This is a genomic window from Paenibacillus sp. FSL P4-0184 (assembly GCF_038004625.1).
In the GTDB taxonomy this organism is placed as follows: Bacteria; Bacillota; Bacilli; order Paenibacillales; family Paenibacillaceae; genus Paenibacillus_AQ.
Map to the genome: position 1 here is coordinate 1,868,871 of NZ_JBBORN010000001.1, position 115,343 is coordinate 1,984,213.

Sequence of the window (115,343 nt, forward strand, 5' to 3'; positions counted from 1 at the left end):
CCCAAGTGCCAAAGGCGGTATTCTTAGAGCAGTTGAAGCTGACTGAGCTGGCCTATCAGGACGCAACGGGTCTCCCTTCTCCCAATTTCATGCGTTTTCCATATTGCTCATTCCGGGAAGAAAATCTCGAGTGGCTGACAGAATGGGGCGATTATCTGGATATTGAAGGCGTTGACTGCGGAGATTGGTCTGGTATTTCTGCTGAAGAGATCATTGCCAGAGTTGAACCTACGCTTGAGAATGGAATCATTGTAGTCATGCATAGTAATGATGTTGCAAAAGGTTCACCGGATGCACTGAGAGCACTTATTCGGATCGCCAAGCAAAGAGGCTTGGAAAGTGTCGGCGTACCTGAGATCCTTGGGTCCATTGGCGTAGAAGTAAACCACAGACCCTGGAAAATAGTCGTAGACGTTCCCGCAGAGTTAGATCATCCCTTGGAAAATTGGATCGCTTTAGAAAATAGTAAGCAGCTTGCCGACCTCGCGACCCAGACAACTGAGTGGAACATTCCGCAATATACACTACATTTCACTTCTGAAAAGGAGTGGCTGGAGCATCTGGAGAGTCCACTAGAAGAGGTTGGAGTGACAGAGGATCGCGAGTTGTTTACCATACGGCAATTTGATGGCAGCTATTGGGGATATGTACGCGCCGGTGTCGTAGACAATACCCTTGTATTATTAGATTATGCGGCTAAAGAAGCGCAGGCTGATACCTTGGTATACTTGCTTCGCTGGGCTGCGGATACTTCAATCAGACTGGGCTTAACCCGGATCGAGGCTAGGCTGAATATTCGCAAAATGAGCGAGATGTGCAGACAGTTAGGCTGGCAGTCAGAGATAGTAGAAGATCAATAAGATATAATGTATTTCCTTAAGTCTGCTAAATTAAGCAGGCTTTTTTTATTCACCTCAAGTTTGCTGTAGCTTCTATTGCACCTATTTTAGCGTATTTCTCGAATCACCTGTGCAATGCCAGAAGAAATATCAGGCTCTTTTACACTAGATACGTTGAGCTTTAGAATGCTCTCCTTGGCGAAATACGGAAGGTAACCGCTATCCGCCATCTCCACTCGAATGAACTTTTTTTGCAGCCGTTTGATCATCTGCTCTGCTCTATAGTTCTCCTCCAATTTCAGATACGTATGCACGCCTAGCTGACTGGCTGGAACATAGGAATAATGCTCTTCAGATGCTGCATTTGCCTCCCTCATAATCGAATCATGGAGAAGCATGGATCTTTTTCCGTAGCAGGAACGCATCTTTTTTCGGTGGCGCTCGAACATTCCACTTTTCAAATACAACTCCAAGGCAGCTTGAGACAGCATAGAACTATCTATATCCATCAGTCTTTTGAATCGGTTAAAGGACTCACAGAGCACCTCAGGAAGTACAGCCACACCAACGCGCAGACCTGGGAATATAATCTTGGAGAAGCTTTTTAAATAGATAACGTGTGATGTATTGTCATAGGCATAAATCGGATCTTGCTTCGTATCCTGCTCCAGATCTGCCATGTAGTCATCCTCAACGATATACACATCGTATTTAGCTGCAAGCTGGGCAATCGCCTTCTTCTGGTTGCGGGTATAGGAAACGCCAAGCGGATTATGAAACCGTGGTACGGTATAGAAGAACTTGAACTGGCCCGTCTTAAATAACCGCTCTAATTCATTCAAGTCCACCCCGTCATCCGAACGCTGTATCCCCTCTGTCTCGATGTCGTACGTCTTCAAATACTCCATAAACAGTGGGTAACTCGGCTGTTCAATCAACACGCGCTCCCTGCCATTCGGAAAAGGAATACGGGTTAAGAGTCCAAGTGCTTGCTGCACACCAGAGGTGATGAAAATCTGTTTGGAATCAGCAAATACCTGATATGAGGCCAGTTGCCGCTGCATTTCACGGATCAGAGACGGCAGCCCTTGCGGCGTTCCATAGATAAACAAATCCTTACGGTACATATCGATCGCCTTATTAATACAATGTTGAAAATCTAGATACGGAAAAATATCCGGGTCCGGTGCAGATGCTGTAAAATCAATCCAGTGCGCGCCCTCTTCTTTTCGCTCCCCACTGCGTTTCATGACATAATATCCACTCTTTGACGCGGCATAGATTAGATGTTTGTCCTGAAGGTCTTGGAGTGCTCGAATAACCGTGCTCTTATTGCAATCATAACGTAGCGCCAGCTCTCGAATAGAAGGTAACTTGTCGCCCTCACGATATGTATCTTCAGCGATTTGTAATTCCAGATCGTTGATTAACTCCGAATACTTAAATATGCCCTTCACCTACCTCCGAGTCTATTTTGTACCGGTACAGATGAACAATAATTACATTGTAGCACAGCTGGTCTAGCCTTAGAATAAAGAGCATAACAGGACCGGTCCTAAATGCGCGCAACACTTTGGAGGTCTTATAGATGAATACATCTTCTACTCAAAAAGCGATAGTAGCTGCTGTCTTGAATGCTATTATTGTCGGGTTTTCTTTTATATTTGTAAAAATGGCTTTAACCGTCTCGGACCCATTCGATACGTTAGCTCACCGCTTCACGTTATCTTTCCTTGCCGCTTCATTATTTACTTTTCCAGGATGGGGGCGGGTAAAGTTTGGTATTTCCAAGGCAGCAGTGGTAATCCCACTTGCTCTACTATACCCATCGTTGTACTTTACACTTCAAGCCTTCGGACTTCTGCATACAACATCTGCTGTAGCGGGCATAATTCAGGCGACCATGCCCATCTTCACCATCATTTTAGCAGCGATGTTCTTGAAAGAAACTACGAGCGGTTTCCAGAAGATCTCCACCTTAATCTCGGTTGCAGGCATCATTCTTATCTTTGCCATTCCGGGCGTGAGAATTTCTTCCTCTAGTCTGTGGGGCGTCTTACTCATCCTAATCTCAGCGCTATCCCTTGCCGGCTATAATGTTGCGGCCCGAAAGCTGACACGAACTTGGAGTCCTAAAGAGCTCACTTATATGATTACTTTATTTGGATTTATATTTTTTAATGGATTATCGATCATTAAACATGGTTCGGCAGGAACCTTGAATCAATATTTCACACCTTTTCAGGAGCCAAAATTCATATTCTCCATGATTTATCTCGGTGTGCTATCTTCCCTCGTGACCTCCTTCCTCTCCAACTATGCTTTATCCCGAATGGAGGCTTCACGCGTGAGTATCTTCGGCAGTCTTTCGACAGTTGTCTCTATTCTTGGGGGTGTACTCCTGCTGAATGAACAGCTGGAATGGTATCATTGGACCGGCACGGTGATGATTATTGCCGGGGTGATCGGAGTGAATTGGCGGAAAAGGGCAAGGGTTCAAGCAAAAAGCGAGATTGGGTTGGACTAGATACATTTACGTAACAAAAAGACACCCCTCGAGGTGTCTTTTTGCTTTTACCTTTTCATTCTCTGTATTCTGTATCAAGCTGCGGTTATCACTGTTACTTCGACGTTTCTAACGCCTTGATTTTCTCTTTATATTGATCCAATAGTTTAGTTAAAGCTTCCTTAATCACAGTGGAATCTTTGGTTTTAGCCGCACTATTCAGATCCTCTTGGGCTTTGAAGAAGGCTTTATCAGCCTCACTAAGTTCTTGAATTGAAATCGTAGCTTCAGTTGATTCTACTGCCGCAATTGCAGCTACACCTTTAATTGAAGTAGAGGCAAAACTCTCCATCTTCTTATCATTAGGTAATACCTCAACATTGCGACCCGCTTCAATGTAACTCACGGGCAGAGCTTCAGCTGATCCAATCTCTTTCGATAATAGAACTCCCTCCGCCTGCTCAGAAGGTACAAGCTCAGAAACTGCGGTAATGCTAAATCCAGCAGCCTTATAATATTGATCCAAGGTCTTCTTCCAGTCTTCCAGGGTATTAGGTGCGTATGTTTTAGCCAGTTCCAGGGGATCTACCCAATCAAAGCTTATTAAGCTTGCAGAAAGTGATCCACTATTTGCTGGAGTAACCACGGCTGCTGTTGTTGTCTTCGCACTTTGATCGTTAGCTCCACTAGCTGCGTTCACTGCAGTCGGTGCGGCAACTGCGGAAACTAGTAAGGCGGACAACGCTAACTTTTTAAATATCATCTGTTGATTCATAAATACAACACTCCTCGTCGATTTGAATGATCTTACAAGTCCAAGCTTACAAAATGGGTGTGGCATAACATTGGTTAATTTGTGGAAAAACGATGGCAGCCCCCTATACCCACCTATGGATTGATATAATTGCAGAAGAATACTCTGGAGGTAACGAAATGAATACCAACTATCTCATTGCCGTAGTAGACGATGATCAGCATATACGTAATCTTGTAGAAGCCTATTTACAAAAAGAAAATTACCGCACGATCGGCCTTGGCAGCGCTGAGGAAGCTTGGACCTTATGGCAGACAAGCCCACCCGATATGTGGGTGCTCGACGTAATGTTGCCTGGCATGGACGGGTACGAGTTTTGTCGGCGGATTCGCAATGAAGCCGAGGTACCGATTATTATGATCTCCGCAAGAGATAATGAAGTGGATAAAATATTAGGCTTAGAGCTTGGCAGTGATGATTATCTGGTCAAGCCATTTAGCCCCCGGGAGCTAGTTGCTCGCATTAAACGCCAGTTACAACGCTGGTATAAAATGAGTAATCCCGTGGAACCCGCAATTAGTAGCCCACACCCATCGACGCAAATTGAAGTTAGCCACCTACAGTTATTATTGGAGGAAAGACGTGTGTTCTGGCACGGAAATGAGATTGAACTCACCAGCAAAGAATTCACCCTTCTAAAAGTTTTTGCAGCTTCTCCAAACCGCGCATTTACAAGAGATGAGCTGTTAACCTATGTTTGGGGAGATGACTATTTCGGGAGCGACCGCGCCGTGGACCATTTAATTAAACGAATGCGGAAAAAACTAGACCTGCTGCCGATTGAAGCCGTTTGGGGACATGGCTATCGTATGCGTATTGAGGAGGGAATGGAGATCAATGAAGCTAGCACATCAGATTAATTTAGCCTTTAGTATCGCCTTAGTACTGCTCCTGTCTATTACCGCTGTTGTGATCCACTTTGTACTGCTCAATCATTTTGTCGGTACACAAAAGGAGGAATTACGAAGCATTAGTTCCGCCATGTCAGCCACTATGATTCACGGTACCGCACACAAGGGAAACATCGAAACTGAGCTCCATGCGCTGCCCGCGATCATGCCTTCTTCTGTAGGTATTGCAAGCGTCGAGGCCATTCTTAGTGATGAGACTGGAAAAGTACTGTCCAGCTCATCAAATATGAGTTCAATCGCGGTAAATTCCAATACGCAGTTTGTCGCTGGTCAAACCTCTGATCTCCAGAATATTTGGAATGGAACAGATGCAAGATATATAACAGAAGTGAAGGCTACGCCAATAGGCACGCTAACTCTGCTTACACCTATGAGTGCAGTAACAAGCATTGAACAAGCTCTGTTCAAAAGACTACTAATCGTTTTCGTTGCAGCAGGGGCATTTATGCTCCTATTTGGACTGTTTATCACGAAAAAGCTAATCCAACCTTTAATGAAGCTGCAGGAAGAGCTGAAAAAGGTAAAGGAACGCCACTTTTCGGACGTTAAGCTAATTAAAGCTGGCGGAGAGATTGGTGCTGTCGCTAAGTCGGTATATAACATGGCTGGCGAATTGAATCGTTTTAACCACGTACAGAAGCAATTTTTCCAGAATGCGTCACACGAATTAAAGACCCCACTAATGTCTATCTCTGGTTATGCTGAAGGGATTAAGGATGGCATCTTCGAGGGGGAAGGAATCGATAAAGGTCTGGATATTATTATGAGTGAGAGTAGTCGTCTGAAGAAACTCGTTACAGAAATGACCCTGCTTGCGAAACTGGATAGTGAGGAGGATATATTTAGAACTAGCGAGCTTTCTCTGGACGATTTAGTCATAGAAACGATCGAACGCATGAACCCCCTTTTGATAAAAAAAGGGCTGACCCTACATGTATCGTACGATGACTGCGAGCCACTTACGATCCGGGCCGATAGAGATAAGCTGTTGCAAGCACTTCTTAATGTAGTTTCCAATGCAACTCGTTATGCAGACCAGCATATTTACATTCATGCTTCGGTTAAAGATGGCCAGGCTCTGCTCTCCGTTAGTGATGATGGCCCTGGCATATCAGAAGATCTGCTTCCATACCTGTTCCACCGATTTGTAAAAGGAAAAGATGGCGAATCAGGGCTAGGACTAGCCATATCCCGTGCGATCGTTGAGCGCTCTGGAGGTCTGATTTCAGCAGGGAACCGTAAGGATGGCGGTGCAGTGATCACCATGGGATTCCCTACACTCTCCCCTACCTAGACAGTTTTATGTCGAGCGAATACCAAAAAGCGATCCTCCTAAGCACCTCGAACTCAGTTCTTTCATTGTTAAAGAAGGCAACAAGGTAGCTATATTGACCATCAAGAGATTCCCTTTAGAGGAGATCTCTTTTTCGTCTTCAAATCTCTTTATCGTTCGTTTAATGGCCTTCGGATTTAGGGTAATAATAAAGAAACATGCTATTTAATGCATAATTTAAAACATCCTGTGTGACCTGGAGGTATTAAAATGAACAAGTTCGACGCTATTATTATTGGTTTCGGTAAAGGCGGAAAGACCCTTGCCACAGAACTAGCTAATCGAAAATGGAAAGTAGCCGTGATTGAACGCTCTAAGAAAATGTACGGTGGAACTTGCATTAACATCGCCTGTATCCCTACGAAATCCTTAGCTTATCAAGCCCATCAAGGGGAAGATTATATAGAAGCGGTCCATAATAAGGATCAACTTATTTCAAGTCTACGCCAAAAAAATTACGATAATCTAAATCAGAACGAGAATATAGAAGTTATCAATGGTGAAGCTTCCTTCTTATCGGATCACGAAGTCCAAGTAAAGGATGCCGGTGAGACGAAAACCTTAACCGCCGATAAAATCTTCATTAATACGGGCGCTGAAACCATCATTCCTACTATTGATGGGATACAAGATAGTAAGTTCGTATATACCAGCACATCCATTATGGATCTTAAGGAGCTCCCAACTAAACTAGCCATCATTGGTGGTGGTTATATTGGATTGGAATTCGCGTCGATCTACAGTCAATTCGGCGCACAGGTTACGGTGCTGGAGGGTTCCCCGAAATTCATTCCTAAAGAAGACCGCGATGTCGCGGACGCCGTCCTCCAAACCTTTACCAAGAAGAACATTGAGGTCAAACTGAATGCAAAGGTTATAGGACTGAAGGATGTTAAAGATGGAACCGTTATCTCCTTTTCGATAGATGGTGCTATTCAAGAATTGAAAGTCGATGCTGTTCTGGTTGCGACAGGTAGAAAACCAAACATTGAGGGATTAAATTTAGAAGCAGCCGGTGTAGAAGTTACAGATCGGGGAGCTATTAAGGTGGACCCTTCCCTAAAAACCACCGTTCCCCATATATGGGCCCTCGGAGATGTCAAAGGCGGATTACAGTTTACCTACATCTCATTAGATGATTATAGAATTGTACGAAATGATCTCTTCGGCGATCATTCCCATACCACAAATGACCGTGACGTTGTTCCATACAGTGTATTTATTGATCCCCCACTATCCAGAGTAGGAATAAGTGAAGAAGCAGCCGTCGAACAAGGACTTGAAATTAAAGTCGCTAAGTTGCCTGCAGCAGCTATTCCACGTGCTCGCTTAATTAATGAAACCGAGGGCTTCCTAAAAGCAATTGTGGATGCAAAAACCAATAAAATCCTCGGAGCTACATTGTTCTGTGCGGAATCTAGCGAAGTGATTAATATCGTGAGCATGGCAATACAAACAGGGCAAGATTTTACCTTTTTGAGAGATCATATCTTTACTCACCCTACAATGAGTGAAGCTTTGAATGATTTGTTCTCACAGATCAAAGAATAATACTACATGCATGGCAAACAAAAAGACACCCTTTAGGGGGGTGTCTTTTACTTTTACTATATAACACGATGCTGAACCCACTTCTTACCCATGAAACGCCGTAGAAATATGAATCCTCTTATTCCCCACTCACAGTTCATAGCTAACCAAACCCCAAGTAGACCGAAATCGAGAACAATACCTAAGATGTATCCGAGTACTACGCGGAACAACCACATACTCAGCATAGACACCATGGATGTAAACTTGGAATCTCCTGCTGCTCTAAGCGCTGATGGTGTTATGAAGCTAATAGACCAAAGCGGTATTTGTACGATTGTATTGATAAGTACAATTATAAAGATATCTCTCACTATCTCCGCAGGTGGATGGAACATCGAAACTAGCGGATGGAAGAAAGGCATAACTAACAATCCCATCACCACAAAGGAAAGGGAAGATGCTACGAGAAACGATTTAATAAATTTCCGGGCATCCTTAACATTATTGCTTCCCATACATTGTCCGACCACTGTAATAATCGTCAAAGACAGCGCATTGCCCGGAATTTGCATAATCCCCGCAAAGGAAGAGGCGATAGCATTTGTAGCAAGCGCGTAAGTACCGAGACTGACGATAAAGACTTGCGTCAGAATCTTACCACCATTAAAGAACATCTGCTCCGCCGCAAACGGCATACCAATGAACATTATTTTTTTGAGCATGGAGAATTGAACCACCAGTAAGTCACGAATTCGAATATGCAGTTCATTGTCCATGCGGAACAGATAATACAGAGCGCATATCGCGCCCAAATATCGAGCTATATTTATAGAAATGGTCATTCCTAGAACGCCCATATGCAAAAGGTTAATAAATACGAGATTCAAGAGAACGTAAACTAAATTCATAATGAGCGATAGCGCAAGCGAGGCTCTCGTCCTTCCGATTCCCCGAAGAGCACCACACACTGCCTCTACCACAGCTATACCAAGATAGGAGATACAGCTCCCAATCAAATAGATTCGGGCGTTGTGCATTACCTCGGGTGAAGCTGCTCCAAATAGTACGTTCAACAGCGGCTTGTGAAAAAGAATACCAAACATACCAATAATAAAAGCCATAAGGGAAACCGACGAAGTCGCGCCTGCGGTAGCCTTTGACACCATAAGACTATTGCCGCTTCCTTTGTACTGCGCTACGACAACCGTACCACCTGTTGATACCGCGATAAACACACTAATGAGAAAAAGATTAAGAGAATCAATCATGTTCACCGCACTGATAGCTGCCACACCGGACGAACTGATCATAGCCGTATTCACTAGATTTAGCCCCACTATAAAGGCTTGATCTACCAGAATAGGGATAAATAAAGCAATCATATGGCGATAATCTAACGATTCTCCTGAAAAATATTTTTCAAGAAACCGCACACTTCGCTTCGTATTGACATTTACATTAGGTTCCATCTTCGCTTCACTTCTTTTACATTAGAGTTATCCAAATCTGAAATATCCTTATAAATAGAAAAAGGCTCTTCAGGTTGAAGAGCAATTCAAAAGTACGGCTAATTTATGAGCACTTAGGTATGCGGTCGAGAGGACTCGAACCTCCACGGGGATTAACCCACACGGACCTGAACCGTGCGCGTCTGCCAATTCCGCCACGACCGCACAAAATTTAAAAGAATCATGCAGTGCAGAACTAAATTATCATATATTAGCGCAAAGGGCAATACCTAATGTAAAAAGAAAAAGTGTACCGAGTCCCTATTAGGGATCATCGATACACTTTTTAGAAGAACTATCGGATTATGAAGCTTGTTCAAGCATACGGTAGATAATGACTGCCGCTTGAGCGCGGTTAGCTATGCCCTTAGGTGCAAATTTACCACCCTCAACACCGTTAACAATTCCCAATTGGGTCAGTTGTGCTATAGCGTCCTGTGCGTAAGGAGCAATACTGGACTTGTCTGCAAACTTGCCCAGCGCTGCATTCTTATCAATCGGCTGTAGTTTATCTTTCAATGCATTAGCAATCATAATAGCCATCTCTTCACGAGTCACTTCACGGCCCGGTTCGAATTTACCATTTCCAGAGCCTTGTACAAGTCCGGCCTTCACCGCAAGGGCGATAGAATCTGTGTACCAAACTCCTTGTTTAACATCGCTGAATGAACTGGTTGTTGCCGAACCCGTCAGATTCAGTGCGCGTACCAGCATTGTAATAAATTCTGCTCTAGTCACTGTTTTGGTTGGTGCAAAAGTATTAGCATCCAATCCTTTTATAATACCCTTAGCAGCCAATGCTTGAACAGCTTCTTGCGCCCAAGCTACCTTACCCAGATCTTTGAAGTTTGCTGCTGGAGCAGTAGTTGGCGCTGGTGTTGCTGTTGGTGCTGTCGATGGCGCTGGTGTTACTGTTGGTTTTGGTGCTGTTGTTGGTGCCGTTGTTGGTGCCGTTGTTGGTGCTGTTGGACTAGGTGTCGGCGTAGGATTTACATCCTTCAAATTGTTAACAATCCGACCTTCAATAGCTGCTTTAATCTCTTTTCTATCAAATGTGTTCACAATATAGTCGTAGAATACGTCCAAATCAATAGGCCCAGCCAATGAGTCACTAGCTTCAGTCAGAACCTTGTAATTATCCCCACCTGCAGCCATAAAGTTGTTTACTACAGCTGTATACTTCTGCGTAGGATTAATTGCTTTTCCATCGGTTAATGTGAGGCTCGCGATGCGGTCAGGTACTGGAAGATACATGTTTGCTGTATATTTCAATCCCGAAATTTGCAGCGTTTTGATATCTGGTGTTCCATCAGCTTTTACATTCCATTGCTGTTGCAGCAACGTTTTAATTTGTGCCCCAGTCAGTGTCAGCTTCACAAGCGTATTGCCGAATGGCTGAATTTTGGCAAGGTCTCCGAAGGTTACAGGACCCTTTGGAAGATCCGCACGGATACCACCTGGATTCATAAAGGCAAAATCAGCAGCCTTTGCACCATCGCCGAAATCAGCAGTACGCATAGCGTCAGCAATCAGGTTACCAAGCGCAGCCTCATTGTTGTATGCATCAGTACGAGTGATAGTTCCGTCTGTTGTACCTACTGGTTGAGTAAGTTCAGGATGCTTCTCAAGGTAAGTATTAACCAGCGCTACACTTTCCGGATCCGGTGTTACACCGTCATGGAAGGTCGAGGTTACTACAGCAGACTTTTCCTTCACATCACCTGTTTTAGGATCAATGATCAGCTTGATATCTTCAAATGCTGTACCGTAAGAGTATGCTTGTACAATCAGCTTGCCGTTTACCGTTCCATTTGCCAGAGCATGGTTATCACCAGCAACGATAACGTCAACAGGGGAGTTCGCAGGAAGCGCATTAGCTAGATCAGCTGCTTCACCTGTAGTTTTGCCATCTTTAGTTGTGGCAGGATCATGCGCAAGCACGATAATCGTTTCAACACCATTAGATTGAAGCTCTTTAGCATATTTTTCAACAGCCGCCACTTCCTCCTCAGGAGTGAGGAAATATACGCCAGCTGTGCCGGAAGGCGAAACTTTGCCTGGTGTAGCCTTCGTTACAAGGCCAATAAAGCCGACCTTCACACCGCCCACTTCTTTAATTACATAAGGCTTAATAATCGGGTCGCCAGTTTTGGCATTCACCGCATTGGCATTAACATAATCAAAATTCGTACCCTTGTGGGTAACATTGCTGTCTTTAGGGTCCACACCGCCATAAAGTTGCGTCATTAGTGCATCGACACCTTGGTCAAATTCATGATTACCCAGGGAACCCACATCAAATCCCATCATGTTCATCCACTCAATCGTCGGTTCATCGCGTTCAAGCGAGGATACAGGAGCAGATGCACCTACGGAATCTCCGTTGTGGAAGAGTAGAGCATTGTCATATTTAGCCCGTGCTTCCTTCAGATAAGTCGCAAGAATAGCAGCTGTTCCCACATTCTTGTTGCTTACTGTAGAAACTGTATCCAGTTGGCCATGGAAATCATTGATTCCCAGAAGGTGAACTTCTACATCCTTAACTGGGAGAGCCAGTTTATAAATACTAAATCCCTTAATATCTTTTGCACCAGTATCCTTAATGTTGGATGGCACAACTTTTGCCGCTTCTGGTGACGAAGTAAAGGTGATATTCACATCATCCGAAATAGGAGCCAAAGACCAGTTCCCATCCGCAGAAGGATCAATGGTACCTACTTCTCTGATGTAATCCATGAGGATCTGGCGATTCTCATCTTGTGAATCGACTACCATCTCTGAACCTTTCACACCCGGGAAGTTCCCACCACCACTTGCGCGGTAATTGTTAGTCACAACAATAAAATCTTGGTTTGGATCCAAAGTTTTACCTTTATACGTAATTTGCTTCACACGACTCGATGAAGCATCGTTAATTGTTCCGGTAGGGGTATATTTTGCAGGTTTAGTTACATCAATTGTGTATTTAATGCCATCAATGACATCGAAGTTATAAACCGCAAAATCTCCATTGAGCAAACTTTGTGAAGCTGCACTTTTCACATCGATGGTATTAAATGCGCCCGCACTCATTTCAACCCATTCCTTAACAACAGAGCCTTTGACTTTAATAGCTTTCAGCGTGTTGTCATACAGGTACAAGTCACTCGCACTGCGAATAGTCAGCGGACCTTTCTCAATACTCGTATACTCAGAAGGACCGTTACGTCCAGCCTTGAAAGGAGCGCCAACGCTGAGAATCGGAAGATTTTTGTACTGTGGAAGGTTGGTGTCAATATACTTCTCCACATACCACTTCTGGGCATTGGTAACAATTTGCACGGTAGGATCGTCCTGAACCATTGCAAAATAACTGTTCATCGGAGCGGTAGTAACGCCTAGCTCTTGGTCTGTATAGTCAATAGTAGCCTGGTGGTCTGCCGCAACAGCAGCATCAATAGCAGGATCCGGTTTAGCATTGGCTATGGAGCGGGTCGAAGCTTTAGAGTTCTTTTTGTCGACCTTCCATTTGCCGCCTTCCTGCACCAGATTAAGATCAATCAGCCCCAGGTAACCCCCACCGTAACCTGCTTGCACAGCCGGAGTAGTATTAATGTGGCCGTAAACATTATCAACAACGGATTGAGCGTTATTATATGGTAGTTTTGTTAATGGATCTTTAAAAGAAGCATCAAGCGTTGCATTATCACCTGTTGGGAACGCTTTGTGGGTGTGCGAGAAAGTAATCGCATCGATGCCTTCAACTTTACTTAAAAGATTGATAGCGTTTTCCGCATCAGTACCTTCAACTGCATTTGCATCGAAGCCGGTATGTGCCATTGCTACGATTACATCGACATCCTCACTCTTCAGGATAGGAACATATTTCGCTGCAGTTTCTGCAATGTCCTTGGCGATGACATGGCCTTCCAGATTAACCTTGTCCCATTCCATAATCTGAGGGGTTACAAGGCCAAGTACGCCGATTCTAATTTCCTGAGGTTGGTTATCGCTATCCATTATTGTCTTGTCGATAATGACATAAGGGTCAAAAGCATTTACGTCATTGTCTGGGTTACCATCTTTATCATCAATATATATATTGGCATTTACATAGGGGAAGTCGGCACCACTCAATGGATTATTAGCACTGCCCTTAATAGTACGTTTCAAGAAATCCAGCCCATAGTTGAATTCATGATTACCAAAAGTCGCAACATCATATTCCATAATATTCATAGCCGCAATCATAGGGTGTAGCTTAGTCTCTGATTCTACTAAATTACTTTCATTCGCGATGTAAGTACCCAATGGCGTACCTTGAATCAAGTCCCCATTGTCGAGCAGAAGATTATTATCAGGATATTCGCTCCTAGCATAAGTAACCAACGTAGCTGTCCGATCGAGTCCTACAGTTGTAGAAGCTGCATTCTTAAAATAGTCCCAGCCGTAGACATTGGTGTGTACGTCCGTGGTGCTCATCAACCGGAGTTTGGCTGTGGCATCAGATGCGGCTTCGGCTTTGTCCGGACTCCAAACCGTACCCAAAACGACTCCACCTAGTACCTGTGCTGAAAGCACTGCAGTTGCTAGTACAGAAGCGAGAGGCTTGTTCCATCGTGTCTTCCATCCCATAAAGATTTATTCCCCCTAGTAGTTTTTACATAATTTCGGTGATATTATATCACACAAACATGACGAAAAAGTATAGGATTGTAAAATTAATATAAATTCGTGTCAAATATATTAACGTGTGAAGAAAGACCTAGGTCACATTTTTATTTTATTAGATCAAGAGTCTCTAGACATACAAAAAAACACACCTTATACAGATGCGTCCCAAGAAAGCGCATACATAAGATCAAAACACGTCGAATCTTTATCTGATAATAACTCTCTCAAGACCCACTCATGATGGCAGTAAACCCAAAACAAATTGCCGTGATTAAAGACAAAGGTGTCATCACAAGTCTTTCTTTTTTACTCTTCGATAATATATTCATTACGGTATTGAGAATTAGATAGACTGTAAAAAAGTAACATACGCCTCTATCAAAAGGTAATCCAATAGAGGTCACGTTGCCTGCCTGCAACAAGTACAAGATTGCAATCAGTTGTATAACAACTGAGATCGCACACGCAATCCTCATCTGTGAGGGCATGATTCTATGTTTGCCACCCATTGCAAATTCACCATAAGGTAATCCTAAAGACAGTAATATGTAAAGAATCGCCGCTCCCGCAAAAGTAATACTCCCAATCCATGCAGATAACATCCTTCCACCCCGTTCACTAATTGGTATTCGAATCTTATAAGCGGAAGAACACCTTTATAAATGCAATGGACTTTCACGAGAGATACTTGGGGCTGTAGCTCAGTTCATTCATTCGATCTATCAGCTTCTGTTGCTTTGACTATAAGAAAAGACCTCTGAGATGGATATTTACGTATAACGTTTTCTTATCCATTTTTTGGACTTTCTTTTCATATTAATGATGAACCCGCACAAGCAACACCAGAATATCTGAGTAATATAGAATTAAATAGACCAATGAGGTGATCCACAAATGTCAAACAGAGCAAAAATTCGCAAGCGAGCTGAACAGCTCAAGGGTAGACCTGTGTGCGTTACGCTTCATGATGGACGTACGTATGTAGGATGGATAACTGGCCTCGATAAGGATGGATTGACCCTCTCCAAACCACGTAAAAATAAAAACAAAAAATCAAAAAAACACTCTTCTTCCCGCTCCCGGAAAGCGAACGTATCAGGACTCATGCCATTATTCGGCTCACTTTTCGGAATGGGAGGAGGGGCTGCTGGCGCTACCGAGGCTGCAAGTTCAGGCGCTTCAGGATTCGGTAGAATTATGGGCTTCGTAGGGATGATCCAAAGAACAATGCCGGTTGTGAAAATGGGCTACAATATGATTAAATCTATTTCCCCATTCTTGAATGGACTGAAGGGTTTAATGGGATAGTCAAAAGACACCCCTCAAGGTGTCTTTTTATTTTTCCTTATGAACTTATCAGTTTCTTCAAAAGTCTCCCCGCAGATTTTACCCGTGGACGCTTTAAATACTCCTGTACATAGCGATAGTCTGTTAATTCAACACTAGCATCACGAATCGCATAGGTAAAATCATCATCAAAGGGTAGGCGATATTCCCAGACTCGCTTCTCCCAATGTGGTATATTTGCAAGCATCCACGGATCGTCGATTCCGGGATGAATATAGGTTTCACTAACACCATCAGGTAGCGAATACATCTTGGTGATAATGGATTGTTTGAAACGATCGTACGTCTCACCCTCTTCCACACCAAAAGGATGCGACAACAAGTAATCAGGAATCGGGACTCCAAGTGTATCGGCCAGCCCGGATCCAAGTGCAACAGGTCGTTCAATATTTTTCAGCGATCCCAGAAGAGGATCCTCTGGATGGATGTATCGAAAGAACCGGGATGGCAATCCCCAGCGCGAAATTCTCCACAACGTCTGCGGGAGCAAGCTGCGTCCCGTTTCCATTCCATATAAACTTCCCATATGGTTGTCTACATGACTAATCACGATTCCGGATTGTTTCACTCTCTCATACTGCGCAACAATCTCCTTCAGCACAGCTTTTGTCTGTGCCCCCTGCTCAAACTCTTTTACCGTCTTATATTGATGCCCGCCATCATCATGTAGTGAAGAATCCCCAGTCAGGCTGCTCCAGCGTAAAGCCTCAAACTCACTAGTCATCGTCAAATGAAGGCCCACATTTCGTTGTTGCCTACGGCTACACCATCTAGCTGCCTCCTCGAATCCAGGGGCAACCGCCATTATCGTCGCTGAAGATACTTTTCCCTCTTCTAATAGATGCATAATCGCCTGATTCATGGCAGGGCTTTGCCCAAAATCATCACAATTGATGATTAATCTTTTGCTCATAGTCAGCATCACCTCTCAATTGCCCCGTAAATGTAAATTTAATAGTAAAAGATATGACAACAGATATCGCTAGCAGACATAACGGCACCACGCTTATTAAATACCGGAACGTTGCTTCTGGATCAGACCCTGGGTCATCGCCACCCTTGTAACCAAAGATCATCCCTACAATAAAAAAGGCTAGCGCCGAGATTAATCCGCTTGAACGAGTGATGAATCCACTTACCGCGGTATAGATGCCTTCTCTTCTCAGACCTGTCTTCTCCGCATCCTCATCAATAATTTTGCCACCTACGATCGCTGGGGTTACTAGAAATCCTGCTAGTCCGAAACCGACAACAATGCCAGCGGCTACACCACTTACAAGATCATAACCGAACCATAGCGGAATGACAGATAACGCATATAGGATAAGCGATAGCCGCCATGCCTTGACCCCATCCATCTTACGAATAATCCAATACCACACGAACACTAATGGAATGACCGAGACAAAGACAGCCGCGAGCATAATAGACACTTGTGCTTCTGAAATATGTAGAACATATTTTGCATAAAAGGGAATCATCGAGCTTACAAGTCCATTAACCGTTTGAGCAAAAGAATTCGAAATATTAAACACCCAGAACTTCTTATTTCGAATCGTCTCCCGAAAAGCCGGAATGAGCTTCAAAGGTTCAGTCTTAGTGGTCTCTTTCTTCTCTTGGACATTCATCATACATAAAAACATAAACACGCCGAAGACACAGGCATACACAATAGCCATATTAGAGAAGTTAATTGCTGCAAATAGGATGGGCGTTAGAGCCGTACCGATTAACAGAGCAACCACTTGATACCCTTGCTGAATCGCCGATGCTTTTGCCCGAATACGATCTCCACGGAAGAGCTCCGGGAGCAGTGCGCCATAGTTCACCCACAAGACCGTAGCGACAGCCTCATAGAAAATAAGTGTCACTAAAAACCAAGTGAAGAGTCCATTCTCGGATAAACCGCCAGGGGGAGAGAACACCAGCACAAACGCCAGCATAAATAACGGAATCGAGCCGAACACCCAGGGTCTACGCCGACCATAGCGGGTATTTGTGCGGTCTGACCAGTATCCAAACAGCGGATTATTCACCGCATCCCAGATCAGAAAGATTGTTCTGGCCAGTGTAGCAAGTCCAATGCCCAAGCCCAATTTCTCCACATAAAAATAACTGTAAAAAGAACTAAAAGCCTGACTGGGAACCATCATCGCAAACATCCCTAAAGCAAAGGTGTACGGCGAGTTCATCCATTTATGCTTCACTCACATACCTCCCATATAGTAATCATCTAGTTGTAATATATTACCACATATACTGGAAGTTTAGTGACAAATTTGCTCCAATCTAATGTGTTTCCTCATCATAAAGGAGGGATAACCGCGGATGTTTACACAATTCAAAAAAGTGCTCAGTAGTATAAACTACCAAGCACTTTGCTTCTTCCACTATAAAACGTCTTTCAGCTTTTTCCGACTCTGAATATCCAAAGTGGAATAATCACGAATTTCGCATCTTTTTCCGTTGACGTCAGTAAGAATGATGCGGTAAAGACTCGGGTATTGCATATGCTCATGCAGGTTACGCATAACGATACGGGTCTGCCCCAGATTCGTTTGCAGCTCCCAAATCCACATATCTGCCTTCTGTTTGATGGAATCAATTCGGGTCACAACGGGAAGAAAGTATCGCAGCTGCAATTCTTTGTCCACTTCCCCCCGACTTTCCTCATCCAGCTGATCAATGTCACGAATGACACCAATCTCCTCACTCTTAGAATTTCTCACAGAAATATACTGGGTGTTGTATTGAAAAGGAAATATACGAAAAAGGATTAGTTCTTCATAAACCTTACCTTCTATTACCCCTTGAAACACCCCACCTTGACTACGGCTAAAGGAAATCAGACCCGGTTCAAAAATGTTAATTTCATAGGGATCTTTATCTTTATCTTGAGCTTTCAATTCATCACTGACGCTGATTGGATCACTCATGCACTTCTACCCCCTTGATCTGGGACATTTCTTTCTGTGCTTCGACCAGTTTGAAGTAAGCCCCTTCTACTGCTAGCAATTCTTCATGCGTACCCACCTCAATAATCTTACCGCGTTCCAGCACGACGAGCCGATTGGCATTTCTTAAAGTAGACAATCGATGAGCAATGGCGAATGTCGTTCTACCTTTGACCAGACGCGAGATCGCTTCTTGGATTTGCCGCTCAGTCACTGTATCCACAGAAGCCGTTGCTTCGTCCAGAATTAGAATCCGCGGATCGTGAATTATTGCTCGGGCAATAGACACTCGCTGCTTCTCCCCTCCGGATAACTTATGCCCACGTTCTCCTACCCTTGTGTCATAGCCATCAGGTAGCTGAACGATGAAGTCATGTGCATTGGCAATTTTAGCAGCACGCATAATTTCCAGCTCTGTAGCGTCCGGTTTAGAATAAGCGATATTCTCAGCAATCGTGCCGTCGAACAGGAATGTCTCCTGCAGCACTACACCGATCTGACTCCGAAGGTCAGACTGGCTAATATTTCGGATATCCACCCCGTCGATGGTGATGGTACCCTCATCTGTGTCATAGAATCGGCAAATCATGTTGATGAAGGTCGACTTCCCAGCACCTGAATGTCCGACCAGACCAATCATCTCTCCTGCACCTACTTTTAAATCCACGTTCTTGAGCACAGGGTGATGCTTTTCGTATCCATAAGTGACCTGTTTAAACTCTACCTCACCATTAACACGACCAATATCAGCTGGGTTCGTAGTGTCAGGCACATCGGATGGTGTATCCATAATTTCGAAAACCCGATCTGCAGCTGAAATCGCATGACTGGCCCAATTGATCATTTGACTTACCCACTGCAAAGGTCCGAGGAGCATCCCGAGGTAAGTCACCAAAGCGATTAGTGTACCAATAGATAATTGCCCATCAAGCACCGTTCTGCCGCCATAATACCAAATTAATAGCGTACCTACGCCAGCAACTAACGCAAAGGCGGGGAACATTCCCTGCCACAAGCCTTCAATCCGGATATTGTGCCGCACCAATTCCTTATTGGCGACAGTATAACGTGACATTTCCGTAGTTTCCTGACCAAATGCTTTAACCACACGAATCCCCTGCAAAGAATCGCCAACCAAAGCGTTTAGTCTAAAAATAGATCTCCACTGCTGGTACCACCGTCTGCCAATCATCGGCCATAATACAGTCGATAGTACGACCATAAGCGGCATAGGTAGCATGGCTAGCAGCGTTAGCTTCCAATCCATACTAAACATAATGGCGAAGATTGCGATCACCCTTAATGATTCACCCGAGACCCATATTACGCCATCTGTCATGAATTGTCGCATCGCCTCAGAGTCATTATTTACCCGTCCAATGAATTGCGAAGACTGTCTTCGATCGAAGAAAGATAACGACAATTTCATCAAGGAATGATACACATCATGACGCAGATCACCCATAATTTTCGAGCCAATCCATACCCCGATAAGTCCACGTACAGTCTGCATTAAAGTAACCACCAGAGAGGTGGCTGCAAGCCCAATTACAATCCATAGCAGTGTTGAACCCATGTCCTTTTTTGTTAGCACGTTATCTACAATCATTTTCGTCAAAAAAGGTGGAACAAGCTCTATCAATGTAGTGAAAATCAGCATAATCGCTGCTGCGATCATTTGGATTTTATACGGCTTAGCGTAACCTAACATTCGAAATAGAACCTTGCCGTTACTTTTACACACCGGACAGGTCTGAGAATCGTCTGGTAGCGGATTGCGACATTTCGGACAATGTCTTGGAAATTCTTTTTCAGAAGCCGTTGGCCGCTCTTCCCCTTTAGCTACAGCAGCAATTAATTTAGAGGCATATCCAAATATAGAGGTAAGCGATGCGGTATAACGTATAAGAATGATTGGACCCTCTTTAGTATCTACAAGTAACGAACCGCCTCCTACCCCACCTACTACTCGAGCATCGGTTATGCTCGAAACAAAAAACTTCGAAACCATTCTCCCGTCCGTTCCCCAAACGGACACTTCCTTCTCTGTCAATACAAGCCATTGCTCACCGAACTGTCCATCTTTCATCAAATCAGATCCAAAGTGGAATAACGGTTGTTCCGTAAGCTGCATTTCTATAGACTTGGGAAGTTTATCAACATATGGCATTCTTTTTCTCCCCTTTCTTTACCCACCTATTTACTCACATATATTTACAGTGGTAAAGATGAAAGAATGACTATAATTATTTTGTATAGTTACTTGAACAACCCAAAAAAGACACCCTTAAGGGTGTCCTTTTCATTATTTTCTATGATACTGGCTATGTCCTAAAAACAAATCCCGATGGATTTATTTTTATGTATAACAGGTCAACAAATGCTCCTGCGCTAATTTCATATCTTATTAATTAACCAAATAGATCGGATTCTAGAAATCTGTTCGTTATTTTCGACGACGGATGTTCATGCGATTATACATCACTAAACCGGCGATGACCATGCCCAGCGTACCTATACTACTCGCTACTTCAGTCTGCATACCAAACAAAATACATACGTTAGTCACCAGGCTTCTCGTAAGCAACGCGACAATAATAAGCATGATCGGACGCCAAAAGTTATATCTTCTCATTTCAGTAACACTCCTAACCCATTTTTCTTAAGCGCTTAACCTAATTTATCTATATGTATTATAGCATAAGTAAGTAACCGCATACATTTTACGAAATGCTAACAATTATGATCTAATCAGAGCATAATTCAGCGCCCAACCCTTTTATTCGTTCGACTTTAGGTATAGACTTATCATTTTTTACGGATTATAATAACAAACGAACACCAAAAGACGAACATTAAGGCGGAAATCATGACTGAATATATGCAAATATTCCTAGGTACTTCATTTTCAAGCAAATCACCAAAGGAAATTCAAATTTTAAAAGACCATCTCTACTGCATTAATACAGATGGAATGATAGAAAAGATCGTTTCACCAGAAGAACCCGACTATCAAACTTTACTAGCAACTTATCAAGGCCAAGATAACTTCCATCGATTAGCTGAAGGTCAGTATTTTTTGCCTGGCTTTATCGACTTGCATGTTCACGCCCCGCAGTGGGCTCAATCTGGAACTGCATTAGATATTCCACTCTATGATTGGTTAAATACGTACACCTTCCCACTGGAGTCTAAGTTTTCGGACCTGGATTTTGCTAAAAAGGTCTACGATGATGTGGTTGATACTTTACTTGCGAACGGAACTACTACAGCCCTTTATTTTGCAACGGTGCATAAAGAAGCCAGTTTACTATTAGCCCAAATATGTGCGGATAAAGGGCAACGCGGACTCGTTGGAAAAGTGGTAATGGACGACCCTCAAGGAAATCCAGAATACTATCGCGACACTGACACCGACAACGCACTTAAAGATACAGAAGAATTTATACTAGCGGTAAAAGAACTAGCCAAATCTACTAAGCAAGGCGTTTATCCAGTAGTGACACCTAGGTTCATTCCTAGCTGTACGAATGAGGCTTTGCAAGGTTTAGGAGACTTAGCCGCCAAATATGATACTCATATTCAATCGCACTGTAGTGAAAGTGATTGGGCACATGGTTATGTACAAGAACGATTCCAGAAGAACGATGCTTTTGCCTTGCATGATTTCGGTCTACTCCGTGATAAATCTGTAATGGCACATTGTAATTTTTTAGAAGAAGACGATGTAGAGTTATTTGCGGAGACAGGAACGGCTATTGCGCATTGTCCGATATCAAACGCTTATTTTGCCAATAGTGTCATCCCTATCGCTCATTTCCACTCCAAAGGTGTAGAGATTGGTTTAGGGTCTGATATTTCTGGAGGTTTTTCACCTAGTCTCTTCGATAACATAAGACAAGCTGTAATGTCTTCAAGAATGCTAGAGGATGGCGTTAATCCTTCCCTTCCTGCACAAGAGCGTGGATTACTAGGATCACGGATTAAGATTGATGAAGCTTTCTATCTTGCTACTGCTGGCGGTGGTAAAAGTTTAAGCTTGCCTATCGGTCGGATACTAGAAGGCTATACATGGGATGTTCAAATTATTGATACGAAATTACCTTCGGCTAGATTGCCTATTTTTGATGGGAATGAAGATTTAGAGGACGTGTTTCAAAAGATGATGTATTTAGCTCGACCTGAGAATATCCGTGAAGTCTGGGTACAGGGTGAAAAGGTTCATTCACGTTAAGGATCGATAAAACTAGAAAATATAAGGTGGGCATCTGAGTGGAAACACAAGCAAACGTACAAGATCAAGCGCCATTGAAGTCACAACTATTAACCGTTCTACCCGATGAAAAAGTTTCCTTCGGTAAATCCATCATCCTAGGCTTTCAACATGTATTGGCAATGGACGTTTATGTAGTTCCTTTCCTGATTGCAATGTTAATCGGCTTACAACCGAATCAGTCAAGCGCGTTGATTCAATCTACCTTTATTGCTGCTGGACTTGCAACGATTGTGCAGACTTATTTCTGTATGAAGCTTCCTATCGCGCAAGGTCCATCTTATGTTCCGCTTGGTGCGATTGTCAGTATTTATGCCGCTAGTGGCGGCGGGGAGCTGGGTTGGAGTTCCGTGTTAGGTGCCAGCTTAATCGGTGCGGTTCTAGTTATTATTTTGGGCTATGTCGGGATCTTTAATAAAATCGTTAAGAACTTTATCCCACCCATTGTAGGTGGTACGATCATATTCATAGTTGGTCTTTCTTTATTACCTGTTGCTATAAGAGACAATATCTATGGAGCTTCAGGCGCTTCAATCAATCAGAACGTTTTGTTAGCCCTTATTTCAGCAGGTACACTCCTTTTATTCGTGATTCTCGGTTCTATGTTCCGTAATAAAGGATCGATCTTCCGAATTATTTCCGTCATGATGGCATTAGTAGTTGGATGTATCTCTGCTAACTTGATGGGTGTGTTAGATTTCTCAGCGATTAGCAAAGCGAACTGGTTTAGCATGCCGCGTATCGCTTTTGTAGATTTCGGATTCTCGTTCAACTTTTCGGCTATTATCACCATGGTTATTATTTATCTCGTACTGCTAGCTGAAACAACAGGTACCTGGTTTGCTGTCAGCAACGTAATCAATAAACCTTTAACAGACCAACATATTAATAAAGGGGTTATCGGTGAGGGGATTGGCTGTCTTATTGCTTCTGCACTCGGTTCAACACCTGTAACAGGCTATTCTACCAATGCGGGTATTATCTCCATCACAGGTGTTGCCTCCCGCCGGGTTTTCCTCGCTGTAGGAGGATGGTTTGTCCTCTTCGGTTGTTCTGGTAAATTAGCTGCTCTGATCTCCTCGATTCCATCCGCTGTAATCGGCGGCGTCTTCGCTATCGTCTGCGGGATCATTGCAATTAATGGTGTACAGGTAATGAAGAACGTAACGATTGGCGAGAAAGAAATGTACATTATCGCAATACCGATGATTATCACGTTAGCTTTGGTACTCATTCCTGGCGACTACTTGCATTCCTTACCTTCATTCGTGCAATATTTATTAGGTTCACCTATTCTAGCGGCTTCATTGGCTGCGATCTTATTGAATAAACTACTGCCAAGTGGAAAATAGAACGTAAAATGCTAGATCTTAAAACGGACATCAAATGATGTCCGTTTTTTACTTATTTCCTCAGCTTATTGGGTAATGGAATATGCCTAATTGATTCAATGGGATGATATAGTAACATCCATGGACCTGAAAAACGCATAACCCCTTTTATTCTTTGACGATACTCCGGTTTATAACAATGAATAGGGCATTTAGCACAAGCCGTTTTCACTTCCCCGAACTTACAGTAAGCTAACCTCTTCAGAGCATAATCGTTTAAATCCTGACATTCGTTGCAAAGCCCCTTATGGTGATGTTTTTTCTTACAATATATACGAATCATTTTCGTGACAATATCTTGTTCTTTTTGAATTTTAGGACCTTCATTTAACTGTCGGTTCACCTTTATAGTCATTTATGAGCCCCCTTGTAACTTGTAAAATAAGATCTCATCTAATTATAGAGGAAAAGCAGTCCTTCTTTTTTTACATTTCTAAGGATTTTTATCATACTACACACCCAAGGCGTTATTTCGTTATACTCATAATTATTTTAGAAAGGCTGTAACGTTTATAGCTTTTTACGGATATATAAAGTGAGGAGGTGAACGGATGCAGGACAACGAGGAATTATACAGGGAATATTCAACCCAAGTATATAAATTCGTATTTAGTTTTTGTCATAATCACTTACTGGCAGAAGAAATCACCCAAGAAACCTTTTATAGAGCTATAAAGTCCATACACAAATACGATGGAACCTGCAAAGTATATGTATGGCTTTGTCAGATTGCTAAGCATGTGTGGTATCAGGAACTGGACAAGCAGAACAAAAGGAAGACTTGTGAATTAGAAGACCCTCCTTTTTCTAACGCAAATTCAACAGAAACTGAGTTCATTTTAGCTCAAGACAAAATGGAGTTATTTAAACAGCTTCATTTACTTGATCCAAATACCAAGGAAGTATTGTATCTGCGTTTGACCGGAGAATTCAGCTTTCGGGAAATTGGCGAAATTCTCGGAAGGGATGAAACCTGGGCAAGAGTTACCTTTTACCGTGGAAAACAAAAATTAATGAAAGGAAGATCTTCATGAAATGCGAGATCATTCAGGATTTATTGCCCTCCTATATCGAAAAGCTAACCTCTTTACATAGCAACGAAGAAATTGAAAAACATCTGCAAACCTGCGAAAGCTGCCTTCAGTCATATCATGAAATGACCGCAACAGCAAATCTAAACGTGCCTATTGTTGATAAAGAAGAGGTTAACAAACTTAATTATTTTAAAAAGGTGAAATCAAAAAACATAAAGGTAATCGTCCTTTCCATCTTATCGGTAATCATACTGGCTGCAGCTCTTATTGGACTTTTTGTGATTGGCTTCCCTGTGTCCTCTAAAGATGTGACCATCGATTATCAGAAGACAAAGACTCATTTGGAGGTTCATCTGACTTTGGAAAACGGCAAGGACTTGGTGTTCTCAGGAAAAACTAAATTTATCCGCGATGAAAATAATAATGTGATCGGTTCCGAAACTAGGTATACCCCTAGAGGCTTGATTCACAATCCCTTTGATGATGTAGGGAAAAAAGTAATGTTGGGGACGGAGATTCAAACCGATCTGGATTTTCCAAACAAATTTATCCTTGAGTTCAAAGATAAAACTATGACGTTCATTAATGGCGTTTTGGTGGAGTAGACATTGCCGTTAAACGAAAAAAGACACCTTTTAAGGTGTCTTTACTGATACTCCATGTGGAACTTAGTATCTGTTCATACCTCTATGATGAGCGAAGGACTTGTCTTCTCATCCACATCGTTGCAACCCACTTTTCGCCTTTGATCACTGGCGTACCTGCATGCAAGGTGGACTCGTTTAATTCATGATTATCGTAAAAATATTCGAAGTAGACCGCCATACCTTTGTTAGGACTCACTGTTAAATTAAGCATAGGGAAAGCTGTTTCTCCACCTTCCTCCACATCATTCAAATACATCACGAGCGTACTAATTCGATTATTGCTACTTGCTCGACTCGTTTGTGTGAAGAAATCATGATGGGGTAGATACTCTTGGCCAGGGATATACAGCAGAACTTGCAAGCCATCACCATGCTCGATAGGAATATTCATAATTTGAGAGAATCGTTTCTCGATTCTTGTAACCGTCTCATTCTCCTCACAGAACACACCACTGCTCGTTCTAATTGGATTGACAGCATGGTCTTCACCAATTCTTGAACGTTGCAATCGTTGCCTAGAATATTCAATTAACTCATTACACTCCTCATCGCTAAGCACATTTCCTAGCAAGACAACCAGCGGTTCCTCATACTTGGCAAGAATTCGAATCTCTCGATCTTCTGTCTTAATCGTATTTCCAGCATGATCAAATATCGTCCGTTCTTTGTCTGTCGCATTCCCTGTCGTATTCCCTATCATCCTTATGCAGCTCCCAAGTTATAACATCCATCGCAAAAAACATACCATAAAATGGTTTTATTTGCTTGATTAACTTCAGAACATCCAAAGGCTTAGAAAATCAGCCCATCATTTGCTTATATCGCATTTTTCGTTGATACGTAGATAGCATAAAAAGCTCCGTTCCTCTAGGAACGGAGCTTTTGGATCTACGTCAGAGTTAATTATCATTTAACCCTTAATGCTTGGCCACAGCGAGCACAGTAGCGGGTACCCTGAGGAGACAATGACCCGCAGCCTTCACAGTAAAGCTCCTGCGTCATGGGCTTCACTTGATCGTCATGCCTTATCGCCTCATGCGTGGTTGGATTCAACATATTCAATGCATGGAACTCCTCTTTTCTTCCCCTACGAATAAGTGAGAATAATAAATAGAGCCCTATAAACCCGACTACAGCCATAGCTGCCGCCTTCATCAGACCCGATTCAAAGTGATAATTCCATAGTGCATGCATCACGACTGCCGCCAAAAACATCTCCATTGCACGTAGCCCTCTCGTCCACGGCTTACTGTCCCCCAAATTGAAGTGCTTATGCATGCTGCTTGCATACCAGATACCCACAGTTGCAATCGCAGTCCATGTTCCATGACCGAATGGCGATAATAATGCTCTCATCCATAGGACGGCGAGCATCCCAAGTGAAGAGGCTTCGTCTATATGCACCCATCCATAAATAATACTTTCCACTGCAGCAAATCCCATTCCTGCTGCGGCACCAAACACCACTGCATCCATCAGAAAATGGATTTTTCGCGTTCGAACGAGCATCACACAGACTAATAATTTTGCAGTTTCTTCTATTAGAGCTACAGACAAAGGTACGTAAAACTGCGAAAAGTCAAAGGAACTTGCTTTTGCTTCAAAAAGCCAAATCCGCTCTAAATACCAAGCCAGAGGGATAGCAACAATTGCGGTAGACACAAAAACTAAACCAAGCCTCCTCTGACGAAAGCCTATTAACTGCTGATTTCTCACAAAAGCTACGAATGCTAGGGGACCTACCACACCTCCAACAATTAAGGCGGCAATCTTCCACCATTGGCTATGAAGGAACAGTGCCAAGAAGGATAAGACAAGGAATCCACCGACCAGCCACAGCAACTGGTTAATCCAATTGTCTTTGGCTTTAGGTAGCGATTCATTATCCTCGATAATAGACTCCTCGCTAAAAGCAATTGTAACTCTCTCCATCAGATGGGGTGTTCGTATATTTAGAACCTCTATGAGTTGTTGACGAACCGGAGCATAATAGTCAAGTATAGTTAAGAATTCTAACTTACCCATGATCAGTAATTCACTATCTTCTACCGCGATCAACGTGTGTGAGGAAGCCGTGTCTGTTAGTAACTCTGTCTCTCCATAAAAATCCCCTTCACGAAGAACAGTCTTGCGCCGCTTTTGACCGTGAAGTTCGATACTCCCGCTACTAATCATGAGAAATTGATCCATTACCGCACCTTCTACGATAATCTCTTCGCCCTTCGTTACTTTCTTGATCGTTGTAATCTCTGCAAGACCCCGAAGTTCAGCATCAGGGATGACCGACCAAATTGTCGCTTTGCGAAGCATACTATGGATCATTCGGATCCGTGTATTCACAAGTACACTTTCATAAAATAATGGACTCAGCTTCGCCAAATATTCGAACGAGGAACGGTCTAGACGCAACGCTTGTACTGGCCCGATTGCCGTAACACTAGCTGATCTTTGTACGTTCCGAATCAGACCGATCTCTCCGACTAACTCTCCCGGTCCAAGTTCAGCCAAGAGCAGTGCCTGCCCAACTAAGTTAACCGAGGTGACTTGCACTTTCCCCTGCCATATAATGAAACAGTCCTTAGAGGTGGACTCTTCCATAAGAAGTCGCTGTCCATCCTCTAAAGACACAAGTTTTATAGCATTAATTACATTTCGTAGCTCATCATCAGGAATACCTCGTAATAACGGATGGTCACGTAGAAAATCGACTGCAGCACTTGGTATCATAGGTTTAACTCATCACCGCATATTTCCAATAACACTACTTCTGGAATCTTGCATTTTTTTAATAAAATTTGTCATTGTATCAAAAGCTTCGTTACGTTTATTCGTTAGACTTTGCAGGCGCAGCATGTCCATTTGCTGACTATTACTTGCACTATCAATCTGTGATTTGATTTGTCCCAACAGATTCTCAAGTTGCCCTTTTGTTTGCGGTATAGCCATACTCATAGCAGTAAACATGGCCCCCTGGTCATCTGCCAGCTTTACAGCAGCGTTGACCTCGGCACCTGAAGGAAGCTTCGCTAGCTCTTCATTGATCACTCCTAGCAATTGATTCAGTTTTGAGATTGTTTCATTCTTGGCTTGTACGGATGCGATTTGATCTTTCAACTGATCCTCTAACATACTTGCACGATTCGACTGTACAGCCATCATTGCTGCTTCAAGATCCATGCCCTGAATGTTAACCTGTGTCATACCACTCATATCAACGCTACCTACCGAATTTTGCGTGGCATTTCCATTCAGGGCATCCTTAACAGAGTTATACACCGAATTGTTATATAACAAAGCCCCTCCTACGATAATCCCCAGTACAAAAGTACCTGACATAGATAAAACTAATTTTTTCACGCTCATTTCATTTCCTCTTTTCATTTATGGATGATCATTGCGTCATTGCGATTAACAAATCCAAATATGCGCTTTCTTTGTTAATATTGTTATATCATTTTGGATGATTAATGGTCTGTAACCCCAATTACAATTTCCAAATAGTCGGACTCAAATTACATCAAGTATGTTTCTAAGTCTATCTATGTTGCACACGAGTATTTTCCTCTGATCAATACGTATTAACTGCTCATCCTGTAATCCAAGTAATGATTTTGTCACGGTCTCGCGCGCCGTTCCTGTCATATCCGCCAGGTGTTGATGCGTCAGCTTCAAATCGATTAGAACACCCTCATCAGAGGGCACTCCATGCTGTTCTGTTAGACGCAACAACACGCGAGCAATGCGCGTACGCACGTCAATAACGGTCAAGTCTGTTATTAATTTATTGGCATCACGTAGACGATCTAACGCTGTTTCCAAAATGCCGATTAGTATTTCCGGAATACTTTTTAATAAGGGTATGAAATCACGTTTTTTCAGAATACATAAGGTGGATTTCTCAATGGTTCTTGCAGACGCAGAACGTGCTCTTTCATTTTGCAATAAAGCCATCTCTCCAAAGAAATCACCTTCTCTAAAAATAGAAAGGATTACATCCCTAGAATGGTTATCTTGATAGATTTGAACAACTCCAGATATAACCAGATAGAGTTCCTCTCCCTCTTCACCTTCAAAAAAAATAGACTCTCCTTTTATATAAGTACGTTCGCTACATACCTTGGAAATTTCAGCTAAATACTCATCATCGAGATGTTCGAAGAACGGGAAATCTCGTAACAGTTGTGGATTCATCTTTAAGAGCAGCCTCCAGTGTATCAATTTATAATTTCTATTAGGCTTCAACTCTAGCAAAAGTTTAGATCTTTAGGACCATTCTTTATTGTAATACTTTTAAATTAAGATAAATAGTGACTGTAGTCATCAAATTATCATGTGACATTTTTACATTTTATGGATTAATAATCCTGGCAGGATATGCTTTTCTACAAGTCTTTAGACAGGTCATAGAAAGCAAAAAACCACATCCTCATGCGGATGTGGTTTTGGGTAGAGGCGAGGGGATTTGTTGTTGATGATAGCTTAGGACTTAGGAGGTGAAGGATTCATTATTTCAAGCCTACTTCACCTTATATAGTTTCCAATAACCATTAAACTCTTGATACAATGTAGTCCACTCTGCTCCATTTTCATAGAGATCCGGATACTTTTGGTTCACTCCATCTATGGACAAAACGGCTTTCGGGTTTGGAAGCAGGATAAAATCAATGTTATGCACTGCAGGATTTTCAAGCGATTCTACAAAATCATCATCACTTGTTATAACGAAGTTCTTAGGATTGCTGCTGCCCATAATAATTCTAAAGCTGCTGAATGAGTCTGTAAGAATCATCTGGTTAGGCACGTTTTTATTAATGAATGCTGTTACCGCTGCGCCAGCTTGTTGTTCTTCAAACAGCTTATTTTGACGGAAAGCCTCAAATTCATCGGATGCGATTTTCGGATTATTCATCATCATACCCATGACTACTCCGCTTATAAGCATCCCAATAATGAGCAGGGTTGATCCTACTTTACGAAATCTCATTTTGCTAATCTCGTAAGGAATCCACGCAACAACGATCGGAAATACATACATGTAGTATCGAATCCACGCTGCAGTCCCTCCCCTTAGCAAAAGAATAACTTGCATCGAAGGTATTGAGAGTGCAAGTATAAGCAGCATGAGAAAATCCCATCTGAATATTCGCCGCTCTATGATACGCATCACAAATATGATAATGAGCGGTATACTGAAATACCATAAACGCTCCGCAACGAAAATTAAAGTAGAAATAGGGTTATTAACCAGCGAAGTAAATTTCTCATCTTCCATTAATAAGGTAGCTTGTCCTAAATTCCCGTAGCTGGATGTCAGAAAGTAAAATCCATCCCCCATAATTGTATAGTTGAAGAAAATCCATAACAATCCTGAGAAAACAACCGGCGTTAATAGAAGAATCCACGTTCCCTCGACTTGCTGCAACCGCTCCTTCATTAATTCTTTTTTGGTCTGCATTATCCAGATAAGGACCGCTACTGCTAGTGCTGCCCCAAAAAATACAGTTTCGTAACGTGTCCAAAAAGCAAATGCAATTGCAATGGCTGCTATGACCAAAGGTCTTGCACCATCTTTATGCATCCAGAGCAGCATTTGGATCACAGCTATGTTAATGAAATAAATGAAGATAACCTCTGTTAGTCCATTAGCTCCATAATAAAAAATATACGGATTAAAAGCGTAAAGCAGTGCAAAGATGATGCTTAACCATTTGTTCAAACCGAATTGCTTTCCAGCCTTTACTAATAACGCTACAGTTAGAGCAGCAAATAAGCTGGAAACGATAACGGCAGCTAATCCTTCTGATGCAAGTGCTGGGAATAGGGGATAAAAAACAAGTAAAATCATCTCCATAAAACTCGGGAGAGGATTCCAGACAAACCCAATATTTGCAAGGCTCGGCCCACGACTATAAAGGACATAGAAAGCATTAGCTACACGGCTTGAAGCGTCTCCCGACATAAATCCATAAATGGATGTTAGGTAATATCCTACCCCCAACTCTAGTAACAAAACCAAAAAAAAGATAATATATTTTGATCGTTTCCATGTAACTGACATTCAATTCACCTATCCATTTATTTGTTGGCCTACATCGATGTATCCATTTTTGAATTTGCATGATGTGTATCCATTGTAGCGTGTCCGTGAGTCGTTTTTTCCCAATAAAATGGCTTGGTGACGAGTTGGATTGCCGCCTTAATTGCTGCGATACTCATCAACACCCAATAAATCGGCGTCAACAATGTGTATTTGATAAGTGAAAATGAAAATACTTTATTTCCTTTATTATGTAAATCTCTAGTTACCCAGTAAATACCAACAGTAAGACTATATACAAAAATAAAATTGCCAATAAACAATTCAAATGCGGCAAAATAATAAATTGGACCTGGGAAAAATAGAGGTATGATTTCCACTTTCGCCAAATACCATAACAACAGCATTGTCCAAAATATAGGGTTTAATAAAGGAAGCATGGGAGTTGCAAGCACCATCGCTTGAAAGCCAAAAAAGCCTTTTGCTCCGAGATCACGCCAAAGCTGAACCGGATTACGCATATGGACAAGCCATGTTTGCATATAGCCCTTAATCCACCTCGACCGCTGTCTAATCCAGTTGCCTACTCGACTTGTTGCTTCTTCCCATGTTCTGGAATCAACAATAGCCGTCTTGTATCCTTCTTTATATAGTCGAACTCCAAGATCCGCGTCTTCCGTCACGTTGTACGGATCCCACGCATTAATTTTCTTCAATACATCCGTCTTAAAATGATTTGAAGTGCCTCCCAAAGGTATTGGAATATCCAGTTGCATTACTCCTGGCAGAAGCAATTCAAACCACATGCTATATTCATGAGTGAACCAGCGGGTTAGCAGATTTTGATTGCTGTTGTAATAATTAAGCTTTGCCTGTATGCAGCAAACATTTTCTTGACTCGCCTGAAAGGCAAGGTATACCTTTTTCAGTTGATCCGGATCCGGACGATCTTCCGCATCATAGATAACTACATATTCTCCTCTTGCCCGTATAAGACCGTAGTTGCAAGCTTTTGGTTTAGTCTTGGGCAGACTGTGCGGCACAACAAGCACCGTAAAGTAAGATGGAGGCTTGAACGTTCTCAGCAATTCCTGGGCTTCGACATCGTCCTCTTCAATTAGCAGCCTGACATCCAATTTCGATCTAGGATAATCTAAGTTTTCAATATTTCGAATAAGCTGTGGAATGATATTGCTTTCCTTATAGATAGGAACCAGTATGCTATATACCGGCAAGGCTCTCTCATCTATAGCTGCAATTTCTTCCTCCGTGTACCTAAGCTGAGCTGATTCCTTTGCCCCGTAGATTAAAATGGAATATTTAAAGACCGACATCAATAAATATCCGATTTGAACAACGATGTTAAATATGATTAATGTCCATAGCCAATCCCATATCAAACCGCCCACAAATAATACACCGGATATAAGTAATCCAATGGTTTGTCTTTTCGTAAACGTAATATGTGCGGAATCTTCTGGTTTTTCGGCTATAAGCTTATCCGTACTTTCCAACATGAGCTCCTCGACGTAAACTTCTTTCCAGAATAATTCCATCTCGTCTCTAGTTGCCATTACTTGTTCAATCGGGCTGTCCAGGTATCTTTCTAGTTCCCTCACCTGTTCCTGAGATAGAATGCTACTCACCGCTACCAAGTACCGGTTGAAATGTCTATTTAAAATAATCGCATTATAAGCACGGGCCATCGTTTCTGGCAATTTATGCTCCTGCTCAAATGAAAACTCCACGCCGATACGACCCATATTATTCTGAGTGGCAATGGCCCGATATAGCTGATCAGGTTCAATAAAACGGAACGATAACAAAATATCTCCCAGAATACCTCCACTTTTCTGTTGAAACAAAAGAGCTTGATCCAGCTGTTCTTGCGTAATCTGCCCTGTATTCACCAGCATTTCACCTAGTCGTCCTTTGCTTGGAAGCTGCTGAGTGAATAATTGAATCGCTTCGCGATCCACACCTTCTAGTTTCATAATAATATCGCCTAGGCGACCGCCAAATCTTGTCTGGTAATCGATAGCTTCTTGCAGCTGTTCGTTCGTAATTAAGCCTTCGCTCAACAGTGCATCCCCAATACGTACAGGCTTCATACGAATATTCTTCCTTTCCTTAGGAGCCTGTGCTCTTCCCAGTCGTAGTCATATCTTGTTATGTCTTCTTCACTAACTTCAACACCAATTTGAACCTCAATCAGATCAAGGCTATCTATTGCTCTAATTGCATGTTTCGATCCACACTTAATATGAATCACATCCCCTGAACTCACAGTAAACCGTTGCTCATCAACAACGACATCCCCATTTCCGCTAATAATCGTCCATATTTCATCGCGCTTCTTATGAATTTGGTAGCTAATATGTTTTCTAGCCCACACATGCACTCGCTTCGTAACTACTTGCTGGTCCATCTCATTTTTCTCTATATCAATCACACGGTACCATCCATAAAGGGTTTCTTCGTACATAGGCCTTGCAGAAATGGGCTTTATTAGCTCCTTAAGCTTGGGACTGAGTTTTTTATCCGCGAACAAAATCCCGTCTGGACTGGCCGCGATAATTGCATTGGAAATCCCCATCACAACGATTGGGATCTGCAATTCATTGACGATATGTGTATTTACACTATCCTCACTTAGAATACCTTTTCCATTCAAGTAACTTGGCATCGTGGTTGTCCATTCATCCCAAGTTCCCAGATCACTCCATTTTCCTTCATACGGTTTCACGACAACGTTTCTTTCCTTCTCAACCACTTCATAATCAAAGCTGATGGCAGGCATCGTATGATATTGAGTAAGAAGCTCCTCGTATTGCCTAGGCCATTGTGACGCATCCAATAATTGAAGTAGATAGCCTAAGCGGAAAACAAATACCCCGCAATTCCATAGCGCACCCAAAGCAATCAATTGTGATGCTTCGTCTGAAGCAGGCTTTTCAACAAATCGGTCAATTGTTAACAAAGCTGCATTTTCATCTGAAGAATCAGGAAGAATATAACCGAACTTCTCTGAAGGATGTGTCGGTTTCAAGCCAATAAGCCCTATATTTGCTGTCGATGATTCAAATTCAAGCGCAAGCTGCCTAATAGCAGCAAAAAAGTCTTCATCCGCTTCAACATCGACAGGCATGACTACAACTACCTCATCTTCGTTCACATTCCATTTTGTATGCAAAAAACTCGATGCCAGACATATTGCTGGGAAAGTGTCCCTCTTAACGGGCTCGAGCACCAGAGTAACATCATCGCCAAGTTGAGATTCGATAACCTCTTGCTGCACCCTGCTTGCTGCAATTACCGCCGAAGAAGCAAGATCATACTTTTTTAAGTTGTTCCATACTCGTTGAATCATTGAAGTTTGACTTTCATTAATGCCATTATCACTATTCATTACCTTTATAAACTGTTTCGAACGATAGTCGTTTGACAACGGCCATAATCGCTTTCCAGATCCGCCAGATAAAAGTATTATTTTCATAGTATTCTCCTTCTAGCTATTAATGAAAGATCAAATATCTCAATGAAAGGAACCTAAAGGCAGCACTATTAATCTAGTTTATTTGACGATACTCATCCAAAATGGCAAATAGCCGTAATCACATCTAGATAATTCATACATAATCTAACATATTAACCTTCCAAATACTAGAATTCTACATTTTCCTTAAAAAAAGGATCCTATTATACAAAAAAATATGGTCAAATTGTTACAAGGACCCTAGAGATTGTAAATAAAGCAAAAACCACATCCTCTTGCTGATGTGGTTTTGCATGGCGGACCCGAATTGTAGCTATGCGAAATCACAATTCACCTGAGCTCAGAACCTGGGTAGCCTATTTACGTGTATACGGTTTGTAAAATTGTCTTATCCGCTAGCTTCAACAATAAATGCAGCATCTATTTTCACGTCAGGTTCGCACTTGCCAAGAGCTCGTTATAAGTTGTGATCTGCGGCTTCTTAGAACCATAATAAACTGGATTCGTAAAGGCGAGCAGCGTCCCCGCTTCATCACGAATGTCAAAGCGATACCAGTTATACGTTCCCTCTTCTAAAGCTATATTCCATTCCAGCACCTCAGGTACTTCTCCTGTGGCCGTTATAGATACATCCCTTACCGATTCAGCAATTCCGTTGTGGATCAGTGTCACTTGAGCGTTGACATCACTTGCTACGCTTAATGTGCAAGTCACCTCATGAGATGCTATTTCTCCTTGTTCCTGACTGAATGCAGCAGACAGGTCACAGCCGAAGCGATAAGTATTACCACCAGCTTGAATCGATGCCTCAATCACTGGACCGCGCGATACATAAACATGCCCATTTCGCACACCTTCTAATACTGCATCTGCACTCAGATCATCACACCACACATACGTAGCAGGATCCCCGATTAAAGAAGGAATTGGGCTATCATCATAGCTCTCAGTTGGAAGCATATGTGAGTCAGAGCCGCCAATACCTGTAATGCGGTAGCCTTCATTCCAGCTTGCTGTCCATAACTGCAATGCTTTCTCGGTAGCTACATTGTTAGGAGAAAAGGTCGGGTCATTCCATATTTCCATGGAATGTACTCCCTCCAACTGCGTCTCTTCGTATAGCCAAGCCCATGGCGTCAGCATCGGATGATTAATTGAGCAAATCGCCCCCAGCTCTGCCGCCTCTTTCATCAATCGATCCATACCCTGCTGAGTGGTTAGGCCTCCATCCGGTGAGGTTGCTCGCCAATCGATCCATTTTCGAAGTCCAAGTGCATTCCAGTGTCCGTCGCCAGCTGTTACCTCTACACCTGGAATGACGAGCGCATCTCCTTTAGCCCAAGATGTAGACATTACATTGTGATCTGTCGCTACAAAGAAATCCATACCTTGCTTCAGTGCCTGCTCACGATTCATAAGCTGAGTCATCTTGCCATCGGACAACACGGTATGCGTATGGAAATCCCCCTTGTACCAACGGCTTCCTGCCTGCCATATCTTCGCCCAGTCATAGTTTTCCATTATGAAGCCAGCATTCAGCTTGCCGCTGTTCCAATACTCACGTTCACCCTGAATTTGCGCCGATACATACTCGTCTGGCAATGTGCCACAACCAAATTCCCACTCAGCTTCAAAAGTTCTGCCTTCTTCATTTGAAACTTCAAGCATCCATGTGCCGGTCATAAGTGGCCCTGGCACCGCTATTGAACTCGTTAATTCCGGCTGGTTATGAACGACAATGAGCCGCTCGTTTCCACCATCCAGGAAGCAGAATCGAATATGTTTTTCCGAATCAAACAAATGTAATCGTCCCCACGATTTCTCCTTCTCATAAGTAAATCGAATCGCGAACCATTCGTACTCTTCGTCAGCCTCAATCGGGAAGTAGGTATTATTCTGTTCCAGCTTAACGGAAATTTGTCCTTTATTCATAGTTAGCCACCCTCGACATTCCAAGTTTAGTTGTACAATTCTTCATCTATCCAAGTGTTCCAATAATAATTATCCCTGCCGTAATCGCAATCGACATCATGACCCGCATTCTACCCTGCTGTTCCTTCAAGACTATTATGCCTAGCAGTGTTCCGAAGACGGTGCCTATCTCCCGGATCGGAGACAGATGTGCTAAAGGGCCTAGATTCATAGCAAATAAGAATAACAAGTAAGATCCTGGCGATAAAATGGAGCCGACTATAAGCGGCCCCTTATTGATCTTCCACTCCGTCTTGACCGCTTTCGAGCGCAAGGCAGGCAATGTTAGAACAAGCATATAGCCAATGTTGCACAGGGCCAGTAATGCAAGCGGTGGCATGAATTCCAATATGTTCTTATCTGTCAGGGTATAGCCTGTTATGCATAAACCAACCCCAAGAGCATACATAAGACCCTTCATATACTTCTTATCTTGCAGCATTGTTCGATTCAGCTTAAAGCCACCGATGCGGATCATTCCATAAATAATAAGCATTAAACCTGCCCATCCGAAGATGGATAGGGACTCGCTGTACATAAGTACACTTAGGACAGGAACGAGCAGTGCTCCTGTCCCACGCATAATCGGGTAAACCTGCGAAATATCACCGAACTGATACGCCTTCGATAGTAGTATGAAATACCCGCTCTGCAGCATTATAGATAGCAGTATTAAGCCGTAAGCTTTCAATGGAATCGTATTGCTTACTAGCCATTCAATCAGATATGGAGTAAGCAGCAAAAAACACGGGATATTAATCATCCATAGGAACACATCTTTGTTCATGCTACGTTTCGCAAACAAATTCCATATTGAATGCGTAAAACCAGATGCTAACACGAGTATGAGTGCGATAGTTGTCATTGTTTAATCACCGAGTTTCTTGTAAAGGTTTTGACTCGTACCAGTATCCTTTTATTCCTTTTTCCAAACGTATCAGTGCTTCAAGGTAAAAGTAATCGCCCCATATCATATAATCATCTGGAGCTACATTTCCTCGTACATAGTAGGACCCATGTTTTAATAATCCCTCGGCTCCTTCTTCACCAATAGTTGAATAATGAAGAACGAGTGAGGTCATCGTCAGCTCAAACTTCTCCTCAAACTCAGCGCGATCGGGGTCTGTATCGTCAAGAAGACTTAGCAGCTCGATCAAGCCAGCTGCGACGATCGCTGAAGCGGAACTGTCTCGATACGTATTCGCATTAACCGGAGCATCAAAGTCCCAATAAGCCACATAATCTTCTGGCAGTTGCCCAATAAAATAGGATGCCATACGCTTCGCCGTATCCAAGTAAACTTTATATCCTGTGTGACGGTAAGCAAGTGAGAAGCCATAAATACCCCATGCTTGACCACGAGCCCATGTAGATCCGTTCGTAAATCCTTGATGTGTCGCTCCGCCAAGTGCTTCACCCGTTTCCGTATCAAACACAAACGTGTGGTATGAGCTATCATCCCCACGCACAAGATATCGCAGGCTTTGATCAGCTTGCTTAATTGCAACCTGACGATAACACTCTTCCCCTGTTTGTTGATAAGCCCAGAACAATAGCGGGAGATTCATGAGACAATCAATGATCATTCGTCCCCCATGCTGTGCATCACCAGACAGTCCCCAAGCTTGAATATACTGTCCATCCTCGCGCCAACGACGCATGAGTACATCTGCCGCTTGTAGTGTCAATTCTCTTGATTCCTCATCCTGCTCCACCACCCATTGCGCCTGCGAGGATAACGTATAGAGGAATCCAATGTCATGATGATCAAGAACGATGTTCTGTTCCATTCTCCGCTTGAAGCTTTTTACCGTAAGGCGTGCTGCCTCACGGTAAGCCTCGTCGCCAGAATACTCGTAGCACAGCCACAGCATTCCGCTCCAGAACCCGTTTGTCCAATCATCATTATTGTTCAATTCATACCTGCCGTTAACACTGACATGTGGGAAGCGATCTCCGAAACGCTCCACATTATTTTTGATCTTCTCCATTGCATCTTCAATTGCATGTTTCCACATGTCCTTACACCCTTTCCACGATCCATTCATCTCAGCGAAGCATTCGTTGCAGAACTGCAGCAGCCTCACTAGATAGTCTACATCTTCCTTAGCCCAATGATTGTCCATATCCTTGAATGTCTTCACATGCTCAACCAAGATGTAGGAATGTCATACAGAATGCTACTATAATTGAAATCCGTCTCTTTCTGATGCCCATTCAAGGTCTCCTCCTACTGAACCCATAGTAATGTCACCCTAAGTCCGGTTGATCCTGAAGTGTAACTTGCAGGTCCTTCGTACCATGCAATTCGAACACAACAATCTCATTCTCACCCGCACGCAGCAGTGGCCCTGGAACATAAAGCGTCTTCTGCGGTCCTGCCTCCCAATAACGTCCGAGATTGAAGCCATTTACGAATACAATTCCCTTTGTCCAGCCCTTAAGTGCTAGAAAGGTGTCTGCGATATCTGCCTCTTGCTCAATATGGAAGGAGCCCTTATAAAATGCAGGTCCTTCTTTTCCTTCCTCAACATTAACAACAGGTTCATGTTGTAAATCGATATTGTCCAGGGGTAGACTATGAATCGTCCAATCAAATAGGAACTGAAATCCCAATCTCGCACCCTCGGTAATTCCCTTACAATCATCTCTTAAATACGGTCCATAATTCGTTCTGCCCATATTCTCTACTAGAATACGAAGCTCAGCTCCGCCCTCTGGTACATGGAACTCAATCGGCTGCGGATCCCAACGCTCAATAACCCCCTTATACTCTCCATCGAGGAATACGAGCGCACGATCATGTACCTCCTGCAAGACCAGTGAACAATTTTGTCTAGGACCGGAAACCTTCGTTGTATATAAAATGAAGCCATAATCCTGCCCCAGCTTCTCCATCGGCTCTGGGCAAGTCCGTTGCACAGGTGTCGACAGCACTGGCAGTAGGTCAAACAGCGGTGCAACTGGCTTCATCTGAACACTGCCATACCCCATCTTGCGAACAGGCTCAGGAAGCGGCATTAGCTTCGTATTGAAATATTTTGCAATAAGCTCCCTCAACAAAAGGTACTTCTCCGTAACGTCTCCCCATTCTGTCAGTGGGCTATCATAGTCGTAGCTAGTTACCGTCGGCTCATATGTCCCATGATTGTTGGCACCATTGTAGAATCCAAAGTTCGTTCCGCCATGAAACATATAAAAGTTAACCGATCCGCCAGCCTTAAGCATATCCTCAAACACATGCACAGCATCCTGTGTATCTCGCGTATGATGCGGCTTGTTCCAATGATCGAACCACCCGTTCCAATACTCCATACACATTAGCGGCTTATCCGGCTGCACCTGCTTCAAACTATTAAAGGCTTCCTCCGTTCTCGAACCAAAATTAACGGTTTCAAGAACTCCTGGAACCATACCGCCTTGCAGCATGAAATCTTCCGGGCCATCTGAGGTGAACAGCAGGACATCCATCCCGCGTGAGATCATGCTCTCTCGTATATGTTCAAGATATTTCAGGTCATTCCCATAGCTTCCGTACTCGTTCTCTATCTGCATGGCGATGATCGGACCGCCATTCGTACATAACAACGGCTTCAGCTTCGGCAGCAGCACATCATAATAAGAATCTATCTTAGATAAAAATGCCTCGTCATAGCAGCGCAAGCGCATCCCATCCTCGGCAAGGAGCCACGCCGGCATTCCACCGAACTCCCACTCCGCACAGATATAAGGACTTGGACGTACGATGACATGTAAGTCTAACTCTGCTGCTGTTTCGATAAATGTCACGATATCGGCCATACCCGTAAAACAGAATTTACCTTCCTGAGGCTCATGAATATTCCATGCAACGTACGTTTCTACCGTGTTAAAGCCGCAAGCCTTCAGCTTGCTCAAACGATCCTTCCAATACTCAGGAATTACACGGAAATAGTGGATCGCTCCTGACACAATCGTTAGGGGTGTACCCTCATAAATAAATTGATCTCCTTGCACTGTGAATGATGCCATATTACATACTCCTTTACTCATGAACTCGATGTAAGCCCCTACTACCTGTCATTACTATTCTGAGCATGAATTCTCGCCAACGAGACGATTAATCTCTTCACGCTTACGGACATACCATTCCGCCTCTTGTGGGTATACTTCAAAGGATAATTCTTGCTCCAAGCCCTCCTCCAATAAAGCGATTACTGCCTCTCTTCCGATTTTCTGATCAAGTAGCTCAAGTGCGCGAAAATCCTGCAGAGCTTCCGTAAGCACCTCCAGTCTGATTGACTCGATCGGCCCCTCAGCGCCTGGATATACCAAAAATGCATCGCCCGCTGGGAATCCACCTCCTGCATCCGTCACTTGGAATGGATCAATCGGATACTTCGAGAACTGCGCATACCAGAAGTTGTAACCCCAATGCAAAAATCCCTTAAGCTTTAGCTTGTAAAGTTGCATCCCGAGTACACGATTGCGTGATGACGGCATATGAAGAAAGCGATTAGAAACGAGCTTGTATTGGGCACAGCAATAATAAGTCCATAGCCCCTCTACGCCATGATCCAGAAATGGTCGAATACCATTGCTCGCTGGAATCGGATGCTTAATTAAACCACTTTCATAAAATTCATACTCAGAGAGCGCATCAATGATCGGAAAACCTTCTAGAATTGGCCTAATAAGTTCACTCGCTGCACGATAAGTATCCATGTCCGCAAGATTCGGTTCATCCGATAGATGGAAATAAACTCGCTGTTCTAAATGATTTTCTTTAACAAACGCTAAAAGTTCTTGTAAAAATAACGTAAGGAATCCCGTGTACTCCGGATTTTTAGAATCGGTATCCCATCCAAATAGTTGCTTTAATTGACCATCAACCATAGCCATTACTTTTGGTGCATGCTTGGCACCCCATTGTGTAAATAGATGAGAGAACTCAAAATATTTCATTCCACTGCGGTCACACAGCTCTATCCAGCGCTTTAATCGTTTAAAAGTGAAGTTATACTTCTCTCCTGTCCGCTCTACTTGAACAAGTTGTACGGTTGGGCGGTCTCCCCCGATCTCCGTGTCTAACGGAGGTGTAAATAAAGGGGTTAGAATCATATTCATTCCATGTTTCACCGCGGTGTGGATGTATTGCTCAATCAACTGCCAATGGTACTCGCTAAATATGTCGGTTTTATAGTAGGTAGCCAAGCAGTCTACATGGAACCATTCCGTATGTATAAGCGACTGCTCCGGCAATGTTGCCGCGATCACTTCCAGCGTAAATGTTTCCTCACTTACTAGTTCGCCGCTATCATTTGCGATTTGGATACAAATATCAAATAATCCCGCCTTAGCATTGAGCGGTACCTCAACAGTGATCCATATTGAGCGCCATTGATTCGGATAACCAGTTAAACCCCGATTCGTATCGAACGGAATTAACGCATCTGGATAAAGACCCGGCGTACTTCTTAAGACATGTTCATCTGCATCGTGATAGCTCACCATATTAGCAGGCACTAGCTCTACAGTTCGCACAGTGATATTGGGCCCCAACTCGGATTGCTCGGCCCGAACTTGAAGCGACCGCATAAGTACATTTGCCCGATATGCAACCTGGAAAGAATAGGATTCACCAAGTAGTGCCGAGCCTCTAAGTTGAGTTGGTGCATGCAGTTCTTCATCAGCAAATACCTTGATTAATGAACTGATACATCTTGTTTCCATCCGTGCAGCTCTATTCAACATTTCCACTTCTTTTCCCCCCATATGAATTGGTAAAAAGGATAAGCCCGGCAAACTCGACTGACTATTCGAACTTACCGGGCTTATTTAATTACTTAATTACTTACTTGCTTTGTAAGCATCGCTAGTATCTTTGAGATGCTGCTGGAAGCTCGGGTCTGCTTTCAGTCCATTAATAAACTTGTCCCAATCCTCCAAGCTGGATTTTTTGATAACGACATTTGTATACATATCAACAAACTTCTTCTGCCAATCGCCGCCTTTTTCCATCCATGCTTCGGTATTTGGCAATCCTGCAGCAGGATTCTTAATCGAAGATTCTGAGATTGTATCGATCAGCTTACGATTGTACTCTAATACTTCTGCTGGCATTCCAGGTCCTTCAGCACGTTGGTATTTATTGAAGAAACCAGAAATCCATTGTGCTGTTGTCGCTGTACCGTATCCTTGCTTCTTACCTTCATCTGTTTGAACAATAGAACCATCTTCAGAAACGGTATAATCCTTGTCTTTGATACCATATGTCACGAGATTGTAGCCTTCTTGAGTAGCGGTTTCGTTGTAAACTTCAAGAATCTTCTTGAGCTTGTCTTCGCTAACCGATTTGTTAACTAGGAACAATCCATAATAACCATAAGCTTGCTCATTGTATTTCTTGCCGTCTTTTGCAGCTGGAATTTCATACGCCTTCAACTCAGCTTCAGGCTTAATCTTCTGCAGCTCTTGGCCAAATATAAATGCTTCGTTAATATTACCGAATGAGATACCCGCTTTGCCTTGAATCATCATTTCTTTCACTTGACTTGACTTCATAACTGGTAAGTCCGGTGTAATAAGACTATCACCATAAGCCTTGCTCCAGAATTCAAGCGCTTCTCTCGCTTCAGCTGTTAACCAGTATGGCTCAAGACCGCCATCCGCTGTTTCCTTCCACGATGTACCTGCACCAAACATAGTCATCATATAAGGACTGACGCTAGCTTGTACCATACCGTAAGTATCGTTTTTACCGTTTTTGTCAGGGTCATTCTTTGTAAAGGCCTCTAATACTTTGTAGAATTCTTCCATAGTAGTGGGAGCAGTCAATCCTACGTTTTTGAGCCAGTCTTCACGAATCAACAGCGACTCATGCCCGTCCAATGGACGAACGCGTGGAATACCATAAGATTTTCCTTTGAACTTAATATTGTTAATTGCATTCTCCGGATAGCCTGCTAGATTAGGATAGTCTGGCAGGAAAGGAGTCAAATCCCAGAATGCACCTTGATCTATTGCAGTTGAGAATGCAGGGTCATTAATATCCTCGATGAGAACGACATCTGGCAAACTCTTCGAAGCAAGTAATGCATTCAACTTTTCTTTATAGTTATTAATTGGGTAGAAGTCGATCTGAAGCTTTACATTCAATTTTTCATTCAGCTGTAGAATGCTTTCAAGATCACTACTAGGGGATTCACCATAAGTCATCGTACCGATATTGATCTCAACTGGCTTTTGCTGCTCAGACTTGGAAGCATCTCCAGCAGAATTGGTCTCACCACCCTTTGCACAACCCACCAACATACTTGTAGTGAGAACTAACACCATTAGCATGGTCATCCAACTTCTTTTTTTCATTTGTAAAAACCCTCCCTTTTATCTAATAAATTAATATATAAGCTTGGTTTACCCCTTAACCCTTCACGGAGCCAACCAACATACCCTTAACAAAGTACTTCTGAAGGAACGGGTAGACCATAATGATAGGTAGAGAAGCAACGACTACTGCCGCCATCTTAATTGTCTCTGGAGGAAGCATCTGCTCACTCTGTAGCATTGCAGCTACGGATGGATCTGCTATATTCGTTGAAGCTTGTATCAGCATCATCTGCAGCACAACCTGCATCGGCCGAAGTTCATCTGAATTGATGTACAAAACGCCATTGAAGTACGTATTCCAGAAACCTACTGCAAAGAATAGCCCGAATGCAGCGACCGCTGACAGCGAGATCGGGAACATAATTTTGAAAAAGACTCCGATATCATTACATCCATCAATCTTCGCTGCTTCCTCTAGCTCCTCCGGCAGTTCCTGATAGAAGTTCTTCATCAAGAATACATACCATGCACTTGTAATTGCCGGTAATATCAACGACCAGATGGAGTCAATAAGACCTAATCCTTCAACTAACATGAAATTTGGAATCATTCCTGGGTTGAACAACATCGTCATTAGAATAGCAACTAGAAAAAACTTCTTCCCGAAAAATCGTTTCCGTGACAGAGAATACGCCAAGGCACTCGTCACCATGATACTAATCGCAGAGCCGACAATAGCTAAGAAGGCACTAACCCCTAATGAGCTCATAAACATCTTGGTTGATAGAATGTACTTATAGGAGGAAAGACTCCAGTTTTCCGGAATAAGAATTAATGGCTTGCTCAAATATTCCGAAGGATCTGTAAAGGATACGATTATGACATAAAGAAAAGGTAGTAGTGTTACAAGCCCGATTAAACTGAGCACACCATAAATGATGCCGTTTGTCACTTTATAGCCGAGGGACTTATTCATTAGTAAAGACCCTCCTCACCAAATTTTTTAGCTAAACGATTGGCTGTTACTACAAGTACAAGACCAACAACCGACTTGAATACTCCAACGACTGTCGCATAACTGAAACGACCGTTCTGTATCCCTGCCCGATACACATATGTATCAAAAACATCCGCAACATGCGATACGGGAGAACTCATCATCAAGAAGATCTGTTCAAACCCTACCTCCATCACTTGACCGAGCCTGAGTATGAGCAACACGACGATTGTACTCCTGATACAAGGCAATGTAATCTTCATAATTTGTTTCCATCGGTTCGCACCATCAATTTGCGCCGCCTCATACATTTCTTGATTGATACCTGCAATTGCAGCCAAGAAGATGATTGTACCCCACCCGGCTTCTTTCCATATGCTCTGAGCAGTTAACAAACCCCAGAAGTAATTCGGCTCTGTCAAGAAAGCGATCGGCTGACCGCCAAGCTCGACAATAATCTTGTTAACAATTCCATCGCTCTGTCCAAGAATGATAAAACAGATACCAGCAATGATTACCCAAGATAAAAAGTGAGGTAAATAAACTATCGTTTGTATTACTTTCTTAAATCTCATACTCCGAACCTCGTTAATGAGTAATGCAAGAACGATCGGAATCGGGAAGAAGAAGATGATATTTAGTAAGCTAATCGCCATCGTATTTCTAAATAAGAGAAAGAAGTCTGGATTCGTGAAAAACTCACGGAAATATTTGAATCCGACCCATTCGCTTTCCCAGAACCCTAGGTATGGAGAATAGTTTTTAAATGCTAAACCTAGCCCCCATAGCGGGAAGTACTTGAAGATTAAGAAGAAGAGAAGACCTGGAAGTGCTAGTAAGTACAAATATTTCTCTCGACCAAATATGACTTTGAATCGAGCCCATAGGGAGTCTTTCGGATTTAATCTTTGTCTGTCGGCTTCATATGCCTGTGATAAACTTGCGTTCGCTAATTTAAGATTAGATTGCGGCAAGGGTTTCACCACCTCCAACGATTTTGTTTGAACCTGGTTGACTGTAACGTTTCATGTCTGCATCTTACAAGCTGCAACGCCCATCAACAATGACCAATTCTTATTCGCCTGAGATCCTTGTGCAATAATTGCGAATAGCTTGATACTACTGGGTTTATGAACACTTCTAGTCTCAATAATTAACCTCATTAGCCCTGAGAGATTATAAATTTGCACCTCATAAAAATCAAAAAAAGACTTGCAAGAACGAGAGGTTTCATTTCTCTCGCTCTTGGCAAAGTCTTATTAAAAAAAAGTGCATTTAATTTAGTCAGGAATACTATTTTCGATGCATCTCTCGATATTGCCCCGGCGGTAAGCCCACCTGCTTCTTAAATACACGAATGAAATTTTTAGGGTTATATCCTACCTGCTCCGCTATTTCATTGACCAATAAATCAGTCGTTTCTAACAACTCCTGGGCTTTGGCTACACGCAATTGTGTGACATACTCGATAAAGGAAATATTCATCGTCCGCTTAAACAACTTGCTTAAATATTGCGGGCTCAAATTGCATATCTGTGCACACTGGTCAAGAGAGATATCAAGATGATAGTTTGCCTTGATATAGTCCGTGACCTTCTCAATAAATTGCTCATACTCTTGATTCTTCTTACTATTCACATACAGCATAATCGGTTCGAATATACGATCCATAAACCACTCATTAATTGAATGTATAGTTGTGAGTTTTCTCAGATTTACATTGAGTTCACTAGTTGTATAGCCAAATAATTGCTCCGAATTTATATCCATTAAATATACCATTCGTAAAGTAGTAGACAACAGCTGATCGTAAGACATCATAATGAGCTCTGGATTGTGTACAGCGGATTGTACTTTATCAGAGAATGCATCAAGCATCCGCTTCGTTTCAGAGAGATCTCCCACCAGCAGCGAATCGGTCAGATGGTTCTCAATCTCCGTTGGATAACGGTACATCATCGAAATCGCAAGCCCTTTGCTCTCAATAATCTGATTTCCCCCATTAATCATCCGCGAGTGAATCGCAAGCTGCGCCTCACGATATAAATCAGGCAACTCCTCCACATGCGATGTGGTTCGACTCAAACCGATCGTCGCCGGAGATTTCAAAAAATGAGTAATCTGCTCACGTATCCTGTCAATCACAGGCTTCAGCTTATCTGACCAAACGTCTACCTCTTCATGCTCTGTCCATAGCCAAACCACAACTTGATCATTAAAAGAGTTGATGACCAAGCCCTCCAGTTGCTGATGCTCCAATAATTCTGTCGTCATATTCTTTATGATGAAGAGAATTAGATCCCTATCCGTCTCTTGGAACTTGGTCACTTCGGATAGGTGATCATAGGCAATAATAAATACAACTGCACACTGCTTCTCCGGAATAGAATGCCTGCGCAGAAGCTCCAGTAAATATTCACGACGGTCATGAGTAAACTGCCCCTCCATCAACCTTAAGGCGAACAGCTCGCGAATAAGTGGAAATTGTTCATTTAATTGTTCTTCTAGTTGACTCGCTTTACGGTTAATTTCCTTCCAACGCTGATTCACATAACTGAACTCATCGGTTCCCATATCCGCGGTTTGATTATCGCTGATGAGAGAGACTAGCTTCCGAATCGGACTATACACTTTCCTAGTGCCGATCATCGCCAATGCAATTCCTGCAGCAAGTACAGCAAGTACAATTCCTATCGTAATGCCTGCAATCTGCCTTGCACTGCTATACAGTTCCGCCGTCGGGATCATATCCACAAACAACATCTTTTGGATTGGAGATTCCGTAGAGGTCACTAAGTACTCTCGGTCCTGCCATCGATAGATAAACTCTTGCTCACCTTTTTTTGTAACCGTTATCAATTCATACAAGTCTTCAGGCACTTCGCTTCCGTTCAAATGAAATACAAGTTGACCGGTGTTATCCATCACATACATTTGCTCATGCTCGTATTTAAGAAATTGTTTTGTCAGTGATTCAAACGCTTTATTATCTATGATGACCTGGATAAATCCGATAGGTTCTTTTGAATGTAAAGGTACTGTACTTGTTAACGTTATTCCTGAATCATAGTCTTTGCCACCCTGAGAATAGCCTACTTTCCAATCTAGTTGCTGATTTTTATCCAGTAGGTTCGCATACTTCACCCGTTCCACTGCTGATTCGATCTTTATTCCACCGTAAGTTGATGATATTAAGTAGTTCTCATCCAATGTATATAGCGAAATATCCTTAACACGAGAATTTCCGTTCATAAAAGCTAACAAATTCTGATATACACCCGTATAGAAGCTGGAATAATTGATTCGCTTCATTTCATTCAAGTCTGAAGTAAAGAACGAGCTCAGTTCCATCTGGACTAAGTTATTCTGAACCGCTTCCAACTCGGTATCCATCGTCCTTGAAGCGTAATTCAAGATTTGAGTAATATCTTGGCTAACATTATCTTTAATAGCATTAGAAGTTAATACATAACTAGCAATTCCAACGATAACGATAGGAATGATCGATGAAAATAATGTATATGCAATCATTTTGCGATAAAATGATGGATACTTCAGCAATTTTTTATTCCAAATTGTTCGGTAATCATCTTTAAGCTTCATATTGTAATCTCCCATGTTGATAAACTATGTCCTCAGCGTACAAATCATTTGATATGAAGTCAATAACTACTAAAAAATTCCCGATAATATTATAGTCTTAAACTAACACTAATAATCTGCAATGATTCGAGTCTTAAGATCATAGTAAAAAAGCGACCCTGACCAAAAAAGCTGCCAACGATATTTCAATATCGTTAGCAGCTTTTATTTTATAAAACTATCTATTCCAACTTCATATAATACAGATTCGCCGTACTATCCTTCGTAATGGTATGTGCGCCCGCAGTAAGTGAGATAGTGGCAATGCCATTCGTTATAGGATAACTTGTTCCATCCACTTTTATTTTAGTTCCTTCTGTATTGAACACTAGGGTTAGGGTTGAAGCTTTTGCAGCTGTGAACTGAATACTGGTTGCACTCTCAATTTTTAGACATTGAGTTAGGGTTAAACCCTGATATGTCACATTTCCCTTACTTGTTGAGAGATTTCCTTGGATATTGAAGAAGCTGCTCGTTGTTCCATCAGTGGTAAAGTTATGAACGGTTGCTCCCGCTGTCGGCACTGGCGTTGCCGTCGGTGTCGTTGTCGGTACAGGTGTTGCTGTTGGTGCTATTGTTGGAGATGGAGTCGCTGTTGGCACAGGTGTTGCTGTTGGCGTTGGTGTCGGACTTGTTGGGTTTGAATTGCCCCCTACAGAGACAAGCCCCGTTGTGTAGCTTCTGATTGCAGACATCAGTGCAGTATTCAGCGCATACGATGCGTCATCCACGGAATCATTAAATGCCCATGTGAAGTCTCCGCCATTCAGACGTCCGGCTTTTGCGGTAACAACCTGTTCTACATTGCTTACGTTGTCAATATTCGATACGTTCACTCCAGTTTGGACGTTCGTATCGAAGTTATTATAAGCTGTTCCGCCTTTTAATGCTTTGTATGAGCTTGGGATGGTTTCATTTCTCGACGAGGCTAAATAGGCATCAAATGAGGTTGCATTAGCAGGAGCTGTCCCTGTATTGGAGTTAGCGTAGATAAGACTTGAAGCATCAACAATTAGATTGTTATAAGCTTTAATCATACCTCCATTTTCACCGGAGAACGTACCCTCACCTAAAGCATCTGTACCCTGTAAGGAACTAAGCATTGGGTCTTTAGTATTTCTAAAAACATTGGATTCCACAAAAGCCGAAGCTCCGGTTGTAACGCCGATACCATATTTCGAGACTCCATCATAGAAGTTATTATAGACGTGGACAGAGGCCACTCTGATCCGCGGATGACGGGAGTCCGAATGATCGAACCAGTTATGGTGGAAGGTAACAAAGAATTCTGCAGACTCACTAAGTCCGACTAGAGCAGCTTTTCCGGAATCAAAGTAATGGTTGTACGAGATGGTAATGTACGTTGATCCTTTTTTGAGGTCCGTAGATCCGTCGCCTTTGGCTTGGTCCGCATCGCTCCCTGCAGATCCATAGAAAATATCATTATTATGCACCCATACATTCGCATTGCCTGTATCCATTGAAATACCATCGTCAGGAAATAACATTACACCCAGATTTCTTACTTCCAAATTACCAACATATCTAAGCAGCAATCCCCAGCCGTATGCATAAGCATCTTTTCCGATACCTTCGATTGTAATATTCATTTCCGAATAATTATTTTTACCTTTGACTTCAAGATATCCACTGCTGTTAAGCTGTCCACTCAGGTCAGCGACTGTAACTTTACCGATAATTCGGATGGCAAGTGGGGTTGTATCATAACCTTTTTGTCTCAGAGCCAAGATGCTACCAAGACCAACGCCTGTTTGTACAGCGCCCGAGCTGTTGATTTTCACATCAAGTGTTACGGTATTCGCATTCTGAGATGTTATATACAGCACTTGAGTACCATTCTTGAGGGTTCCATTCTCATTATAAGCGCCAGAACCGGTACCAAATGGCGAGCTTGCCGAAAAAGCAAACCCTGATCGATCATATGACGTTACGGATAACGTATTTGATACCGCACTTGCCGTTCCTCCCCCTGACAGGGTAGCTTCAACCTTCATTACATAACTTCCAGCTGCAAGCCCTACAGCATCCGCTCTCCAATAGGAAGAATATTTGCGGATCAATTCATTATCAATCTGTTGGTACCCCGAATCTGATGCGCTTGCCTGTTTAACATATACGTTATATCCTGTCGCATTACTTACAGGTGACCATTCCACATATGCCGCTTCATTCCAGCCTCCACTGCCTGTTATCGAAAGACCAGCAGCATGCACTACTGTATTTGTCCATCCACCTGCTATCAAAGAAAGCGCAAGAGAAAACAACACACCAATACTGATTACCTTGGCAATACTTTTTTTCATTTTATTCCCTCCTGATTCTAATTTGTTGCAGATAGAATTGTAACCGCTTGCAATAAGATATAAAGTTTCCTTTTCACCTCCTGAAATATTACATTTTATGGGACTAAAACATCCTCAACATATCAGAACAGAAATCAGTTCCGATACAATCATTTCCTCATATTTTTCACATCTAACAGTATTCTGAGTTAATGATTATAGGACAGAGCATTGATACACCCGTACTTTCAGCAATGTATCCTGAACTCTTGTGAAAATACAACATGAATAGCCACACAGTAGCCAGCACATAATAAAATTCACAACCATTAGATAATCAAGGGAGGAGCTTTCAATTGAGTGCAAATCAACCAGATAAGAATCTAATCAACACAGTAAAAGAACTTGAAGCCACGCCCGTAAACAGCCTGGAGGCCCAACAGCAGCAGCAAGCCCGTAATGATCGCCGCAAACAAGCTCTGCATGACAGCGACGGCAAATTCTCAGAAAATGAATCTGGGAACTTCCATTAGAGTCTTCAGCTATGTCCGAACCCCAATAAATCGCACGTTTTATGATCCTTTCCAAAATGAAAAAAACGTAAAAAAGCGACCACGATGGTCGCTTTTTTACTGATATTAAGAAATGCCTTCTCCTGCAAATCATTCTTATCTTCAGTATCCTGATGAATACTCTTTGCTTTCTTTTAAGCGAGCGATATCATGGCCCGTCGGGTTTTGGAAGACACGAAGCCCAAATATCGGTACAACTGCAAAAATGTGATCAAAGATATCAGCTTGAACCGATTCATACACCACCCAGTTAGTATCATTGCTAAACGCGTAGATTTCTAAGGGCAGTCCATTATCCTCTGGCGCTAGCTGTCTGACGATCAGCGTCATATCCTTATGAATTTTAGGATGATTCCTCAGATATTCATGGATATATTCTCTGAATACACCAACATTCGTGAGATGTCTTCCATTTACTTTACTCTCCGTATTGATTTGATGTTCGATATTATAAATGCTAATTTCATTTAATCTTGCCCTTATAAAATCGGAAAGGTAGTGAATCTTCTGGAATTCCTCCATCATTTCTTTTGTACAAAAGCATATGCTGCTTGTATCGATATGAATGCTTCGTTTAATCCTTCTGCCGCCAGATACTTGCATGCCCCTCCAGTTTTTGAACGAATCTGAAATAAGGGCGTAGCTAGGAATCATGGTGATTGTTTTATCGAAATTCATAACCTTTACCGTATTCAATGTAATGTCAATTACATCACCATCCGCATTATATTTAGGCATTTCGATCCAGTCACCTACACGCACCATATCATTAGATGATAATTGAACACCTGCCACCAAGCCCAATATAGAATCTTTAAAAATTAGCATAAAAACAGCTGATAATGCACCTAACCCACTAAGAATAATCAATGGATTCTGACCAATGAGGTTAGAGATCACCACAATAACACCAATGATAAATAGAATAATCTTTGCAACCTGAATGTACCCTTTGATCGGTCTAATCTTGGAGACCTCAAACGAGCGATAAATAGCATCGATGGCATTAAGTAGTGCATTAAACACCGTGATAGTTACGATAATCATATAAGTTAAGGCGGATTTTTCAATAAAAGCCTGATATAGCGGAAAGATAGACGCAGAAAAATAGATGATGAAGGCTGGCGCGAGATGCGACAGCTTGTGAAACACTTTTTTCTCCAAAACGATATTATCCCATGCATACCGATCCTTACTAATGAAATGAATAATTATCTTCAGCACGATTTTTTTAGCTATTAAATTGGCCAGTACAGAGAGTAGTGCTATAAATAAGACCATGATTATATTCGAAAGATAACCTGTCATTTGTTCGCTTACACCGTATCCTGCTAGTTGATCTTTTATAAAATTCATCATTTCCTCCTGATGCGTGTTACTTAAATTGTTTGATGAAATGGTCTAGCACTAACATTCGACGTATTGATCGTTGCGGGTGAACTATTATTGCCTAGTTTCAACTAATTGTATTAACCTGGTCAACGCGCTTGAGTAAATTGTGTCATGTCTATGCACAAACCATACCTGCAAATCTCGATACTCTTCAGGCAAACGGTGGGAAGTGATTATGCCCTGTTCTTCCGCCTTGGCAATCGATGACTGTGGCAGCATAGACACACCAAGTCCAGAGGAAACGCCATCTAGAATAACTGCTAATGTGCCAAATTCCATAATCTGATAAGTGGTCAGGCCAGTGCCTCTCAGAAAACTCTCTGCTTTCGCCCGATGCGTACATCCAACGTCAAAGAACAACATCGGTTTCATGAGTAGCTCATACATTTCGTTTTGTCCCGGTTCAGAGATCAACACCAACTCCTCTTCAAAGGCCGCGATATGTTCTATATCTGGATCATCAACAGGACCATAGACGAACGCTCCATCAAGCTCGTAATCCAGCACCTTTTGTAAGAGCGCATGTGTCACACCCGTAGTGAGCGATAAATTAACATCCGGATATCGTGATTGATACTCGGCCAATAGAGGAGTCAGATGAATGACTGCAGTCGCTTCAATGGAGCCTATCCGAAGAGGCCCTGCAGGATGGTCCGAGTATTGTGTAGTTTTCACAGCCTCGTCCATCAGAGTCAGTATTTTATCCGCATATCCCAGTAAATTCTCGCCAGCCAAAGTTAGCGTCATTCCTCGATTGGATCTCCGAAAAAGGGGTGTTTTCAACTGAGCCTCAAGATACTGAATTCGGGTCGTCACATTAGACTGTACATAGTTCAACATTTGCGCAGCCTTGGTTATGCTACCCTCTCGAGCCACAGCCTGAAATATTCTTAAATCTCCGCTTTCCATTTCTATGTCACCTGCTTGGTATGATCATTTATGATACTCACATTCGGTTTTGTTCATTTTACTGTATGATTCCCACTCTGTACAATTCAATATAGATTCATTGAAATACGAATTACTGGAGGATTAGGATGAAAGCAATCATACATGCTGGGATGAACGGCTTGAAGAGCCTGACATATGAAGACGTTGTTGATAAACAGCCAGGCTTCGGTGAAGTAAAAGTAAGGCTGAAAACCGCAGGGTTAAATCATCGAGACTTATTTCTCATAGCGGATCGAACAAATGAGGATGCTCCCCTGATTATGGGCTCTGATGGGGCGGGTATAATTGAAGCGGTAGGTGAAGGCGTAACATCCCTTACAGTAGGTACCGATGTAATCATTAATCCGTGTATCGGATGGGAAATCACCCACGATGTCCCGAACGTTCCGGCCATAGTGGGCGGCCCTTCAGATGGTACATTTGCCGAGTCTATCAACATCCCTGCACAAAATGCCATCAGCAAGCCAGCTTATTTGTCTTGGGAAGAAGCGGGCGTGTTGCCCTTATCTGCCTTGACAGCCTATCGGGCTTTGTTTACGAGAGGCCGCTTACAGCAAGGTGAACATATCCTTATTCCAGGTATTGGTGGCGGTGTGGCTACTTATGCCATGCTTATGGCTTCAGCAGCGGGTGCACGAGTCAGTGTCACATCACGAAGTGAAACAAAAAGGCAAGTTGCTCTTGCACATGGGGCAGATCATGCCTTTGACAGTCATAGTGATTGGAAGGAAAGTATGAAAGGAGAAACAGTGGATCTCATCCTGGATAGTATCGGGCCAGCGACGTTCCAACAGTACTTTGATATCATTAAGCCAAATGGCCGGATCGTTACATTTGGTGCAAGCTCAGGAGATCGAATGGAATTAGCAGTACGATCCATATTTTACCCCCAAATTAGTATCATTGGCACCTCAATGGGAAGCAGTGAGGAGTTTGTTGCGATGCTTCAATTTATGGAACTCCACTCGATACGCCCTATTATTGATAGTGTGTATCCTTTACAAGAAACCCTTCAAGCCTTTCAGCGAATGCAACAGGGGGAGCAGTCTGGCAATATTGGAATAAGAATTAATTGAAAAAAGACACCTCACAAGGTGTCTTTTATTTACTCTATATGGAACCGAGGCGTGTCACGGTAAATCCATTAGCCGCCCAGTGTTCAATGCATGCAAGTATTCCACCGCAACATGCCAAGAGTCAGCAACCATCTATCCTTTTACGTGGCGCTAACACGTCGTTTAGCAAGTGCCATCGCTGCGGCATAGCCGGAGCTCCAGGCCCATTGCAGGTTATAGCCGCCGCAATCTCCATCGACATCCATCACTTCACCTGCCAAATACAGCCCAGGGACTAACTTAGATTCTAACGTTCCTTCGATTAGCTCCGTCGTATCGATGCCACCGGCTGTTGTTTGTGCATTCGTGAAGCTATTGGTATCGGTCACTTTAAATTCCCAACGTTTCAAGATTCGATAAAATATCTTCTTGGTTTTCCACGATAGATCCTGACAAAGCAGATGCAGCTGTTGATCAATTCCAGCCTCCTTCAGCAGAACTGGAATCAGTTTCTTGCTGACGATGCCCACAAAAGAATCGGCAACCGTCCGGTGTCCGAAGATTCCCCAGTGGATCTCCAGAAAATCAATTAACTCTTCCTCCGTGCGCTCCGGCATTAAATCAACCGACAATGTCACCGATTCTCCTATTCCGAGATTATACGCAGCCTTTCTGCTGAGCTGAAGTATGGGCGGACCCGAGATACCATAGTCCGTAAAAAGAATCTCACCAGACTCAGTGCGGATAACTTCATTGTTTACGATAACATGGGCCTCTCCCTCAAATTTGATGCCCGATAGTTCCTTCAAATACGGATAATCCAGCTTCAATTGTACAATGCCTGGCACCGGGTTGATCAGGGTGTGCCCCAGACGTTGGACAAGCGTATAACCGGAGCCGTCCGTTCCCGTTTTGGGAGCGGTAAGGCCGCCTGCACATAGAAAAAGATAGTCGCTGGTATACACAACCTGTTCCTCTGTCTCCGTCTGGCAGGTTATCGCGAACCGCGGATGTCCCGCCGAAACGGTAACATCCAACACTTTATGTTTATAATATACGGGAACATTCCGATCCTCCAGCGCCAGCTTAAATACACCCGGCACCGAAGCCGCCTGCAGCGACATCGGATACATCCGGCCATTCTCCAAGCTTACAAAAGGAAGCCCGAGCGAGGAGAAAAATTCGATCGTTTGGCGGACACCGAATTGCCGCAATACATGTATTGGGAATCCTTCCTGATTACTGTGATACTTGCGTGATAAAGCGGCCGCTTCATCCGTACCGGTGGCGGTGGATTGGTTCGTAATGTTGCAACGCCCGTTACCCGTCGTTATTATTTTCTTCCCAAGCCGGTCATTGCTTTCAATAATTGCTGTATCAATACCTTGATCCCTCGCTGTAACTGCAGCCATTAGACCTGCAGCACCCCCACCGATAATGAACAGCTCGTGGTGCTTAGAAGTCTGATCCTTATACATGTTAATTGATGCATCCCTTTTCCTAATAAATTTATTGAATTGACTTAGCTAGCGCCATGGCGGCCACATATCCGGAACTCCAGGCCCATTGCAGGTTATAGCCGCCGAAATCTCCGTCCACATCCATCACTTCGCCAGCCAAATACAGCCCAGGCACCAGCTTGGATTCCAGCGTTCCTTCGATGAGTTCCGACGTATCAATGCCGCCGGCTGTCACTTGCGCATTCGTAAAGCCATTGGTATCCGTCACTTTAAATTCCCAACGCTTCAAGATTCGATAAAATTTCCCCTTGGTTTTCATCGATAGATCCTGGCAAAGCAGCTCTGGCTGTTGATCTAAGCCAGTCTCTTTTAGTAGGACAGAAACAAGCTTCTTATTGAAGATGCCAACAAGGCAATCCGCCACAGTCCGGTGTCCAAAGGTCTCCCAGAGCCTTTCTAAAAACTCAACCAACTCTTCCTCCGTGCGGCCCGGCATCAGATCAACCGACAATGTTACCTGTTCTCCTCTTGCAAGATGATACGCAGCCTTCCTGCTTAGCTGAAGAATTGGCGGGCCGGTAATACCATAATCCGTGAAGGCAATTTCACCCTGTTCACTGCAGATGACTTTACCGTTCACAATGATATGAGCTTGTCCCTGAGATTTGATAGTGGACAGTGCCCTCATATTCGGATATTGCAGCTTCAATTGCACAATGGCCGGCAAAGGCTCAATCAGGGTGTGTCCCAGACGTTCGGCAAGTGTATACCCAGGAGGTTCTTTTCCCGCATTTGGACCGGCAAGGCCACCCGCAGATAGAAGTAGATAGTCGCTAGTATAAACAACCTCCTCCTCTGTCTCCGTTTGGCATTTTATCTTGAAGCGCGGATGATTCTTCGAAACAGTAACATCCAACACTTTATTATTGAGGTATACCGGAACATTCCGATCCTCCAGCGCAAGCTGGAAAATATCCAGCACCGCTGCTGCCTGCAGCGACATTGGATACATCAAGCCCTCCTTCAATCTTGTAAGCGGAAGCCCGAGGAAGGAGAAAAAATCTATGGTTTGACGGATGCCAAATTGCTGCAATACCGCAAGTGGAAATCCGGCCTGATTACTGTGATACTTGCGCGATAAAGCGATTGCTTCATCCGTACCCGTTGCAGTGGATTCATTCGTAATGTTGCAGCGGCCATCACCTGTCATTAATATCTTCTTTCCAATCCGGTCGTTACTCTCCAGAATGGCAGTATCGATACCCATATCACACGCAGTAACAGCGGCCATTAGTCCGGCAGCACCTGCGCCGATAATAAACAGCTTGTGGTGCATAGAAGTCTGATTCTCATACATGGTTGGTCAATGCATCCTTTATCCAATTTTTCTAAAAGCACAGAGTCACTTTATTAAATTATAGCATAAGTGTACTGGTTTTCATTTATATCTCCCTATTAACTCTTCCTATCCTATGTTTGCCTTTTTTATCCCTATATAGAACCTTAAATTTTTCTTCACGCCTTCTTCACTGCAATCTTTAATTCCACATACGAAAGATACTGGATCTAGCAAGATACTCATTTTTTTGAACCGCCACGCATAGTCCAGATCATACTCTGAAAACATGAAAAAGACACCCTTCATGGTGTCTTCAATAATACTCCATATGGAGCCGAGGGGAGTCGAACCCCTGTCCGAAGATAACGGCACATAAGCTTTCAAATTATAGAATCGTATAGAAATTACTTATCTATGGTTAAAAAAGGAGACTGATCATAGGAATAACTCCTTAGAATAGTGATGCAATTATATAAGTTAATACGCAAAAGTACCTTTGCCGCTACAGATGATGGCTGGATTCTTTTAATTTTTAGAAGTTGCTAATTCCCTGCAGAATCAAGATACGTTTCAGCTTCTTCTATCGATTCGTACAAGTTTGCAATATCTTTAAACATACGATGCATTTGCGTTTTGTAGAAAGAGGTAGGCGCAACATACACCCATTTGTGTTTTGTAGAGATTCCAGCTTTCACAGCATCTTCACTTGTTGGAGCAAGAATTGCCAACACTTCTTGCTTAAATACCAGGCCACCAGTAATTACAGTCATACCTGTAAACCCTCGCTTAGTTTTCTTCAGTACTTTCGGAAATTGTTCCGCGTACGCAAGGGCATCCTCAACATCCATACCGTCCGATGTTACAATAATTCTGTTTTTGTTTTTAACATAATCAATAGTAAAACTCATGATAGTAATTCCTCCGAATGTTTTTGTTTTTGGATGCTTAATACTATAATTTTATATCAGTTCGGGCTCTTATAGATATTAATAACTTCAAAGTGAATGATCTAATTTTAGATGTAGACAATATGTCTACAATGATGAACACATTTAGTTCCCTATAACGCCTTGTCTACATTCGGTCTGCAATCCAACCACTAAACAGCAAAAAACCCGCTATTTTAGCGGGTTTTTCTTATGGAGCCGAGGGGAGTCGAACCCCTGTCCGAAGATAACGGCACATAAGCTTCTACGAGTGTAGTCACAGTTTTGATGTCACCCGAGTATCGCCCCGTAACCGGCTATACGTTGGGTCAGCCTGATTATCTTCTTCCGTTGACCCCAGGCGGAGACCAGACGGCGTATCCCACTACTTGTTAGCCCCTATCCCTGTCACATGGGCGATGCAGGGTAGAAGCACGCGCGCAGTTTCTTAGGCTGCGAAAGCGTAGTTGTTTTGTTGTTTGCCGTTTAATAGGCTTTAGCGTTGATGAAGCGGACGCGTCCCCACTACTCGCTACTCATGCTCGAACTACCCCCGTCGAATCCAAGAACGGCCCCTCATTAAAAAGGGCGCTTCGGATCAAGCGGATCTTCCAAGCAAGAGAGATCCTATCCACAGCTTCTTCTTCAAGAAGTCTGTAACGAAGCAATAATCTTACTTACTCAGTATATCACATTTATCAATACTTTAACACGTAGGTTAAAGGAATTGAAGGTGGAAACTGGTACTCATTTGAATCGTACATTCTTCTTAGATTATCTGGCGATCTTTTGCTTCTCACGCAATACACGCTGGATATCACGCTGAGCATCACGCTTAGCAGCAGAGTCACGTTTATCGTACTCTTTCTTACCTTTACCAAGACCAATTAACAGCTTCGCATAGCCATTTCGCACATAAACCTTGAGTGGCACAATCGTAAATCCATCTCGCTTGGACAAGCCCAGCAGTTTATGAATTTGCTCCTTGTGCATCAGCAATTTACGAGTACGCGTCGGGTCCGTAGGGTTAGCACGATTACCTTGTTCAAAAGGGCTGATATGCATGTTGTGAATGTGAATCTCACCGTTACGGATCGTAGCAAAAGCATCTCCAATATTAGCGCGGCCATTACGCAGCGACTTGATCTCTGTACCTGTCAGCACCAAGCCAGCTTCATAAGTATCCTCGATAAAATAATCATGGGAAGCTTTTTTGTTCTGGGCAAGTACTTTCCCGTCTGCTTTTTTACCCATGAGAATCACTCCTTGAATCATATTCATAAGTTAAAGTAACCATGTCACTCTAATCTTAAACGACATAGTCATCGAACGTCTGATCTATATTGTAACAAATGGAATCGATTGTGCGCAAGGAAGGATCAGGTAATCCTTTCCCAGCCATTTTGACAACTAGTTGTCAGTAAGTTTACCCAATAGTTAACTTTAATTACATTTATTTATAAAAAGGTGTTTATGTTTCTATATTCACACATCTCAGTTAACTCATACCCTTTTCTATTCACTCTCTCCCTCCGACGCTACCCTAAAGCTACATAAATGCACCTTATACATCTATTTAATATATTTAGATGCTCGATGGTTATTTAGTTGTACTTTCTACAGTTAATAACTCGAAATCATGCTGTTTTGAAGATACTGATCAGATTTAGATGTACAAAGTGCAATTAACCTCAATCTCCACTGAAACGCAGGAATTTAACTGCACATTATGCAATTAAAAAATAAGCATCGTGATAGCACGGGTTACTTTGCTCCAACCCAAGTGTCATAGTTACAAAATGATGCTGTAACCTAGCTTCTTCTGATTATTACTCAACAAACTTGTGGCAACCAATAGTCTCGGTCATAAATGAGAATTTCACACTTGAGCAGCGAAAAAGAATTAAAAAAGCACCGCCCCCAATCAAAGGGAGCGGTGCTTAATCTTTCGTCATAGAGCTACGAAACGTAGCCCAATAACGTTATTTATTTCTTCTTTCTCTTACGAGGAGCACCGTCTGGAGCGCTGCCTGTAGTGTCACTACGTTTAGAAGCGGCTTGTTCCGACGTCTGAACGTTGCCCGGTGTCACAGATTGACCGATGAATACACCGCTTTTGTTCTTCTTTTTCCGGCGACCTTTACCTGTTGGAGCGCCGCTACGGCCTTCTCCACCGCCAAAGTTACCGCCGCGGTCCTCTCGGCTACGGAACTTCGTGCTGCCGTCCAGGCCGCGGACTTCGCCGCTGGAAGAGTCAGACGCAGGAGCGCCGTATCCGCCTTTGCCGGAGCCAAAGCCGAAGCTGATGCCGCGTCCACCACCGGCACCGCCGTTGTCACCGCCGCGGCCTCGCCCGCCGCTGCGCTCACGTGGCGCGCCTGCGTTACCGCCGGCTTCGCCCTTGCGCTCTGCGCCGGTGCTTCCGCCCGGCGCCGCAACTACCCGGCTCGCATCCTCGCCGGCATCACGCCCGCGCTTCCGCTTTCCGCGTCCGCCCGGTGCGCCAACACCGGTCGCTTCGCGCGGCCCTTCGCCGGCGCGCACACCAGCGCCCGGCTTGCCCTTGCCCGCGCCTACAGCAGCGCCGGGCTTGCCTTTACCGCTGCGGCCCTTGCTGCCCGCGCCGCCTTTACCCCCGGCTGGCGCCTTGAAGCCGCCGCTACCTGGACGGCCGCCTTTGCCACCGCGGCCGCCTCCAAAACCACCGCCGCGATGCTCACCTGGCGCGCGTGGTTTCATGTCGACCAACTCGAAATCGATCGTGTGGTCATCCATGTTTACCTTGGCGACTCGAATTTTCACCTCGTCGCCAATACGGAACACCCGTGATGTGCGCTCACCGATGAGCGCCATATGGGCCTCGTCGAAGTGATAATAATCGTCGCTCATAGCGCTGAGACGAATAAGGCCTTCGACAGTATTGTCCAGCTCGATGAACATTCCGAAGCTGGTCACACTGCTGACCATTGCCTCGAATTCCTCGCCTACTTTATCCTGCATGTATTCAGCTTTCTTCAGCTGCTCTGTATCGCGTTCTGCTTCTACCGCTACACGCTCACGTTCCGAGGACTGCTGAGCAATGTCAGGCATCCGGCCGGCCAAATAATCATGTCGTTTCTGGCTCAGCGCCCCTCCATTCTCAATCACTTCACGCATTACACGGTGAATGACCAGATCGGGGTAACGACGAATCGGCGAAGTGAAGTGGGAATAGTATTCCGCAGCCAGTCCGAAATGGCCTGTGCTCTCCGCATCATATTTCGCCTGCTTCATGGAACGCAACATCATTGTGCTAATAACAGTCTGTTCTTTAGTCCCTTGGATTTGCTCCAACAGATCCTGCAAAGCACGTGGATGAACTGAATTGCCACGTCCCTTCACGTGATATCCGAAATTAGCCGCAAAAGCCATAAAATTCTGTAGCTTCTCTGGATCTGGATCTTCGTGAATCCGGTAAAGGAACGGAACCTTCAACCAGTGAAAATGCTCCGCGACTGTTTCATTCGCCGCGAGCATAAATTCCTCAATAATCTGCTCAGCTACAGAACGCTCACGCTTCACGATATCTACAGCCTTGCCGTTCTCATCTACGATGATTTTGCTCTCTTCAAAGTCAAAATCAACCGCGCCCCGCCGCATCCGCGCATCACGCAGCTTCATCGCCAATTCTTTCATGAGACGGAAATCATCAATTAATGGACTATAGCGCTCCAGCAATTCTGGATCTTCATCCTCCAAAATTTTGCGAACATTGGAATAAGTCATTCTTTCTTTGGTGCGAATCACACTTGTAAAGACATCGTGCTTCACGACCTTCATGTGTTCGTTAAATTCCATCTCGCAGGACATCGTTAAGCGGTCTACCTGTGGATTCAAACTACAAATCCCGTTAGACAAACGGTGAGGCAGCATCGGAATCACCCGATCCACCAAGTACACACTACAGCCCCGATCATAGGCTTCTTTATCGAGCTCAGAGCTCTCACGTACGTAATAACCTACATCCGCAATATGCACGCCTAGCTTGTAATGTCCGTTCTCCAGTCGCTGAACATTAACCGCATCATCCAGGTCCTTAGCATCCTCACCATCAATCGTGACAATGTTTAGTCCGCGCAAATCGCGACGTCCCTGCTCAGCAATTTCCTCTTCTGTGATTGAATCCGGAGCGTTGTCCGCTTCGTTCATCACTTCAGCCGGAAAGGCCTCTGGCAGCTGATGCTTACGGATAATAGATAGAATATCGACTCCTGGATCATCCTTATGTCCGAGGATCTCAATAATTTCACCCTCTGCCGCTGATCGGCCTTCTGGATAATTCACGATACGTACAACGACCTTTTGACCGTCTACCGCCCCCATGAAGGATTGCTTCGGAATAAAAATATCGCGATTAATCCGTTTATCATCAGGCAGCACAAAGCCATAGGTCTCCAGATTTTGAAATACGCCAACCGTCTGCAATACTCCCCGTTTTACAATGCGCTCAACTTCGCCTTCCATACGTCCGCCGGACGGACTTTTAGAGGTAATACGGATAAGGACGATGTCACCATTCATAGCTCCCTTAAGATCATTCGCATGGATATATACGTCAGGATGATCACGATCATCCGGGATAAGAAAAGCGAAGCCTTTCGCATGAGCCTGTAACCGGCCTCGCAGTAAATCCATTCGTTCCGGCACGCCATAACGTGCATTACGAGTTAATACAATTCTTCCGTCCTGCTCTAATTCAATTAGTAGTTCCTCGAACTTTTTAAACCCTGTGCTATCTTCTAGAGCAAAATGGCTCACCAGCTCTTCATAAGTCATTGGTTTATATGCAGTTTCCCGCATGAAATCGAGTAATATTTCTTGTGTTATCATGTTCGTCACCCCAGCCCTCCGCGGCTCCAAGCCGCTGGCAAATATGTATGTCTTGTCCTGCTCTGTAGTAATGCCAAGTAAAATTTACCTTTACCTACTTCATACCCTAGTATACACGAAATCAATCCTGCGCATCCCTGTTACTGTCATCCAAAGGTAAACGCAGTACGAAATTTCATTCACACCGAAGGAGAAAGTTTATTTATTAAGGCTTTACCGTATCGAATCTTATTCTTTCTGCTATGCAAAGAAAAGCACCTGCAGGTGCTTTATCCCCTTTTTATTATAACAAAAAAGCCTTCGCTCCATTCCATTCAGAACAGAGCGAGGGCTTACTGTAGGTACTTTAGTCAATGAAAACAGCAGCTAGAATCGCCATAATGAAGAATCCTGCAGCAAGTCCAACTGTTACACGTTGTAGTACGAGTTCCATACCACGAGCTTTTGTTTTACCAAAGAGATGCTCAGCACCACCGGAGATGGCACCGGAAAGACCCGCGCTTTTCCCCTTTTGCAGAAGAACGACCGCAATAAGACCGACGGAAAAAATCAGGAGCACAACTTTCAAAAAGATATCCATTCACTTCCACCTCCTACGCCTAAGCATCACTATCTATGGTAATTGAGGTTATCACGATACATAAACAGTATTCTTATTTTATCATAGCGTTCAATGGAATACAACCGCCTCCGTTGTATATCTTCCCTAGATTCTTGTAATCTCTTGCTTCTATTCTATTTGATTTTTTTCCAATTTATACCGTCATCCGAAATAGCGACTCCCTCATCGGAATATCCAAGGAACTTCGTTCCAGATTGGAAAACATACATATTGTTTAGAGCTTTTATTTTTGTTGTCTTCCAGTTGATTTTATCCTTAGATGTCAATACTTTCGTATTCACAACCCCTGAAGAAACCCAATAATGCATAAATACATAATATTGTTTGTTTTTCTCATAAATAGGTGAGCGCCAATCATTGGTCTGCAACGAATTATTGGTATTTTTGATCTTAAAGTTAATGCCATCTATTGATGTTAGCACATGCGAATAATCATCATATAGTAGAATCTGGCCATTTATAACAGGCTGTTCCTCATAAACGCCATACCCTTTATAAGGACCGTCCGCATTTGACCAAGTATAGTTCAACTTCTTTACGGCCCCTGAATGTTGCGTCCATTTCTTCAGGTCAGTTGAGGTAAATATAATCAGTTCACCGGAAACCCCATCCTTCTGTTTCACCAAAAACTGATTTTTTGTGCTCGGCTTGCCGTAATACAGATAACCTCCACCTAGAGCTGTATACTGTTTACCATTCCATATTAATTTTGCACCCTTAGTTGCAATTGTACTTTCATAATCCCAAGATATTCCGTTCATTGAAGTGAAAATATAAGTACTTTTTAAATACTCATTTGTGGCAAGTAAAACTTGCTTCCCGTGGACTGATTGAATCTGAAGGATAGAAAGTTTACTTCCGTTCGGTGCGTAAAGAAAAAAAGAAGTCCATTCTTTACCGTCCTTTGAATAATAGGATTCCGTTCCTTTATAATCGCTGACGGATAGGTAAAATAAATTGTTATGATATTGAAAATAATAATTGGCATTTCTCGGGAGACTTCTGGATACCCAGGTCTTTCCGTAATCATATGTAATGTTTAAGTAATTCCACGATGTAGTCATGATTGTACCCTTATTATTTGTTGCAATATAATTAATTCCATCTTTGGTCGCTCGGTTAAAAGCAATAGGGAAGGTATATTTGGTCGGTGTCTCCACTACTTGTGGTGCTGGTTCTGTGGAAACTACTGCTGTTACCCTCTGATCCATCGTTTCACCATAAAACTTCACACCCTTATTTTTGAGTGTCTGAAGCGCAATCTTATTTGCTTCCTCATTGAAGTTAATTTCATTATTGGACATATTCAGAGACTCTAGGTTCTGAAGTCCAACTAAAGGTGAGATAACCTTTACTGGATTATTGTAAAAGACGATTGAGGTTAGTGAATCCATTTCAGAAATGGCATCCAGATTCTCTACCTTATTATCAGAAATACCTAGATAGTTTAGTTTCTTTAGGTTTTTCAACGCATCAATTGAAGAGATTTTATTCTCGTTAATCGCAAGAGATGTTAATTGGCTCAGATGCTGTAAGGGGGTCAGGTCAGAAATTAAGTTTTTATCCATATACAACGTATCTAACTGTATCAGCGAGGCAATTGGCTTAATATCTATAATACGGTTGTCGTCCAAATAAAGATTTTCCAGCTTCGTCAATTGGGATAATGGCTGAATATCTTGAATCTCATTAAATTTCAAAGATAACGATGTCATATTAGTTGCATATTCTAAGCCTTTTAATGATTTTATTTTCTTATCCTGCGCCACTAGGAATGTTAGCTTTTCCATGTCCTCTTGTGTAATGGGGCCGGATGCTTTATTGATATCTCTACGAATCTCCTGTTCAAGGTTAGGATCCTCGACCCTAATCTCAGATGCCTCAACCGGCTGAGGAATTAATAGGTGAATTAATACAATACTCATTAATAACACGAAGACACGTGAACAACGAATATACTTTTTCATCAAAAGCGCTCCTATCATTTATTGAGAAACCAGTAGCCAAAAGAAGAAAAAAGGGCCTGCCGAAAGCGGCAGGCCCTTTATAGGCTTTTTAGAGACGTGAATTATCTTTTAAGGTTGTAGAAAGATTTCAGGCCGTTGTATTGAGCCAATTCACCCAACTCGTCTTCGATGCGAAGCAATTGGTTGTATTTAGCAACACGGTCTGTACGGGAAGGAGCACCTGTTTTGATTTGACCAGCGTTAGTCGCAACAGCGATGTCAGCGATTGTGCTATCTTCGGATTCACCGGAACGGTGAGAGATAACTGCTGTGTAACCAGCACGTTTAGCCATTTCGATAGCATCGAAAGTTTCAGTCAATGTACCAATTTGGTTAACTTTAACCAAGATGGAGTTACCGATACCTTTTTCGATACCTGTTGCAAGACGCTCAGTGTTTGTAACGAACAAGTCGTCACCAACCAATTGAACTTTGTCTCCCAATTTTTCAGTAAGCAATTTCCAACCATCCCAGTCGTCTTCGGACATACCGTCTTCGATTGTGATGATAGGATATTTTTCAACCCATGAAGCAAGAAGGTCAACGTACTCAGCGGAAGTGTAAGATTTACCTTCGCCAGCAAGGGTGTATTTACCGTCTTTGTAGAACTCAGTGGAAGCAACGTCCATACCCAAGAATACGTCAACACCTGGTTTGTAACCAGCTTTTTCGATCGCTTCGATGATTGTAGTGATTGCTTCTTCATTCGAACCAAGGTTTGGTGCGAAACCACCTTCGTCACCAACAGCTGTGTTCAGGCCTTTGGATTGAAGTACGGATTTCAAGTTGTGGAAGATTTCAGCACCTGTACGAAGAGCTTCTTTAAAGCTTGGAGCTCCTACAGGAAGAACCATGAACTCTTGAACGTCGATGTTGTTGTCCGCATGCTCACCACCATTGATGATGTTCATCATTGGTACTGGAAGAGTTTTAGCGTTGAATCCGCCCAGGTATACGTACAAAGGAATATCCAATGCTGCTGCAGCTGCGCGAGCTACGGCCATGGATACAGCTAGGATTGCGTTAGCGCCCAATTTACCTTTGTTATGAGTTCCGTCCAAAGTGATCATCAATTTGTCGATGCCCACTTGGTCAAGAGCGTCCATACCGATAACTTCTGGAGCGATGATTTCATTTACGTTCTCAACAGCTTTCAGAACGCCTTTACCCATGTAACGGGATTTGTCACCATCACGAAGCTCTACAGCTTCATGAGCGCCAGTGGAAGCGCCGGAAGGAACGATAGCGCGGCCTTTAGCACCGGATTCAAGATAAACGTCAACCTCTACAGTAGGGTTACCACGGGAGTCAAGGACTTCGCGAGCATAAACATCAGAAATAATAGTCATTTTAGTTAATCTCCTTTAAACAATGTTTTGGTTTTGATTGTTGAAGCTTAATCTTAGGTATTGTTTCCTTATTTGCGACTAGCGATCATGGATTGACCAGTCATTTCCGCAGGTTGCGGAATTCCCATCAGATCCAGAATGGTTGGTGCTACATCAGCAAGGATACCGCGATCGCGCAATACAACATTTTCATCCGTAAGGATGAACGGAACCGGGTTAGTAGTATGAGCTGTGAACGGACGACCGTTCTCATCAAATACCATGTCTGCATTACCGTGATCGGCGATAATGATCGCAACGCCACCCTTGGCAACTACTGCGTCCACTACTTTACCTACACACTCATCAGTTACCTCTACAGCCTTGATTGTTGGCTCCAACATACCGGAGTGTCCAACCATATCAGGGTTTGCAAAGTTAAGAATAATAGCATCCTGTCTTTCCGCTTCGATTTCTGCTACGCAGGCTGCAGCCACTTCGTAAGCACTCATCTCAGGTTGAAGATCATAGGTTGCCACTTTAGGAGAGTTGATCAAGATACGAGTTTCTCCTGGAAGTTCCTCATCACGTCCACCACTGAAGAAGAACGTTACGTGCGGATACTTCTCAGTTTCCGCGATGCGCAGTTGCTTCTTGTTGTGTTGCACAAGTACTTCACCCAATGTGTTATCCAGGTTCTTCGGTGAATAGGCTACATAACCTTGTACCGTTTCACTGAAAGTAGTCAGGCATACGAAGTGCAAGTCTTGCGGGAACAAAGGACCCCGGTCGAAACCGCGGAAATCTTGATTCGTGAACACTTGTGACAACTGAATAGCACGGTCAGGGCGGAAGTTGAGGAACACGACGGAATCGCCGCTCTCTACTGCCGTTACCGGTTTGCCTTCACTGTCTACAATCACGCTAGGTTCAACGAATTCGTCGAACACGGAATTTGAATAAGATGCAGTGATAGCTTGCAGAGCATCTGTGTATTTCGGTCCTTCGCCATAAACCATAGCACGATAGGCTTTTTCTACACGATCCCAACGTTTGTCACGGTCCATTGCGTAATAACGCCCGGATACCGTTGCAATTGTACCTACTCCAACTTCTTCAATCTTAGCAACCAGATCTTGAACAAACTTCTTACCACTATCTGGAGGTACGTCCCGGCCATCCATGAAAGCATGGATGTACACTTCGTGCATATCTTCTTTCTTAGCCAGGTCAAGCATAGCAAACAGGTGATTAATATGGCTATGTACCCCTCCGTCGGATACAAGCGCGTAAAGATGAAGCTTTTTACCTGTGTTCTTAGCATTTCTAACTGCGGCTACCAGTGTTTCATTATCGAAGAATTCGCCCTCACGGATCGATTTATCGATACGAGTCAAATCCTGGTACACAATCCGTCCTGCACCAATATTTAAGTGCCCTACTTCAGAGTTGCCCATTTGGCCTTCTGGAAGACCAACAGCTTCACCACAAGCAGTAAGGGTAGTATTAGGATATTGTTTCAAGTAACGGTCATAGTTAGGTTTGTTAGCTTGAGCAACGGCGTTACCTTCAGATGTTCCACGCAAACCGAAACCATCCATGATGATCAAAGCTACAGGTCTTGGAGCTGACATCTTACTTCGCCCCCTCAACCAATTGAACGAAGGAAGCAGGCTGCAAGCTGGCACCGCCAACAAGCGCACCATCGATGTCGCTTTGGCCCATGTACTCAGTTACATTCTCAGGCTTCACGCTGCCGCCGTATTGAATACGAACAGCTTCAGCTGTTGCAACATCATACAAATCTTTTACAAGACTGCGGATGTAAGCAATAACTTCGTTAGCATCTTGGGAAGTGGAAGATTTACCTGTGCCAATAGCCCAGATAGGTTCGTATGCAATGACAACTTTTGCTGCTTGCTCGGCACTAAGTCCTTGGAATGCAGCTTCAGTTTGTACTTTACATACTGCTTTAGTTTGATCAGCTTCACGCTCTTCGAGCTTTTCGCCAACACATACGATTGGAGTGATACCGTGACGGAATGCAGCATGCATTTTCTTATTCACGATTTCATCTGTTTCGCCAAAATAAGCACGACGCTCTGAGTGACCAATGATTACATAGTCTACGCCAAGATCGCTAAGCATTACACCACTGATTTCTCCTGTGTAAGCACCGTTATCTTCAAAGTGCAGGTTCTGTGCGCCAATCTTGATGTCTGTACCTTTTGCAGCTGCTACAAGTGCAGGCAGGTTAGTAAATGGGGCGCAGATAACAGTCTCAACGCCTTCTACTTCTGCTTTGCCTTTGATGTCAGCAATAAAGCTTTCTGCTTCAGGAACTGTTTTGAACATCTTCCAGTTACCCGCAATAATTGGTGTTCTCATGAATTTAATTGCCTCCTTCTATACGTCTTACTTGTCGTTCAGTGCTTCTACGCCAGGAAGCGCCTTGCCTTCCATGAACTCAAGGGATGCACCGCCACCAGTGGAGATGTGATCCATTTGGTCAGCCAGGTGGAATTTTTCTGCTGCTGCTGCGGAATCTCCGCCGCCAATAACAGTGTAACCTTCAGTTGTTGCACAAGCTTTCGCTACTGCAAGTGTACCTTCAGCGAATTTATCGATTTCGAATACGCCCATAGGTCCATTCCAGACAACCAGCTTGGAGTTCTTGATAATATCGGCATAAAGTTCACGAGTCTTAGGTCCGATATCAAGTCCTTCCCAACCTTCTGGGATTTCATTGTAATTAACGATCTTAGTGTTAGCATCAGCACCGAATTTATCAGCAACAACAACATCAACAGGAAGCATGAAGTTTTTGCCAAGTGCTTTAGCTTTTTCGATGAATCCAAGAGCAACGTCAAGTTTGTCGTTGTCTACAAGTGACTTACCGATTTCAAAGCCTTGTGCTTTAGTGAATGTATAAGACAATCCACCGCCGATCAGGACGTTATCAGCCAAAGACAACAAGTTATCAATAACATCAATCTTGTCTTTAACTTTCGAACCGCCGATGATCGCAGTGAAAGGACGTTCTGGGTTAGTAAGAGCTTTACCAAGAACGGTCAATTCTTTCTCCATCAAAAGACCGGATACAGCTGGTAGGAAATGAGCGATACCTTCTGTCGATGCATGTGCACGGTGAGCCGCGCCAAACGCATCATTGACGAACAAATCAGCCAGTTCAGCGAATTGTTTAGCCAATTCAGGATCGTTCTTTTCTTCACCTGGGTAGAAACGAACATTCTCAAGTACAAGTACGTCGCCTTCGCCTAGCTCAGCAATTTTTGCTTTGACAGCTTCGCCAACAGCTTCGTCAGCTTTAGCTACTGGTTTGCCGAGAAGCTCGGACAGACGTTCAGCAGCAGTAGTCAAACGCATGGAATCTACGAATTGACCTTTAGGACGACCCATGTGACTCGCAAGAATGATCTTTGCACCGTTCTCAATCAAATATTTAATGGTTGGAAGGGTTTCGCGAATACGAGTATCATCAGTAATCTTACCGTCTTCTACAGGTACGTTGAAATCCACGCGTACAAATACGCGTTTGCCCTTTACTTCTACATCACGGACGCTCTTTTTGTTCATGATTAATTCCTCCACACCCAAAGTTGTTTCTAGCAGGAAACAAGAAATACATTTAGAAAGAGCGGAAACAAGGAACTTCTGTTTCCGCTCTATAGATGTTACTTATATCAAGTCAATTACTTAGCGATTTTAGCGAATTTCTCCAAAGTACGAACCAATTGTGCAGTGTAGGACATTTCATTGTCATACCAAGCAACAGTCTTAACGAGTTGTTTGTCGCCAACAGTCAATACTTTAGTTTGTGTAGCATCGAACAGGGATCCGAAAGTCATACCTTTGATATCGGAAGATACGATTTCATCTTCAGTGTAACCATAAGTGTCTGGATCGGAAGCTGCTTTCATTGCTGCGTTGATTTCTTCAACAGTAACGCTCTTATCAAGAACAGTTACAAGCTCAGTCAGGGAACCAGTTGCAACTGGAACACGTTGAGCCGCACCATCCAATTTACCTTTAAGTTCTGGAATAACAAGACCGATTGCTTTAGCAGCACCAGTAGTGTTAGGAATGATGTTCTCAGCTGCTGCACGAGCGCGTCTGAAGTCACCTTTAGCGTGTGGAGCATCCAAAGTGTTTTGGTCACCAGTGTAAGCGTGAATTGTAGTCATCAAGCCTTCAACGATACCGAACTTGTCGTTCAATACTTTTGCCATTGGAGCTAGGCAGTTCGTTGTGCAAGATGCGCCGGAAATAACAGTCTCAGTACCATCAAGAATGTCATCGTTAACGTTGTAAACGACAGTTTTCATGTCGCCAGTAGCTGGAGCGGAGATAACTACTTTCTTAGCTCCACCTTTCAAGTGTTTTTCAGCTGCTTCTTTAGTTGTGAAGAAACCTGTGCACTCAAGTACGATATCAACGCCTAGGTCGCCCCATGGCAATTCTTCAGGGTTGCGGTTAGCAAGAACCTTAACTTCTTTGCCATTGACTTTGAAGAAGCCATCATGCACTTCAACATCACCTTGGAATTTACCTTGAGTTGTATCATATTTAAGCAAATGAGCAAGCATCTTAGCGTCAGTCAAGTCGTTGATTGCTACCACTTCGATACCTTCTACATTTTGAATACGGCGGAAAGCAAGGCGTCCAATACGTCCAAATCCGTTAATTCCAACTTTTACACTCATTGAATAGTTCCTCCTAGAATTCGTTTTATTTATTCAAAACAGACCGTGAAGCCTGTCATGACAACAATGTTAAGTATGATACAAGATATATGTTCTAGTGAGTTACGAGGATATCTGTAACTGATTATCAATTTCCTTGCCGATTTCCACAGCAGCAGCCTCGTCGGTGACGAGTATATTCTCCTGCCCGAAACGCAGCATGGCATGAATGGCTTTGGCCTTTGGTTTACCTCCAGCAATACCGATGACTGTCTCCGTCCGAACAATATCTTCTAGACGTAGTCCCATCGTAAGCATCGTATGGACAACCTGACCATCTTCGTTAAAGTAATACCCAAAGGATTCAGCCACGGCTCCCTCACCCTGGATTTCTGAGACAGTTGCCTCATCCAGCTTGCGGCGACGAGTCATTTCAATGGCATCCCCAATCCCATGTACAATAATACGCGAACTGCGGATGATTTGTACAATCTCTCCAATATTAGAGTCAAGTGCTAGTGACTGGTAGGCATCCCCACTAAGTAAATCAGGTACATGCAGCAACCGGTAATTCGCTCCTACCCGTTTTGCCATTGTTGAGGCAATCGTATTGGCTTGAATCTCCATACTCTCTCCTAATCCACCACGCGCCGGAACAAACCAAGCGTTCTTATAGGAAAGGGATAACGGCGGTGTCAGTTGATCAGCCATGTCGGCAAGCGTTGATCCACCTGTGACAGCAACTATATCATCTGTACGAAGTACACTGAGCAGCGCTTTTGCACCCGCTCGGCCAAGCTCACGTTTGGTGAACGGCGATGACTCACAATCACCCGGCACCACAATAACTTTATCCAGACCGTACGTTGCCCGAATTTTCTCTTCCAGCTCATCCAGACCAAACAGGCTCTTAACGACCGGCTCTAGCAAATCAAGCAGTCTACGTCCAGCAGCGCTAATGCGCATGCCAACGCTCTCGATCTCAATGAGCCCTTGCGATTTCAGAAGATCCGTCTCGGCACGCAGTACCCGCTCAGTCATATCAAGCGAAGCGGCAAGCGTTCTGCGCCCAATTATATCGGACAGCATGATCTGATGAAGAATCGTGTACCGTCTCTTAAGGGTTTCCATGAGATCAGGCAGAAGCTGCTTTTGGATATCTAATAAATTACGCATACTTTCACTCCTGCAACTTCGTCTTCCTCTATTCCCTTGTTCATGGTCTCAAAATGTCCCGGGTAAACTTTTTAAGTCCCACTCATATTCTAACCAAATATTGCTCGAAGTGCAAGTCTTCCGAGAGTAGAATTCTCAAGCGCTTGTCTTCTTATACATTTATAAGATTGGGAAAGAGGTTCAGCTCCAAAAAACCTGTCATTAACAATCCGGATTCTTTCGCTGATTGAAACACAATGTCCGCTTGTCCACCTTGAAGACTAGGGATAGAGCCTGTGTACAGTATTATTAATTCATTGCAATTGCACAGAAATTGTATTATAATCATTTTTGTTGCGCCCGTGGTCCAATGGATATGACGTAGGCCTCCGAAGCCTGAGATCCAAGTTCGATTCTTGGCGGGCGCGCCATTAATTTCACTTTTGTACATAATTTAGTAGTGCCTATACTACTACTTAACCAAAGAGCCGCGTGTCGGCTCTTTTTTTTGAATATAAGTTTGACTTTCTTTGACTTTTTGTTTGAATTTGTTTATCATGTGGGTAATACGGCAAGAGTAAAAATGAATACATTTGAAGAACCAATATCAAGGAGGTTTTCCACGTGAGTTATATTCCTATGGTAGTAGAACAGAGCAACCGCGGTGAGCGCGCTTATGACATCTATTCCCGCCTGCTGAAGGACCGCATCATTTTCCTTGGAACGGAGGTTAATGACGTGGTAGCCAATTCTATCATCGCACAAATGCTGTTCTTGGCTGCCGAAGATCCGGATAAGGACATTCACCTTTACGTGAATAGCCCCGGCGGTTCCATTACTGCAGGTATGGCTATTTTTGATACAATGCAGTACATTAAACCGGATGTTTCCACCATCTGTGTAGGTATGGCAGCTTCCATGGGAGCATTCCTACTTAACGCTGGCGCTAAAGGCAAACGCTTCGCACTGCCTAACAGTGAGATCATGATTCACCAACCTCTGGGTGGTGCTCAAGGTCAAGCAACGGATATCGAAATCCGTGCCCGCCGTATCCTCAAATTGCGTGATAAGTTGAATCGTATTCTTGCAGAACGTACGGGTCAACCGCTAGAACGTATTGAGAAGGATACAGATCGTGATTACTTCATGACTGCTGCAGACGCGGCAACTTACGGTATCGTTGATAAAGTCATCGAGAAAACACTGCCTAGCGGTGTGTAAGCTATAAAACAACGCAAAGAGGCTGTGCCCTATCCACTTGATGGTTAGCGCACAGCCTCTTTACTTTTCAGACCACCACTCCATACGAATCTCAGTTAAATCAAACCGCCATATCCAAGCGCATCGAGTTTCTCAGCAATCACACGGTAGCCTCGGCCATTCGGATGTAAGTGGTCAATCGATAATAGCCCTCTCTCATTTCCTGCAAACTCACTATAGATAGAAGCAAACCCACATACTCGGCTACTGTACTGTGAGGCATAGCGGTTAAACTGCCGCACCCACTCTGTAGCACCCACTACCTGAGGATAAGGATTATACAGTCCCACAATCCGAATGATAAAAGGTCTACGCGTTCCCGTCTTCAATTGGAAGAGGATACTCATAATTGCAGCAAAATTTTGTTTGCATTCTTGCAATGATCTTCGCAGCTCTTTAGATAAATTTTCAGGTTGTCTAGCTGCAGCCTTCGCAGCATGGATTAAATCGTTGCCACCGATGGATAGAGTGATGATGTCGGCTGCTCGAATGGCTTCGCGAGTCATTGCACTCCCCCGTAGCCGCTGTTCCAGTTCAGAAGTAGTCAATCCATTCACGCCCAAATTCGTAGAGGCTACATTAGAACGCAGTCTCCCTTCCGCCATTCTACGGTACACCGGTACAAAACCGTTACCTGGCAGAGCGCCAAATCCAGTCGTCAAGGAATCGCCAATTGCAGTGTATTGATAGCTCATAGCTCTCCCCCGTTCATAAACTAGTTACTCCATTTAGCATATGAATTCGAGGTGATTCTGGTAAGGGGGAGATGTCCAGTGGTGACACTAGCGGTTACAACTTCTCTATTTATTTTACAGCAGCAAATGGGCTACCGCCTTCCGGCAACAGTTCTTTGAAAGTAAAGGGATATTCCGGGAATCCCGCAGCATAAGCTGTGTATTCATACAATTGGAAGAACAGCACGACCTGATCATCCTTCAGATAAAAATACTTTTCCGTATTCAATCCGTTGAACCCTCCCAAATAACTTTCCTCCGCTTTTACTAGCTTGTTCAACTTAGCATTCAACTCTTTTTTGTAGTTTGGGTTAGCTCCGAACAGGTCGCCCAACAGCAGACGTTTGCCATCCTTGAGCGAAAAGGTAAACGCCTCCCGATTGGTCATACCATGAGCGCCGCCCGTATCGCTATACTGTGACATCACTAAGCTGATCACACCATTCTGATTGTAGGTCACCACATAATCTCTATCATAGGTATACTTAGGCTCTGACCCGGATCGATTCGAGATATCCTTCTCTGCGCCTGCAGCGAATTTCATGGCACTTTCTTTTAAAATATCATTCATGGCCTGCTATGCATTGGAATTGCTTAATCCACTAAACTTCGGATAATCAAGCTGGATCAAAGCCTCTTTTCGATCCTTAGCATAGATCTCCGTGGTTACTATCAACGCATTCTGTGATCTATTCACCACATTCAACCTACTAGAGCCCCGACTCCAATCCACTTTATAGCCCAAATAATCATTTAACAGAGCGGATGGAACATAGAGGCGGTTGTTTATTAGCTTTCCTTCATACTCTCGAATGTAATAATTGTTCACCCAAATTGAAGTACCATAGCTAGATAACAGCAACTTGGCCTTAGTCGTTCCCTTTCCGATCGTGTATGCATTTTCTTTTTTATCATAAGTTAGAGGTAATTGCAGTACATCACGCATAAAGGTAATCGGAATCCAGACCTTCCCTTCCTGCAAAATACCTGTCTGCTGAGAAATTACCCCGTTCGCCTTTAAAACTATACTTGCAGCAATTGCCTTGCTCTTCGTCTGATCAGACGCTGCATAACCCTTATCACTAGGCAGCAATCCTCCACCAAGCAATAATCCCGCCGACATCAAACCTATGCCCCATTTGCGTACTGTTTCTTTTGAAATATTCATCATCTAGTTTTTCCACTAATTTCCAGTTTATTAAACCTAATCTTGGAGAATTTACACAAAAAAAGAGGCGCCCCCCACTATTACTAGTGGAAGATCACCTCTCCTCTCTGCAATCATCTTGTTCTGCTACTATTTCAATTCATACATTACGCTCAGCTGTGTTGTAACTTTAACTACTCCCGGTTGAACGGATGTGCTTGCACCAGCATCTGCTGCAGCCATTTCCATTTTTAGATTTTGTTCAAAATAAACCGGAGTGACATTGCCATCATTTTGGCTGACCGTGATTACTTGACCCAAGCTACGTTTAGCTGCCTTAGCAATAGCACCTGCTTTAACATCTGCGTTCGCCATCGCCTTTTCAATCACCTGAGCTTCAAAGGCAGAAGTGTCTTCCACGGAAAAACGTGCATTTCCGATATTATTTGCCCCCGCCGCAGATGCAGCGTCTAGCAATTCACCAACCTTGGTCAGATCTCTGTAGGACACTAACAGTGTATGATTCGCGTTGTATCCTTTCACTTGCTGTCCTTCTTTTTCGCTATAACTGTAGTTGGGTTGCACATAGAATTGGGTACTTTGAATATCCTTATCTGCGATTTTCCAAGTCCCCTTCAGTAGGGTAGTGATCTTTTGGATTTTAGCAGCATTTGTTTTTTGCGCTTCTTGCGCAGTTGTAGCCGTAGTATCCACACCGATGGACAAGTATACAATATCCGGCTTGATGGACAATTCACCTTTACCTACTACACTAACGACATTTTTCTGCACTTCATCTGCGTAAGCCTTTGCAGGGCCTTGGAAGACACCACTCATGCTAATCCCTCCAATTAACAAACTCCCTACAATCAACACTGAACCAATCTTCTTTACCAAACCTTTCATATTGCCAGCCCCTTTCATCCTTTGTGATTTGTTATTATCCTCTAGACGAGTCTTTTTGGTAAATGTTGCACAACTAAATCTATTTTTTGGTATAAAAAAAAGCCCCTGGGGGCTTTTTAGTCATGCAATAAAAGTCACTTCAAAAGATTATTGGTTCTCAAGCTCTTCTTTGCTAACGAGACTCGTCAAAGCGTTTACAGCTTGATCCGCGTCTGCACCATCCGCGCTGATATAGATCTCCGTACCGGAACTGATCGCTAGGCTCATAATACCCATAATACTTTTGGCGTTTACTTTTTTATCGTCTTTTTCCACGAAAATCTCCGACGAAAACTTGTTAGCTTCTTGCACAAACAATGCTGCCGGTCGAGCGTGTAGCCCTGTCTTCAACCGAACAACTACCGGGTGCTTTGTCATGAAACGCTTACCCCCTAATTGAGTTCTCCCCAAAAATTTCACATTAATTTTATATTATTATATCATTATAACGTAAACCACACTAGAAAAAAAGTGACTAGCCGCCTCGAACCTTGTCCGCCAGTTCATCAATCTTACGAAGACGATGATTTACTCCGGACTTACTAACCGTACCTTTCAGCATTTCACCAACCTCTTTAAGGTTGATATCTGGATGTGCCATTCGAATTTCTGCAACTTCCCGCAGTTTATCCGGTAGGCTCTCCAGCCCCACTTCTCGCTGCAGCAGTTTGATATTCTCAATCTGCCGCACCGCGGCACTTATCGTTTTATTGAGATTCGCGGTCTCGCAGTTCACGATCCGATTCACGGAATTACGCATATCACGCATAATTCTTACATCCTCAAATTTGAACAACGCTTGATGCGCCCCGATCAGACTTAAGAATTCGATAATCTTCTCGCCTTCTTTAATGTATAGAATGAACCCTTTTTTACGTTCAATGCAGCGTGCGTTTAGGTGAAATTCACCAGCCAGATCGACCAGCGCCTTACAATGCTCCTCATACATCGAGGAAATCTCCAAATGGTAAGAGGAACCCTCCGGATTATTAACGGATCCGCCCGCCAAAAAGGCACCCCGCAAATAAGCACGCTTACAGCAGTTATTCCCAACAATCTCTTTATCAATACCGTCGGTAAAAATAAATCCTTCGGACACAATTCTGAGATCATTTAAGATTTCCTGTACGCGACTAGGGATTCTAACGATATAAACGTTATTTTTCTTCAAACGCATTTTTTTACGCACGAGTAGCTCAATATGGACCTGGTAATATTTCTTAAGTAAAGAATATACCCGCCTTGCAATCGCGGCGTTCTCCGTCGAAATGTCGAGAATCACCTTTTTGCTTGAAAGCTGCACAGATCCATTCATACGGATAAGCGCTGACATTTCCGCCTTCTCACAACAGGGCTCACTCTCCACCATCGTCAGCTCTTTTTTGGTAAGGGCCGCAAAAGACAAGGGTCTCACCTCTTTCTGAAAATAAGTACGTCATTCATATATACAAGCATAAACGCCTTCGGCGTCCTTTTGAGGACGGTAAGCGTTTATGCGAGAAATATAAGAAAGTATAGGTGTAAAACTTATATTTTCTTATATTTTAAGTTATACCCTAGGGTTTCTGTTTATCCAATCTTGCACAAGCTGATAGATATGATGACTAAGCTTATCGGTATCATGCCTTAAATAAGTTCGGAATAACACTAGCTTATCCGCTATAACTTTATATGCACTGCCTTCTAGTACATCCTTGTCGAGCTGTACCGGACGTGCACCCTTCTCAGCGTACTTCGACTGCACCTGCTCTGGAATTTCACCGTCATTCACAATAATATAATCAAATAAATGAATTCCAATATGATCATAAACGGCTTGTAGATGGTCATTTACAGTATAATTATCCGTTTCACCAGGCTGAGTCATTACATTGCAGACAAAAATTTTGATTGCATCAGAAGATACAACTGCTTCTGCTAGCTTCGGAACAAGTAGGTTCGGAAGAATGCTCGTATATAGACTCCCTGGACCCAAAAGAATTGCATCAGCATTTCGAATCGCTTCAAGTGCTTCAGGCAACGGCTCCACATCAGCAGGCTCCAAAGAAACCCGTTTAATGATCCCGCCTGCTTCCGGTATCTTAGATTCACCCGTGATAATCGTGCCGTCCGACATTTCTGCACGCAATACTACGGCATCCCCCGCAGCGGGTAATACCCGTCCGCGAACAGCAAATAATCGGCTAAGCTCACGAACAGCTGTGACAAAATCGCCAGATATATCTGTAAGCGCAGCAAGAATTAAATTGCCAAGACTATGACCCGCCAAGCCTTCGCCCGTGTTGAAACGATATCTCATAATATCCGCCATGAGCGGCTCTACATCAGCCATAGCTGTTAATACGTTACGGATGTCCCCAGGAGGCGGCATTTGCAGTTCACTGCGCAAAATACCCGAGCTTCCTCCATCATCTGCTACGGTAACTATAGCTGTAATATCTAGCGGCTTTTCTTTTAAGCCGCGAAGCATGACAGATAGCCCCGTGCCACCGCCCATAACGACGATACGTGGACGCTGTCTTTGTTCTTCAGCCACTATGGACCCCTTCTCTCATTAGTGCCGATCACGCTCGGAATCCCGATGACTAACGGCTACGGATTCCGTTTCGCTGACGCCCAGCATTTTGCCCAAATATTCAGAAATGGCTACTGAACGGTGTTTCCCGCCTGTACAGCCAATGCCGATAATAATCTGGGATTTACCTTCCCTACGATATTGCGGAATTAAGAAATGAAGCATATCGAGCAGTTTGGTCAGGAACACCTGTGTTTCAGGCCACTTCATTACATAGTCATATACATCGCTGTCCTGACCTGTTTTTGGCCGCAGGTGATCCACATAATGTGGGTTAGGCAAAAAGCGAACATCGAAGACGAGGTCTGCATCAATAGGAATACCATACTTAAATCCGAACGATGTAATGTTGACGGAGAGTGTACTTTTTCCTAAATGCGAGAACCGAGAAACGATCTTCTCCTTGAGCTGCACTGGTTTCATACTGCTAGTATCCAGACATAATGTAGCTGAATTCTTTAATTCCTCAAGCATTTTACGTTCCAGCTTGATACCATCAAGCGGAAGTCCCTTAGGCGCTAGAGGATGATGACGCCGGCTTTCCTTGTAACGCTGCACAAGCACCGAATCCGTAGCATCCAAGAACAAGATTTCACAGCCAATGGTTGACTCATCTTTGATATAGGCTAGAGACTCGGACAAAGCAGTGAAGAATTCCCTACCGCGCAGGTCAATCACAAGCGCTACCTTGGCGATCTTACCCTTCGACTGCTCAATCAGTTCTGCAAACTTAGGGATCAGCACCGGCGGCAAATTATCGACACAGAAGAACCCTAGGTCTTCCAGACTCTGCACAGCAATTGTCTTACCCGCACCTGACATTCCGGTAATAATGATCAGGGTGGCTCCAGCCGTTGGAGTATTGTCCAATTCGGTCATTAAAGCGTCCCCTCCCTAAATTAGTATATGAATACTCCCTATCTTTTAAGAACGAAGCAGAAGACCTGCTGCACCCACAATACCTGCATCATTACCAAGCTCTGCAGGAATAATCGAAACACCAGTCTGAAGCGGAGCCGGTGCGAGCTTAGCAAACACACGACGAACTTCATCAAATAGAATATCTCCAGCCTTAGACACACCACCACCAATGATGAAGACCTCAGGGTTAAGCACGGCTGCAACAGAAGCCATAGATTTACCCAGGTAGTATGCTGCACGGTTTACTATGCGAATCGCTACTTCATCGCCAGCCTTAGCCGCATCAAAGACTTCCTTCGCAGCAATCTTCTCTACCATTGAGAGGGAAGTACGATCACCACGAGCTACTGCATCGTTAGCCATACGAATAATTCCTGTAGCGGAGGAAACGGTTTCCAGACATCCCATATTACCGCAACCACATTGAATGGCTTCCAAATCCGGCACTACAGTGATATGGCCAAGCTCACCTGCTAGACCTGCAAAACCTTGATAAATCTTTCCGTTGATAATGATTCCGCCACCAACACCTGTTCCTAGCGTATAGCAGACACAATTTTCAATCCCGCGTCCTGCACCACTCCAGGCTTCACCCAGTGCAGCCACGTTCGCATCATTGTCTATTTTGACAGGCTTGTTCCAGCGATCTTCCAAAATGGAGCGAATCGGCACATCTTTAAATCCTATGTTGGGCGCAAGGATAATGATTCCTTCACGAATATTTGTGAACCCTGCTACGCCCGCGCCTACACCTGCAAGCTGATCCCAAGAGTACGGGGAATCCTCCACAATTTGGCGTACATACTTCTCGATATTATCGATAACAGTATCGACACCTTCTGCAGTTCCTGTGGGTCCCTCATAAGTATGCAGTAGCGTTCCCTCAGCATTGCAGATTCCAACCTTAATTGCAGTTCCACCCAAATCCACGCCAACGTAGATATTCTCAGACATGTAACAAGCCACCTTTTTTTATACTAAAATAGTTAATCCTAAGTACCAACTATAATAGAAGCCCCCTCTGTGGTCAAGGAAAGACAACACACCCGGGAATTCCTTATTTTAATACTATACTCTATTATATTCTAAAAAGACCCCCTTACGACTAAGTAAGAGAGTCTTCTGAATATATTATTATCTGGAAAATAACCTAAATCACCCATTTATTCTGACAAAATACGCTTTTGCCCCTCCAGTGCACGGATAGGTGCGATATTCTGTGTAAACTCCAGCGTACCCATATACCGACCAGTCTCGTCGCGGACAGCGAAATAACGGATATAGATAAATTTATCCTTGATGTTGATCCAGAAGTCCTCAGCATCCTTACGGCCTGCCTTAAAGTCTTCCAGAAGCTTCTCCACCACATGAACACTTTGAGGCGGATGACAGTTCTGTACCGTGCGGCCGATAACTGCCTTAGTTCGGGCAAAGATACGTTCCTTCCCGTGTGAAAAATATCGAACGACATCATTCTCATCAATGAATGTCAGATCTACTGGCAGATGATTGAGTACTGTTTCGAGCTGATGCAATGACAACAGCCCTGTCTCAAAACGGATGAACCCTTCTTGCGGAGCGGCTCCCACTGCTTCACCCTGCAATGCTGCACCTTCCGGCTCTGCGGCACGTTCGGGTATCCACTCCTGCTCCGGCGCCGTTAGGCAGAATCCAATCTCATCGCTCTCCCGAGCGATTTTCACCCATTCGTCTTCCGTCAATTTATCCAGCGACATAGGCAATAAAATATTTTCTTCCTTAAAAATCATTTCATTAACTTCCTTGATGATCTCCGTAAGTTGAACACCAATATCTGCTGCATTTCCGCTGTAGCTGCTGAGCGCTGCTTTTGCCTCTTTAATCATACGACGGATATGATCATCCACGCCCCACATTACCTTAGTTGGTCCATAAATGCCGTATTTTTCAAGGTAAGGGAACAACAGATTTTCTTTTCGACTGTAGTGTTTATCTAGATCCAGCAGTAAGCTAAGATCCTCCAGCAGCTTAAAGATCAGCTCCTCACTGTCATTCTTCTGGAATTTGGTAGCATGCAAATCTAAACGAAAGTTCACAAGTCTTTCAATCTCACGGTTTTCTAGCTTGAAGGTGTGGACTGGGTGGCCGGGTTGTTCTTCAGGCTTTGAGGAGCGGTGAATTTGCTCAATAGAGCCTTTGAATATTGCTGTATGCACCGAACAAAGCCGCTGTACCTCGGATACCGGAATTCCCTCTTCAGTCATTAACGAATGCTCCATTGCAGAGATTTCCGCAACAGTAACATCACCTACAGCTTCCTCGAAGCGTGCCTTAACCTCTTCAACGCTTTTGCCTGCATGCAGTTCTTTAATAATCTCCTTGAGCATGGCTTGGCGACGAGTTTGCTCCGGTACATCAACCTCGCGGTTATTTATCAGTTCACTCATTATTGATCTCTCCTTAATGAAATTTTGATGATAGATTCCTTTATTTCATAATCTCGAAGCCATGTCGTTCAAATGCTAACTTCACGGTGTTGAGATCCATTTTCTTCAGCTTCATTCCTTTGGATAAGGTCATGAAACGGCCAGCGGTCTGCAGCATACCTGGCTTAGCAATGTCCTTAAAGCCCAGCTCTACCATAATCTCAACGACCTCTGGATGCCGGGATACCATCTCGAAGATAGACTCATCCATTCGCAGCATTTTTTCCATTGGACTCTTCTCCTTTATATGAGAACTATTCTCAACAACAGATTAGCACAGGCCTTACAAGGCAATAGTGATTGCAATCACTAAATTAGAAGAAAGCAATAACCGTTCTTTTAAAGATGGATTATGTATAATGTGAAATTAAAAAAACTGCCCCCTACGCTAAATAGCATAAGGGACAGTCTAATTCGTAATAAATTATTTATTATAGCGTTACTCCTGTTTTGAATATGGATATCTCGCGGAAGTTATTCTTCTCGTTATTTACCCATTCCCCACTAGCCACGCTGATAATGTAGTTAATGAAGTCATGCAGAACCTCATCTGGAGAACCATCTTCAACCAACACACCCGCATTAAAATCGATCCAGTGACGTTTGCCTTCATACAATGGGGTATTGGTAGACACCTTCATTGTTGGCACGAATGTACCAAAAGGTGTCCCCCGTCCGGTCGTAAAGATCACCAATTGGCAGCCAGCAGCAGCCAGAGCCGACGAAGCCACTAGGTCATTGCCCGGCGCGTTAAGAAGATTTAAGCCTTTGTTAGTGATAAGCTCTCCGTACTTGAGTACATCCATTACCGTAGAATTACCGGATTTTTGAGTGCAACCCAGCGATTTATCCTCAAGCGTAGTAATCCCTCCGGCTTTATTGCCTGGTGAAGGGTTTTCATATACCGGCTGTTTATAGTCCATGAAATACTGCTTAAAGTCATTGATGAGATCAACAATTTTGTGGAAAATAGCTTCGTCTGCAGCACGTTCCATCAGAATCTTTTCGGCGCCAAACATTTCAGGTACTTCAGTGAGTACAGTTGTGCCGCCTTGGGCAGCCATATAGTCAGACAGACGTCCAAGAAGCGGATTCGCTGTAATCCCGGACAGGCCATCCGAGCCTCCACACTTCAGACCAATCTTCAGCTCAGAGAGTGAGACTTCTTCCCGATGATCGCCCTGTACGTTATTGTAGAGTTCCTTCAGCAGCTTTACGCCTTCTTCAATCTCGTTTCCAACCTCTTGGGAGACAAGAAAACGCACTCGATCCTCATCGTAACTACCCAGCATGTCTTTAAAAATATGCAAATTGTTATTCTCACAACCTAGTCCGAGCACAAGTACGGCGCCTGCATTTGGATGCTTAACCGCGTTAGCAAGTATTGTACGAGTATTGTCATGATCATCACCCAGCTGGGAGCAACCATAGTTATGCTTCAGTACGAGCACGTTATCGAACGGAGCGATATCACCAACCTCTGCCTTAAAAATATTGATGATCTGCTCCGCCACTCCATTCACACAACCAACCGTAGGGACGATCCACAGCTCATTACGAATACCTACAGATCCGTCAAAGCGACGATACCCCGTAAAGGTCAAATTCTCTACTTTAAAAGGATTGGGGGTCAGCTTCTGCTCAAAAGTATATTCCTCAACCCCTGTTAGGTTTGTCTTCGTATTATGGGTATGCACCCACTGGCCCGGCACGATAGGCGCTTTAGCATGACCGATGGGATAACCATACTTCAATACATTCTCGCCTTCGCTAATGCTGGTTAGTGCAATTTTATGACCTCTAGCAATATCTTCCGTAATTTTAATCTCTTTTGAACCAATCACAATGGTGTCGCCTGCTTGATAGTCTTTAAGTGCAACTGCCACGTTATCAGCCTCGTTGATCTGCAGTACCTCTTTCATAGTCTTAATCATGTCGTTATCCACCTCCTGTGTATTAGTTGTGTGCAGGTCTCTTCACGTACGCTTGCAGCGCTTGCTTCATACCTGTTCTCTCAATCGCAATGAGCCCTTCTGTCACCTTGTCAGTAAGACCAGCCACTTCATTCAGGTCAGAGCCCCAGCGATTTGTCGCTGCTAATACTTCGACAGCCAGTGCGCGTAACCCAGTGTCTGTGCCATCCCATCCTCCCCACAAGGAGGCGAACCATTCCAAAATATCCGCATCATCGGCCAGCTGAATTTCTTCTTCCCCTCTACGTCCTTTATAGAAGGCAATTAATGCACTCATTGAGAAAACAAGCTTCTCGGGTAATTGTCCTTTGGACTCTACATATTGCAGTAAAGAAGGCAGATCTCTTGTCTTAAATTTCGAGATAGAATTAAGGGAGATGCTCATCAAGTAATGCTGCACATAAGGGTTCAGGAACCTTTCCAATACCGCGTCTGCAAAAGAATTCAATTCCTCTGCCGGCAGATCCAGCGTTGGAATAATCTCATCATAGATTAAGGACTTCACGTACGCCCCAACCTCTTCGTGCTCAATGGCTTCAGCAACCGTATCAATACCGTACAAATACGCTACTGGTGTCATAGCTGTATGAGCTCCGTTTAAAATCCTCACTTTACGAGTGCGATAAGGGGCCATATCATCCACCACCAGCACATTAAGACCTGCTAGTTCAGCCGGGAACTCCTTTTTAATCCACTGCGGTCCTTCAATCACCCAAAGATGGAACTGCTCACCGACAACGACCAGCTTATCCTCATAGCCCAATTCTTCCGTAATCTCAGCGATGGTGTCTCTTGGATATCCAGGAACGATGCGATCTACCAAACTACAGCAGAAGGTGTTGGCTTCATTCATCCAGTTTACAAAGCCCTCTCCCAGATTCCACAGGTCAGCATATTTCAAAATAACCTTCTTAAGCTCATCCCCATTTCGGTCAATCAGCTCGCACGGAATGATGATAAAACCTTTAGAAGCATCACCGTTAAAAAATTCAAAACGCTTATACAATAAGGCCGTCAGTTTGCCTGGAAAACTGCTCTGCGGAGCATCGGTTAACTTGTCGCCTGCTTCAAAAGCAATTCCCGCCTCAGTGGTGTTGGACACGATAAAGCGCAGCTCTGGATTCTCGGCAAGCTTCATATACTCCTCATGCTGGGCAAAAGGATTAAGCGTTCGTGTAATACAGTTGATGACCTCATGTTCTTTTACCGCTGCTCCATCTTTGATTCCTTGGAGATACAACGTGTATAAACCGTTCTGAGCATTTAGCATTTCTGCAAGTCCATTACCCAGCGGTTGTACAACCACCACGCCACCATTGAAATCCGTTTTTTGATTCATGGTATGAATCTGCCAATCTACAAAAGCGCGCATGAAATTGCCTTCACCAAATTGCAGAACCTTCTCAGGATAGTGCTTGTAAGCTTTCCAACTATCACTATTTAATCTGTTCATATAAACGCCTCCTGATTATTAATGCACACGATAAACTAATTAAATATACTTTATAATTCAATATATTTATTATTATTTTCTTAATTTATGCACACGTGAAAATTTTAATTCAAAATCCTTTACGAGTGAAAGGATCAAGCTGCCATGCGCAGCTTTTGCTTCTACAGTTTCCTAACCGATTCTCTCGCAATAAACTCCGTATCAATCGAGGTTAGCCCGTCATTCTCCAAAGGTTCTTTAATTAAGCTTAGCAGCTTGCGGGCTCCTTGCTCGCTGATCTTCTCAATAGGACGTTTAACTGTGGTAAGCGAAGGATTCGCAAAGAGCGAAAATCCAATATCATCAAAACCAACAATAGAAACATCGTTCGGCACCTGCAGCCCTCGCTCAAACACAGCTTTCATAGCCCCGATTGCCATATCGTCATTGGAACAAAATACTGCCGTCGGCGGTTTTTCCAAATCTAGCAGCTTGCCCATCGCCTCATATCCACTTTGCATATCGTAATTACCATTTCTCATATAATCGTTACGAACAGGGATATTATGGTCAATCAAAGCTTTTATAAAACCGTCTCTGCGTTCCTGCGTGGATTTAAAGCCCTCAACACCTTCAATGATCGCAATGTCTTGATGCCCGGACTCAATCAGGTGTTTGCCTGCATGATAAGCGCCTTCCCGGTCATTCGAGATGATATTAATAATGGAGCGATCATCTATCTGCCGATTCAGCACAACGATTGGAATGCCTTGCTGGACAACATGGTAAATGAATTTATTATCTGCTTCACTCTGGCTCATTAGAATAATTCCATCAAAGCGTTTGTGATGAATAGAGGAATATTCCGCATAATCGTCGATCCCACGGATGAACAGATTATACTCTACATCTATGACACTATTTACACCACGAATCGTATCAGAGAAGAAACCAGACGTTGTGCCGTTGGCGATACTCGTGAAGAACAAGCCAATGGTGTATGACCGCTGCATCACAAGGCTTTTGGCATTGTAATTGGGGACATAACCCACTTGCGCAGCGATCTCGGCAATTTTTTTACGTGTAACTTCTTTAATTAGGGGACTGTTGTTAAGTGCTCTTGATACAGTTGTATGTGAAACATTCGCCAGTTTTGCGATATCCTTGATTGTAGGTGCCATGGGTCAACCTTCCTTATCAAACGGGTTTGGCTATTCCATGTAAGGATATCATAACGATTACCTAGTCACCAATGCCTGTTTCGAGAAATTGAAATAATGATCAGCGTTATTGTAACAGATATTCTCAATCATACCACCTAACAGTTCCATATCATCCGGGGCTTCTCCATCCTCTACCCAAGAACCTACAAGATCACATAGAATTCTTCTAAAATACTCATGTCTGGTATATGATAAAAAGCTTCTGGAGTCTGTTAACATTCCGACAAACTGGCTAAGCACACCTAGATTAGCAAGCGTCTTCATCTGTTCCAGCATGCCATCCTTGTTATCGTTGAACCACCATGCCGTCCCAAATTGAATCTTCCCTGGAATTCCGCCGCCTTGGAAGCAGCCCATTAAACCAGCAATGACATGGTTATCATTTGGATTCAGCGAGTACAAAATCGTCTTAGGCAGCGCATTCTCACGATCCAGCGCATCTAACAGACCTGCCAGCGGTTTAGCAATCACGCCATCATTAATCGAATCATAGCCGGTATCAGGGCCGAGTCGTCCGAACATTACGCTGTTATTATTGCGTAGCGCATGGATATGGAATTGCATCGCCCAATCCAGCTCGTTGTACAATTTGCCAAGGAATACTAATGTGAACCCTTTATATTTCTTTTCTTCTCTCTCACTTACAGCACCTTCACGAAGAGCTTTGTTGAATATAGCCGTAGCTTCCTCCAAGGTAGCAGGCTCAAACATTACTGCATCCAAAGCATGATCGGATACACGGCCCGCTCTGGCATGGAAGAATCTCACTCTGCTCTCCAATGCTTCTAGAAACTGACCATAATTCTCAACATCTATTCCTGAGACTTCGCTTAGCTGAGCTACCCAAGGCTTGAAGGTAGGACGATTAATCTCAAGGGCTTTATCTGGACGAAACCCCGGAACTATGCTGGCATCGAATCCACTCAAGCTGCTGATTTTTTCATGATATTCCAGAGAATCTACTGGGTCATCGGTGGTGCATACAACAGTTACTTTCGATTTAACAATTAGGTCTCTCGCTCCATATCCTTCACCTTGCAACTGTCTGTTCACTTCATCCCAAATCTTCGGAGCATTAGCCTCATTTAGCAAATCATATACTCCAAAGAAACGCTGCAACTCAAGATGTGTCCAATGATAGAGCGGATTCCCGATAATCTTAGGAACGGTTCTAGACCATGCCAAGAACTTTTCATAGTCACTAGCATCACCAGTAATGAACTTCTCCTCTACACCATTTGCCCGCATCACTCTCCATTTGTAATGGTCGCCATACAGCCAAGCTTCGGTAATATTGTTGAACGTCTTGTTCTCATAGATCTCTTGAGGACTGAGGTGGCAATGATAGTCGATAATAGGCATATCTTTCGCATGATTATGAAACAGCTTAATGGCGGTCTCGCTCGACAACAGGAAGTTCTCATCCATGAATTTTTTGCTCATGAGGTTTGCTGCTCTCCTTTATAATCATAATGGGAGTTACAATTAGTTTAACGTAAACATTTTTCGGAATATGATATTTTAACTTAGTTATTTCTTTAGATTACAATAATTTCGGTTCTAAAAATGTTCAAATTGTTAACGTTAACATTATCTCTTATTGTAAACGTATTTTTAAAATGCGCAAGCCCTTTTCGAAAGACATTGTTACAGTTATTTTAACAGCACCCAGCTTCCTACTACAAAAAAGCAGGCGCCCCTTTAAAATAAGGATCACCTGCTTGAATTCATTCCGATTAATTTAGTTATATTAACTACCCAAGTTTTCGCTCCAGTCATGTACCATTGTGCCCTCAAGATATTTCTCAGCGTCCATTGCTGCCATACAGCCGGTGCCCGCTGCGGAGATCGCTTGTCGGTAACGGGTATCCTGTACGTCGCCGCAAGCGAATACACCCGGAATGTTCGTCTCAGTAGTACCTGGATTTACTACAATATAACCATTGGTATCCGTCGTAATCTGACCGCCCAAGAATCCGGTATTCGGCGTATGACCGATAGCGACAAACACTCCGTCCGCTTCGATGAGTTCTTCAAGCCCTGTATCATTGTTGCGAACCGTCAGTCCCTTAACTCCAGACTCGCCGGTTGTTACTTCAAGCGGTGTACGGTTAAGTGCCCACACAACCTTACTGTTATCGCGTGCGCGGTCCTGCATAATCTTTGAAGCTCTGAGCTCATCACGACGATGAACCACGGTTACGCTAGAAGCAAATCTTGTTAAGAAGCTGGCTTCCTCCATCGCAGAGTCTCCACCACCGACCACGATAATCTTCTTGTTCCGGAAAAAGAAGCCATCACAAGTAGCGCAAGTGCTGACCCCACGGCCCACATTCTCCTGCTCCCCTGGTATTCCTAAATATCTGGCAGAAGCACCGGTAGAGATAATTACCGACTCTGCCTCTAATACACCCAAACCATCTACTGTCACTTTAAATGGACGCTGTGAAAAATCCACTGAATCCACCCAGCCATTCTTGAATTCAGCACCAAAACGTTCAGCCTGCTTCCGCATGTTGTCCATTAAATCCGGGCCGAGAATCCCTTCGGGAAAACCTGGAAAGTTCTCCACTTCCGTTGTCGTTGTCAGTTGTCCACCTGGCTGCATCCCTTCAATTACAAGTGGGTTAAGGTTGGCACGTGCCAGATAAATAGCAGCAGTAAGCCCGGCCGGGCCTGTTCCGATTACAATCGTTTTGTACATAACAGTGGCCTCCTCACAATAGGGTTTATGCATCAAAGAATTTAGATATTTTCAGTAAACGGGGGAAGACTGTCGCTCACACTTCCCTGAAAACTACATTCATCATCGATACGCCGAGCATAACGACTGACCATCGACACGGATACGTCATAACGCTGAGCTACCTCGCGGTAGGTGACTGGAAGGTTATGCATTTTTGCGATCAGATATTCTAAAGCAGCACACCAGCCTTCCGTTTGACGGATAAAAGGAACATCTGGATATATGCTACTCACGAATTGCTTCCAAAGTAATTCAGCATCTTTTTTCTGGACGGCATCAAATCTCCGGTCCATCATACTTACCGTCTGGTCGATGACTTTTTGCCAATCTTCTCTCCATTCTGGCAATCCCTTCAGACGCGCATTAGAAGTTTCTTTGGCTTCCTGAAGTACATTTTCCTCCGGAACACTACCAATCAGTCGCTGCAGGCTCAGAAGCGCAGCTTCCTGCAGCTTTTCTTCCTGCAATGGCTGTTGTTTCAGAAGTCCTTGTAGAATCTCGGACATTTCTTCATCTTCAATCCAGCGCAGAGCTTCCGTAACCTGAAGCTTCGTATTGGCATCACCGTAGCGAAGTGCCCAGAAGAAGGAAGATCGAAGCAGAGGATTGTTCCGCACCTCTTCAGCAAAGCTGCCTTTGTTGTCTTTCCACAGCTTCAGCTGCTCTTGAAAGGGGAGCTGATAGTTGTAACTGATTGGAGACAACGCCTTGCCTTCCCCCTGCGCTTGCTGCAGTTGGGCCAGAAAAAATCTCGGCACAGCCGATTCCGGATCCAGCTTAGCAGCTTTTTGCCAGCAACGCTGAGCCTCTGCATAGAGACCGCTATTACTTGCTGCTGCCGCACAGTAATGGTACAAACTGGCGTCACCGCCGACTTCCTCATCTTTCAGCAGGCGCCGAAAATGACCATAGGCGGTTCTATGCCGTCCCAGAATCCCCATCGTAGTGGCCATCTTGAATAAATGCTCCTGGTGAAAAGGAATAGTCGTCTCTAGCAGACGTAATAATCCAGCCAGTTGCCCGCGGTCACCTTCATACTGCAAAAAGATCGCCAAGTTACAAAGTGCGTGCAAATTCCCAGAGTCCTGTTCAAGCACCCGCATAATGCATTCTTTGGCTTTGGTAAAACGACCCATATAGAAATACGCAAGGGCTAGGTTGTTATGCGCCGCCAAGAAGTCTGGCGTATTGCTCACAATCTCTTCAAGCAAAGTTACTGCTTGTGTAAACTTGCCTTCCTCCAACAGCGCTCGGGCCCGCTCATGCTCTATCACCCCTTCCCGGCTTCTAATCCGGATAAGTGGTGCAGGACGATCGAGCTCATATTGCAGAAGTTCCATCAACTCTTCCGATTCGGCCAGAAATTCACCGTTCACATCTTCTTCGAGATAAGTAACAAGTGAGCGTTCTGCCTCCTCATAGCTTTCCATATTGGCGAAGTTGTTAGCCATATAGAAATAACATTCCGTCATTCCAGGATCAATATTCTCCAGCACATGGGTCAAAATGTCGTTAGACGCCTCATAATTACCCATCTCTGATAATACGCCTGCTACGTTACAATGATTTACCGGGTTCTCCGGTTCGTACTCTACAGCTTTGCGAAAATTCTTTAATGCCTTATCATATTGAAAGCGATCCAAGGACCGAACGGCTCTTTCAAAGAAAAAATTGGCATTCAGAGTGACAGGAATAACATTACCATTCTCCTCATACTCTGAAGTTCTCTCCATCATGGAAGCAAGGCACCCCCTTATAAGAAGCTTCCTTTTATACTAACGAAAAAATAGGAGGACGGCGCCCAATGGGGTATACCGGAGCTCCAAACTTAATCGCTATTCCGTTCCCTTTATGGGTGCGGCTATCTTCACACAGTATACCACATGTGACCGCGAGATTCTCAAGTTGAGAAAGACTCTACCACTCCACAAACAGCAACTTTTCACATAAAAATAAAAAAGACGGGGAATTAAATTCCCGCGTCTCTGAAAAGCTTATCGATCGAACCGCCCTCAAGAATAATACGTGTAGCTTGTGCAAGCATCGGTGCCACCGATAAGACCGTAAACCGACTTGAATGATCATCTGGCAGCGCAATAGAGTCCGTAATGACCACTTCCTGAACAGAGGGATGGTCAAGCCGCTGCAGCGCAGGTCCTGAGAACAATCCATGCGTTGCACAGACGATACTGTCCTTCGCACCTCTCTCTTTCAGACCCTCAACCACATTCACGATGGTAGTCCCTGTATCAATAAGGTCCTCGATAATAATCGGTGTACGTCCCTCGACATCACCAATGACATGAGTGATTACAGATTCATTATGGGCTGGACGCTTCTTGATCATAATGGCAAAAGGTGAATCCAGCTTATTTGCCAACTTCTCAGCCATAGATGCACGTCCGGCATCCGGAGAAACAATGACCAAATCAGACATAGCCTTGGCCTTCAAATGGCTGCTGATCAAATCGAGAGCAGTCAAATGATCGACCGGAATGTTGAAAAATCCTTGAATTGCCGCTGCATGCAAATCGATAGTGATTACACGGGTTGCGCCCGCGGTCGTAAGTACATCAGCTACCATCTTAGCCGAGATCGGTTCACGAGGTGCAGACTTACGTTCCTGTCGAGCGTATCCATAATACGGCACAATAATGTTAACTGTACGTGCTGATGCCCGTTTAGCAGCATCTATCATCACGAGCAGTTCCACGAACATCTCATTAATGGGATGGGATAGGGATTGCACCAAAAATACGTCGCAGTTCCGGATGCTCTCTTCGTAATGCACGTAAATCTCGCCGCTCATGAAACGGGTCAGCTTAATCTGCCCCAATTCAACACCAAGTCGCTCTGCAATATCTGCCGCCAGCTTTGGATTCGACGAACCGGAAAAAATACGTAATTGTTGATGATGCATAATACCCTCCTGCGGATTATAAATTATAGTTTGAACGGAACAGTGGTACGACGGCGTCCCTCAAATACAGCCAGCTCACGGAAGCCTGTGTGCCAAAGCATGCTACGTGCCTCTTGCAAGCCGTCACCAAGCTTGGCAGGGTCATGTGCATCCGAGCCGAGCGTAAGCGGTATACCGAGCATAAAAGCCTCCTGTAGCAGATGTTCCGCCGGGAACATCTCAGCACATGGCTTGGTAAGTCCTGAAGCATTCAGCTCCATGGCGATTCCGCTATCCGCTATAACCTTTAAGGTTTCCAGCTCCAGCGTTCTCACCTCTGCTTTACCTTCTGGTGTCTGAGGACCATAGCCGAACCGTTTAATAACATCCATATGTCCTATAATATCATATAATCCTGATAACGCCGACTTCTTTACAGCATCATAATAAAGGCGATATACCTCTAGTTCATCCTTGCCTTCCCAGCCATCAACCTGTCGATAATCTGTGATATCCCACTCCCCGAGAAAATGCACAGAGCCTATCAGATAATCCCATGGGTAAGGAGATAAAATCTCACGAATTTGATCCTCATAGCCTTCAATATAATCTGCTTCCAGCCCTACCCGCAGGTCTATGACTCCGCGGTAGCGTTCCTTCAGCGTCAGGCATTCCTCCACATAATGAGGCAGTTCAGCCATTGGCATGGCCATTTCAGGGTAATAGCTAGCAGGATCAACATGGATGAGCGGCAAGTGGTCGGATAACCCTAGCTGCTGAAGACCAAGCTGTATCCCACGCTGCACATACTCCTCAAGCTTGCCCACGGCATGACCGCAGCGCTCATGATGCGTGTGGTAATCGATATGCATCCGTCAGTTCCCTCCCTAGTACTGGTCCCGGCGTGGGCGCTCGTGGCGGGTACTCAACTCTTCCATGATTTCATCCAGCGGAAGCTTGCGCTCCTGTAGCAGTACTAGTAAGTGGTAGATCAGATCACTAACTTCAAGACGCAGCTCGGCATTGTCTTTATTTTTGGCGGCAATAATCGTTTCAGAGGCTTCTTCGCCTACCTTCTTAAGGATCTTATCGACACCTTTATCGAACAAATAAGTTGTATACGCGCCTTCCGGACGCTCTACTTCCCGCTCAGCAATCACGCGCTCCAGCTCACCAAGAACAGCAAAACGCTCACCATCCGTAAGGCTAGTAGCTACCGATTTCTGAGATTCCTCGGCTTGGTTATTCAAAGGAATGTCACGGAAAAAGCATGATGTAGCTCCAGTATGGCAAGCTGGTCCTTCAGGGACAACCTTCACGAGCAGTGTATCACTATCGCAATCATAGGATATGGAAGTAATCGCTTGTGTATTGCCTGAGGTTCCACCTTTGTGCCAAAGCTCGCTGCGTGAGCGGCTCCAGAACCAGGTCTGGCCACTTTCCAATGAGAGCTGCAACGATTCCGAATTCATATAAGCAACCATCAAAACTTCTAGTGTGTTAGCATCCTGCACAACGGTAGGCACCAACCCCGCTTCATTCCAGCGAATGCCGGCCAGCGCTTCTTTTTGGCTAATGGATGTATTCTTTTCTGTTTCGCTCATCGGATCTCTACCCCTTTTTGCTTCAAGTCAGCCTTTAAGTCGTTAATGGCAATCTCTTTATAGTGAAAAATGGTCGCCGCCAGTCCCGCATCGGCTTTCCCTTCCGTAAATACATCGTAAAAATGCTCCTTCTTTCCAGCGCCGCCAGAAGCAATCACAGGAATACTAAGTAAATCGCTTACTGCTGAGGTCAGCTTCAGGTCGAAGCCATCTTTCGTCCCATCTGCATCCATACTTGTGAGTAAAATCTCGCCTGCACCCAGCTTTTCAGCTTCCTTGGCCCAGGTCAGAGCACGGATGCCAGTGGGCTTGCGCCCACCATGGGTATACACTTCCCATTCACCAAATGCCTCGTTATATTTAGCATCTATTGCTACCACAATACATTGAGAGCCAAAACGGCGTGCACCTTCCAAAATTAACTGTGGATTAGTGATAGCAGCCGTATTAATGCCGATTTTGTCTGCACCTGCACGAAGAATCCGCTTCATATCATCAGGTGTAGAGATCCCGCCACCCACTGTAAAAGGAATGGCGATTTCACCTGCGGTCTGCCGCACAACTTCAATCATGGTCGCCCGGCCTTCTACGGAAGCCGATATATCGAGAAACACAAGCTCATCTGCACCCTCACGGTCATACAGCGCCGCCAGCTCTACCGGATCTCCGGCATCTCGCAAATTCACAAAGTTAACGCCTTTGACTACCCGTCCGTCCTTAACGTCAAGACAGGGGATGATACGTTTTGCTAACATTATTAATCCCCCTTTCCATGTGTTTCCCTAAAACATTTTGATCCCCCTAAATCCCGCTCCACTCACTCTATAATCACTATGTTCCCACGATTCTTGCTCCTAGCAGGACGACGGGCTCGCGACAACCGCAAGACCACATTCATATAGGCGGCCTATGGGCTTGCGCTCATGAAATAATAAGCATAATTAGTTGCACAATATGCAGTTATTTCACCCTCCGTCCAGCAAACTAGGTGTTTAACTGCATTTTGTACAATTAAATCTAGGAATGAGCTTAATATAAGCTCAACTCTCATATATAGCTGCACGAAATACAATTAAATTAGCAAACACGCTCTTAATTAGAATAATAGTTGTATGAAGTACACTTATATCATCCATCTGAGGTGTAATGTCCGGTTCTACTAACTTAGTCGCTCGGTAGCTGGTGGCTTATAAGCCTATTTCAGCTTTCTATTGCACAAAATATAACCAAAACCACAAATAAGACTTTTCGCAGAGTGTGAACGAGTTAATTAGTCAGGTTCGTCAACTAACGCACATACTCAGCACTACTTCTGCCCGAGCGCCTGCAAAGCTTTGGAAAGATCAATATTGCCCGTGTACAACGCCTTGCCAACAATAGCTCCGCCCACACCGCTGCCGCTGTGTACGTTCAGACGTAACAGATCATCAAGACTGGTGACTCCACCGGAGGCGATCACCGTTTTACCGCTGACCTTCGCCATGGACACAATGCCCTCCACGTTCGGACCCTGCATCATACCGTCGCGGGAGATATCGGTGTAAATAAACGTCTCGGCTCCTTTTGCAGCCAATTCCTTAGCCAGATCCTCAGCACGTACTTCAGAGGTGTTCAACCAGCCATGTGTCGCAACATAACCGTTGCGCGCATCAATGCCGATAGCTACTTTATCACCGTATTTAGCCAATACCGCTTCGGTAAAAGCATGATCGTTAATCGCAGCAGTTCCGATAATAACCCGACTAACACCAAGCCCAAGCAATTTTTCCACGTCCGCAAGATTACGAAGGCCACCGCCCACCTGAACAGGCACATTAGCATTAGCAGCAATAGCGCCGATAATCGCATCATTCACAGGATGACCTGCTTTCGCGCCATCTAAGTCCACCAAATGAATGAACTTTCCGCCTTGCTCTTCCCATGATTTTGCCACCTCCAGTGGGCTATCATTGTATATCGTTTCCTGACTGTAATCCCCTTGTTGCAGCCTGACACATTTTCCATCCCGGATATCAATCGCCGGATATACAATAAAAGAAGACATTTGGCGCTCCCCACTTTCGTTACATTATATTTATAGCGCGGCTTACGCCCGCTCTCCCTTTAATTTCAAAAAATTGCCCAGTAGCTTGATTCCCAGCTCCCCGCTTTTTTCAGGATGGAACTGCATGCCGAACACATTATCTTGCCCCACAATAGCTGTGACTGGGTAACCATAATCGGTGACAGCCAGCAGATCACTCTCATTCGCTACAAGCGCATGATAAGAGTGCACAAAGTACACATGACCCTCATCAAGATCTGCAAAAAGCGGACTTTGCGGCTGCCTAAAGCTCAGCTTGTTCCAACCCATATGCGGTACCTTATAGCCATCTCTAGGAGCGAAACGCACCACCGAGCCTGAGAGAATATCAAGTCCATCATGGCTGCCATGCTCTTCACTGCTACTAAACAGTAGTTGCATACCAAGACAGATCCCAAGCAGCGGCTGGGTTCCAGCAGCTACCTGTTTGACCACTAGATCCAAACCGCTTTCCCGCAGCTGCTCCATCGCATCGCCAAATGCACCGACACCAGGCAGAATGACACTATCAGCAGCAAGAATTTGCTCGGCTTCCCCCGTCACTATACACTCATAACCGAGACGTTCTACCGCCTTGCTCACACTGTGCAGGTTGCCCATGCCATAATCGACGATTGCAACAGTCATGCTACAGCACTCCCTTCGTAGAAGGCACACCCTTCACGCGTGGATCAATCAGTGTCGCTTCATCGAGTGCCCGTCCGAGCGCCTTGAATACAGCCTCAATCATGTGATGTGTGTTAGAACCGTAGTGTACGATCACATGCAGCGTAATCCGAGCTTCCAGCGCGAACTTCCATAAGAATTCCTGAACAAGCTCCGTCGAAAAGCTGCCCACCTGCTGTGAAGGATACGTTGCGCGATATTCAAAGTGTGGACGATTGCTGATATCGATCACAACCTGCGCCAACGCCTCATCCATCGGTACAAAAACACTCGCATAACGTTTGATTCCCTTTTTATCACCAAGTGCTTCGTGCAGCGCTTGACCTAGGCAGATCCCGATGTCTTCAACCGTGTGGTGATCATCAATTTCGATATCTCCTCGCGCCTGTACTGACAGGTCAAACTGGCCGTGCTTCGTAAATAGGTCCAGCATATGATTCAGAAAAGGAACATCCGTCTCCAGCTCGGAAACTCCACTTCCATCTACGTTAAGAGACAGCTTGATATCCGTCTCGTTTGTTTTACGGCTTAATCCTGCTTGGCGCAAGGCCTGTTCATTATTGTTCTCCATATCCGTCTCCACCTTTTCCTTCGTTCTTGAGTCGAATCTCAATGGCTCGTGCGTGGCCTTCTAACCCTTCGCGACGCGCCAGTTCTATAATGGTCTTCCCATCCCGCAGGAGGGCTTCTTTACTGTAATAGATCAAACTTGATTTCTTTATAAAATCATCGACATCCACTGGCGACGAGAAGCGTGCCGTACCATTGGTCGGGATAATATGATTCGGTCCGGCAAAATAGTCGCCCACAGGCTCCGAGCTATACGCTCCCAGGAAGATCGCCCCAGCATTCTCGATGCTGCCCACAAGGCCCATTGGATCCTCGACAACAATCTCTAGATGCTCTGGTGCCAACCGATTCACTACGGAGATTCCCTCCTCCATAGATTCCACAACAATGATCGCGCCGTAATTCTCTACGGATGAACGGGCGATCGCCTGTCGCGGCAGCTCCTGTAGCTGACGCTCCACTTCGGCAGCCACGCAATCCGCCAAGCTCTGCGATGGCGTGACTAGAATCGCCGAGGCCATCTCGTCATGCTCGGCCTGCGAGAGCAGATCCGCTGCGACATAGGCCGGCTCAGCGGTCTCATCTGCGAGCACGACAATTTCGCTTGGTCCCGCGATACTGTCGATATCCACGGCACCATATACCTCGCGTTTCGCTAGCGCAACGTATATATTGCCGGGCCCACATATCTTATCTACCGGCGCTATGCTCTCCGTCCCAAAAGCCAAAGCAGCTACCGCCTGCGCTCCGCCCACACGGTAGATTTCATTCACACCTGCTTCTGCAGCAGCAACCAGGATGTAAGGATCAATCCCTTCTTTGCCGCCGGTGGATGGCGGGGTTACCATAACGATCTCCGGCACGCCTGCGATCTGTGCAGGGATCACGTTCATCAGCACCGAGGAAGGATAAGCTGCCTTACCACCAGGAACATATACCCCTACCCGCTTCAGCGGACGAATAATCTGTCCCAGAATCGTGCCATCGGGCTGAAGATCCATCCACGAATTCCGTTTCTGTCTAGCATGAAAAGCCCGGATATTGGCTGCAGCCGCTTGAATAGCGGATACGAAAGATTCTTCTACCCGGCCATACGCCGCCTGAAGCTCTTCCGGCGTTACCCGCAGCTGATTCGGCGTGAGCGTGACCCGATCAAATTGCTCCGTGTAGCGAAGAAGCGCCGTGTCTCCTTCTTTTTTAATCGCGAATACAATTTCCTTTACCGCCTGATTTTGCTCAGGCGTTCCATACTCGACTTCTCGCTCTAGCTTAAAGTCTTTGCTCGATACAACCTTCATCGCTGGTTCCTCCCTTTACCCCTTAACATCTGTCACCTACCGCAAATTTGGTTCCCCTATAACCGCCTGTAGTCGGTCACACAGCTGCTGTATCTCTTCATTTTTCATCCGATAGCTCACACGATTCGCCACAAGGCGGCTCGTTATTTCGAATATACTTTTCATTTCAATTAATCCGTTATCCCGCAGCGTTTGGCCTGTCTCTACCATATCCACGATACGATCGGCGAGACCAATCAGTGGCGCAAGCTCAATCGAACCATTCAGCTTCACGACCTCGACCTGCTGACCCTGCTCCCGGAAATACTTTGAAGCTACATTCGGATATTTCGTCGCCACACGCTGCTGAATTCCCGGCTGCCAGTTCGGCAATCCGATGATCGACATCCGGCATCGAGCAATGCCAAGATCAAGTAGCTCGTATACATCACGATCTTCCTCCAGCAATACGTCCTTGCCCACGATTCCAATATCCGCCACACCATATTCTACATATGTAGGTACATCTACTGGTTTAGCTAATATAAACTCCATGCCTGCCTCAGGCAGTGGAATAACAAGCTTGCGGGATGCCTCACCATCCGGTGGAATCGGGAGACCTGCCTGGCGAAACAGCTCAGCAGCCTTTTCGTAAATCCGACCTTTTGGCATAGCGACCTTCAAAATCTGTGCCATCTTTAAGTTGCCTCCTTTTCCATCTCCATGAAAATTTATCTTAACCGCTCATTCTTGCTAGCGATATCTCAGCCATGCTCACTTACAAAAGATACAAAGGTATAGATTTCGCCGTACCGCATACCATCTGCTTCGATCGTATCCGTATCTAGACGCTTCACCGTTTCAAGCTCTTCTGGACCTGCTGCCAGTCTAGTCACTACTGCGTGCCCTTCCGACCGTAAGCGTGTTGCCTCTTCCAGACCTTCTTTTCTGCGAGTAGCATCATATTGGATCAAGATAGGCAGCTCTTCCTCTTCGCTCGATCCAGCCACACCATCGAGAATACGATTCGTTTTTAAAGAAAAACCTGTAGAAGGGATCGGACGTCCAAACTGCTGAAGGAGATTATCATATCTGCCTCCACTACATACCGGAAACCCTAATTCCGCTGCATAGCCTTCGAAAGTCATCCCTGTATAATAAGAGAAGTCCCCGATCATCGTCAGATCGATCAGCACATGCTGTGATACGCCGTAAGAGACCAGTACCTCCCACACCTTGCATAAATGATCTATCGAATGACGGGCAAGCGGATGATCGCTAAGCTCCAGCGCCTGTCCACAAATCTCCTTGCCTCCACGCAAACGTAACAGTCCATCCAGTTCATTCTTCTGAGCTTCCGTCAGATCCAGCCGGCGTAAGGTCTCCCGAAAAGAGACGTAGTCACGGCCCAACAAATGGCTTTTGAGCTCCTCCTGAGCCTCCGGCAATTGTGGAAGTGCCTCTTGAAATAATCCATTCAGAAAGCCTACATGCCCCATAGCGATTTTAAAAGACTTCACACCCGCAGCCTGCAAAGATGAAATTGCGAGCGCCACTACTTCAGCATCGGCCTCAGGTGAATCGTCACCTACCAGCTCGACCCCTGTCTGGAAAAACTCCGCTTCCCGCCCTGCTTCTTCCTCAATGGCACGGAAAACATTAGCGTGATAGGACAACCGCAATGGCAATGGCTCATCCTTTAATAAAGATGCCACAACACGGGCAACCGGAGCTGTCATTTCAGAACGAAGCACTAGTGCCTGACCACGATTGTTGAGCAATTTATAAAGCTTTTGGTCGGACGTAGAGCTAGCCACGCCAACTGTATCGTAATATTCTAGCGTCGGAGTCATCATTTGCTGATAACCCCAGCGACTCATGCAATGCAGTACATCATTCTCAATTTTTCGTAATTTCGTTACGGCCCGGGGCAGATAGTCCCGAACGCCAGACGGCTTCTCAAATCCCTTTGGTTTGGACATCTTCATTGTTCACCTCGTCAGTTATCATTAGATACTGTTTATATTTACTTTACTATGGTAAAGTGGTAGCAAATTAAAGTATTTTCAATATCGTATCATGGTCACTACTTTTTCGTCAATCTAACGGGGTAAAGCTATGACTTCAATTCTAATGCTTGTATGCTTAAACCTTGTCTACCTAGGTTGAATTGTTCACAAAGAAAATCTAAATCAAACACTTATGTACTTCGAACCAATACTTGGGAATCCCTTTATTTTGCCTCCACGTTTATCCAATACTATAATGAGCTAATATGATTGTACTTCATAATTCTGTAATTAGTGTTCTAAAAATCTACTTACAACTAGAAAGAAGGGCTAATGCGTGACTAAATCCTATATGATTGGCGTTGATATTGGAACTACAAGTACCAAAGCAGTTCTCTTCGAGGAAAAAGGAGCCATAGCTGCACAAGCTAATGTAGGATATCCCTTACATCAGCCCTCACCCTCAATAGCGGAGCAGGACCCAGAACAAATCCTGAGTGCAGTCTTCCATACTATCTCTAAAGTTATGCGGCAAAGCGGTGTATCTGCGGATGAAATCCTATTCGTCTCCTTCAGTTCAGCCATGCACAGTGTCATTGCAGTTGATAAACTGGGTAAGGCCCTAACTGCCTGCATCACATGGGCCGATAATCGCAGTGCCGGATGCGCACTTCGTTTGAAGGATGAGCTAAACGGCCATGAATTGTATCTACGCACAGGCACACCTATACACCCAATGTCTCCGATCACCAAGCTAATGTGGCTTCGCGAAGAGCAGCCTGACGTGTTCCAGCAAACCTATAAATTTATTTCCATTAAAGAATACATATTCGCAAGATTGTTTGGCGAATACGTCATCGATCATTCCATTGCCTCTTCCACAGGCATGCTCAATCTAGAGAATCTAGAGTGGGATAAAGAAGCTTTAGAGATTGCTCATATTACAGCGGATCAACTCTCGCGGCTTGTTCCCACCACGCAGATCATGCAAGGGCTGCTCCCTGGACTAGCTGAGGAACTTCTGCTGCTCCCTACAACCCCATTTGTTATTGGCGCCAGTGACGGCGTCCTGTCCAATCTCGGCGTAGGTGCAATTGAACCCGGTGTAGTGGCCGCTACGATTGGTACGAGTGGAGCAATTCGTACCGTAGTGGATCAGCCGCTCACCGATCCCAAAGGACGGACCTTCTGTTATAACTTAACCCCAAAACATTGGGTGATCGGAGGACCCGTCAATAATGGCGGCATGCTGTTCCGCTGGGTACGAGACGAGTTCGCGGCCTCTGAAGTTGAAACCGCCAAACGACTAGGCATTGATCCTTACGAGGTTCTGACTCGCATTGCAGAGCAAGTTCCTGCGGGAAGCGGTGGACTTTTATTCCATCCTTACTTGACTGGAGAACGGGCGCCGCTGTGGAATCCGGATGCCCGCGGCTCCTTCTTTGGTCTTACTATGAACCACCATAAGGAGCATATGATTCGATCAGTACTAGAGGGCGTAATCTTCAATATGTATATGGTTCTCCTTGCTATGGAAGAGCAAATCGGACGCCCAAGCAGAATCCTTGCCACTGGCGGCTTCGCCCGCTCCTCAGTGTGGCGGCAGATGATGGCTGATATCTTTGATCAGGAGGTTGTCATTCCGGAGAGTATCGAGAGCTCCTGCCTCGGTGCGGTTGTACTTGGCCTTTATGCTACGGGTCGTGTAGATTCCTTTGATGTGGTGTTTGACATGATTGGTTCAACCTATAAGCATGATCCATTGGATGAACATACCAAAATATACAAGCAGCTGCTGCCGATCTATATTTCTGTCTACCGTAGTCTCGAAAGCCAGTATCAAGCCATTGCAGAATTTCAGCGAGAACAAGCTGGAGAATAGGGCAAAAATAAAAAGCGTCGGTCTGCCCACATATGTGGGAAAACCGACGCTTTTATATTTCCTTGCAATAGACTATGCACTTTTCGATTCTGCCTTTGCTTTCTGTGGACCCGAGCCGAAGATGATCCAAGCCGATTTAATATATCGGAAGGCAAAGGCCACTACCACCCATGAACCTAACAACGCAAAGAGCCAACCCCCAGCAATCGCTGCGGTATATGCAAGAGAACCCCCGTGAAACGGTAATTTTCTATAGAAAAATAGCAGTAACGGATGCAGTAAATAGATTCCGAAAGAGCAAGCTCCGGCAGATAACAACAATCTTGTAATCAAGCTTCGGCCCGCTCCGTACAATAAGAAGGAGACTTGTAACAACACCACACAAGAGAGTAGCGCATGAAGGTTAGAGAATCCCTCATACCATAAACTATTGATGACTGTTTTCTTCGTATAGTTGTTAAACCATAGCTCAACATGAACAACCCCAGCTACGATCCACAACAACCACAACGTAATCCATACCGGACCTTTACCGGCGCGCCAGCCTTCACGTGAAGGTACCAGCCACTTTTTCAAAGAAGGATAGTATACTGCAATCCCCGCACCCAGCAAGAAATACGAGAAATAAGTGATTGCCAGACTGCCCTTGGACAACTGCCAATACCCGTTATTAGTCATGTATTTATTCAGCAACACAAAACCCCATTGTAGAATCAATCCGATTAGCGGTGCCCAAGCCGCCAGACGACGAACCTTTTGCAGACACCACAGAATGAGCGGAAACAATACGTAGAACTGAATAATGATAATAATATAATACAAATGCGTGTATGCTGTTCCTGTCCACAAATACTTCCAAAGCTTAGAAGCCATCTCCCCTGGAGGTAAACTCCATGTATGTCCCGCCGTCATTTTTAATGCAAAATACAACAGTGAAAATAGTACATAAGGCACGATAATATAAAGCAGCCTTCTACTGTAGAACTTCCCCAGCGTCTTTCCACCCAGAGGACGATCAATATAGTTATAGAACAGCACGAACCCACTCAAAAATATGAATGAAGGTACAGCGAACTGGCTGAATTTATTAATAAATAAGAACGGATGAAACATGTTTGTACCTAGTGTCTCCGCCAACGTTCGCGAAGTAGCATGAATAGCTAGCACTGCAAAAATAGCAATCGCTCGAAAAATATCCAGCTGCGGAATTCTTTCTTTTTGTCTCATTATCTTTCCTCCTGTTAAGCTCCGCATCAAAATGATGCCAAATCAAGTATTAACCTTCCTCATCTCCTCCGAGGCATGTCCTGACCTTACCTTGGAACTAGATTCTAGAGACCGAGGAACACTTCCCAAGAAGATCCATGACTTAGGAATTCGGTGAAAAGCAAACTGCACCATGAACCAGCTTCCTCCCAGTGCAACTACAAGTCCTCCATAGATGAAGAAAACATAAGTTAGCGATTCCAAGGGAATATGATATCGGAACCTGCGATATATCGCCAGCAATAGCGGATGAATCAAATAAATTGCAAATGACAACTCACCTAAACGAGTCAAGAAAGCAACGATCACACGAGGAGCCTTACGATAAAGCAAAAATGCAGCGTACATCAGAACCAATGCTGATAACATCGTATGGACATTCCATAATAGCTCGTACCACAGCGAATCCGTCCACACCCCAAAATGGCGGGCTACATACCATAGCTGCACATGGATAAAGGCTGCAATTAACCACAAGCTCACTAATAAGGCAGTCCATCTCTTTTGCTTGGCAGCCAGCTCACTCCATGGCTTTATCAGCCACAGCTTCACCTTCTCAAAGTGAATGGCAAGATAAGCACCCATCATATAATAGGCCAGGTAGGAGATCGCCAAGCTCCCTTTTTCAACAATGTGCAGTTCGTACTTATTCCAAAAAATAAAACCCCACTGAAGCGCCAAACCCATCGGTATCGCCCATTTCATTAAGAAGCGGGAACTCTGCAGTAGCTTAAGCAGCACTGGAAAAAGCAAATAAAACTGAATGCTAATAAAGACAAAATACAAATGCGCATATGCGGAACCCGAGAATAACGCTCTAGAAAAGCTTAACAAGTTGCCTCCAAGGCTCTGCATCAATCGTCCGTTCACATATAGAGTTAGTGCATAATAGCCCATAGAAGCTAGCAAATAAGGCAGTAAGATATACTTTAATCGCCGACGATAGAAATTAATGATCAAGCTGCGTGTCACAGGACGACCATAATAATTATAAAACAATACGAAGCTGCTAAGGAAAATAAATGAGGGCGTACCGAATTTAAAGAAAATGTTAATCCAGTTCAGCCAGTAATAATAAGGTGAATGCAGTGCCTGCTCTCCAGCAGCAAAAGATGAGGCATGCACATGCAGCACTCCTAATATAGCTAGAGCTCTGAAAATATCCAGCTGGGGCAGCCTTTCCTGTCTCACAGTATTCATATTAAATTCCTCTTCTCTACTATGATGGTTGTTCATAGAGACGCTAAGCGGAATGTGGAAACTGAACATACCAGGAAGTCTGCACTTGCTGAATTTACATTCTGATATTTGACGCTGAATGCCTAGCGTGGGATTTACGTGATTACTAAGGTTAATTATACCGCCTACATCCGAATAAAAAACTTAAGAAGATCTTAAAGTTTTCTTAATATGCTTCTCCAAGACGCAAGAAACCCTGCAGATCCTGCGCTAAAAAAACGCAATATGAAACTGCAGGGTTTACGAAGCATCTTTTACACTTGTTCCGAAGAATCTTCCGATGAAGCTGGACGTAGCTCTCGCAGTGGATTGCCTCCTACAAAAGAGCCAGCCGCCACATTCTTGTGTACTACTGATCCTGCGGCAACAACTGCCCAATCACCGATGGTTACACCGGGAAGAATCGTTGTATTCGCGCCAATCAATACATTTTCACCAATCACTACTTCTCCCAGGCGATACTCCTTGATTAAATACTCATGCGCCAGAATCGTCGTGTTATAACCGATAATAGAGTTCTCACCCACCGTTATTTTTTCCGGAAAAAATACATCCACCATCGCCATCAGACCGAAGGAGGTATGCTTGCCTACCTTCATCCCGAGAATCCGACGATAGATCCAGTTCTTTAACGGTAGAATCGGGCAATAACGGGCAATCTGAATAAAAATAAAGTTGCGGACACCCTTCCACGGGCTGACCGTACGGTAAATGTACCAAAGTGAGTTATGACCTTCTACAGGATATCGGGTTAACTTTCTCACGATTCACTCGTTCCTCGCTCCACAATTTCTATAATATCCTTCATGTTATGGATGATATAGTCGGGATCATACTTGCGGAGAGTCTCTTCGCCTTTTAAAGACCACGATACTCCAGCCGCATATACACCAGCAGCTTTTGCTGACTGAATATCAACCGTACTGTCACCCACCATAAGTGTTTTACGAGGATCAACGCCAAGGTTATTGACTGCTGTCAGAACAGGCTCTGGATGTGGCTTTGGTTCAGTAACATCGTTCACCGTCACAATCGTATCCATGTACTTTAGCAAATCAAACATCTCAAGCGATTTAATCGTTGTTGGACGAATTTTTGTGGTCACAATCCCCATTTTAATTCCACGACGTAAGAGCTCTTCCATTGTCTCATTCACTTGAGGAAAGGGACGTACTAACTCATCGTGATGTTCATAATTATAAGAACGGTAGGATTTCTCAAGCGCACCACTTACATCCTCAAGTCCAGAGAAGACTCTCATCTGTTGCTGAAGGGTTGTGCCCATATGCGGAATAATCTCTTCCCTAGTGAGTGGAGCTAGACCATTGTCCTTCAGCGCGTACATAAACGAACTAATAATTAGCTCATTCGTATCGACAATCGTTCCATCTAGATCAAAAAGAACGCATTCTATCATAAGCTTTACTGCTCCTTCTTATCTCCATCCGCAGGCTGTCCTTGCTCAGGTTGAGCCCCGTGACGAGCTTTCTGCGGTGTATTTACTGCGCTTTCAGGCACTATGGTATCTGCTTTGATCGGTTTAGTACATACGATAGGATCAGAATAATGTGCTTTAGGCTCTCCGGTGACCCTACGAATAATGATAAGCAGTACAGCTGCGACGATGATCAGTAGAGCAAGCAGCTGAGAAATACGGATATTTCCATAGCTTGGGTCCAAGTATCCTTGCTCAAAACCTAACCATTCCATCGGTTTCCATAATCCGTTCATAAAGGACGCCAAGCCTGAGCTTCCATTAAATGCCAAGCTGTCTGTACGTATGGCTTCAATAAAGAAACGACCGATGGAATACCATATAAAGTAAGACATGAAGATCTCACCGGCTCGCACAAACTTCTGACGACGAAGAACCATTAGTAGCGCGATACCCAGTAAGCTCCAAAGAGATTCATACAAGAAGGTCGGATGATGAAAAGCATCCCCTATGTACATTTGGTTCACAATGAAGTCAGGTAAATGCAGTTTATCCCGTAAAAACGACTCTTCAACCACGCTGCCGTATGCCTCTTGGTTGACAAAGTTTCCCCAGCGTCCAATCATTTGACCCGCAAGTAGTCCAGGTGCACAAATATCAACGATACGCCAGAAGGGGTAGCCTTTATAGCGGAAATAAATAATCCCGCAAATAATGGCTCCAATTAACGCACCGTAAATGGCGATGCCACCATTCCAGATCTTAAAGACATCTATTAAATTATCCTTATAATCCTCCCATTTAAACGCTACAAAGTAAATCCGTGCCCCAATAATGGCCGAAGGCACACCTAGCAGCAGCATATCCATAAAGAATTCTTGTGGTATACCAAACCGTTTGCCCTCGCGGATCGCAAGAAATAACCCCGCGAGTGCACCGAAACCTAGTATTAATCCGTACCAGTGTACTTGCAGTGATCCAATTGAGAAGACAATAGGATTTAGTGCTAATGGGAACATTCTCTCACACTCCTAATCGAGATCATCCATATCTTCAGATATGGTCGCAGTTAGCTTATTCGTGAACTGCAGGGCTGCATTAAAGCCCATTTGTTTCAGGCGATAGTTCATCGCTGCAACCTCTATAATAACTGCAAGGTTACGTCCTGGGCGTACGGGAATCGTTACAAGCGGAACATCTGTGTCAATAATCCGTGTCGTTTCCTCATCAAGTCCAAGTCGATCATACTGCTTGTCTTGTTGCCACGCTTCCAATCTAACAACAAGTGTAATCCGTTTATGATTACGAATGGCACCCGCACCAAAAAGTGTCATTACATTAATGATACCTACTCCACGGATCTCCAGTAAATGACGGATTAACTCAGGGGCTGTACCATGCAGCTGGTTATCTGAAGTCTGACGGATTTCTACGGCATCATCAGCAATCAATCGATGACCACGTTTTACAAGCTCAAGGGCTGTTTCACTTTTACCAATCCCACTACTACCCGTAATTAGCATACCTACACCATATACATCACAAAGTACGCCATGAATAGTCGCCGTAGGGGCTAATTTTCCTTCTAGGAAGCTCGTCAAACGGCTGGAGAAAATAGTCGTAGCCATCGAGCTGCGAAGTACAGGAAGGGCCTTTTCATTACTTATGTCAATTAACTCCTGAGGCACTTCTAAACCACGTGTAATTACAATACAAGGTGTGTTATCATTGCAAATTCCACGAAGTCGGCTTTTCCGCTCAGCTTCGGGCAGCATGGAGAAAAAAGCGAGTTCTGTTTTGCCTAGCAATTGAACACGTTCTTCTGGATAATATTCAAAATAACCAGCAATCTCTAGTCCAGGGCGATTCAGGTCATCGACTGTAATGGGTCTCTTTAGACCTTCCTGGCCGGAAATAACCTCTAATTGAAAATGCTGTACCAATTCAGATACTTTTACTTTCTTAGCCATGTAATTTCGTCCTTTCGTCACCTGCGGTATTTGTCCGCTTACTGCGTCCGGTTGGCAGCGATCTCTTTACATTCCGGAGGTAATTCTCCTGCTATCTTAATTGATAACGCTTATGAATGCAATCTTAGCGCCTAACCAAACAGGGGCCATCTAAACAATAAAGCCACCCTTTCGGGTGGCTTTATCAAGAGAGAAAAGATCTTTACAATCTTATCCCAACAAAATGTTAGCTTCGGATTCTTTATCAAAGAAGTGAATTTTGTTCATATCAATAGCCAATTTAGGCTTGCTGCCTTCGCGAGTAGTGGAACGTCCATCTACACGAGCGATTACAGTAGATTTACCAAGGCCGCTCAAGTAAAGGAGCATTTCGTGACCAAGGTTTTCAGTAACATCAACCAATGAAGTGAAGATTGTGTTCGGGGAAGCTTCCAAGAATACTGGCTCTTCATGGATATCTTCTGGACGAACGCCCATGATTACTTCTTTACCGATGTAACCTTTGTTGCGGATGATTTGAGCTTTTCCGCCTGGTACTTCAACATCAAGGTTCTCAGCACGGAAACGGATAGAACCGCTCACTTCGGACAAAGTACCATTGATAAAGTTCATAGTAGGGGATCCGATAAATCCAGCTACGAACAAGTTTGTAGGTTCATTGTACAACTCTTCAGGGGAAGCTGCTTGTTGAATGATACCATCATACATAACTACGATGCGATCACCCATTGTCATAGCTTCTGTTTGGTCATGCGTTACGTAGATACAAGTAGTTTCAAGGCGCTTAACCAGTTTAGTGATTTCAGCACGCATTTGACCACGAAGTTTAGCATCCAAGTTGGAAAGAGGCTCATCCATCAAGAAGACTTGTGGATCACGTACGATAGCGCGTCCCAAAGCGACACGTTGGCGTTGACCACCGGAAAGCGCTTTTGGTTTACGATCTAGCAAATGCTCGATATCAAGAATTTTAGCAGCTTCGCGAACTTTCTTGTCGATTTCATCCTTCTTCACTTTACGAAGTTTCAAACCGAAAGCCATGTTTTGGTATACGCTCATATGCGGATACAGGGCGTAGGATTGGAATACCATCGCGATATCGCGGTCTTTAGGTGCAACGTCATTAACTACACGATCGCCAATGTACATTTTACCTTCGGAGATTTCTTCCAAACCAGCGATCATACGCAAAGTTGTGGATTTACCGCAACCGGAAGGTCCAACCAATACTAGAAATTCCTTATCTTTAATATCAAGATTGATATCGATTACTGTTGCTTTATCTGAACCCGGGTATTTTTTGAAAATATGCTCTAAACGTACGCCTGCCATTGTATTTCCCCCTCGAGTTAATTATTAATTAGTTAATATAAAAAATCTGTTTCCTTGTACATTTATATTACCCCAGTCGGGACACTATGGCTATTTGTAAGGTTCACAAAAAACCTATTTCCTTTTCGTCACTTTATACAAAAGCATAGTAAGCTTAACAATAGCAGCGTCCCCAAAGCTTCGTACATCTGCTCCGGTCTCTTGTTTTATCTTATCCAGACGATAAAGCAGCGTATTACGATGGATATACAACTTCTTGGCGGTTTCACTTACATTACAGTCCATCTCAAAAAAGGTCTCCAAAGTCAGCAGCATTTCTTTATCTGATAGTACAGAGGAATAGTCACCAATTTGTCCAAGCAACTGTTTGCGGCGTACATCAGGAATGCTGTTAACCAGACGTTCCAAATGCAGTTCCCAAGGTAAATGAATATACTCTCCTACTTGAAAAATACGACCGAGAACAATCGTCTCCCTGAGCAAAGCTACAGATCCAGTCAATCCCTTAACAGGGACTATAGCCGGAGCTACTGCCAAATGGAATACCCCTACCCATTCACTAGCTATCAGCTCATGTAACCCCATACTAGTCTGTGCTAGAAGATCATCTACACTCTCTTCTTCATCATCCTTATCATCCCCGCCCGTAAGTAATTCTTTACGAGCTAAAATTAACCATTCCTTCTCTTGAAGGGGAATGAGCAGAATTTCGTTCTCAAAATAGCTACGCAGTAATTTCATCAGTGAACGATAAGAGATCTGTGGACTATGGGCAATCTCACTACTAAGGAGGAATGGAATCATATCTCCGAACAGACGTCCCTTTAGGGTGATCTCATCGGGAATTTCAGTGTCATTCTTCTCTTGCTCTAGCTCCGTGTTCAACCAAGCGCCAAGCTGCCGCGCCTCCACTTCACCTTCTTCTCTAAGCCCTGTAGCTTTAAGTGCAATAGCAAAATTTCGAACTGCATAGTTGACCAGTTGTACTTCCAGAGAGGTGAGCCCCTCCATTTCTACCCAGACAGCGGTTATACGTCCGTCACTCTCATACAAAGGTGCCCAGAGATGACCCTCATGGATTACCAGCTGATCCTGTCCTTCTAATCCCATGCTAAAAAGAGAAGCTGAATGCTGCCTCCCTAACTGCTTGATTCCGGTTCTCTTTCCGGTGAGCTGCTCTAATTTTTTCCGCAATGTCTCACTATCCATAGTCACCATGCTCCACCACTTTTGCTCTTTTCGCCTATTTTAGCATATTCTCTTATATTATGTTAATCGCTACAGTAGCGCGCTACTATAATACAACCATAAAACACAAAAAAAGCCACCACCATAAGGTGATGACTTTCTGTTTGGGATGAGCCATGAAGGACTCGAACCTTCGACACCCTGATTAAAAGTCAGGTGCTCTACCAACTGAGCTAATGGCTCATAAATGGTGGGGGATGATGGATTCGAACCACCGAACACGTACGTGAGCAGATTTACAGTCTGATGCGTTTGGCCACTTCGCTAATCCCCCAGGAAAAAGTGGCTCGAGACGGATTCGAACCGCCGACACGAGGATTTTCAGTCCTCTGCTCTACCGACTGAGCTATCGAGCCATATTAAATTGACATAAAAATAAAGTGGTAGCATTAAACTTCCCACCCTAGTCTTGTGGAAAAAAATGGCGGAACCGACGAGATTCGAACTCGCGATCTCCTGCGTGACAGGCAGGCATGTTAGGCCAACTACACCACGGTTCCGCATTGATAATAATGGTGCCGGCGAGAGGACTTGAACCCCCAACCTACTGATTACAAGTCAGTTGCTCTACCAGTTGAGCTACACCGGCACGGTGTAAAAAGTAATTCTAAAAAAGTAATAATGGTGGAGGCTGAGGGGATCGAACCCCCGACCCTCTGCTTGTAAGGCAGATGCTCTCCCAGCTGAGCTAAGCCTCCAGGTATTATGGTAGCGGCGAAGGGGATCGAACCCCCGACCTCACGGGTATGAACCGTACGCTCTAGCCAGCTGAGCTACACCGCCACAATAATTAGAAATGCTATGGATTGAAAATGGCGGAGAGAGTGGGATTCGAACCCACGCACCGCTTACGCAGTCTAACCCCTTAGCAGAGGGTCCCCTTATAGCCACTTGGGTATCTCTCCAAACGATATCAGTACCACAGCAATCCAAACAGGAATTTGACTCCCTGAAAACTGAATCCGAATTGAATTTACGTTTTAAGTATAGGATAAGCCCTCGACCGATTAGTATTGGTCAGCTCCATGCATTACTGCACTTCCACCTCCAACCTATCTACCTCGTCGTCTTCAAGGGGTCTTACTAATTGGGAAATCTCATCTTGAGGGGGGCTTCACGCTTAGATGCTTTCAGCGCTTATCCCGTCCGTACGTAGCTACCCAGCCATGCTTCTGGCGAAACAACTGGTGCACCAGCGGTACGTCCATCCCGGTCCTCTCGTACTAAGGACAGCTCCTCTCAAATTTCCTGCGCCCACGACAGATAGGGACCGAACTGTCTCACGACGTTCTGAACCCAGCTCGCGTACCGCTTTAATGGGCGAACAGCCCAACCCTTGGGACCTACTTCAGCCCCAGGATGCGATGAGCCGACATCGAGGTGCCAAACCTCCCCGTCGATGTGGACTCTTGGGGGAGATAAGCCTGTTATCCCCAGGGTAGCTTTTATCCGTTGAGCGATGGCCCTTCCATGCGGTACCACCGGATCACTAAGTCCGACTTTCGTCCCTGCTCGACTTGTAGGTCTCGCAGTCAAGCTCCCTTATGCCTTTGCACTCTTCGAATGATTTCCAACCATTCTGAGGGAACCTTGGAACGCCTCCGTTACTCTTTAGGAGGCGACCGCCCCAGTCAAACTGCCCGCCTGACACGGTCCCCGTACCCGGTAAGGGTACTAGGTTAGAACCTAGATACGATCAGGGTGGTATCCCAACGGCGCCTCCACCGAAGCTTGCGCTCCGATTTCTACGGCTCCCACCTATCCTGTACAGATCGTACCCAAATTCAATATCAAGCTGCAGTAAAGCTCCATGGGGTCTTTCCGTCTTGTCGCGGGTAACCTGCATCTTCACAGGTATTAAAATTTCACCGGATCTCTCGTTGAGACAGCGCCCAAGTCGTTACGCCATTCGTGCGGGTCAGAATTTACCTGACAAGGAATTTCGCTACCTTAGGACCGTTATAGTTACGGCCGCCGTTTACTGGGGCTTCGGTTCATAGCTTCGGGTTACCCCTAACCACTCCCCTTAACCTTCCAGCACCGGGCAGGCGTCAGCCCGTATACTTCGCCTTGCGGCTTCGCACAGACCTGTGTTTTTGCTAAACAGTCGCTTGGGCCTTTTCACTGCGGCCCCCTCGTGCTATTCACACTACCGGGGCACCCCTTCTCCCGAAGTTACGGGGTCATTTTGCCGAGTTCCTTAACGAGAGTTCTTCCGCGCGCCTTAGAATTCTCTTCTCGCCTACCTGTGTCGGTTTGCGGTACGGGCACCTTCTCCTGGCTAGAGGCTTTTCTTGGCAGTGTGAGATCATGACCTTCGCTACTATAATTTTCGCTCCCCATCACAGCCCAGCCTTAACGATGTGCGGATTTGCCTACACATCAGCCTCACTGCTTAGACGGACATATCCATCAGTCCGCGTCACTACCCTCCTGCGTCACCCCATCGCTCATAGCGGATTACGGTGGTACAGTAATTTCAAACTGTTGTCCTTCGACTACGCCTTTCGGCCTCGCCTTAGGTCCCGACTTACCCTGAGCGGACGAGCCTTCCTCAGGAAACCTTG

At 44.2% G+C, this 115,343-nt stretch carries 92 protein-coding genes, 10 tRNA genes, 1 rRNA gene and 1 other RNA gene (2 of these 104 cut by a window edge); 15 read left to right on the forward strand and 89 right to left on the reverse strand.

Features of this window, described 5'->3' with window-relative positions; translation table 11 throughout:
• A protein-coding gene (locus MKY52_RS07960; protein ID WP_341050853.1) for a polysaccharide deacetylase family protein crosses the window boundary here: on the forward strand, positions 1-860 show its 3' portion. It extends 238 nt beyond the left edge of the window; 860 of the gene's 1,098 nt are visible here — the last part of the coding sequence; its start codon lies off the left edge, out of view; it ends in the stop codon at positions 858-860.
• 86 nt (positions 861-946) lie between these two features.
• Here the strand turns inward: MKY52_RS07960 and MKY52_RS07965 are convergent, their stop codons facing one another.
• Positions 947-2,287: an aminotransferase-like domain-containing protein gene (locus MKY52_RS07965; protein WP_341053366.1), complete on the reverse strand. Its 1,341-nt coding sequence runs from the start codon at positions 2,285-2,287 to the stop codon at positions 947-949.
• Between the two features lie 140 nt (positions 2,288-2,427).
• On the opposite strand from MKY52_RS07965, the gene MKY52_RS07970 reads away from it, so the two are divergent.
• Positions 2,428-3,366, forward strand: coding sequence for a DMT family transporter (locus MKY52_RS07970; protein ID WP_341050855.1), 939 nt, complete (start codon positions 2,428-2,430; stop codon positions 3,364-3,366).
• A gap of 94 nt (positions 3,367-3,460) precedes the next feature.
• Here MKY52_RS07970 and MKY52_RS07975 read toward each other — a convergent pair whose 3' ends face one another.
• Complete coding sequence (locus MKY52_RS07975) at positions 3,461-4,120, reverse strand: hypothetical protein (RefSeq protein WP_341050857.1); 660 nt, start codon at positions 4,118-4,120, stop codon at positions 3,461-3,463.
• Between the two features lie 158 nt (positions 4,121-4,278).
• Between MKY52_RS07975 and MKY52_RS07980 the strand changes: the two genes are divergently transcribed.
• From MKY52_RS07980 to MKY52_RS07990, 3 genes are all read left to right on the forward strand, one after another.
• Complete coding sequence (locus MKY52_RS07980; RefSeq protein ID WP_341050860.1) at positions 4,279-5,019, forward strand: response regulator transcription factor; 741 nt, start codon at positions 4,279-4,281, stop codon at positions 5,017-5,019.
• The gene (locus tag MKY52_RS07985; protein WP_341050863.1) at positions 4,997-6,364 is read left to right on the forward strand and encodes a sensor histidine kinase; all 1,368 of its coding nucleotides are present in this window, start codon (positions 4,997-4,999) and stop codon (positions 6,362-6,364) included. The genes MKY52_RS07980 and MKY52_RS07985 overlap by 23 nt, the downstream gene beginning before the upstream one ends.
• 249 nt (positions 6,365-6,613) lie before the next feature.
• Positions 6,614-7,954: an FAD-dependent oxidoreductase gene (locus tag MKY52_RS07990; protein WP_341050865.1), complete on the forward strand. Its 1,341-nt coding sequence runs from the start codon at positions 6,614-6,616 to the stop codon at positions 7,952-7,954.
• A gap of 56 nt (positions 7,955-8,010) precedes the next feature.
• Here MKY52_RS07990 and MKY52_RS07995 read toward each other — a convergent pair whose 3' ends face one another.
• The 4 genes from MKY52_RS07995 to MKY52_RS08010 form a co-directional block, all read right to left on the reverse strand.
• Positions 8,011-9,405 (reverse strand): MATE family efflux transporter, encoded by a 1,395-nt coding sequence (locus MKY52_RS07995; RefSeq protein WP_341050867.1) that lies wholly within the window; start codon positions 9,403-9,405, stop codon positions 8,011-8,013.
• A gap of 120 nt (positions 9,406-9,525) precedes the next feature.
• Positions 9,526-9,609: transfer RNA gene (locus MKY52_RS08000), tRNA-Leu, on the reverse strand.
• A 138-nt stretch (positions 9,610-9,747) separates the two neighbouring features.
• Positions 9,748-14,058 (reverse strand): bifunctional 2',3'-cyclic-nucleotide 2'-phosphodiesterase/3'-nucleotidase, encoded by a 4,311-nt coding sequence (locus MKY52_RS08005; protein ID WP_341050869.1) that lies wholly within the window; start codon positions 14,056-14,058, stop codon positions 9,748-9,750.
• Positions 14,059-14,321: 263 nt separating this feature from the next.
• Positions 14,322-14,699 (reverse strand): hypothetical protein, encoded by a 378-nt coding sequence (locus MKY52_RS08010; RefSeq protein ID WP_341050871.1) that lies wholly within the window; start codon positions 14,697-14,699, stop codon positions 14,322-14,324.
• Between the two features lie 292 nt (positions 14,700-14,991).
• On the opposite strand from MKY52_RS08010, the gene MKY52_RS08015 reads away from it, so the two are divergent.
• On the forward strand, positions 14,992-15,405 hold the full coding sequence (locus MKY52_RS08015; protein WP_234539676.1) for a hypothetical protein: 414 nt from the start codon (positions 14,992-14,994) through the stop codon (positions 15,403-15,405).
• A 37-nt stretch (positions 15,406-15,442) separates the two neighbouring features.
• On the opposite strand, the gene MKY52_RS08020 is transcribed toward MKY52_RS08015, so the two are convergent.
• From MKY52_RS08020 to MKY52_RS08040, 5 genes are all read right to left on the reverse strand, one after another.
• Positions 15,443-16,357, reverse strand: coding sequence for a polysaccharide deacetylase family protein (locus MKY52_RS08020; protein WP_341050877.1), 915 nt, complete (start codon positions 16,355-16,357; stop codon positions 15,443-15,445).
• Positions 16,329-17,651, reverse strand: a complete 1,323-nt coding sequence (locus MKY52_RS08025) for an MFS transporter (protein WP_283909800.1) — start codon at positions 17,649-17,651, stop codon at positions 16,329-16,331. Before MKY52_RS08025 ends, MKY52_RS08020 begins: the two co-directional genes overlap by 29 nt.
• Positions 17,652-17,834: 183 nt before the next feature.
• Positions 17,835-18,380 (reverse strand): DUF1854 domain-containing protein, encoded by a 546-nt coding sequence (locus MKY52_RS08030; RefSeq protein ID WP_339244302.1) that lies wholly within the window; start codon positions 18,378-18,380, stop codon positions 17,835-17,837.
• Positions 18,373-20,568, reverse strand: coding sequence for an ABC transporter ATP-binding protein (locus MKY52_RS08035; RefSeq protein WP_339244301.1), 2,196 nt, complete (start codon positions 20,566-20,568; stop codon positions 18,373-18,375). The genes MKY52_RS08030 and MKY52_RS08035 overlap by 8 nt, the downstream gene beginning before the upstream one ends.
• 276 nt (positions 20,569-20,844) lie before the next feature.
• Entirely contained in the window at positions 20,845-21,033 is a 189-nt protein-coding gene (locus tag MKY52_RS08040; RefSeq protein ID WP_042184077.1) for a hypothetical protein, read from the reverse strand.
• A gap of 234 nt (positions 21,034-21,267) precedes the next feature.
• Between MKY52_RS08040 and guaD the strand changes: the two genes are divergently transcribed.
• Entirely contained in the window at positions 21,268-22,632 is a 1,365-nt protein-coding gene (gene guaD, locus MKY52_RS08045) for a guanine deaminase (RefSeq protein ID WP_149646345.1), read from the forward strand.
• 38 nt (positions 22,633-22,670) lie between these two features.
• Positions 22,671-24,023, forward strand: coding sequence for a uracil-xanthine permease family protein (locus MKY52_RS08050; protein WP_341050881.1), 1,353 nt, complete (start codon positions 22,671-22,673; stop codon positions 24,021-24,023).
• Between the two features lie 52 nt (positions 24,024-24,075).
• Here the strand turns inward: MKY52_RS08050 and MKY52_RS08055 are convergent, their stop codons facing one another.
• Positions 24,076-24,417 (reverse strand): nitrous oxide-stimulated promoter family protein, encoded by a 342-nt coding sequence (locus MKY52_RS08055; protein WP_076299956.1) that lies wholly within the window; start codon positions 24,415-24,417, stop codon positions 24,076-24,078.
• A gap of 196 nt (positions 24,418-24,613) precedes the next feature.
• On the opposite strand from MKY52_RS08055, the gene MKY52_RS08060 reads away from it, so the two are divergent.
• Positions 24,614-25,096, forward strand: a complete 483-nt coding sequence (locus tag MKY52_RS08060) for an RNA polymerase sigma factor (RefSeq protein WP_042184069.1) — start codon at positions 24,614-24,616, stop codon at positions 25,094-25,096.
• On the forward strand, positions 25,093-25,701 hold the full coding sequence (locus tag MKY52_RS08065; RefSeq protein WP_341050883.1) for a zf-HC2 domain-containing protein: 609 nt from the start codon (positions 25,093-25,095) through the stop codon (positions 25,699-25,701). The genes MKY52_RS08060 and MKY52_RS08065 overlap by 4 nt, the downstream gene beginning before the upstream one ends.
• A gap of 82 nt (positions 25,702-25,783) precedes the next feature.
• Here MKY52_RS08065 and MKY52_RS08070 read toward each other — a convergent pair whose 3' ends face one another.
• The 17 genes from MKY52_RS08070 to MKY52_RS08150 form a co-directional block, all read right to left on the reverse strand.
• Positions 25,784-26,440, reverse strand: a complete 657-nt coding sequence (locus MKY52_RS08070; RefSeq protein ID WP_371915751.1) for a 2OG-Fe(II) oxygenase — start codon at positions 26,438-26,440, stop codon at positions 25,784-25,786.
• A 209-nt stretch (positions 26,441-26,649) separates the two neighbouring features.
• A complete protein-coding gene (locus tag MKY52_RS08075; protein WP_341050885.1) occupies positions 26,650-28,470 on the reverse strand; it encodes a cyclic nucleotide-binding domain-containing protein in 1,821 nt (606 codons plus the stop codon).
• A 12-nt stretch (positions 28,471-28,482) separates the two neighbouring features.
• Positions 28,483-29,106 (reverse strand): hypothetical protein, encoded by a 624-nt coding sequence (locus MKY52_RS08080; RefSeq protein WP_341050887.1) that lies wholly within the window; start codon positions 29,104-29,106, stop codon positions 28,483-28,485.
• A 144-nt stretch (positions 29,107-29,250) separates the two neighbouring features.
• Positions 29,251-29,934, reverse strand: coding sequence for a Crp/Fnr family transcriptional regulator (locus MKY52_RS08085; RefSeq protein ID WP_341050889.1), 684 nt, complete (start codon positions 29,932-29,934; stop codon positions 29,251-29,253).
• Between the two features lie 325 nt (positions 29,935-30,259).
• Positions 30,260-31,801 (reverse strand): glycosyltransferase family 39 protein, encoded by a 1,542-nt coding sequence (locus tag MKY52_RS08090; RefSeq protein ID WP_341050892.1) that lies wholly within the window; start codon positions 31,799-31,801, stop codon positions 30,260-30,262.
• Between the two features lie 29 nt (positions 31,802-31,830).
• Positions 31,831-33,891: a glycosyltransferase family 2 protein gene (locus tag MKY52_RS08095; RefSeq protein ID WP_341050895.1), complete on the reverse strand. Its 2,061-nt coding sequence runs from the start codon at positions 33,889-33,891 to the stop codon at positions 31,831-31,833.
• Positions 33,888-35,276 (reverse strand): sugar phosphate nucleotidyltransferase, encoded by a 1,389-nt coding sequence (locus MKY52_RS08100; RefSeq protein WP_341050897.1) that lies wholly within the window; start codon positions 35,274-35,276, stop codon positions 33,888-33,890. Before MKY52_RS08100 ends, MKY52_RS08095 begins: the two co-directional genes overlap by 4 nt.
• Before the next feature lie 426 nt (positions 35,277-35,702).
• Complete coding sequence (locus MKY52_RS08105) at positions 35,703-37,208, reverse strand: CehA/McbA family metallohydrolase (RefSeq protein WP_341050898.1); 1,506 nt, start codon at positions 37,206-37,208, stop codon at positions 35,703-35,705.
• Positions 37,209-37,254: 46 nt separating this feature from the next.
• Positions 37,255-38,112, reverse strand: coding sequence for a DMT family transporter (locus MKY52_RS08110; RefSeq protein ID WP_341050901.1), 858 nt, complete (start codon positions 38,110-38,112; stop codon positions 37,255-37,257).
• Positions 38,113-38,119: 7 nt separating this feature from the next.
• Positions 38,120-39,265 carry a glycoside hydrolase family 88 protein gene (locus tag MKY52_RS08115; RefSeq protein ID WP_341053368.1) on the reverse strand — a complete coding sequence of 382 codons (1,146 nt, stop codon included), beginning with the start codon at positions 39,263-39,265 and terminating at the stop codon, positions 38,120-38,122.
• A 232-nt stretch (positions 39,266-39,497) separates the two neighbouring features.
• The gene (locus tag MKY52_RS08120) at positions 39,498-41,258 is read right to left on the reverse strand and encodes a glycoside hydrolase family 35 protein (RefSeq protein ID WP_341050904.1); all 1,761 of its coding nucleotides are present in this window, start codon (positions 41,256-41,258) and stop codon (positions 39,498-39,500) included.
• A 54-nt stretch (positions 41,259-41,312) separates the two neighbouring features.
• Positions 41,313-42,980, reverse strand: coding sequence for a DUF4091 domain-containing protein (locus MKY52_RS08125; protein WP_341053369.1), 1,668 nt, complete (start codon positions 42,978-42,980; stop codon positions 41,313-41,315).
• A gap of 96 nt (positions 42,981-43,076) precedes the next feature.
• On the reverse strand, positions 43,077-44,594 hold the full coding sequence (locus MKY52_RS08130) for an extracellular solute-binding protein (protein ID WP_341050905.1): 1,518 nt from the start codon (positions 44,592-44,594) through the stop codon (positions 43,077-43,079).
• 55 nt (positions 44,595-44,649) lie between these two features.
• Positions 44,650-45,531: a carbohydrate ABC transporter permease gene (locus tag MKY52_RS08135; RefSeq protein WP_341050907.1), complete on the reverse strand. Its 882-nt coding sequence runs from the start codon at positions 45,529-45,531 to the stop codon at positions 44,650-44,652.
• Positions 45,531-46,526, reverse strand: coding sequence for an ABC transporter permease (locus MKY52_RS08140; protein ID WP_445670988.1), 996 nt, complete (start codon positions 46,524-46,526; stop codon positions 45,531-45,533). Before MKY52_RS08140 ends, MKY52_RS08135 begins: the two co-directional genes overlap by 1 nt.
• Before the next feature lie 319 nt (positions 46,527-46,845).
• Positions 46,846-49,155, reverse strand: a complete 2,310-nt coding sequence (locus tag MKY52_RS08145; RefSeq protein ID WP_341050909.1) for a helix-turn-helix domain-containing protein — start codon at positions 49,153-49,155, stop codon at positions 46,846-46,848.
• Positions 49,156-49,376: 221 nt separating this feature from the next.
• Positions 49,377-51,518: a pectate lyase family protein gene (locus MKY52_RS08150; protein ID WP_341050910.1), complete on the reverse strand. Its 2,142-nt coding sequence runs from the start codon at positions 51,516-51,518 to the stop codon at positions 49,377-49,379.
• Between the two features lie 335 nt (positions 51,519-51,853).
• On the opposite strand from MKY52_RS08150, the gene MKY52_RS08155 reads away from it, so the two are divergent.
• A complete protein-coding gene (locus MKY52_RS08155; RefSeq protein ID WP_179085866.1) occupies positions 51,854-52,030 on the forward strand; it encodes a hypothetical protein in 177 nt (58 codons plus the stop codon).
• Positions 52,031-52,171: 141 nt separating this feature from the next.
• On the opposite strand, the gene MKY52_RS08160 is transcribed toward MKY52_RS08155, so the two are convergent.
• Together MKY52_RS08160 and MKY52_RS08165 are read right to left on the reverse strand one after the other, a co-directional pair.
• On the reverse strand, positions 52,172-53,425 hold the full coding sequence (locus MKY52_RS08160) for a mechanosensitive ion channel family protein (RefSeq protein WP_341053371.1): 1,254 nt from the start codon (positions 53,423-53,425) through the stop codon (positions 52,172-52,174).
• A gap of 87 nt (positions 53,426-53,512) precedes the next feature.
• The gene (locus MKY52_RS08165; RefSeq protein WP_341050911.1) at positions 53,513-54,370 is read right to left on the reverse strand and encodes a LysR family transcriptional regulator; all 858 of its coding nucleotides are present in this window, start codon (positions 54,368-54,370) and stop codon (positions 53,513-53,515) included.
• Positions 54,371-54,498: 128 nt separating this feature from the next.
• On the opposite strand from MKY52_RS08165, the gene MKY52_RS08170 reads away from it, so the two are divergent.
• Entirely contained in the window at positions 54,499-55,488 is a 990-nt protein-coding gene (locus MKY52_RS08170) for a zinc-binding dehydrogenase (RefSeq protein ID WP_341050913.1), read from the forward strand.
• Between the two features lie 140 nt (positions 55,489-55,628).
• On the opposite strand, the gene MKY52_RS08175 is transcribed toward MKY52_RS08170, so the two are convergent.
• From MKY52_RS08175 to MKY52_RS08240, 14 genes are all read right to left on the reverse strand, one after another.
• Positions 55,629-56,945: a BaiN/RdsA family NAD(P)/FAD-dependent oxidoreductase gene (locus MKY52_RS08175; RefSeq protein WP_060626499.1), complete on the reverse strand. Its 1,317-nt coding sequence runs from the start codon at positions 56,943-56,945 to the stop codon at positions 55,629-55,631.
• A gap of 31 nt (positions 56,946-56,976) precedes the next feature.
• A complete protein-coding gene (locus tag MKY52_RS08180) occupies positions 56,977-58,284 on the reverse strand; it encodes an aminoacetone oxidase family FAD-binding enzyme (protein ID WP_341050915.1) in 1,308 nt (435 codons plus the stop codon).
• 524 nt (positions 58,285-58,808) lie between these two features.
• Positions 58,809-59,174: a hypothetical protein gene (locus MKY52_RS08185; RefSeq protein WP_042184038.1), complete on the reverse strand. Its 366-nt coding sequence runs from the start codon at positions 59,172-59,174 to the stop codon at positions 58,809-58,811.
• Between the two features lie 229 nt (positions 59,175-59,403).
• Positions 59,404-59,768: a transfer-messenger RNA gene (gene ssrA, locus MKY52_RS08190) on the reverse strand.
• Between the two features lie 198 nt (positions 59,769-59,966).
• Positions 59,967-60,446: an SsrA-binding protein SmpB gene (smpB, locus tag MKY52_RS08195; RefSeq protein WP_042123338.1), complete on the reverse strand. Its 480-nt coding sequence runs from the start codon at positions 60,444-60,446 to the stop codon at positions 59,967-59,969.
• A gap of 732 nt (positions 60,447-61,178) precedes the next feature.
• Entirely contained in the window at positions 61,179-64,061 is a 2,883-nt protein-coding gene (rnr, locus tag MKY52_RS08200) for a ribonuclease R (RefSeq protein ID WP_341053372.1), read from the reverse strand.
• 346 nt (positions 64,062-64,407) lie between these two features.
• A complete protein-coding gene (gene secG / locus MKY52_RS08205; protein WP_042123332.1) occupies positions 64,408-64,641 on the reverse strand; it encodes a preprotein translocase subunit SecG in 234 nt (77 codons plus the stop codon).
• Positions 64,642-64,796: 155 nt separating this feature from the next.
• Positions 64,797-66,650: a leucine-rich repeat domain-containing protein gene (locus MKY52_RS08210; RefSeq protein WP_341050916.1), complete on the reverse strand. Its 1,854-nt coding sequence runs from the start codon at positions 66,648-66,650 to the stop codon at positions 64,797-64,799.
• A gap of 101 nt (positions 66,651-66,751) precedes the next feature.
• On the reverse strand, positions 66,752-68,038 hold the full coding sequence (gene eno, locus MKY52_RS08215) for a phosphopyruvate hydratase (RefSeq protein ID WP_042123330.1): 1,287 nt from the start codon (positions 68,036-68,038) through the stop codon (positions 66,752-66,754).
• A 68-nt stretch (positions 68,039-68,106) separates the two neighbouring features.
• Entirely contained in the window at positions 68,107-69,651 is a 1,545-nt protein-coding gene (gene gpmI / locus MKY52_RS08220) for a 2,3-bisphosphoglycerate-independent phosphoglycerate mutase (protein ID WP_042123328.1), read from the reverse strand.
• A gap of 1 nt (position 69,652) precedes the next feature.
• Entirely contained in the window at positions 69,653-70,405 is a 753-nt protein-coding gene (gene tpiA / locus MKY52_RS08225) for a triose-phosphate isomerase (RefSeq protein WP_042123325.1), read from the reverse strand.
• Positions 70,406-70,432: 27 nt separating this feature from the next.
• Entirely contained in the window at positions 70,433-71,614 is a 1,182-nt protein-coding gene (locus tag MKY52_RS08230; protein WP_042184036.1) for a phosphoglycerate kinase, read from the reverse strand.
• Positions 71,615-71,730: 116 nt separating this feature from the next.
• Positions 71,731-72,741, reverse strand: coding sequence for a type I glyceraldehyde-3-phosphate dehydrogenase (gene gap / locus MKY52_RS08235; protein WP_036687120.1), 1,011 nt, complete (start codon positions 72,739-72,741; stop codon positions 71,731-71,733).
• A gap of 102 nt (positions 72,742-72,843) precedes the next feature.
• A complete protein-coding gene (locus MKY52_RS08240; RefSeq protein WP_042123320.1) occupies positions 72,844-73,896 on the reverse strand; it encodes a sugar-binding transcriptional regulator in 1,053 nt (350 codons plus the stop codon).
• Positions 73,897-74,231: 335 nt separating this feature from the next.
• On the opposite strand from MKY52_RS08240, the gene MKY52_RS08245 reads away from it, so the two are divergent.
• Both MKY52_RS08245 and clpP read left to right on the forward strand, forming a co-directional pair.
• Positions 74,232-74,306 (forward strand) — tRNA-Arg (locus MKY52_RS08245).
• A gap of 193 nt (positions 74,307-74,499) precedes the next feature.
• A complete protein-coding gene (gene clpP, locus MKY52_RS08250) occupies positions 74,500-75,096 on the forward strand; it encodes an ATP-dependent Clp endopeptidase proteolytic subunit ClpP (RefSeq protein WP_042123316.1) in 597 nt (198 codons plus the stop codon).
• A 95-nt stretch (positions 75,097-75,191) separates the two neighbouring features.
• On the opposite strand, the gene MKY52_RS08255 is transcribed toward clpP, so the two are convergent.
• From MKY52_RS08255 to MKY52_RS08385, 27 genes are all read right to left on the reverse strand, one after another.
• Positions 75,192-75,830 (reverse strand): GDSL-type esterase/lipase family protein, encoded by a 639-nt coding sequence (locus MKY52_RS08255; protein ID WP_076299968.1) that lies wholly within the window; start codon positions 75,828-75,830, stop codon positions 75,192-75,194.
• A gap of 109 nt (positions 75,831-75,939) precedes the next feature.
• Positions 75,940-76,440: a DUF3298 and DUF4163 domain-containing protein gene (locus MKY52_RS08260; RefSeq protein ID WP_341050918.1), complete on the reverse strand. Its 501-nt coding sequence runs from the start codon at positions 76,438-76,440 to the stop codon at positions 75,940-75,942.
• A 6-nt stretch (positions 76,441-76,446) separates the two neighbouring features.
• Complete coding sequence (locus MKY52_RS08265) at positions 76,447-77,040, reverse strand: stalk domain-containing protein (protein ID WP_341050919.1); 594 nt, start codon at positions 77,038-77,040, stop codon at positions 76,447-76,449.
• A 126-nt stretch (positions 77,041-77,166) separates the two neighbouring features.
• On the reverse strand, positions 77,167-77,922 hold the full coding sequence (locus tag MKY52_RS08270; protein WP_042184030.1) for an SIMPL domain-containing protein: 756 nt from the start codon (positions 77,920-77,922) through the stop codon (positions 77,167-77,169).
• A gap of 147 nt (positions 77,923-78,069) precedes the next feature.
• Positions 78,070-78,339 carry an HPr family phosphocarrier protein gene (locus MKY52_RS08275; protein ID WP_036687106.1) on the reverse strand — a complete coding sequence of 90 codons (270 nt, stop codon included), beginning with the start codon at positions 78,337-78,339 and terminating at the stop codon, positions 78,070-78,072.
• Positions 78,340-78,436: 97 nt separating this feature from the next.
• Positions 78,437-79,366, reverse strand: coding sequence for a DNA-binding protein WhiA (gene whiA / locus MKY52_RS08280; RefSeq protein WP_042123310.1), 930 nt, complete (start codon positions 79,364-79,366; stop codon positions 78,437-78,439).
• Between the two features lie 144 nt (positions 79,367-79,510).
• Complete coding sequence (locus MKY52_RS08285) at positions 79,511-80,458, reverse strand: gluconeogenesis factor YvcK family protein (protein WP_179085868.1); 948 nt, start codon at positions 80,456-80,458, stop codon at positions 79,511-79,513.
• 57 nt (positions 80,459-80,515) lie between these two features.
• On the reverse strand, positions 80,516-81,415 hold the full coding sequence (rapZ, locus tag MKY52_RS08290; protein ID WP_042123306.1) for an RNase adapter RapZ: 900 nt from the start codon (positions 81,413-81,415) through the stop codon (positions 80,516-80,518).
• 45 nt (positions 81,416-81,460) lie between these two features.
• Positions 81,461-82,411, reverse strand: a complete 951-nt coding sequence (locus MKY52_RS08295; RefSeq protein ID WP_042184026.1) for an ROK family glucokinase — start codon at positions 82,409-82,411, stop codon at positions 81,461-81,463.
• A gap of 209 nt (positions 82,412-82,620) precedes the next feature.
• Positions 82,621-83,883, reverse strand: a complete 1,263-nt coding sequence (locus MKY52_RS08300) for a DUF438 domain-containing protein (protein ID WP_076286818.1) — start codon at positions 83,881-83,883, stop codon at positions 82,621-82,623.
• A gap of 40 nt (positions 83,884-83,923) precedes the next feature.
• The gene (locus tag MKY52_RS08305; protein ID WP_341050921.1) at positions 83,924-84,151 is read right to left on the reverse strand and encodes a DUF1858 domain-containing protein; all 228 of its coding nucleotides are present in this window, start codon (positions 84,149-84,151) and stop codon (positions 83,924-83,926) included.
• A gap of 202 nt (positions 84,152-84,353) precedes the next feature.
• A complete protein-coding gene (locus MKY52_RS08310; RefSeq protein ID WP_341053373.1) occupies positions 84,354-85,844 on the reverse strand; it encodes a UxaA family hydrolase in 1,491 nt (496 codons plus the stop codon).
• Positions 85,845-85,878: 34 nt separating this feature from the next.
• Positions 85,879-87,348, reverse strand: coding sequence for a tagaturonate reductase (locus tag MKY52_RS08315; protein ID WP_341050923.1), 1,470 nt, complete (start codon positions 87,346-87,348; stop codon positions 85,879-85,881).
• Between the two features lie 161 nt (positions 87,349-87,509).
• Positions 87,510-88,508, reverse strand: coding sequence for a LacI family DNA-binding transcriptional regulator (locus MKY52_RS08320; RefSeq protein ID WP_340973653.1), 999 nt, complete (start codon positions 88,506-88,508; stop codon positions 87,510-87,512).
• A 57-nt stretch (positions 88,509-88,565) separates the two neighbouring features.
• Positions 88,566-89,993: a glucuronate isomerase gene (gene uxaC, locus MKY52_RS08325; RefSeq protein ID WP_341050924.1), complete on the reverse strand. Its 1,428-nt coding sequence runs from the start codon at positions 89,991-89,993 to the stop codon at positions 88,566-88,568.
• A gap of 307 nt (positions 89,994-90,300) precedes the next feature.
• The gene (trxB, locus tag MKY52_RS08330) at positions 90,301-91,254 is read right to left on the reverse strand and encodes a thioredoxin-disulfide reductase (protein ID WP_149647951.1); all 954 of its coding nucleotides are present in this window, start codon (positions 91,252-91,254) and stop codon (positions 90,301-90,303) included.
• A 41-nt stretch (positions 91,255-91,295) separates the two neighbouring features.
• Positions 91,296-93,032, reverse strand: coding sequence for a tetratricopeptide repeat protein (locus MKY52_RS08335; RefSeq protein ID WP_076286824.1), 1,737 nt, complete (start codon positions 93,030-93,032; stop codon positions 91,296-91,298).
• 233 nt (positions 93,033-93,265) lie between these two features.
• Positions 93,266-94,216: a ribose-phosphate diphosphokinase gene (locus MKY52_RS08340; protein WP_042123288.1), complete on the reverse strand. Its 951-nt coding sequence runs from the start codon at positions 94,214-94,216 to the stop codon at positions 93,266-93,268.
• Between the two features lie 23 nt (positions 94,217-94,239).
• On the reverse strand, positions 94,240-95,067 hold the full coding sequence (hisJ, locus tag MKY52_RS08345) for a histidinol-phosphatase HisJ (RefSeq protein ID WP_341050926.1): 828 nt from the start codon (positions 95,065-95,067) through the stop codon (positions 94,240-94,242).
• 15 nt (positions 95,068-95,082) lie between these two features.
• Positions 95,083-95,799 carry a bifunctional phosphoribosyl-AMP cyclohydrolase/phosphoribosyl-ATP diphosphatase HisIE gene (gene hisIE / locus MKY52_RS08350; protein ID WP_076299977.1) on the reverse strand — a complete coding sequence of 239 codons (717 nt, stop codon included), beginning with the start codon at positions 95,797-95,799 and terminating at the stop codon, positions 95,083-95,085.
• Complete coding sequence (gene hisF / locus MKY52_RS08355) at positions 95,796-96,554, reverse strand: imidazole glycerol phosphate synthase subunit HisF (protein ID WP_042123282.1); 759 nt, start codon at positions 96,552-96,554, stop codon at positions 95,796-95,798. Before hisF ends, hisIE begins: the two co-directional genes overlap by 4 nt.
• Positions 96,555-97,105: 551 nt before the next feature.
• Positions 97,106-97,843 carry a 1-(5-phosphoribosyl)-5-[(5-phosphoribosylamino)methylideneamino]imidazole-4-carboxamide isomerase gene (gene hisA, locus MKY52_RS08360; RefSeq protein ID WP_076286827.1) on the reverse strand — a complete coding sequence of 246 codons (738 nt, stop codon included), beginning with the start codon at positions 97,841-97,843 and terminating at the stop codon, positions 97,106-97,108.
• Between the two features lie 42 nt (positions 97,844-97,885).
• The gene (hisH, locus tag MKY52_RS08365) at positions 97,886-98,509 is read right to left on the reverse strand and encodes an imidazole glycerol phosphate synthase subunit HisH (RefSeq protein WP_341050929.1); all 624 of its coding nucleotides are present in this window, start codon (positions 98,507-98,509) and stop codon (positions 97,886-97,888) included.
• A gap of 1 nt (position 98,510) precedes the next feature.
• Positions 98,511-99,119, reverse strand: a complete 609-nt coding sequence (hisB, locus tag MKY52_RS08370; protein ID WP_036687073.1) for an imidazoleglycerol-phosphate dehydratase HisB — start codon at positions 99,117-99,119, stop codon at positions 98,511-98,513.
• On the reverse strand, positions 99,106-100,416 hold the full coding sequence (gene hisD / locus MKY52_RS08375; protein ID WP_341050931.1) for a histidinol dehydrogenase: 1,311 nt from the start codon (positions 100,414-100,416) through the stop codon (positions 99,106-99,108). Before hisD ends, hisB begins: the two co-directional genes overlap by 14 nt.
• Before the next feature lie 36 nt (positions 100,417-100,452).
• A complete protein-coding gene (gene hisG, locus MKY52_RS08380) occupies positions 100,453-101,091 on the reverse strand; it encodes an ATP phosphoribosyltransferase (protein ID WP_042123270.1) in 639 nt (212 codons plus the stop codon).
• Positions 101,092-101,159: 68 nt separating this feature from the next.
• Positions 101,160-102,377 (reverse strand): ATP phosphoribosyltransferase regulatory subunit, encoded by a 1,218-nt coding sequence (locus MKY52_RS08385; protein WP_042193089.1) that lies wholly within the window; start codon positions 102,375-102,377, stop codon positions 101,160-101,162.
• 379 nt (positions 102,378-102,756) lie between these two features.
• On the opposite strand from MKY52_RS08385, the gene gntK reads away from it, so the two are divergent.
• Positions 102,757-104,286, forward strand: coding sequence for a gluconokinase (gene gntK / locus MKY52_RS08390; protein WP_341053375.1), 1,530 nt, complete (start codon positions 102,757-102,759; stop codon positions 104,284-104,286).
• Positions 104,287-104,358: 72 nt separating this feature from the next.
• On the opposite strand, the gene MKY52_RS08395 is transcribed toward gntK, so the two are convergent.
• The 17 genes from MKY52_RS08395 to MKY52_RS08475 form a co-directional block, all read right to left on the reverse strand.
• On the reverse strand, positions 104,359-105,513 hold the full coding sequence (locus tag MKY52_RS08395) for an acyltransferase (RefSeq protein ID WP_076286831.1): 1,155 nt from the start codon (positions 105,511-105,513) through the stop codon (positions 104,359-104,361).
• Positions 105,514-105,555: 42 nt separating this feature from the next.
• Positions 105,556-106,752: an acyltransferase gene (locus MKY52_RS08400; RefSeq protein ID WP_341050935.1), complete on the reverse strand. Its 1,197-nt coding sequence runs from the start codon at positions 106,750-106,752 to the stop codon at positions 105,556-105,558.
• A 293-nt stretch (positions 106,753-107,045) separates the two neighbouring features.
• On the reverse strand, positions 107,046-107,555 hold the full coding sequence (locus MKY52_RS08405) for an acyltransferase (protein WP_341050937.1): 510 nt from the start codon (positions 107,553-107,555) through the stop codon (positions 107,046-107,048).
• On the reverse strand, positions 107,552-108,208 hold the full coding sequence (gene ppaX, locus MKY52_RS08410) for a pyrophosphatase PpaX (protein WP_076286834.1): 657 nt from the start codon (positions 108,206-108,208) through the stop codon (positions 107,552-107,554). Before ppaX ends, MKY52_RS08405 begins: the two co-directional genes overlap by 4 nt.
• 5 nt (positions 108,209-108,213) lie before the next feature.
• A complete protein-coding gene (gene lgt, locus MKY52_RS08415; RefSeq protein ID WP_341050938.1) occupies positions 108,214-109,245 on the reverse strand; it encodes a prolipoprotein diacylglyceryl transferase in 1,032 nt (343 codons plus the stop codon).
• 12 nt (positions 109,246-109,257) lie between these two features.
• Positions 109,258-110,196: an HPr(Ser) kinase/phosphatase gene (gene hprK, locus MKY52_RS08420; RefSeq protein ID WP_042183988.1), complete on the reverse strand. Its 939-nt coding sequence runs from the start codon at positions 110,194-110,196 to the stop codon at positions 109,258-109,260.
• A gap of 210 nt (positions 110,197-110,406) precedes the next feature.
• Positions 110,407-111,528, reverse strand: coding sequence for an ABC transporter ATP-binding protein (locus tag MKY52_RS08425; protein WP_042123255.1), 1,122 nt, complete (start codon positions 111,526-111,528; stop codon positions 110,407-110,409).
• A 114-nt stretch (positions 111,529-111,642) separates the two neighbouring features.
• On the reverse strand, positions 111,643-112,737 hold the full coding sequence (locus MKY52_RS08430) for a PucR family transcriptional regulator (protein WP_042183986.1): 1,095 nt from the start codon (positions 112,735-112,737) through the stop codon (positions 111,643-111,645).
• 149 nt (positions 112,738-112,886) lie between these two features.
• Positions 112,887-112,959 (reverse strand) — tRNA-Lys (locus MKY52_RS08435).
• A gap of 5 nt (positions 112,960-112,964) precedes the next feature.
• Positions 112,965-113,050, reverse strand: a tRNA-Tyr gene (locus tag MKY52_RS08440).
• A gap of 9 nt (positions 113,051-113,059) precedes the next feature.
• Positions 113,060-113,132 (reverse strand) — tRNA-Phe (locus tag MKY52_RS08445).
• 66 nt (positions 113,133-113,198) lie between these two features.
• Positions 113,199-113,276, reverse strand: a tRNA-Asp gene (locus MKY52_RS08450).
• A gap of 13 nt (positions 113,277-113,289) precedes the next feature.
• A tRNA-Thr gene (locus MKY52_RS08455) sits at positions 113,290-113,365 on the reverse strand.
• A gap of 33 nt (positions 113,366-113,398) precedes the next feature.
• Positions 113,399-113,474: transfer RNA gene (locus tag MKY52_RS08460), tRNA-Val, on the reverse strand.
• 8 nt (positions 113,475-113,482) lie between these two features.
• Positions 113,483-113,559, reverse strand: a tRNA-Met gene (locus MKY52_RS08465).
• Positions 113,560-113,589: 30 nt separating this feature from the next.
• A tRNA-Ser gene (locus tag MKY52_RS08470) sits at positions 113,590-113,681 on the reverse strand.
• 82 nt (positions 113,682-113,763) lie between these two features.
• Positions 113,764-115,343, reverse strand: a 23S ribosomal RNA gene (locus MKY52_RS08475) (it continues 1,349 nt past the right edge of the window).

What these genes read in the sequence shown, in the direction of transcription:
- MKY52_RS07970 (WP_341050855.1), top strand. Translation starts at nt 2,428, where the DNA reads ATGAATACATCTTCTACTCAAAAAGCGATAGTAGCTGCTGTCTTGAAT.
- MKY52_RS07975 (WP_341050857.1), bottom strand. Translation starts at nt 4,120, where the DNA reads ATGAATCAACAGATGATATTTAAAAAGTTAGCGTTGTCCGCCTTACTA.
- MKY52_RS07980 (WP_341050860.1), top strand. Translation starts at nt 4,279, where the DNA reads ATGAATACCAACTATCTCATTGCCGTAGTAGACGATGATCAGCATATA.
- MKY52_RS07985 (WP_341050863.1), top strand. Translation starts at nt 4,997, where the DNA reads ATGAAGCTAGCACATCAGATTAATTTAGCCTTTAGTATCGCCTTAGTA.
- MKY52_RS07990 (WP_341050865.1), top strand. Translation starts at nt 6,614, where the DNA reads ATGAACAAGTTCGACGCTATTATTATTGGTTTCGGTAAAGGCGGAAAG.
- MKY52_RS07995 (WP_341050867.1), bottom strand. Translation starts at nt 9,405, where the DNA reads ATGGAACCTAATGTAAATGTCAATACGAAGCGAAGTGTGCGGTTTCTT.
- MKY52_RS08005 (WP_341050869.1), bottom strand. Translation starts at nt 14,058, where the DNA reads ATGGGATGGAAGACACGATGGAACAAGCCTCTCGCTTCTGTACTAGCA.
- MKY52_RS08010 (WP_341050871.1), bottom strand. Translation starts at nt 14,699, where the DNA reads ATGTTATCTGCATGGATTGGGAGTATTACTTTTGCGGGAGCGGCGATT.
- MKY52_RS08015 (WP_234539676.1), top strand. Translation starts at nt 14,992, where the DNA reads ATGTCAAACAGAGCAAAAATTCGCAAGCGAGCTGAACAGCTCAAGGGT.
- MKY52_RS08020 (WP_341050877.1), bottom strand. Translation starts at nt 16,357, where the DNA reads ATGAGCAAAAGATTAATCATCAATTGTGATGATTTTGGGCAAAGCCCT.
- MKY52_RS08030 (WP_339244302.1), bottom strand. Translation starts at nt 18,380, where the DNA reads ATGAGTGATCCAATCAGCGTCAGTGATGAATTGAAAGCTCAAGATAAA.
- MKY52_RS08035 (WP_339244301.1), bottom strand. Translation starts at nt 20,568, where the DNA reads ATGCCATATGTTGATAAACTTCCCAAGTCTATAGAAATGCAGCTTACG.
- MKY52_RS08040 (WP_042184077.1), bottom strand. Translation starts at nt 21,033, where the DNA reads ATGAGAAGATATAACTTTTGGCGTCCGATCATGCTTATTATTGTCGCG.
- guaD (WP_149646345.1), top strand. Translation starts at nt 21,268, where the DNA reads ATGACTGAATATATGCAAATATTCCTAGGTACTTCATTTTCAAGCAAA.
- MKY52_RS08055 (WP_076299956.1), bottom strand. Translation starts at nt 24,417, where the DNA reads ATGACTATAAAGGTGAACCGACAGTTAAATGAAGGTCCTAAAATTCAA.
- MKY52_RS08060 (WP_042184069.1), top strand. Translation starts at nt 24,614, where the DNA reads ATGCAGGACAACGAGGAATTATACAGGGAATATTCAACCCAAGTATAT.
- MKY52_RS08065 (WP_341050883.1), top strand. Translation starts at nt 25,093, where the DNA reads ATGAAATGCGAGATCATTCAGGATTTATTGCCCTCCTATATCGAAAAG.
- MKY52_RS08075 (WP_341050885.1), bottom strand. Translation starts at nt 28,470, where the DNA reads ATGATACCAAGTGCTGCAGTCGATTTTCTACGTGACCATCCGTTATTA.
- MKY52_RS08080 (WP_341050887.1), bottom strand. Translation starts at nt 29,106, where the DNA reads ATGAGCGTGAAAAAATTAGTTTTATCTATGTCAGGTACTTTTGTACTG.
- MKY52_RS08085 (WP_341050889.1), bottom strand. Translation starts at nt 29,934, where the DNA reads ATGAATCCACAACTGTTACGAGATTTCCCGTTCTTCGAACATCTCGAT.
- MKY52_RS08090 (WP_341050892.1), bottom strand. Translation starts at nt 31,801, where the DNA reads ATGTCAGTTACATGGAAACGATCAAAATATATTATCTTTTTTTTGGTT.
- MKY52_RS08095 (WP_341050895.1), bottom strand. Translation starts at nt 33,891, where the DNA reads ATGAAGCCTGTACGTATTGGGGATGCACTGTTGAGCGAAGGCTTAATT.
- MKY52_RS08100 (WP_341050897.1), bottom strand. Translation starts at nt 35,276, where the DNA reads ATGAAAATAATACTTTTATCTGGCGGATCTGGAAAGCGATTATGGCCG.
- MKY52_RS08105 (WP_341050898.1), bottom strand. Translation starts at nt 37,208, where the DNA reads ATGAATAAAGGACAAATTTCCGTTAAGCTGGAACAGAATAATACCTAC.
- MKY52_RS08110 (WP_341050901.1), bottom strand. Translation starts at nt 38,112, where the DNA reads ATGACAACTATCGCACTCATACTCGTGTTAGCATCTGGTTTTACGCAT.
- MKY52_RS08115 (WP_341053368.1), bottom strand. Translation starts at nt 39,265, where the DNA reads ATGTGGAAACATGCAATTGAAGATGCAATGGAGAAGATCAAAAATAAT.
- MKY52_RS08120 (WP_341050904.1), bottom strand. Translation starts at nt 41,258, where the DNA reads ATGGCATCATTCACAGTGCAAGGAGATCAATTTATTTATGAGGGTACA.
- MKY52_RS08125 (WP_341053369.1), bottom strand. Translation starts at nt 42,980, where the DNA reads ATGTTGAATAGAGCTGCACGGATGGAAACAAGATGTATCAGTTCATTA.
- MKY52_RS08130 (WP_341050905.1), bottom strand. Translation starts at nt 44,594, where the DNA reads ATGAAAAAAAGAAGTTGGATGACCATGCTAATGGTGTTAGTTCTCACT.
- MKY52_RS08135 (WP_341050907.1), bottom strand. Translation starts at nt 45,531, where the DNA reads ATGAATAAGTCCCTCGGCTATAAAGTGACAAACGGCATCATTTATGGT.
- MKY52_RS08145 (WP_341050909.1), bottom strand. Translation starts at nt 49,155, where the DNA reads ATGAAGCTTAAAGATGATTACCGAACAATTTGGAATAAAAAATTGCTG.
- MKY52_RS08150 (WP_341050910.1), bottom strand. Translation starts at nt 51,518, where the DNA reads ATGAAAAAAAGTATTGCCAAGGTAATCAGTATTGGTGTGTTGTTTTCT.
- MKY52_RS08160 (WP_341053371.1), bottom strand. Translation starts at nt 53,425, where the DNA reads ATGAATTTTATAAAAGATCAACTAGCAGGATACGGTGTAAGCGAACAA.
- MKY52_RS08165 (WP_341050911.1), bottom strand. Translation starts at nt 54,370, where the DNA reads ATGGAAAGCGGAGATTTAAGAATATTTCAGGCTGTGGCTCGAGAGGGT.
- MKY52_RS08170 (WP_341050913.1), top strand. Translation starts at nt 54,499, where the DNA reads ATGAAAGCAATCATACATGCTGGGATGAACGGCTTGAAGAGCCTGACA.
- MKY52_RS08175 (WP_060626499.1), bottom strand. Translation starts at nt 56,945, where the DNA reads ATGTATAAGGATCAGACTTCTAAGCACCACGAGCTGTTCATTATCGGT.
- MKY52_RS08180 (WP_341050915.1), bottom strand. Translation starts at nt 58,284, where the DNA reads ATGTATGAGAATCAGACTTCTATGCACCACAAGCTGTTTATTATCGGC.
- MKY52_RS08185 (WP_042184038.1), bottom strand. Translation starts at nt 59,174, where the DNA reads ATGAGTTTTACTATTGATTATGTTAAAAACAAAAACAGAATTATTGTA.
- smpB (WP_042123338.1), bottom strand. Translation starts at nt 60,446, where the DNA reads ATGGGTAAAAAAGCAGACGGGAAAGTACTTGCCCAGAACAAAAAAGCT.
- rnr (WP_341053372.1), bottom strand. Translation starts at nt 64,061, where the DNA reads ATGATAACACAAGAAATATTACTCGATTTCATGCGGGAAACTGCATAT.
- secG (WP_042123332.1), bottom strand. Translation starts at nt 64,641, where the DNA reads ATGGATATCTTTTTGAAAGTTGTGCTCCTGATTTTTTCCGTCGGTCTT.
- MKY52_RS08210 (WP_341050916.1), bottom strand. Translation starts at nt 66,650, where the DNA reads ATGAAAAAGTATATTCGTTGTTCACGTGTCTTCGTGTTATTAATGAGT.
- eno (WP_042123330.1), bottom strand. Translation starts at nt 68,038, where the DNA reads ATGACTATTATTTCTGATGTTTATGCTCGCGAAGTCCTTGACTCCCGT.
- gpmI (WP_042123328.1), bottom strand. Translation starts at nt 69,651, where the DNA reads ATGTCAGCTCCAAGACCTGTAGCTTTGATCATCATGGATGGTTTCGGT.
- tpiA (WP_042123325.1), bottom strand. Translation starts at nt 70,405, where the DNA reads ATGAGAACACCAATTATTGCGGGTAACTGGAAGATGTTCAAAACAGTT.
- MKY52_RS08230 (WP_042184036.1), bottom strand. Translation starts at nt 71,614, where the DNA reads ATGAACAAAAAGAGCGTCCGTGATGTAGAAGTAAAGGGCAAACGCGTA.
- gap (WP_036687120.1), bottom strand. Translation starts at nt 72,741, where the DNA reads ATGAGTGTAAAAGTTGGAATTAACGGATTTGGACGTATTGGACGCCTT.
- MKY52_RS08240 (WP_042123320.1), bottom strand. Translation starts at nt 73,896, where the DNA reads ATGCGTAATTTATTAGATATCCAAAAGCAGCTTCTGCCTGATCTCATG.
- MKY52_RS08255 (WP_076299968.1), bottom strand. Translation starts at nt 75,830, where the DNA reads ATGAGCTATCAATACACTGCAATTGGCGATTCCTTGACGACTGGATTT.
- MKY52_RS08260 (WP_341050918.1), bottom strand. Translation starts at nt 76,440, where the DNA reads ATGAATGATATTTTAAAAGAAAGTGCCATGAAATTCGCTGCAGGCGCA.
- MKY52_RS08265 (WP_341050919.1), bottom strand. Translation starts at nt 77,040, where the DNA reads ATGATGAATATTTCAAAAGAAACAGTACGCAAATGGGGCATAGGTTTG.
- MKY52_RS08270 (WP_042184030.1), bottom strand. Translation starts at nt 77,922, where the DNA reads ATGAAAGGTTTGGTAAAGAAGATTGGTTCAGTGTTGATTGTAGGGAGT.
- MKY52_RS08275 (WP_036687106.1), bottom strand. Translation starts at nt 78,339, where the DNA reads ATGACAAAGCACCCGGTAGTTGTTCGGTTGAAGACAGGGCTACACGCT.
- MKY52_RS08285 (WP_179085868.1), bottom strand. Translation starts at nt 80,458, where the DNA reads ATGGGCGGTGGCACGGGGCTATCTGTCATGCTTCGCGGCTTAAAAGAA.
- rapZ (WP_042123306.1), bottom strand. Translation starts at nt 81,415, where the DNA reads ATGACCGAATTGGACAATACTCCAACGGCTGGAGCCACCCTGATCATT.
- MKY52_RS08295 (WP_042184026.1), bottom strand. Translation starts at nt 82,411, where the DNA reads ATGTCTGAGAATATCTACGTTGGCGTGGATTTGGGTGGAACTGCAATT.
- MKY52_RS08300 (WP_076286818.1), bottom strand. Translation starts at nt 83,883, where the DNA reads ATGAGTGAACTGATAAATAACCGCGAGGTTGATGTACCGGAGCAAACT.
- MKY52_RS08305 (WP_341050921.1), bottom strand. Translation starts at nt 84,151, where the DNA reads ATGGAAAAAATGCTGCGAATGGATGAGTCTATCTTCGAGATGGTATCC.
- MKY52_RS08310 (WP_341053373.1), bottom strand. Translation starts at nt 85,844, where the DNA reads ATGAAAGAGGTACTGCAGATCAACGAGGCTGATAACGTGGCAGTTGCA.
- MKY52_RS08315 (WP_341050923.1), bottom strand. Translation starts at nt 87,348, where the DNA reads ATGAACAGATTAAATAGTGATAGTTGGAAAGCTTACAAGCACTATCCT.
- MKY52_RS08320 (WP_340973653.1), bottom strand. Translation starts at nt 88,508, where the DNA reads ATGGCACCTACAATCAAGGATATCGCAAAACTGGCGAATGTTTCACAT.
- uxaC (WP_341050924.1), bottom strand. Translation starts at nt 89,993, where the DNA reads ATGAGCAAAAAATTCATGGATGAGAACTTCCTGTTGTCGAGCGAGACC.
- trxB (WP_149647951.1), bottom strand. Translation starts at nt 91,254, where the DNA reads ATGTACAAAACGATTGTAATCGGAACAGGCCCGGCCGGGCTTACTGCT.
- MKY52_RS08335 (WP_076286824.1), bottom strand. Translation starts at nt 93,032, where the DNA reads ATGATGGAGAGAACTTCAGAGTATGAGGAGAATGGTAATGTTATTCCT.
- MKY52_RS08340 (WP_042123288.1), bottom strand. Translation starts at nt 94,216, where the DNA reads ATGCATCATCAACAATTACGTATTTTTTCCGGTTCGTCGAATCCAAAG.
- hisJ (WP_341050926.1), bottom strand. Translation starts at nt 95,067, where the DNA reads ATGCATATCGATTACCACACGCATCATGAGCGCTGCGGTCATGCCGTG.
- hisIE (WP_076299977.1), bottom strand. Translation starts at nt 95,799, where the DNA reads ATGAGCGAAACAGAAAAGAATACATCCATTAGCCAAAAAGAAGCGCTG.
- hisF (WP_042123282.1), bottom strand. Translation starts at nt 96,554, where the DNA reads ATGTTAGCAAAACGTATCATCCCCTGTCTTGACGTTAAGGACGGACGG.
- hisA (WP_076286827.1), bottom strand. Translation starts at nt 97,843, where the DNA reads ATGTCTTCTTTTATTGTATATCCGGCGATTGATATCCGGGATGGAAAA.
- hisH (WP_341050929.1), bottom strand. Translation starts at nt 98,509, where the DNA reads ATGACTGTTGCAATCGTCGATTATGGCATGGGCAACCTGCACAGTGTG.
- hisB (WP_036687073.1), bottom strand. Translation starts at nt 99,119, where the DNA reads ATGGAGAACAATAATGAACAGGCCTTGCGCCAAGCAGGATTAAGCCGT.
- hisD (WP_341050931.1), bottom strand. Translation starts at nt 100,416, where the DNA reads ATGAAGGTTGTATCGAGCAAAGACTTTAAGCTAGAGCGAGAAGTCGAG.
- hisG (WP_042123270.1), bottom strand. Translation starts at nt 101,091, where the DNA reads ATGGCACAGATTTTGAAGGTCGCTATGCCAAAAGGTCGGATTTACGAA.
- MKY52_RS08385 (WP_042193089.1), bottom strand. Translation starts at nt 102,377, where the DNA reads ATGTCCAAACCAAAGGGATTTGAGAAGCCGTCTGGCGTTCGGGACTAT.
- gntK (WP_341053375.1), top strand. Translation starts at nt 102,757, where the DNA reads ATGATTGGCGTTGATATTGGAACTACAAGTACCAAAGCAGTTCTCTTC.
- MKY52_RS08395 (WP_076286831.1), bottom strand. Translation starts at nt 105,513, where the DNA reads ATGAGACAAAAAGAAAGAATTCCGCAGCTGGATATTTTTCGAGCGATT.
- MKY52_RS08400 (WP_341050935.1), bottom strand. Translation starts at nt 106,752, where the DNA reads ATGAATACTGTGAGACAGGAAAGGCTGCCCCAGCTGGATATTTTCAGA.
- ppaX (WP_076286834.1), bottom strand. Translation starts at nt 108,208, where the DNA reads ATGATAGAATGCGTTCTTTTTGATCTAGATGGAACGATTGTCGATACG.
- lgt (WP_341050938.1), bottom strand. Translation starts at nt 109,245, where the DNA reads ATGTTCCCATTAGCACTAAATCCTATTGTCTTCTCAATTGGATCACTG.
- hprK (WP_042183988.1), bottom strand. Translation starts at nt 110,196, where the DNA reads ATGGCTAAGAAAGTAAAAGTATCTGAATTGGTACAGCATTTTCAATTA.
- MKY52_RS08425 (WP_042123255.1), bottom strand. Translation starts at nt 111,528, where the DNA reads ATGGCAGGCGTACGTTTAGAGCATATTTTCAAAAAATACCCGGGTTCA.
- MKY52_RS08430 (WP_042183986.1), bottom strand. Translation starts at nt 112,737, where the DNA reads ATGGATAGTGAGACATTGCGGAAAAAATTAGAGCAGCTCACCGGAAAG.